Annotated in this window: 107 protein-coding genes and 7 pseudogenes (1 of these 114 only partly in view); 57 read left to right on the plus strand and 57 right to left on the minus strand. The window is 58.6% G+C overall.

What is annotated here, in order from left to right:
- From repA to repC, 3 genes are all read left to right on the plus strand, one after another.
- Positions 1–1,188: a plasmid partitioning protein RepA gene (gene repA, locus FIU85_RS20765; protein ID WP_152498345.1), complete on the plus strand. Its 1,188-nt coding sequence runs from the start codon at positions 1–3 to the stop codon at positions 1,186–1,188.
- Complete coding sequence (repB, locus tag FIU85_RS20770) at positions 1,185–2,201, plus strand: plasmid partitioning protein RepB (protein WP_152498346.1); 1,017 nt, start codon at positions 1,185–1,187, stop codon at positions 2,199–2,201. Before repA ends, repB begins: the two co-directional genes overlap by 4 nt.
- Before the next feature lie 177 nt (positions 2,202–2,378).
- Complete coding sequence (repC, locus tag FIU85_RS20775) at positions 2,379–3,614, plus strand: plasmid replication protein RepC (RefSeq protein WP_152498347.1); 1,236 nt, start codon at positions 2,379–2,381, stop codon at positions 3,612–3,614.
- Positions 3,615–3,744: 130 nt separating this feature from the next.
- Here the strand turns inward: repC and FIU85_RS20780 are convergent.
- Positions 3,745–4,630, minus strand: a pseudogene (locus tag FIU85_RS20780) (Fic family protein); the annotation flags it as partial.
- On the opposite strand from FIU85_RS20780, the pseudogene FIU85_RS20785 reads away from it, so the two are divergent.
- The 3 genes and pseudogenes from FIU85_RS20785 to FIU85_RS20795 all read left to right on the plus strand — a co-directional run.
- A pseudogene (locus tag FIU85_RS20785) lies at positions 4,620–5,424 on the plus strand (DNA-binding protein); the annotation flags it as partial. The pseudogenes FIU85_RS20780 and FIU85_RS20785 overlap by 11 nt on opposite strands.
- Positions 5,425–5,703: 279 nt before the next feature.
- Positions 5,704–6,657 carry a DUF1403 family protein gene (locus FIU85_RS20790; protein WP_152498348.1) on the plus strand — a complete coding sequence of 318 codons (954 nt, stop codon included), beginning with the start codon at positions 5,704–5,706 and terminating at the stop codon, positions 6,655–6,657.
- On the plus strand, positions 6,654–7,253 hold the full coding sequence (locus FIU85_RS20795) for an SMC-Scp complex subunit ScpB (protein ID WP_152498349.1): 600 nt from the start codon (positions 6,654–6,656) through the stop codon (positions 7,251–7,253). Before FIU85_RS20790 ends, FIU85_RS20795 begins: the two co-directional genes overlap by 4 nt.
- A 102-nt stretch (positions 7,254–7,355) precedes the next feature.
- Here the strand turns inward: FIU85_RS20795 and FIU85_RS20800 are convergent, their stop codons facing one another.
- The 7 genes from FIU85_RS20800 to FIU85_RS20830 form a co-directional block, all read right to left on the minus strand.
- Entirely contained in the window at positions 7,356–8,057 is a 702-nt protein-coding gene (locus tag FIU85_RS20800; RefSeq protein ID WP_172978953.1) for a competence protein CoiA, read from the minus strand.
- 4 nt (positions 8,058–8,061) lie between these two features.
- A complete protein-coding gene (locus FIU85_RS22430; RefSeq protein ID WP_152498351.1) occupies positions 8,062–8,460 on the minus strand; it encodes a DUF6527 family protein in 399 nt (132 codons plus the stop codon).
- 1 nt (position 8,461) lies between these two features.
- A complete protein-coding gene (locus tag FIU85_RS20810) occupies positions 8,462–9,853 on the minus strand; it encodes a ThiF family adenylyltransferase (protein WP_152498442.1) in 1,392 nt (463 codons plus the stop codon).
- Positions 9,853–10,707: a multiubiquitin domain-containing protein gene (locus FIU85_RS20815; RefSeq protein ID WP_152498352.1), complete on the minus strand. Its 855-nt coding sequence runs from the start codon at positions 10,705–10,707 to the stop codon at positions 9,853–9,855. The genes FIU85_RS20810 and FIU85_RS20815 overlap by 1 nt, the downstream gene beginning before the upstream one ends.
- Before the next feature lie 69 nt (positions 10,708–10,776).
- A complete protein-coding gene (locus FIU85_RS20820) occupies positions 10,777–14,190 on the minus strand; it encodes an ATP-dependent helicase (RefSeq protein ID WP_152498443.1) in 3,414 nt (1,137 codons plus the stop codon).
- Entirely contained in the window at positions 14,177–14,689 is a 513-nt protein-coding gene (locus tag FIU85_RS20825; RefSeq protein WP_254703087.1) for a hypothetical protein, read from the minus strand. The genes FIU85_RS20820 and FIU85_RS20825 overlap by 14 nt, the downstream gene beginning before the upstream one ends.
- 25 nt (positions 14,690–14,714) lie before the next feature.
- Positions 14,715–15,518: an RNA polymerase sigma factor gene (locus FIU85_RS20830; protein ID WP_152498354.1), complete on the minus strand. Its 804-nt coding sequence runs from the start codon at positions 15,516–15,518 to the stop codon at positions 14,715–14,717.
- A gap of 132 nt (positions 15,519–15,650) precedes the next feature.
- Between FIU85_RS20830 and FIU85_RS20835 the strand changes: the two genes are divergently transcribed.
- From FIU85_RS20835 to FIU85_RS20845, 3 genes are all read left to right on the plus strand, one after another.
- Positions 15,651–16,256: a DUF6088 family protein gene (locus tag FIU85_RS20835; protein WP_152498355.1), complete on the plus strand. Its 606-nt coding sequence runs from the start codon at positions 15,651–15,653 to the stop codon at positions 16,254–16,256.
- 10 nt (positions 16,257–16,266) lie between these two features.
- Entirely contained in the window at positions 16,267–17,280 is a 1,014-nt protein-coding gene (locus FIU85_RS20840) for a nucleotidyl transferase AbiEii/AbiGii toxin family protein (protein WP_152498356.1), read from the plus strand.
- 294 nt (positions 17,281–17,574) lie between these two features.
- Positions 17,575–18,006: a hypothetical protein gene (locus FIU85_RS20845; RefSeq protein WP_152498357.1), complete on the plus strand. Its 432-nt coding sequence runs from the start codon at positions 17,575–17,577 to the stop codon at positions 18,004–18,006.
- Between the two features lie 334 nt (positions 18,007–18,340).
- Here FIU85_RS20845 and FIU85_RS20850 read toward each other — a convergent pair whose 3' ends face one another.
- Positions 18,341–18,661: an H-NS family nucleoid-associated regulatory protein gene (locus FIU85_RS20850; protein ID WP_172978954.1), complete on the minus strand. Its 321-nt coding sequence runs from the start codon at positions 18,659–18,661 to the stop codon at positions 18,341–18,343.
- A gap of 206 nt (positions 18,662–18,867) precedes the next feature.
- Positions 18,868–19,179: a hypothetical protein gene (locus FIU85_RS20855; RefSeq protein ID WP_152498359.1), complete on the minus strand. Its 312-nt coding sequence runs from the start codon at positions 19,177–19,179 to the stop codon at positions 18,868–18,870.
- Positions 19,180–19,406: 227 nt separating this feature from the next.
- On the opposite strand from FIU85_RS20855, the gene FIU85_RS20860 reads away from it, so the two are divergent.
- The 6 genes and pseudogenes from FIU85_RS20860 (at position 19,407) to FIU85_RS20875 (ending at position 23,217) form a co-directional block, all read left to right on the plus strand.
- Complete coding sequence (locus FIU85_RS20860; RefSeq protein WP_152498360.1) at positions 19,407–19,895, plus strand: hypothetical protein; 489 nt, start codon at positions 19,407–19,409, stop codon at positions 19,893–19,895.
- 593 nt (positions 19,896–20,488) lie between these two features.
- Positions 20,489–20,764: a hypothetical protein gene (locus FIU85_RS22165; RefSeq protein ID WP_172978952.1), complete on the plus strand. Its 276-nt coding sequence runs from the start codon at positions 20,489–20,491 to the stop codon at positions 20,762–20,764.
- Positions 20,737–20,940 (plus strand): hypothetical protein, encoded by a 204-nt coding sequence (locus FIU85_RS20865; RefSeq protein ID WP_254703088.1) that lies wholly within the window; start codon positions 20,737–20,739, stop codon positions 20,938–20,940. Before FIU85_RS22165 ends, FIU85_RS20865 begins: the two co-directional genes overlap by 28 nt.
- Before the next feature lie 223 nt (positions 20,941–21,163).
- Positions 21,164–21,340, plus strand: a complete 177-nt coding sequence (locus tag FIU85_RS22170; protein ID WP_172978955.1) for a hypothetical protein — start codon at positions 21,164–21,166, stop codon at positions 21,338–21,340.
- 632 nt (positions 21,341–21,972) lie between these two features.
- A pseudogene (locus FIU85_RS20870) lies at positions 21,973–22,131 on the plus strand (LysR family transcriptional regulator); the annotation flags it as partial.
- A gap of 75 nt (positions 22,132–22,206) precedes the next feature.
- Positions 22,207–23,217, plus strand: coding sequence for a GSU2403 family nucleotidyltransferase fold protein (locus FIU85_RS20875; protein ID WP_172978956.1), 1,011 nt, complete (start codon positions 22,207–22,209; stop codon positions 23,215–23,217).
- A 228-nt stretch (positions 23,218–23,445) separates the two neighbouring features.
- On the opposite strand, the gene FIU85_RS20880 is transcribed toward FIU85_RS20875, so the two are convergent.
- On the minus strand, positions 23,446–24,867 hold the full coding sequence (locus FIU85_RS20880) for a DUF2235 domain-containing protein (protein WP_152498363.1): 1,422 nt from the start codon (positions 24,865–24,867) through the stop codon (positions 23,446–23,448).
- Between the two features lie 193 nt (positions 24,868–25,060).
- Between FIU85_RS20880 and FIU85_RS20885 the strand changes: the two genes are divergently transcribed.
- A complete protein-coding gene (locus FIU85_RS20885; protein ID WP_152498364.1) occupies positions 25,061–25,303 on the plus strand; it encodes a WGR domain-containing protein in 243 nt (80 codons plus the stop codon).
- A gap of 205 nt (positions 25,304–25,508) precedes the next feature.
- Here the strand turns inward: FIU85_RS20885 and FIU85_RS20890 are convergent, their stop codons facing one another.
- Positions 25,509–25,772, minus strand: coding sequence for a hypothetical protein (locus tag FIU85_RS20890; RefSeq protein ID WP_152498365.1), 264 nt, complete (start codon positions 25,770–25,772; stop codon positions 25,509–25,511).
- Between the two features lie 323 nt (positions 25,773–26,095).
- Between FIU85_RS20890 and FIU85_RS20895 the strand changes: the two genes are divergently transcribed.
- Together FIU85_RS20895 and FIU85_RS20900 are read left to right on the plus strand one after the other, a co-directional pair.
- Positions 26,096–26,653 carry a hypothetical protein gene (locus tag FIU85_RS20895; protein WP_172978957.1) on the plus strand — a complete coding sequence of 186 codons (558 nt, stop codon included), beginning with the start codon at positions 26,096–26,098 and terminating at the stop codon, positions 26,651–26,653.
- A 539-nt stretch (positions 26,654–27,192) separates the two neighbouring features.
- On the plus strand, positions 27,193–27,627 hold the full coding sequence (locus tag FIU85_RS20900; RefSeq protein ID WP_152498367.1) for a hypothetical protein: 435 nt from the start codon (positions 27,193–27,195) through the stop codon (positions 27,625–27,627).
- 63 nt (positions 27,628–27,690) lie between these two features.
- Here FIU85_RS20900 and FIU85_RS20905 read toward each other — a convergent pair whose 3' ends face one another.
- The 3 genes from FIU85_RS20905 to FIU85_RS20915 all read right to left on the minus strand — a co-directional run bounded on the left by FIU85_RS20905 (position 27,691) and on the right by FIU85_RS20915 (position 31,075).
- A complete protein-coding gene (locus FIU85_RS20905) occupies positions 27,691–29,928 on the minus strand; it encodes an AAA family ATPase (RefSeq protein ID WP_172978958.1) in 2,238 nt (745 codons plus the stop codon).
- A gap of 11 nt (positions 29,929–29,939) precedes the next feature.
- Positions 29,940–30,497, minus strand: a complete 558-nt coding sequence (locus FIU85_RS20910) for a hypothetical protein (protein ID WP_152498369.1) — start codon at positions 30,495–30,497, stop codon at positions 29,940–29,942.
- An 86-nt stretch (positions 30,498–30,583) separates the two neighbouring features.
- Positions 30,584–31,075, minus strand: a complete 492-nt coding sequence (locus tag FIU85_RS20915; protein ID WP_152498370.1) for a hypothetical protein — start codon at positions 31,073–31,075, stop codon at positions 30,584–30,586.
- A 162-nt stretch (positions 31,076–31,237) separates the two neighbouring features.
- On the opposite strand from FIU85_RS20915, the gene FIU85_RS20920 reads away from it, so the two are divergent.
- Positions 31,238–31,378 (plus strand): ribbon-helix-helix protein, CopG family, encoded by a 141-nt coding sequence (locus FIU85_RS20920; RefSeq protein WP_302849167.1) that lies wholly within the window; start codon positions 31,238–31,240, stop codon positions 31,376–31,378.
- Between the two features lie 104 nt (positions 31,379–31,482).
- Here FIU85_RS20920 and FIU85_RS20925 read toward each other — a convergent pair whose 3' ends face one another.
- The 6 genes from FIU85_RS20925 to FIU85_RS20950 form a co-directional block, all read right to left on the minus strand.
- Positions 31,483–32,889, minus strand: coding sequence for a hypothetical protein (locus tag FIU85_RS20925; RefSeq protein ID WP_152498372.1), 1,407 nt, complete (start codon positions 32,887–32,889; stop codon positions 31,483–31,485).
- A 270-nt stretch (positions 32,890–33,159) separates the two neighbouring features.
- On the minus strand, positions 33,160–33,600 hold the full coding sequence (locus FIU85_RS20930) for a hypothetical protein (RefSeq protein WP_152498373.1): 441 nt from the start codon (positions 33,598–33,600) through the stop codon (positions 33,160–33,162).
- A gap of 100 nt (positions 33,601–33,700) precedes the next feature.
- Positions 33,701–34,681 (minus strand): thioredoxin-disulfide reductase, encoded by a 981-nt coding sequence (gene trxB / locus FIU85_RS20935; RefSeq protein WP_152498374.1) that lies wholly within the window; start codon positions 34,679–34,681, stop codon positions 33,701–33,703.
- 139 nt (positions 34,682–34,820) lie between these two features.
- On the minus strand, positions 34,821–35,384 hold the full coding sequence (locus FIU85_RS20940) for a UGSC family (seleno)protein (protein ID WP_152498375.1): 564 nt from the start codon (positions 35,382–35,384) through the stop codon (positions 34,821–34,823).
- A 15-nt stretch (positions 35,385–35,399) separates the two neighbouring features.
- Positions 35,400–36,512, minus strand: a complete 1,113-nt coding sequence (locus FIU85_RS20945; RefSeq protein ID WP_152498376.1) for a hypothetical protein — start codon at positions 36,510–36,512, stop codon at positions 35,400–35,402.
- A gap of 104 nt (positions 36,513–36,616) precedes the next feature.
- A complete protein-coding gene (locus FIU85_RS20950) occupies positions 36,617–37,531 on the minus strand; it encodes a LysR family transcriptional regulator (RefSeq protein WP_152498377.1) in 915 nt (304 codons plus the stop codon).
- A gap of 144 nt (positions 37,532–37,675) precedes the next feature.
- Here FIU85_RS20950 and FIU85_RS20955 point away from each other — a divergent pair, with 144 nt between their 5' ends.
- The 5 genes and pseudogenes from FIU85_RS20955 to FIU85_RS20975 form a co-directional block, all read left to right on the plus strand.
- The gene (locus tag FIU85_RS20955) at positions 37,676–38,881 is read left to right on the plus strand and encodes a CaiB/BaiF CoA-transferase family protein (RefSeq protein WP_152498378.1); all 1,206 of its coding nucleotides are present in this window, start codon (positions 37,676–37,678) and stop codon (positions 38,879–38,881) included.
- Between the two features lie 62 nt (positions 38,882–38,943).
- Positions 38,944–39,954: a DctP family TRAP transporter solute-binding subunit gene (locus FIU85_RS20960; protein WP_152498379.1), complete on the plus strand. Its 1,011-nt coding sequence runs from the start codon at positions 38,944–38,946 to the stop codon at positions 39,952–39,954.
- Positions 39,955–40,053: 99 nt separating this feature from the next.
- Positions 40,054–40,722, plus strand: a complete 669-nt coding sequence (locus tag FIU85_RS20965) for a TRAP transporter small permease (RefSeq protein ID WP_152498380.1) — start codon at positions 40,054–40,056, stop codon at positions 40,720–40,722.
- 3 nt (positions 40,723–40,725) lie between these two features.
- Positions 40,726–42,120, plus strand: coding sequence for a TRAP transporter large permease (locus FIU85_RS20970; protein WP_152498381.1), 1,395 nt, complete (start codon positions 40,726–40,728; stop codon positions 42,118–42,120).
- 126 nt (positions 42,121–42,246) lie between these two features.
- Positions 42,247–42,720 (plus strand): annotated as a pseudogene (locus FIU85_RS20975) (EamA family transporter); the annotation flags it as partial.
- A 101-nt stretch (positions 42,721–42,821) separates the two neighbouring features.
- Here the strand turns inward: FIU85_RS20975 and FIU85_RS22435 are convergent.
- The 10 genes from FIU85_RS22435 to FIU85_RS21020 all read right to left on the minus strand — a co-directional run bounded on the left by FIU85_RS22435 (position 42,822) and on the right by FIU85_RS21020 (position 52,789).
- Complete coding sequence (locus FIU85_RS22435; protein ID WP_368372988.1) at positions 42,822–43,379, minus strand: IS30 family transposase; 558 nt, start codon at positions 43,377–43,379, stop codon at positions 42,822–42,824.
- A gap of 74 nt (positions 43,380–43,453) precedes the next feature.
- Positions 43,454–43,714 (minus strand): helix-turn-helix domain-containing protein, encoded by a 261-nt coding sequence (locus FIU85_RS22440; RefSeq protein ID WP_254703090.1) that lies wholly within the window; start codon positions 43,712–43,714, stop codon positions 43,454–43,456.
- Between the two features lie 178 nt (positions 43,715–43,892).
- Positions 43,893–44,633, minus strand: coding sequence for an SDR family NAD(P)-dependent oxidoreductase (locus tag FIU85_RS20985; RefSeq protein WP_152498445.1), 741 nt, complete (start codon positions 44,631–44,633; stop codon positions 43,893–43,895).
- 8 nt (positions 44,634–44,641) lie between these two features.
- On the minus strand, positions 44,642–45,433 hold the full coding sequence (locus FIU85_RS20990; RefSeq protein WP_254703091.1) for an SDR family NAD(P)-dependent oxidoreductase: 792 nt from the start codon (positions 45,431–45,433) through the stop codon (positions 44,642–44,644).
- Between the two features lie 96 nt (positions 45,434–45,529).
- Positions 45,530–46,465, minus strand: a complete 936-nt coding sequence (locus FIU85_RS20995) for a 3-hydroxyacyl-CoA dehydrogenase NAD-binding domain-containing protein (RefSeq protein ID WP_152498383.1) — start codon at positions 46,463–46,465, stop codon at positions 45,530–45,532.
- Positions 46,465–47,883 carry an aminobutyraldehyde dehydrogenase gene (locus FIU85_RS21000; RefSeq protein ID WP_152498384.1) on the minus strand — a complete coding sequence of 473 codons (1,419 nt, stop codon included), beginning with the start codon at positions 47,881–47,883 and terminating at the stop codon, positions 46,465–46,467. The genes FIU85_RS20995 and FIU85_RS21000 overlap by 1 nt, the downstream gene beginning before the upstream one ends.
- A 17-nt stretch (positions 47,884–47,900) precedes the next feature.
- Positions 47,901–48,830, minus strand: a complete 930-nt coding sequence (locus tag FIU85_RS21005; protein ID WP_152498385.1) for a 3-keto-5-aminohexanoate cleavage protein — start codon at positions 48,828–48,830, stop codon at positions 47,901–47,903.
- Positions 48,831–48,951: 121 nt separating this feature from the next.
- Positions 48,952–50,484, minus strand: coding sequence for a choline-sulfatase (betC, locus tag FIU85_RS21010; RefSeq protein ID WP_152498386.1), 1,533 nt, complete (start codon positions 50,482–50,484; stop codon positions 48,952–48,954).
- Positions 50,485–50,492: 8 nt separating this feature from the next.
- The gene (locus FIU85_RS21015) at positions 50,493–51,635 is read right to left on the minus strand and encodes an SRPBCC family protein (protein WP_152498387.1); all 1,143 of its coding nucleotides are present in this window, start codon (positions 51,633–51,635) and stop codon (positions 50,493–50,495) included.
- 140 nt (positions 51,636–51,775) lie between these two features.
- Complete coding sequence (locus FIU85_RS21020; RefSeq protein WP_152498388.1) at positions 51,776–52,789, minus strand: GlxA family transcriptional regulator; 1,014 nt, start codon at positions 52,787–52,789, stop codon at positions 51,776–51,778.
- 99 nt (positions 52,790–52,888) lie between these two features.
- On the opposite strand from FIU85_RS21020, the gene FIU85_RS21025 reads away from it, so the two are divergent.
- The 4 genes from FIU85_RS21025 to FIU85_RS21040 are packed head-to-tail and all read left to right on the plus strand — an operon-like array spanning position 52,889 to position 58,008.
- On the plus strand, positions 52,889–53,839 hold the full coding sequence (locus FIU85_RS21025) for an ABC transporter substrate-binding protein (RefSeq protein WP_152498389.1): 951 nt from the start codon (positions 52,889–52,891) through the stop codon (positions 53,837–53,839).
- A gap of 16 nt (positions 53,840–53,855) precedes the next feature.
- On the plus strand, positions 53,856–54,911 hold the full coding sequence (locus tag FIU85_RS21030; RefSeq protein ID WP_152498390.1) for a glycine betaine/L-proline ABC transporter ATP-binding protein: 1,056 nt from the start codon (positions 53,856–53,858) through the stop codon (positions 54,909–54,911).
- Positions 54,908–56,980, plus strand: a complete 2,073-nt coding sequence (locus FIU85_RS21035) for a proline/glycine betaine ABC transporter permease (RefSeq protein ID WP_152498391.1) — start codon at positions 54,908–54,910, stop codon at positions 56,978–56,980. The genes FIU85_RS21030 and FIU85_RS21035 overlap by 4 nt, the downstream gene beginning before the upstream one ends.
- Before the next feature lie 32 nt (positions 56,981–57,012).
- Positions 57,013–58,008, plus strand: a complete 996-nt coding sequence (locus tag FIU85_RS21040; protein ID WP_152498392.1) for a GlxA family transcriptional regulator — start codon at positions 57,013–57,015, stop codon at positions 58,006–58,008.
- Between the two features lie 301 nt (positions 58,009–58,309).
- Here FIU85_RS21040 and FIU85_RS21045 read toward each other — a convergent pair whose 3' ends face one another.
- Entirely contained in the window at positions 58,310–59,563 is a 1,254-nt protein-coding gene (locus tag FIU85_RS21045) for an MFS transporter (protein ID WP_152498393.1), read from the minus strand.
- 559 nt (positions 59,564–60,122) lie between these two features.
- On the opposite strand from FIU85_RS21045, the gene FIU85_RS21050 reads away from it, so the two are divergent.
- The 3 genes from FIU85_RS21050 to FIU85_RS21060 are packed head-to-tail and all read left to right on the plus strand — an operon-like array spanning position 60,123 to position 62,298.
- Complete coding sequence (locus FIU85_RS21050; RefSeq protein ID WP_152498446.1) at positions 60,123–60,887, plus strand: amino acid ABC transporter substrate-binding protein; 765 nt, start codon at positions 60,123–60,125, stop codon at positions 60,885–60,887.
- An 8-nt stretch (positions 60,888–60,895) separates the two neighbouring features.
- A complete protein-coding gene (locus FIU85_RS21055) occupies positions 60,896–61,570 on the plus strand; it encodes an amino acid ABC transporter permease (protein WP_152498394.1) in 675 nt (224 codons plus the stop codon).
- A complete protein-coding gene (locus FIU85_RS21060; protein ID WP_152498395.1) occupies positions 61,567–62,298 on the plus strand; it encodes an amino acid ABC transporter ATP-binding protein in 732 nt (243 codons plus the stop codon). Before FIU85_RS21055 ends, FIU85_RS21060 begins: the two co-directional genes overlap by 4 nt.
- A 423-nt stretch (positions 62,299–62,721) precedes the next feature.
- On the opposite strand, the gene FIU85_RS21070 is transcribed toward FIU85_RS21060, so the two are convergent.
- Positions 62,722–63,858, minus strand: coding sequence for a helix-turn-helix domain-containing protein (locus FIU85_RS21070; RefSeq protein WP_152498396.1), 1,137 nt, complete (start codon positions 63,856–63,858; stop codon positions 62,722–62,724).
- A 56-nt stretch (positions 63,859–63,914) separates the two neighbouring features.
- Here FIU85_RS21070 and FIU85_RS21075 point away from each other — a divergent pair, with 56 nt between their 5' ends.
- Genes FIU85_RS21075 through FIU85_RS21100 form a run of 6 tightly spaced genes read left to right on the plus strand, consistent with a single transcriptional unit; the run spans position 63,915 to position 68,252 of the window.
- Positions 63,915–64,724, plus strand: coding sequence for an isocitrate lyase/phosphoenolpyruvate mutase family protein (locus tag FIU85_RS21075; RefSeq protein WP_152498397.1), 810 nt, complete (start codon positions 63,915–63,917; stop codon positions 64,722–64,724).
- Positions 64,725–64,748: 24 nt separating this feature from the next.
- Complete coding sequence (locus FIU85_RS21080; protein WP_152498398.1) at positions 64,749–65,396, plus strand: DsbA family oxidoreductase; 648 nt, start codon at positions 64,749–64,751, stop codon at positions 65,394–65,396.
- A gap of 54 nt (positions 65,397–65,450) precedes the next feature.
- Complete coding sequence (locus tag FIU85_RS21085) at positions 65,451–65,834, plus strand: VOC family protein (RefSeq protein ID WP_152477412.1); 384 nt, start codon at positions 65,451–65,453, stop codon at positions 65,832–65,834.
- A 2-nt stretch (positions 65,835–65,836) separates the two neighbouring features.
- The gene (locus FIU85_RS21090) at positions 65,837–66,610 is read left to right on the plus strand and encodes a DUF5131 family protein (RefSeq protein ID WP_254703080.1); all 774 of its coding nucleotides are present in this window, start codon (positions 65,837–65,839) and stop codon (positions 66,608–66,610) included.
- Positions 66,607–67,878 (plus strand): sodium:proton antiporter, encoded by a 1,272-nt coding sequence (locus FIU85_RS21095; RefSeq protein WP_152498399.1) that lies wholly within the window; start codon positions 66,607–66,609, stop codon positions 67,876–67,878. Before FIU85_RS21090 ends, FIU85_RS21095 begins: the two co-directional genes overlap by 4 nt.
- Entirely contained in the window at positions 67,875–68,252 is a 378-nt protein-coding gene (locus tag FIU85_RS21100; RefSeq protein WP_254703081.1) for an MmcQ/YjbR family DNA-binding protein, read from the plus strand. Before FIU85_RS21095 ends, FIU85_RS21100 begins: the two co-directional genes overlap by 4 nt.
- A 366-nt stretch (positions 68,253–68,618) precedes the next feature.
- Here the strand turns inward: FIU85_RS21100 and FIU85_RS21105 are convergent, their stop codons facing one another.
- Complete coding sequence (locus FIU85_RS21105) at positions 68,619–69,398, minus strand: helix-turn-helix domain-containing protein (protein WP_152498401.1); 780 nt, start codon at positions 69,396–69,398, stop codon at positions 68,619–68,621.
- A 102-nt stretch (positions 69,399–69,500) separates the two neighbouring features.
- Here FIU85_RS21105 and FIU85_RS21110 point away from each other — a divergent pair, with 102 nt between their 5' ends.
- The 3 genes and pseudogenes from FIU85_RS21110 to FIU85_RS21120 form a co-directional block, all read left to right on the plus strand.
- Positions 69,501–71,114: an ABC transporter substrate-binding protein gene (locus FIU85_RS21110; RefSeq protein ID WP_254703082.1), complete on the plus strand. Its 1,614-nt coding sequence runs from the start codon at positions 69,501–69,503 to the stop codon at positions 71,112–71,114.
- Between the two features lie 108 nt (positions 71,115–71,222).
- Positions 71,223–72,728 (plus strand): M81 family metallopeptidase, encoded by a 1,506-nt coding sequence (locus tag FIU85_RS21115; RefSeq protein ID WP_152498403.1) that lies wholly within the window; start codon positions 71,223–71,225, stop codon positions 72,726–72,728.
- Positions 72,729–72,876: 148 nt separating this feature from the next.
- Positions 72,877–72,951: pseudogene (locus FIU85_RS21120) on the plus strand (IS6 family transposase); the annotation flags it as partial.
- Positions 72,952–73,141: 190 nt separating this feature from the next.
- Here FIU85_RS21120 and FIU85_RS21125 read toward each other — a convergent pair.
- Both FIU85_RS21125 and arsB read right to left on the minus strand, forming a co-directional pair.
- Positions 73,142–73,558: an arsenate reductase family protein gene (locus FIU85_RS21125; protein WP_152498404.1), complete on the minus strand. Its 417-nt coding sequence runs from the start codon at positions 73,556–73,558 to the stop codon at positions 73,142–73,144.
- 3 nt (positions 73,559–73,561) lie between these two features.
- The gene (gene arsB / locus FIU85_RS21130) at positions 73,562–74,614 is read right to left on the minus strand and encodes an ACR3 family arsenite efflux transporter (protein ID WP_152498405.1); all 1,053 of its coding nucleotides are present in this window, start codon (positions 74,612–74,614) and stop codon (positions 73,562–73,564) included.
- A 111-nt stretch (positions 74,615–74,725) separates the two neighbouring features.
- Between arsB and FIU85_RS21135 the strand changes: the two genes are divergently transcribed.
- Together FIU85_RS21135 and FIU85_RS21140 are read left to right on the plus strand one after the other, a co-directional pair.
- Entirely contained in the window at positions 74,726–75,046 is a 321-nt protein-coding gene (locus FIU85_RS21135) for a helix-turn-helix transcriptional regulator (protein ID WP_152498406.1), read from the plus strand.
- A gap of 6 nt (positions 75,047–75,052) precedes the next feature.
- The gene (locus FIU85_RS21140) at positions 75,053–75,313 is read left to right on the plus strand and encodes a hypothetical protein (protein ID WP_254703083.1); all 261 of its coding nucleotides are present in this window, start codon (positions 75,053–75,055) and stop codon (positions 75,311–75,313) included.
- A 79-nt stretch (positions 75,314–75,392) separates the two neighbouring features.
- On the opposite strand, the gene FIU85_RS21145 is transcribed toward FIU85_RS21140, so the two are convergent.
- Positions 75,393–76,277 carry a LysR family transcriptional regulator gene (locus FIU85_RS21145; protein WP_152498407.1) on the minus strand — a complete coding sequence of 295 codons (885 nt, stop codon included), beginning with the start codon at positions 76,275–76,277 and terminating at the stop codon, positions 75,393–75,395.
- A 99-nt stretch (positions 76,278–76,376) separates the two neighbouring features.
- On the opposite strand from FIU85_RS21145, the gene FIU85_RS21150 reads away from it, so the two are divergent.
- The 3 genes from FIU85_RS21150 to FIU85_RS21160 all read left to right on the plus strand — a co-directional run bounded on the left by FIU85_RS21150 (position 76,377) and on the right by FIU85_RS21160 (position 79,220).
- Entirely contained in the window at positions 76,377–77,555 is a 1,179-nt protein-coding gene (locus tag FIU85_RS21150) for an MFS transporter (RefSeq protein WP_152498408.1), read from the plus strand.
- A gap of 137 nt (positions 77,556–77,692) precedes the next feature.
- Positions 77,693–78,517, plus strand: coding sequence for an aldo/keto reductase (locus FIU85_RS21155; protein WP_152498409.1), 825 nt, complete (start codon positions 77,693–77,695; stop codon positions 78,515–78,517).
- A 31-nt stretch (positions 78,518–78,548) separates the two neighbouring features.
- The gene (locus FIU85_RS21160; protein WP_152498410.1) at positions 78,549–79,220 is read left to right on the plus strand and encodes a type 1 glutamine amidotransferase domain-containing protein; all 672 of its coding nucleotides are present in this window, start codon (positions 78,549–78,551) and stop codon (positions 79,218–79,220) included.
- 204 nt (positions 79,221–79,424) lie between these two features.
- Here FIU85_RS21160 and FIU85_RS21165 read toward each other — a convergent pair whose 3' ends face one another.
- The 13 genes and pseudogenes from FIU85_RS21165 to FIU85_RS21230 form a co-directional block, all read right to left on the minus strand.
- The gene (locus FIU85_RS21165) at positions 79,425–80,135 is read right to left on the minus strand and encodes an IS6 family transposase (RefSeq protein ID WP_152498411.1); all 711 of its coding nucleotides are present in this window, start codon (positions 80,133–80,135) and stop codon (positions 79,425–79,427) included.
- 46 nt (positions 80,136–80,181) lie between these two features.
- A pseudogene (locus tag FIU85_RS21170) lies at positions 80,182–80,558 on the minus strand (transposase); the annotation flags it as partial.
- Between the two features lie 464 nt (positions 80,559–81,022).
- A complete protein-coding gene (locus FIU85_RS21175; protein WP_152498412.1) occupies positions 81,023–82,243 on the minus strand; it encodes a phenylacetate--CoA ligase family protein in 1,221 nt (406 codons plus the stop codon).
- A 46-nt stretch (positions 82,244–82,289) separates the two neighbouring features.
- Entirely contained in the window at positions 82,290–83,114 is an 825-nt protein-coding gene (locus FIU85_RS21180; protein WP_152498413.1) for an ABC transporter ATP-binding protein, read from the minus strand.
- A gap of 95 nt (positions 83,115–83,209) precedes the next feature.
- On the minus strand, positions 83,210–84,490 hold the full coding sequence (locus tag FIU85_RS21185; RefSeq protein WP_152498414.1) for an ABC transporter substrate-binding protein: 1,281 nt from the start codon (positions 84,488–84,490) through the stop codon (positions 83,210–83,212).
- A gap of 73 nt (positions 84,491–84,563) precedes the next feature.
- On the minus strand, positions 84,564–85,640 hold the full coding sequence (locus FIU85_RS21190; RefSeq protein ID WP_152498415.1) for a branched-chain amino acid ABC transporter permease: 1,077 nt from the start codon (positions 85,638–85,640) through the stop codon (positions 84,564–84,566).
- 321 nt (positions 85,641–85,961) lie between these two features.
- Positions 85,962–86,951, minus strand: coding sequence for a branched-chain amino acid ABC transporter permease (locus tag FIU85_RS21200; protein ID WP_152498417.1), 990 nt, complete (start codon positions 86,949–86,951; stop codon positions 85,962–85,964).
- Positions 86,952–87,118: 167 nt separating this feature from the next.
- Entirely contained in the window at positions 87,119–87,937 is an 819-nt protein-coding gene (locus FIU85_RS21205; RefSeq protein WP_152498418.1) for an ABC transporter ATP-binding protein, read from the minus strand.
- Between the two features lie 64 nt (positions 87,938–88,001).
- Positions 88,002–89,975 carry an AMP-binding protein gene (locus FIU85_RS21210; RefSeq protein WP_254703084.1) on the minus strand — a complete coding sequence of 658 codons (1,974 nt, stop codon included), beginning with the start codon at positions 89,973–89,975 and terminating at the stop codon, positions 88,002–88,004.
- A gap of 365 nt (positions 89,976–90,340) precedes the next feature.
- The gene (meaB, locus tag FIU85_RS21215; protein ID WP_152498420.1) at positions 90,341–91,291 is read right to left on the minus strand and encodes a methylmalonyl Co-A mutase-associated GTPase MeaB; all 951 of its coding nucleotides are present in this window, start codon (positions 91,289–91,291) and stop codon (positions 90,341–90,343) included.
- On the minus strand, positions 91,291–92,967 hold the full coding sequence (locus FIU85_RS21220) for a methylmalonyl-CoA mutase (protein ID WP_152498421.1): 1,677 nt from the start codon (positions 92,965–92,967) through the stop codon (positions 91,291–91,293). Before FIU85_RS21220 ends, meaB begins: the two co-directional genes overlap by 1 nt.
- Positions 92,957–93,391, minus strand: a complete 435-nt coding sequence (locus FIU85_RS21225; RefSeq protein ID WP_152498422.1) for a cobalamin B12-binding domain-containing protein — start codon at positions 93,389–93,391, stop codon at positions 92,957–92,959. The genes FIU85_RS21220 and FIU85_RS21225 overlap by 11 nt, the downstream gene beginning before the upstream one ends.
- Positions 93,388–93,981 (minus strand): TetR/AcrR family transcriptional regulator, encoded by a 594-nt coding sequence (locus FIU85_RS21230; protein ID WP_152498423.1) that lies wholly within the window; start codon positions 93,979–93,981, stop codon positions 93,388–93,390. The genes FIU85_RS21225 and FIU85_RS21230 overlap by 4 nt, the downstream gene beginning before the upstream one ends.
- Before the next feature lie 41 nt (positions 93,982–94,022).
- Between FIU85_RS21230 and FIU85_RS21235 the strand changes: the two genes are divergently transcribed.
- A complete protein-coding gene (locus tag FIU85_RS21235) occupies positions 94,023–94,286 on the plus strand; it encodes a hypothetical protein (RefSeq protein WP_152498424.1) in 264 nt (87 codons plus the stop codon).
- A complete protein-coding gene (locus tag FIU85_RS21240; protein WP_172978960.1) occupies positions 94,261–95,463 on the plus strand; it encodes a Xaa-Pro peptidase family protein in 1,203 nt (400 codons plus the stop codon). Before FIU85_RS21235 ends, FIU85_RS21240 begins: the two co-directional genes overlap by 26 nt.
- A gap of 24 nt (positions 95,464–95,487) precedes the next feature.
- Here FIU85_RS21240 and FIU85_RS21245 read toward each other — a convergent pair whose 3' ends face one another.
- A complete protein-coding gene (locus FIU85_RS21245; protein WP_152498426.1) occupies positions 95,488–96,306 on the minus strand; it encodes an NAD(P)H-binding protein in 819 nt (272 codons plus the stop codon).
- A 41-nt stretch (positions 96,307–96,347) separates the two neighbouring features.
- Entirely contained in the window at positions 96,348–97,256 is a 909-nt protein-coding gene (locus tag FIU85_RS21250; RefSeq protein ID WP_152498427.1) for a haloalkane dehalogenase, read from the minus strand.
- Between the two features lie 197 nt (positions 97,257–97,453).
- Here FIU85_RS21250 and FIU85_RS21255 point away from each other — a divergent pair, with 197 nt between their 5' ends.
- The gene (locus tag FIU85_RS21255; RefSeq protein ID WP_172978961.1) at positions 97,454–97,972 is read left to right on the plus strand and encodes a TetR/AcrR family transcriptional regulator; all 519 of its coding nucleotides are present in this window, start codon (positions 97,454–97,456) and stop codon (positions 97,970–97,972) included.
- A 426-nt stretch (positions 97,973–98,398) separates the two neighbouring features.
- Here the strand turns inward: FIU85_RS21255 and FIU85_RS21260 are convergent, their stop codons facing one another.
- Positions 98,399–99,451, minus strand: coding sequence for a CocE/NonD family hydrolase C-terminal non-catalytic domain-containing protein (locus FIU85_RS21260; RefSeq protein ID WP_172978962.1), 1,053 nt, complete (start codon positions 99,449–99,451; stop codon positions 98,399–98,401).
- Between the two features lie 14 nt (positions 99,452–99,465).
- Between FIU85_RS21260 and FIU85_RS21265 the strand changes: the two are divergent.
- Positions 99,466–99,810 (plus strand): annotated as a pseudogene (locus FIU85_RS21265) (integrase core domain-containing protein); the annotation flags it as partial.
- Positions 99,811–99,898: 88 nt separating this feature from the next.
- On the opposite strand, the gene FIU85_RS21270 reads toward FIU85_RS21265, so the two are convergent.
- The 4 genes from FIU85_RS21270 to FIU85_RS21285 are packed head-to-tail and all read right to left on the minus strand — an operon-like array spanning position 99,899 to position 103,697.
- A complete protein-coding gene (locus tag FIU85_RS21270) occupies positions 99,899–100,279 on the minus strand; it encodes a carboxymuconolactone decarboxylase family protein (RefSeq protein WP_152498430.1) in 381 nt (126 codons plus the stop codon).
- Between the two features lie 7 nt (positions 100,280–100,286).
- Positions 100,287–101,729, minus strand: a complete 1,443-nt coding sequence (locus FIU85_RS21275) for an aldehyde dehydrogenase family protein (protein ID WP_152498431.1) — start codon at positions 101,727–101,729, stop codon at positions 100,287–100,289.
- A gap of 1 nt (position 101,730) precedes the next feature.
- The gene (locus FIU85_RS21280; protein ID WP_152498432.1) at positions 101,731–102,813 is read right to left on the minus strand and encodes an aromatic ring-hydroxylating dioxygenase subunit alpha; all 1,083 of its coding nucleotides are present in this window, start codon (positions 102,811–102,813) and stop codon (positions 101,731–101,733) included.
- On the minus strand, positions 102,810–103,697 hold the full coding sequence (locus FIU85_RS21285; protein ID WP_152498433.1) for a MurR/RpiR family transcriptional regulator: 888 nt from the start codon (positions 103,695–103,697) through the stop codon (positions 102,810–102,812). The genes FIU85_RS21280 and FIU85_RS21285 overlap by 4 nt, the downstream gene beginning before the upstream one ends.
- Before the next feature lie 72 nt (positions 103,698–103,769).
- Between FIU85_RS21285 and FIU85_RS21290 the strand changes: the two genes are divergently transcribed.
- The 8 genes from FIU85_RS21290 to FIU85_RS21325 form a co-directional block, all read left to right on the plus strand.
- A complete protein-coding gene (locus FIU85_RS21290; RefSeq protein WP_152498434.1) occupies positions 103,770–106,244 on the plus strand; it encodes an FAD-dependent oxidoreductase in 2,475 nt (824 codons plus the stop codon).
- Positions 106,241–107,344, plus strand: coding sequence for a mandelate racemase/muconate lactonizing enzyme family protein (locus FIU85_RS21295; RefSeq protein ID WP_152498435.1), 1,104 nt, complete (start codon positions 106,241–106,243; stop codon positions 107,342–107,344). The genes FIU85_RS21290 and FIU85_RS21295 overlap by 4 nt, the downstream gene beginning before the upstream one ends.
- Before the next feature lie 4 nt (positions 107,345–107,348).
- A complete protein-coding gene (locus FIU85_RS21300; protein ID WP_152498436.1) occupies positions 107,349–108,629 on the plus strand; it encodes an aspartate aminotransferase family protein in 1,281 nt (426 codons plus the stop codon).
- A 33-nt stretch (positions 108,630–108,662) separates the two neighbouring features.
- Entirely contained in the window at positions 108,663–109,694 is a 1,032-nt protein-coding gene (locus FIU85_RS21305) for an ABC transporter substrate-binding protein (RefSeq protein ID WP_172978963.1), read from the plus strand.
- A 68-nt stretch (positions 109,695–109,762) separates the two neighbouring features.
- Positions 109,763–110,809 carry an ABC transporter ATP-binding protein gene (locus FIU85_RS21310; RefSeq protein WP_152498438.1) on the plus strand — a complete coding sequence of 349 codons (1,047 nt, stop codon included), beginning with the start codon at positions 109,763–109,765 and terminating at the stop codon, positions 110,807–110,809.
- The gene (locus FIU85_RS21315) at positions 110,806–111,669 is read left to right on the plus strand and encodes an ABC transporter permease (protein WP_152498439.1); all 864 of its coding nucleotides are present in this window, start codon (positions 110,806–110,808) and stop codon (positions 111,667–111,669) included. The genes FIU85_RS21310 and FIU85_RS21315 overlap by 4 nt, the downstream gene beginning before the upstream one ends.
- A complete protein-coding gene (locus tag FIU85_RS21320) occupies positions 111,659–112,456 on the plus strand; it encodes an ABC transporter permease (protein ID WP_254703085.1) in 798 nt (265 codons plus the stop codon). The genes FIU85_RS21315 and FIU85_RS21320 overlap by 11 nt, the downstream gene beginning before the upstream one ends.
- Before the next feature lie 26 nt (positions 112,457–112,482).
- Positions 112,483–112,491, plus strand: the start of a protein-coding gene (locus FIU85_RS21325) for a helix-turn-helix domain-containing protein (protein WP_152498440.1). 969 nt of this gene lie beyond the right edge of the window; 9 of the gene's 978 nt are visible here — the first part of the coding sequence; it begins with the start codon at positions 112,483–112,485; the stop codon falls past the right edge of the window.

Genomic DNA, 112,491 nt, shown 5'->3' on the forward strand with positions numbered 1-112,491 from the left:
ATGAACAAGACCTTTGCGCATGAGGATCTCAACGCGGTGATCCGCCAGCATTCGGAATGGCTGGCCAACCAGTTGCATTCGCAACGTGAGAGCCTGTTTCCGCCGGATGCAGAGAAGACCATGCGCAAATTCACCTCCGGTGAGGCTGCGGCGCTTCTCAGCGTCAACGATTCCTATCTTCGCAAGCTCAACCTCGATGGCAAGGGGCCCTCTCCCGAGCTGACCGCTGGCAACCGTCGTCTCTACTCTGCGCAGGACATTCAGGCGCTGCGCGTGTTGCTTGAGAAAACCGCCCGCAAGCAGGGAGATTACGTCCCTGGGCGACGGGAGGGCGATCATCTTCAGGTCATCGGTGTAATGAACTTTAAAGGTGGCTCTGGAAAAACGACAACCTCTGCCCATCTCGCGCAACGGCTTGCGCTGCGCGGGTATCGAGTGCTGGGCATCGACCTAGATCCGCAAGCCTCCTTCACGGCATTGCACGGCGTTCAGCCGGAGTTGGACCTTGAGGATGGCGGCACGCTCTATGATGCGATCCGCTACGAAAACCCCGATCCAATCCGCAAGGTCATCCGCAAAACCTATATCCCCAACCTCGACCTTATTCCCGGCAATCTCGAACTGATGGAGTTTGAGCACGACACTCCCCGGGCCTTGGCGCAGGGCAATGCAGGACTTTTCTTTTTTCGCGTGAAAGAAGCCTTGGCTCAAGTGGATGAGGATTACGATGTTGTGGTCATCGACTGTCCACCGCAGTTGGGATTTCTGACGATGTCCGCACTGTCTGCGGCTACCGGCGTATTGGTTACGATTCACCCCGAAATGCTTGACGTTATGTCTATGTCGCAGTTTCTGCGTATGACCGCAGATCTTATGGACGTGATTGCCGAAAGCGGCGCCGACATGTCTCATGACTGGATGCGCTACGTTTTGACCCGTTACGAGCCGCAGGACGCACCACAGAATCGGATCGTGGCATTCCTGCGAACGATGTACGGGGAAGCGGTGTTGAATTCGCCCATGTTGAAATCCACAGCGATCTCCGATGCGGGCCTGACCAAGCAGACGCTCTACGAAGTGGAACGCAGCGCGTTCACCCGTTCCACCTATGATCGCGCACTCGAGAGCCTTAACACTCTGAATGACGAGATCGCCGACCTGATCCAAAAGACTTGGGGGCGCCCATGAGCAGCAGCAAGAAGAAACGGATGTCCATGCTGGACAGTCTCGCGTCGGCCGGAGCTCCCTCCCCTGCCCCGAAGTCCAGCGCTGTCACGCCTATGATGAGCTCTAATCGCGCCCTACGGTCCGCGCGCGATGCAGTCGATGGTCATCACGTTTGGGAGTTGGACCCGACGAAAATCGTGGATGATCGCATGGAGGATCGCCTCGACCCGGAGGATGTGCTGGACCTGCGCGGTGCGATCGAGGCGAATGGTCAAGCCGTTCCGATCCTTGTGCGCCGCGTTCCCGATGATCCCGACCGCTACTTGCTGGTCTATGGGCGTAGGCGGTTGGAGGCGATCCGCCAGTCTGACAAGGTGACCAAGATCCGCGCTCTCGTCGCCAATCTGGATGATGACAGCGCTTTGCGCGCGCAAATTTCCGAGAATATGGCTCGACGTGATTTGTCTTACATTGAGAAGGCGCGTTTCGCCAAGGATCTCGTGGCATCCGGCTTCGGGACACAATCACAGGTTGCAGAAATATTAACCGTCACGAAATCTGCGGTCTCCATGGCAATCGCCATTGTAGACATCGTCGGCTCTGATTTAGTTCGCGCCATCGGGCCGGCCCATGGCATCGGTCGGCCTCGCTGGGACGCTCTGGGCCGCGCTATCGACGAGAACGGCCTTGATCGCGAGCGCCTCAGTCAGATTGCTGAGGAGGCACGTGGAAAGGGTGTCGATTCCAAAGTTTTGGAAGATTCCGTATCCACCGATGATCCATCCGTCCAGGCGTTTGAAGCGGTGGCTAAAGCCGTAGCGAATGCACTCAAACCTGCAAAGGCCCCCTCCCCTGCGCCGTCCTCCAGCGTCCCGCTGAAGATCGGTGGTAAACGCAGTGGGAGCGTGAAACGCACTGGCAAGGGCCTGTCGATCGAGCTGCCAAGCGGAGACTTCGCCGATTGGGTTGAGACGCAAGTGCATGAAATAATTGAAGACCTTCACGATCGCTGGAGGCAGCGGTCGGAAGACTGAGGAAGAGCAGAAATCAAAGAAGGAGGCACGAAAAGGCAAAAGAAAAGGTCCCGCAAAGCGACCACTCTACGAGACCCTAACTTGTTTCTAGCACCTTCAAGGTAGTGTCCGGAGTCTTTTTCCGCAAGTCCAAAGTGATTCGCGGGCCGGGAAATTTTTGTCTTCGTGAATGATAAAATGGACTACACGCCCGTAACGCCGTTTCGGCGAACGATAGATGCTGCCATTCTGAAACACCAGGCGGCGGCGCAGGAAGACCTGCCCCCAGCCGGCGCCAACAAGTGGGAGGTCCTGAGGGAACTAGCTGCCGCTCGGGTCGCGTTCGGCTTGTCCGATCGGGATTTGACGGTGCTTCAGGCACTCGTCAGCTTTCACCAAGCGACGATTCTCGGAGGCAATGACAGCGAGTCGATTGTACATCCGTCCAACAAGGCGATTTGCGAGCGCCTGAACGGCATGCCCTGCTCGACGATGCGGCGCCACCTCTCCAACCTTGTCCAGACTGGCTTTGTCGTCCGGCGCGATAGCCCCAATGGGAAGCGCTACGCCCGCCGCTACGGCGAAGAGAAGGTTGCGTTCGGGTTCGACCTATCTCCGCTTGTTCGACGCTTCCAGGAGGTCTGTGAGGCCGCTGAGGCCGTTCGGGCCGCAGAGGAGCGTTATAAGCGCCTACGTGCCGCTGTGAGCCTCATGCGGCGTGACCTCGCGGGGCTGGCCGAGTACGGGCGCGCGCTTCGTCCAGATCAGGCTGTTTGGGACCAATTCTCGGACCTTGCGGCTCTAACTGGCCGAGATCTTCGCAGAAAACTAAAAATGGAAGACCTTAGGCGCATCGAAGACGCATTGGGGTCGGCTTTGGATGACGCCCGCAACCTTTTGGATGGCCGTGAAACAGAAAATACGAGCACCAATGATGCTATTTTTGAGCAGCACTATCAGAATTCAAATAAAGACTCTTATGATTCTGAACCTCGCTTAGGAAAAGCGCGCGGGAGAAGCGTTGTGCGTAAAAACCGAGAGGTCGCCTACAGCACTCTGTGTTCTGAAGATGAGGCTAACTCAACCTCAGCTACTGACGACCAAATGATGCCGAACATACCGCTCGGTCTAGTTCTAGCCTCTTGTCAGGAATTCATGGCGTATTCCGATAAGCCTGTGCGCCATTGGCACGATCTGGTCCGGGTGGCCGATGTGGTCAGGCCAATGATGGGTATTTCGCCTTCCGCTTGGGACGAGGCAAAGCGCAATATGGGCCCCGAAGAAGCGTCTGTTGTCGTTGTTGCAATGCTTGAACGGTTTGCAGACATTCGATCACCTGGAGGCTACCTGAGAGCCCTATCTTCAAAGGCGGCAAATGGCGAGTTCTCCTGTGGTCCGATGATCATGGCCTTGATGCGGCGGGATGCTGCATGATGAGTTCACAGTTGTGAACTCATCTGACAAGGAGGATAGCTCGGGATGGTTCACAGCTGTGAACTTTTTCCGACACTGTCAGAGGCTGCGCTCGCGGACCTGTCCAGAAACCGGGTGCTTCCATTGCAAGTCACACGGGCAGGTCACCATTGCTAAGAAGTTTCCGAAAAAGTCGCTCTCGATAATCAAATGGAAGCGCCAATCTGACAGGCGTATTCGGCGAGGAGGAAACGAGGTATCCAGCGGCAGTCAGTTTGGTCAACATGTTGCGGGCAGTGCGCTCGGACGTCCTGAGCACAATTTGCGCGTCGTCCCTATCTAGGGCGCCGTACCGAAGAACGGCGGAGATCAGCTCTGGCGCTCGTTATATCATCGCTGGTTTCTGCAACAGGACGACGATACCGCTGATTCAGTTCGCCAAGATCGAAGAGTTTTGCCGAAAAGCTGATCTGGCCGAGTGTCACCTTTGGGAACCATTCGCTGAACGTCTTCAATGCTGTCTCGGACAATTTACCGCGCCCGTCACGGTCTCCTCGTCGGGGACTGTCTGCAAAATCCATCATCCGTTTATACTCGCCCCAATCGGTCAGCCCGCGGGGCAGTCCACCCGAAAAGGACCAGAGTCCCTAGCCTTCAATCCCAGCTGTAAGGGCTATAGCATGAGACATCATTCTGCTGACACGACCGTTGCCACCTGGGAAAGGGTGGATGTAGTTCAGCCGGCGATGGGCGGACGCGATCGCGATGATCCGTCCGCTCGAGGACCGCGCCGCAATCTGAAACCGTTTGTCAAAGTGATCCATGAATGCCGCGACGCGCGACGGTGAAAAAGGTAGGTGGCGCCCAACAGTAACTTCCCGATCGTCATCCTGACGCATGCGTCCTGGAACGATGGGCTCGTGTGCGCTGTCTAGATGTTCGATGATCCGAGACTCGTCAAGCATCTCGTCGTAGAAGATCTTATGGACTCAGGACAGGAACTCGACAGATGTGGGGCGGGGCAGGGTGCCCGAGCGGCTGGATAGAGTTGACGGCGTACCGGACACTAGCACTGCGCGACGCTGTCGGGCGTTCGCCTGACGGCGCCTTGACACTGCTGCTTCTGAAGCTCGTCAACGACACCTTCAGGACGTCCAGTTCGGCGGGCAACTGCCTCGAGGCTTCGGTGCCTCACGTCTATATGTCCGCGCACGCGAGCGATCTAAAGGACAGCGTGGCGGCCAAGCTGGTGGACGAACGCCACGCGGGGTGGGGGGCCGACCTATCGCTTGGCGACGATGCCGCCCTCTTGGACTACCTGACCTCCCTTGATCAAAGGGGCCGGCTGTCCTTGCTCGCGCATTGCCTCAGTTTTGGGATCAACGCACTCCACGAGAAGGTAAACGCCTACGGTGCCGGCATCCCCGCCAGTGCTCTGACACGGCGGATGGCGCAAGCCCACTTGCTTGCCCAGGCGGCCGACCTCGACATGGACGAGGCGGGATGGGAGCCGACGATCGATACCTACCTGAACCGTGTGCGCAAGGGTCGGCGCCACGAAGCAGTGCGTGAGGCGAAAGGCGAGGGCACCGGGCAACTCCTTGATCACCTGAAGAAGGGCGAGATGGCGACTGAAGCCGAGCGTCAGTTGAAAAGCAGCAGCTGGTTGTTGGAGGTGCTTGGCCGTAGCGATCTGGCGTCACTCGACAGTGGGGAAGGGCAGGGGGCCTCAGAAGGTGTTTCCGACACCGAACAGGCCGAAGAGGCCAATTTTCTCGCCTTCCTCACCGCCGATTTGGCGAGCGATGAGGCATCGAGGATGGCGTCCGAGTGGTCCAGACCATTCGAGGGCGAGAAACTAACGCTCAGTCAAATAAAATTTAACAATATCAATATGATGGATGCAAAACTACGCGCTAAGGATAAGGAATCTTGTCTGCGCAGTCCAAACACTGTCTATGTTACTGCACCTGTCGCACGTAGCGGATGTTTTATGTCTCACGAAGGGCACGATATGGCAAACTTATTGGACATAGCTGAGGCCTGCAACGCGGGGCGGTTTGCACATCATATTGTGGACGAAAGCGCCGCCGTGGGATAGTCTTGTGGCATGACATACCAGTCCACAGCCATCTCCGACGACCGCACCAACCTACCGAACCTGCCGGGCTGGGTCACCTCCGGGCGTCCGGAAACCCTTGAAACTGTGGCCTTTCGGTCCGGGGCGGCGCTCACGGTGCTCGACCAGCTCATTAGCGATCCCCGGCATGGTGTGCCGGTGAAGCTGCTCGCCAATCGGCTTGCGCTGAACGCAGCAACTGCGACATCGAAACTGGAAGGACGGCTGGCGCGGGAGGCGGATATCCGCGACGCCTTTCATCTGACACCGGCGGGCGAGGCGAGGGGCCCCGATGGCGATCTGCTGGCGTTCTGGCGCGATGCAGGGCGGCCTCGGGTAGGCGGGACCGGTGAGATCGCCGACTTGGTCGGGGCGGAGTTCACGGACGACGTGGGCGTCTGGCTCGATGCGGGATTTGAGCGGGCCAGGACCCACGGATCGCTGGTAGGCTGCCTCTCCGTCCTGCGGGCGGTGCTCGACGCCGACGACCAGGCGGAACGGGTCGCCTTTCTGCTGGCGGATGTCGTCCTGGCGCACGCTCTGAACTGGAAGACTGTGCTGCCTGTCTCTGCGCGACGGGTAACAAAGGCGGCGCTGCGGAACCTGGCCGCAAACGAGCAGGGGGCTGAGCTGGTGATCCAAGTGCGGATCCTCGAGTCCATCGAAGACACGATCCGACTGGCGCGGGATTTGGCTCGCCGGGCCGAAGTCCTCAGCTCCGTCGCCCCGAAGCTGCGCGCGAAAGGATCGGACGCGGCGGTCGACCTTTTCCTGACCGAGGATGCCGTGGCACCGGCGTCGATGCTCTCGCCGCGCATTCGGGGGACTTCGATCCCCATGACCGACCGCGCCGCGCGACGGTTCTGCGACAGGCTGGTCGAGTTGGGGGTGGCCCGGGAACTGACTGGGCGGCCGACTTTCCGGCTTTACGGGATCGCGCCATGACGGCCGCGATGAAGAAACGGAAACCGGTCGATGAGGGAGGCGCCGTCTTTGACCGGGAGCTAGAGGATTTGCCGCAGGAGCTGCGCTGGCGCGAATGGATGGGACGGATCGAGGCGGTACTGTTCGCGAGTGCCTCGCCAGTCCGCCGCGAGGAATTGGCGCGCGTCGTGGGGCAGGGGGCTTCGGTCGAGATGTTGATCGACGACATCCAGGCCGAGCTGACGGGCCGTCCATATGAGTTGGCCCACGTGGCGGGGGGCTGGATACTTCGCACCAAGACCCAGTTCGCCGATGCGATCAAGGCCGCCGCCGACCTGGGCGACCAGTCGCTTGCCTTCACAGAGATGGAGATAGGCGTGCTTTGCGCCATCGCCTATCACCAGCCGATCGACCGTGCGGGGCTCGCGGAAATCTTCGGCAAAGAGGTCAGCCGCGATCTACTCGCCCGGCTGCGCTACAAGGACCTTATCGCCAGCGGGCCACGCTCGCCGCGGCCGGGTGCGCCGCATACCTTCGTGACGACCGAGACGTTTCTGATGACGTTCGATCTGCAGAGCCTGCGGGACTTGCCGGAGCTGGAATTGTCGCAGCCTTGATATCCGAAATATTTCGAGCGCTCCGGACATCGTCCAACTTGCGCTCACTTGAGACCTTCGCCGCGACTGCCAGTACTCCGGCGTTCATCTGTCCGCAAAAAATTAGAAACGGGCGCGCCGTCGCCGATACCGAATGGTCCTGAGTGCTGGGCGACCGAATAACACATCCGGTAGAGCAGTACTTTCTTTGATGTGTTCCACAAGTTTGGTCTTCGGATACTCAAAACCATAAACCCAATCATCTTTGATGCGCCTGAGAAGCCAAACATACTCTTCTCCGAAATCGAACGCGACAATGACCCCAACGTGAATCCACTCTTTCAGCAAGCGGGAGTCAAAGACCCAAACCTGATGGACAATACCGTCTTTGGTCGGGTGTTTTACTCCATCGCGGATAGCTGCCCTAAACTGTTTGAGATCAGTTTGTCGCCGTAATCCGTTCACAATCCAGAACATCGGCTGATGAAACTCAGTTCGTATCCTTGCTTCCTCGGGCCTTAGGTATGAGTGCTGGAATTCGACGACCAAGCCTTTGGGCGTTTTGATGTCGGCAATGTGGAGCTCGCCACGATCATCCCTGGCAGCGACTTCCTGCCAATATGTCGGGAAGTGGTTCTTCCAGTCGCGATGCCACTGGGTTTCGTTTTCCCACCAGTGGTCGCAATGCCGCTGACCCTTGTGTGCCCAGTGCCAGACTTTCCTGGTTCCGCACCTGGCGATCAGTTCTGCGCCACAACCCGGGCACTGGCCTTTTGTGCCCGGTGTCGCTTCGATGCGCTGACCTTCATGTACCGCGAAGCGCATACTACTATCCTTGAGCTCGTGTTGGCATAGCATCGTCGGCATCATCTGCCGGCCGGTTCGGACGACCCCCTCGGCACCAGTTCACCTGCCCTTTCTTGATCCAGAAATGACACCCGCACTTATTCTTTTGATGGACAGAAGGATGAACGGTCGGCCGTGACCAAATATCTTCCGCAACGCTCCACCGAGGCCGTTGGTTGGGATTCAGGGATAGACTGATAACCTCCCCACAGCCACCAGGACATTTGAGGCAGGCCCACTTCTTGACGTTACCGCTTTCGACGACAGTAAGCGATTCCGGCACGACGGTTGTCGGGTTTGGCAAGGAAGAAGTCTTGGTCGTCAGGAAATCAAAACGCAGAAGGCGCAAATGACGAAGAAGACGAGAGATTACCGGTTTCATGTCAGGTCACCATGTCCAGGAAAGGGTGCACGTCCGCGCGGCCCAGGGTCTCTGGCTGATTGCAACACGGGCAGCCCGCGTGGGATTCCACCATCGGCTTCCGCTCATCGCGCGCGTGGAATCGCCGCATGCGGGTCGGCAGCATTCCAGACGCTCCAGCGAGCCCCGTCACGCCTGCGAGCCATTCATTGACCGCCATGGTCGCCGCTTCGGTCGTGAAGGTGACTACCGCAGGGGATGGATCTCCCTCGCCGAGGACGTAGGCTTCCTCTTTCAGTCGGTTATAGGCATCGGGATCATCGCGCCGCAGAGCTTCCTCGCGCGCCCGCCTTGGATCGACGTAACCACCACACAACAGGCAGGGATGGCCGGGTACGAGTGTCGAGACTCGTGCAAAGAGATCATACGCCGTTTCTGTACGTCGTTGCATGGCAAGTCCGACGTCTATGATCGGAATGCCGTAGAAGCGGGCAAAGCGGTTCAGAAACAGACGGCCGGCATGATCATCCGTACAGCAGAAGATCACGTCACAGGCCTTGAGCGCGTCCCATGTCGAAGGGTGTCCCGCCCAAGCATCCATCGTCACCAGCGTCATGCCGAGTCCTGATTCCTCGACCGTTCGCGTGTGAATTCCAGTCTTTGGCATCTTTGCATCAACGTCCGAGCGCCGTGCACCATGCAGGCGGTTGAGATTGGTCTCGTCCACGATGTCTTTGTCGAATTGGATGGCCTCTTGAACCCCGAGCCGCAACAAGAGTGGCAGAAGCGCACTTCCCGTTGCACCGCCGCCTGCGATTCCGCACCGAAAACTGGACACCTGCCGAGATGCCTCCTGCCCGAAAAGCCTGACTTGGCGATCCAGAAAATCCGCCGGAGTTCCGCTGAGACCGGAAATCCGCAGACGTGGTCCCGAGTGAAGGATGCGGGAAATGGCAATAGCCTTGTCCGTCTGTGTCCACAAGCGTGCTGCGATGTCGCCGTTCTCTGCGATGAGAATACTGACCAGACCGGGCACACCTTTTAACAGGGCGGTCCGCGCGAGTTCGGCTTCGTTCCGATCGTCCTGATCGGAAAACTTCGCTTGGCCCTTCGGATGAGTGTGAACAAGGGCGGGAACAAGACCTGCTTTCTTGGCTGCACCCAGCAGCCGCATGAAACCGTCTGTCTGCCAAGTGATATGCCGCCCCGAAGCCGACACAAGTTCAGCATCACCGACCGGATCGAAGCGATGCGACACCAGACGTCGCCGCGGTTGGTCTGTCCATGGATCGACGCTGACATCGGCGATACCGAACAGCATATATGCAGAGCGTTCTTCTCCGGCCCCTTGCGTCAGCAGGGACCGGATTTTTGCCTCGTGCGGGTCCGAGAGGATGAGATCCAGCGTACCCATCAAGCCCGCGCCCCCGCCAAGGCCGTCTGGACCCGAGCGACCATGGTCTGAAGGCCATCGACGCCCGGGCGCCAGGCATTGTTGTGCCGCGACCAACGCTGCCAGACGCGTCCGCCAAAGCGGTGTTCTGCGGTGCAGGCCTTTGGAACCTGACCAGTGCCCGCAAGCAGGAGTTTCGGTGAGACATAGAACATGTCAGGCGGACAATCCGGATACCCCCTGGGCAACAGAATGAGGACGTCTGCTGTCTCACAATTGAACTTGCCCGCCGGAAGCAGCAGCTCCTTCAGGACGACGCCGGTGTTGCCACCTTCCGTCACAACCTCAAACGCGTATCCGTGACCGGAGAGGTAGGTTTGATCTTTCGACGGAAGGGCATCCCCCTCCGTCGTCTGGTCAATCAACGACACGAACCGCTCAACGCCGGCATCCGCCAGGTTGATCACGTCCGTATCGGTGATTTTCTTGTCGTGCTGACCGGGAATTTCTTGCCACAGATTATAGTTAGCAGGCAGCTTGGCCAGTTTGCGCAAGACGAAGCCGCTGATGCAGGCATGCGGCCATTCCAGGTCAGCGTCGTCGATCTTGAATTTGAAGCTGCGATCCGTGCGGGCAACGAGCACCTTCTCGGCACCGCGACCGCGCAGGTCATAGCTTTCGTCAAGGCGGATGTCTTCGAAGTCACCATTGGGCAATATCGCGATGGCGACATGCTCGTCGACGGGATGGCCGCCAACGGCCTCGATCAACTGACGCCCCAAAACCTTGGGATCATCGAAGACGTGCTTTTTGAAGTTGAGGTTCTCATCGGCGATGAGAACACGGAAGCGAGGATCATTTCCTTGCGATTTCATGGTTTTCGTCCTTATGCAGTTACAGGCCGCAGACACCATGTCTGCGCCTTCACAAGGACAATCGCGATGTCAGGAGGAATCCGGTAAGCCGGATCCGATCTTTTTTCTGAGCGTGCCGGCAGGCGGGGCATTGCAGATGAAAAAGTAGGGGCAGCGCGCGCATCGATCGCTGCGATTGGGCGGAAACCGCCCCTCGACAATGGCGATCGCGGCATCTGCGATCTTCTTTTTTCTGGTTTCCAATTGGCGATCTGACATGTTCAGAAGATCACGCTCGCCGCCGGTCAGATAAACAAATTCCGCCTCACCACGTCCGTCCGCCGCAATCTGAAATGCCGCCGCGTCAAGGGCAGTGACCGCAGTGCTGGTTTTGCGCCCCGTGCGGATACGCCGGAATACGGTCGAGCGTCCGGTATCGATCTCTTCATGTGCTGTTACCACGATCTCGGCATCGTCGAACCGCAGTGAAAGCGATTGTGGCGCGCGTCGAGTTTCACCCTGCCGCAGCTGGACGAAGAACTGCAGCAAGTCTTCCGATATCTGCCGGTACTCCTCGGCATAGCCGTGATCAGTCGGTCCGTGTGCGGCCCAGGCCGCGTCGACGATCGTTCGCAGTTCAGCTTCGGTCGGCACATCATTGAGGCGACCGGTCAACTCATCAACAACGGCTTGAACCGCATTGTGCATGCGCATGGGGGCAGACTCCATCCGCCGACCGCCGACTTGCAGCACATGTGCGAAGAAGAACCGCCGAGGGCATTTGTCGTAGGTAGCAAGTTGAGACGGGGAGACTCGGGCTATCCCATCAAGCTCCAACGTAAAGCATTCAACTTCGGCAGCAGCATCTGTGACTGGAGCAATCGGCCGCGGTTGTGAGAGCTGACCGGAAATATCGTCAACAAAGCTGGACCTGCTTTGCCGATGACCATTGGATTTCTTGTTTGGTGCATAAAGCGTCAGGTGTTGTTCTGCCCGAGACAAAGCGACAAAATACAGGCATCGTTGTTCTTCATCATGCCCGGCCTTGATCGCCTCGCTTCCGCGAAACGGCGCGCCCTCGATCATTCCGTCCGGCGGCGCGAGGCTGCGGCTTTGATTGGCTGAGCGCGGGATGGATCCGCTCGTCAACGACGGCAGGTGAAGAACCTTGAATTCGAGCCCCTTGCTTCCATGTATGGTCATCAGCCGCACGGCGTCGATGCTCTGAGCCGCGCTTGGAAGATCGCGCAAATCTCGCTCATCCGACAGGATTACGAGACGCCGAATATGCTCAAGCAAATCGCGGATCGGGTATCCGGATTTTTCCGGCAGAGCGGACCGCAAGAAGTTCTGAAACTGCCAAAGAGCAAGTGCGGGGTTGGCGTTTCCCGATCGTGCCGAACTAGCGATGTCTGCCGCCAGACGCGTCCGATCGAGATAGATGCTCGTGATGACCTGCCACGCACTCGCCGTCGGTTCAATTCCATCAAACGCATCAATGAGTCCCTTGACGGCCGCTTGACCGTGATCTGTCAGCTCGGGCACCGAGGGCAGAATCGTCCGCCAGTCGAGAGGAAGGGGTTTCTTGATGTCGCGGATTGCCTCTATGGCGCGGCTGACGTCCTCGATGGGCATCTGGAAGGGCGGCAAGGTGGCAATGCAGGTCAGGCCCATGGCCCGGGGATCAACCAAGAGAGACAAAAGTGACAAAGCTTCCTTGATCTCCGGTCGATCGAACAACGGCCCGAGGAACAAAACCGGTATGCCACAAGCCTCCAAGCCTGAGGCAATCTCTGCCAAGCGTGCATTCCCCTTACAAATGACAGCCTGATCGCGATACGAGACACCGTCGGCGCAAGCGGACCTTATTCGGGCGGCGATCTCGTCTATTTCATGATCTTTCGATTCAACCGAAACGAACGATGGTTCTATGCCGTTCTTTCCATTGATTGCCTCCGCTTTGAAAGCTGCGGCCTCCATCCGTGTCCTGGCAAATTGGGCAAACGCGTCGCATATTTCCTGAGACGACCGATAGTTGGTGCTGAGTTGCAGAGACGTTCCACCTGGAAAGTCCTCAGTTTCGAACCGGTCAATATTGTAGGAGGAGGCACCGCGGAATCGGTAGATGGATTGCTTCGCATCGCCCACGACCCAGAGGTTTCCGCCATCCGGTTTCAGGGCGCGCAGAAGTCTCACGCTAGCACGGTTCACATCCTGATATTCGTCCACAAGTACGTGTTCATATCGCTCTTGTAACTCAGCTCGCACCGCCTCGTCGGTTTCGACCAACGCGGTTGGACGGGCAACGAGATCACCAAAATCAACAGCACCTCGGTCCGCTTTCAGTTGCTCATAGAGATCATACACGGAAGCAATCTCGAAACATTTTTCGGCCGCTATCCGGTCCTCTTCGGTGGCTGCATTGTCAGCCATGTCTTGAGCAAGCGCACGGTAGCGATGACGATCGACGACTTCGTCTTTCGCGCGCGATATAGCCGACAAGATGGACCGTAGGTTGTCGGTCGGATCCCACAGATCATTGAAATGTGTCAGCCGCAGGCGCGGAAACTCATCCTCAAGAAGTGCGATGGCTTCTGTTGCATCAATCAACTGCGGATCCTGCGGCAAACCTGCACGATCGTGAAACCGGCGCAACAGATCGAGCCCAAAGGAGTGAAAAGTTCCAATCCACGCTGACCCAGCTGCTTCCGGCCAGGCCATCATGGCGCGGTCCGTCATTTCGCCGGCGGCCTTATTGGAGAAGGTCAGAAGCAGAACGCCTTCCGGGTCGACACCACGGTCCTTGAGAACCGACAACCTTCCGACAAGCGTTTGCGTCTTGCCGGTCCCCGGCCCAGCCTTCAATAGTAAGGCCTTTCCGTCGTGTTCTGCCGCGCGCTTTTGCTCATCATTGAGCGGCTTGGGCGCCGATGCTTGTTTTTCCTCGGGTTCAACAGGCGGCAACAGCAATGCGTCGAACAGCTGAACGGCGACCATGGCGTAGGGTGCCCCAAGCCGGTCGGCAATATCGCTTGCACTCAGGCCTTCATCGACATGCCAGGACCAGGCCAAGGTACGTGGAAACAGGAATTCCCGCGCGAAAAGGTCCATCTGAACCTCTTGGCGGGCGCGATTGCTATAGTCGATGACGCGTTCGGCGCCGACAGATGAGGGGTCCGCAGAGCGCGCCAGATCGACTTCCATCGTTGGCGGAATCTCGACTTCGCCGCCAAATTCATGGTGACCGATCTCATGGGCGACCAGAAAGGCGTCGAGAAACGCGTTTCCAGTTTCCTCGTGCAAGATGGTTGCTGACGCCTTCTGGAGAATGGCGCGGCCACCTTTGAGCTGTGGATGTCCAGCTGGGCGTTTTCCGACCTCCAGATCACGAGCTTTCGCTTCTCGCAGTGCGAACTGATAAGGCTTGGTCGGATCGCCACCTCTTTCGATGCGCTGCGCATGAAGATCAGTCGCGCGTGCCCGTATGACCTCAATCCGATCCATCACCTGCAAGCAACGCCTGCAACGCGCGTTGCTCCTCCTCACTAAGATCGGCTTGAGCAATATAGTCGGCAAATTCAATTGGAGCCTCGCCGCCCGGTTTGGCGTCAGACTTCATGGAAACGGGTTGTGCGTCGCCTTGTTGCATTCCGCTGATCACATCTTGGATGTGCACATCCAGCCTTCTCGCGAGTGCTTTCAGCAATCCCGGAGGCATTGAGGCCAGATGGACAACGCCCGCGTTTAGGCCAGTGAAGAAAGCCCGAGGAAGGCCGAGTTCATGTGCAAACTCCTTTACACCACTGCCGAACAGTGATTGCCGGACATGTTGGACACGTAGGGTCTCGGCGTTCACCGCCTTAGTTTCAAGTGGCAGGCTGGCCTCTGTTGCCTCAAGGTCGCTCATCGATAACTCATTGAAGAGCGCCAGGAGGTCTCGAGTATATTCGGGATAGCGCTGAAGGTATGCCTTTAGCACCGCAGGCGAGAGTTCCTCTTCCATCGTGAAATCGCTGAGAACGTCATCTCTATTTGCCATTTTCGACCTCCAACATCAGCGCCTGCCTGATCTTCTCGATCGCACGGTCCCGACGATTGCGAACGGTTTTCTCGACACAGCCCAAAAGCTCCGTCATCGACGTTTCACCGTCTTTCGTTGTCTCAATTGGAATATCTGCAAGCAACAAATCAATCACCTCTCGTTCGACTGTCGGTAGAGCGTCAATCGCCCGGCGGAGGTGAATCCGGTAATCAAAATCTTCTTCGGCGGTGAGTCCATGCTTCCTGTATCGATCGAGCGCGGCTTCAACCACAGCCCGAACATTTCCGGTGACAGGGTCCACCAGTTCTTCGTTCGCAGTTTCTTTGCGGTTTACCTTGCGCAGTTTGGTGATGTGAGCCGATCGGACAGCCTTGTCGAAGACAACCTCGTAGATATCGAGCTGCTCGTCATAGTCTTCCCGGTCTGTAAACATGAGTTCGGTGACATGGTCCACCGTTGCATCTCGGATCTCCGCAAGACGGGAATTTGTATGAATGGTTTCGCCAACATGTCTGTCTGGGCGTGGACATGCAGCTTCAACGCGATCGCGCAGGATATTGTAGAGGTCGACGAACCGTCCGTCCGAGTTGTCAGACTTCGTGCGGCGCAAATGGCAGACAAGGACTTCTGACGGCACATAATCACTGTGTCGGCGATCCCGTATCGACGCCCGCTCAAGCAGATCCTCGAAAGGCCATTGCAGGCTTTTCTTGATGAATTCAGTTATCAACGGTCGACGTGTGTAAATCTCGCCGCTGGTTTTGCGTTTTCGCAGTGGTTCGATGTCCATATCGCGTCGATAATCGCCTCAAATCAATTTGTCGCTTCGTCTTCTAACGCCTTCTTTCCTGCGCACATGAACTTGTTTCTAACTTGCATAATGTCAGAAAACAAGCTATATATCTGACATTAGGAGCACACCATGACCACCACATCACAAGCGATCAGGGCCTATGCAGAAGCTTTGCCGGAAGGGGCGACCCTGTCGGCGAAGGAGTTGTTGCATCTCGGCGAGCGGGCGGCCGTCGACCAGGCGCTGTCGCGGCTGGTTAAGCGCGGCGAGCTTCTGCGCGTCCGGCGTGGTCTGTTCGCCCTGCCGGTCAAGACTCGCTTCGGCGAGCGTGCGCCTTCGGCCAGCACAGTGGTTGAAAGTATCGCCAGTACGACCGGCGAGCGCGTGTCGATCAGTGGTGCTGCAGCCGCCAATATTCTTGGGCTGTCAACGCAGAACCCGGCGCGTCAGGTCTTCTGGACATCCGGTCCCAGTCGTCACTTGAAGCTGGGCGCCCAGGAGGTCGAACTCAAACACGTTCCCAGTTGGCAACTTCGCGCGCCAAACAGCCGGGCAGGCCACGCGTTTCGTGCGCTTGCCTACTTTGGCCAGTCGGAAGCTCGCGAGACCCTGAACAAGATAAAGCCGAGTCTCAATGAAGAAGAGCGGAGCGAACTTTTCGGGTTGCGTGCCAATGCGCCGACCTGGATGGCGAAAGAACTGAGCGCCCTCGCAGTTCCTTCTCGCGCATCGTGAGTTTGAGGTGATGGACTATTTCGGGCTCTCGTCTGCTGACAAAATCGATGCGCTAGAAACGGCCGCTTCCATCCTGGGGCGGCCAGCCGATCTGCTTGAGAAAGATATCTGGGTCGTATGGGCACTCGACGCGCTCTGTGAGAGCTCAGTCGGAGATCACCTCATCTTCAAAGGCGGAACATCGCTCTCAAAAGTATACCGCGCAATCGATCGGTTCTCAGAAGATGTCGATCTCACCTATGACATCAGGCAAATCATCCCCGACCTGATTGATGACCCAGGCAGTCCCTATCCGACGAGCCGCTCACAAGCCAGAAAATGGACGGAAACCGTCAGGGCCCGTCTTTCGACGTGGGTCGAGGCCGAACCCCTTCAGATTCTGACTGACAGAATAAAAACGTCAGGCGTGGGCGCGAAGGCGGTCGTGAACGACGACAACATCGTCCTGGAGTACGAAGCGGTTCGCAGCGGAACAGGTTATGTCCGTCCCGCCGTGCTCTTGGAATTCGGTGCTCGCTCGACAGGTGAACCCGCAGAGCGCCATAGGGTTACCTGCGATATTTCCGATGCGATCAACGACCTGCAGACGCCGATCGCCAATCCGCGCGTCATGCGCGCAGAACGTACCTTCTGGGAGAAAGCGACTGCCATCCATGCCTATTGCTTAAGGGGCGCTTTTCGCGGAGGCGACCGCTACGCTCGGCACTGGTACGATCTCGACTGCCTTGATCACACCAGCATAGCCTCAAATGCGATCCTTGATCGCGACCTCGCCGAGGATGTGGCGAAGCACAAGCAGCACTTCTTTCGGGAAAACGATCGCGACGGCGATGTCATCGATTACCAAGCAGCAGTGTCCGGAGCATTGTGCCTCATACCGTCCGGAGAAGCACTCGAAGCTCTGGCGCGCGACTACCGGCAAATGCTCGATGCCGGTCTCCTTCAATCGGATGCCGTTGATTTCGAAACTCTAATGGAACGGCTTTCAGACCTTCAGGATCGTGTCAACGAAGTGTACACATAGGGTCGCGCGCGTCATTGAAGGCCAATGACATCAAAGCAGCGGATAGAATTCCGAGTGGGAGATCTATCCCCAGAAATTGTGGACAGGTCGGAAAGCCCAGACGCAGGCCCTAAATTGAATGGAACGTTGACGACAGCGGCCGAACCCTCTGGAATTCGCCACTTTCCCGGAGGAATTATTTAAAACCTATTAAGAAAAATCGCGTTTAATATTTTGTTAACCAGAAAACGATTGATCGGTTTAATTGCGCAGCCTAAATACTTTATATCAATTTAGTTATAGGAGATAATTGATATGAAGATTAAAATTAACGAAAACAACCGTCAAAAGATTGAAGCCAGTATTGGGCGAGTAATGGGCAAAGCCAAACGTTTTGTACACACGTCGAGTGACCTGAAAGAGCTCGTCGAGGAGGCGGAAGCCGATCTCGCGAAGTTTGGCTTGGCAAAATCCAATAGACCTGGCGCCTGTCTCACTGCCCGTATGCGAGGACCTGCCAAGAGCTACAAGTATAATGCTGTTGCTTCGATTGTCGTGATTAAACGTGGGCCTTCCGGCTGGTTCTTGGTGAACGTCGTGCGTGATGACGTCTCTCCAGCGCAAGGCCGTCTTTACGATCTCGTCCTTGAGGAAGAGCATGTTCGTGCCGCTGTTCCCACCTGGAAAAGCTGCTACGGTATTCAAATCAATTGGCAAGGACATGAGGGGCAGGCCGGCACGGTCTGAGTCCTGAGGTGGCTCAATAGGTCCCAGCCGGAACGAGATACACCGGCAGGACAAAAAAGCCTCCATCCAATAGGTGAATTCGACGCGGTACTTTAGAAACTCTTGGTGTCGGAACGCCAGGCATCGATTGAATCACGCCTCTTGTGGATCGGACTTCCCTCACGTCCAATTTGGTTGGGGCAGCCTATGCTAGGAAGTTGCTTGTCCGGGAATACTCGAACACAGATCTGCGGCGTCACATGCGCCGCAGGTCAAATCTCACACCGGCAGGCCGGAGAGGCACTGAATCTCGCACATCCTCGTGCGGGACTGAAAGTCGCCAATCGAAAGTCTTCTAGCTTTTGATTTCTAGGTCTTCCAGTTTGCCACCTTTCTTTAAGTATTCGGCAATCCAGTGCGGTCTTCTGCCCGGGCCATAGATCCATTTCTCTTTCGGATTCTCAGGGTTTTGGTGCGTGGGCTGCTTTTTTGATTTTCGGGGTTCCGCACCAAACAGTTCCGATGCATTGAAGCCCATCTCCCGAGCGCGTTCCTCAAGCTCCGCCTTTGCCCGTTGGCGTGCCTCTTCTTCTTTTTCCCGAATTAACCTTTCCACATAGACTTTGATGTCTTTGAGCTCTGCTAATTCGAGGCTCTCCAATTGATGGTTAATCACCACGTATCTCCAATTTTCTTCTATTCTGTATAATTATGAGAAAATATTATTTTGGAAATTAATATATTTTCCGAAATGGGAAGATTTGCGGCAGGTGGATCGGATGTGACACTACAATGTTAAACGGGCGCGCGATGATCATCCCGCGCACCCGTTCGCATATGAGTCTGTTGCTTTTGGAGTCGTTATCGACGTGAACCTGAACTTCAGGCGATTTCCAACCAATCAGCGAAATGGTCCTCGATCACCGAGTATTTGCCATGCTTCTCGAGCCAGGCGATCGTCTCGTCGGACGACATCGGCGCAAGCCGGCGGCGTCCTTCCCTGATGCCGTCCTCGAGTTCAACCGCGTAGTGCGAAAGGGGGCCTCCGTACCCGACGATGAACCAAGCGCCATTCCTGGAGCGATAGAGGTCCTCTCGAAACCACGCCAAGTTATTCGGAGTCGCATAGCGAACAGAAGTAATTTCTTTTGCCTGGTCGGTATCGTAGATCTTCTTATTGAAAATAATCTTCATATTTTGTTCCTTGTCTTGTGCTTACTGGAACTTAGAGAATTCCAGTTTAAGAAAAGTAAAAGAATCTGATTTTCTGATTGCGGCCCCTTGTTTGACCATTTTTGGGTAACTGCTTTCGACATGTTCAAAAGCCGCTCGCTTCGATCTTTTCCGGATCTTTTTGTTCCGCAGCGTGGCCAACACTGGCGAGAATTTGTGCTAATATTATCGTTTGGTCAGCCAGCGACTTGGAGCAGCTTACGCAGCGCCGACTCGATCCTTTCGCGGTATGCTCGCTCAAGCGCCAGGATCGGGCGCGGCGACGTGATACGTCCGAAACTGAGGATCTCCGCAATCGCGAAAATCACCCGGAAGCTCCCGAATTCCCGGAACAGGGCCCACAGAGGAGCAAAGGCCTGATCGATGCGCTCGGCTTCGGTTGCATTCCCCTCCTGGGCCGCGCGGGTGAGGGCGAGTGCGGGTTGGGACAAAAGACCGGCCAGGAGCTTTACCAGCATGCGGCACCGGCGAGCAGCGCATCCTTCGCGCCCCAATCGCCGCTGTGGCCGATGGCAAACCTTTCCGGTGTCACGGCCCGCAAGCGCCGCATCTCGCCGGCACAATCACCGTCCGCAGGCAAGGGCATCTTCACCGCGGTCATCACGTTCGGCAGCTCGGCCAGGCGCGCGATCAGGTCGAAGCCGAAGGTGAATTTCGTAGTGCCAGAATTGTTGTAAATTCAAAGCAGCATTTCATCAGCCGCGGCGACGGCTTCAAAATGGCGAAAGACCTATTCGTCTGTTAGCGTCTGGTAGTACATGGGCGCAAGAAGCAGGCCTTCTACGAAAACGCGCCTTGCGTCGCGCGTGAGATCCTCGGCGACATCGGTCGCCAGAGCGCCGACCCAGAAAAAGAGCGGCGTTCGTCCCGCCACACACTCTACGGCGGCTTGCAGCGTGCGCTTGCGCACCTCCGGTGTCAGGTAGGCGAAACCAACGCGACATACTCTGGATCCGACGGGCCGAGAGCTATGGTCCGGTACGCGTGACTGTCACTTCTGTCGAAACGGGAAACTATCTGGTGCAATCGCCTGGAAATGCCAGACTGAATATCCGTGATTTCGGTACCTTCCGGAATTGTTTCATGTTGGTGAAACAATCACCCTATTGTTGCCGCATTACTGGGTTATTGAATTAAGCACTGTCGGTAGTCTTGGAGCATTTTTGAGATGTCGCGCATTTGGATTTTCGGCTGTGTTCTCGTCACGGTGGTCGCGGCGTTGAAGACGCTAATTGTTGCCGAGCTGGCCTAGCCGCAGGCCGGGCCGGGCATGGGCATCCTTTCCGGACTTTTTGCGCTGTTCTTCGCATTGACCGCGATTGTAGCCTATGTCGCCTGCACGCAGCTTAACCGCCACGTGGTGCGGCGGCGTCGTGAAAAACTGGCGCCAGGAGTCAGCGAGCCCATCGCCAAGGAAACCGTGATCCTGCGCCATGCACCGGATTGGGGTCTGTCGCAGGCCGAAGCGGATGTGGCAATTTTCGTGGCCAAGGGCTTCTCAACAGCGAGATCGCCGAAATGCGCGGCAGTGCCATCACCACGGTGAAATCGCAGCTGGGCCGCATTTACCAAAAATTCGGGCTTGAAACGCGCTACCAACTGATCGCCTACGTTACCGACGAGGTGGTTTCAATGGCCAAGGAAGCCGATACTCCAGATGCCAAGGTGGATACGGCGAACGTCCTGCCGCTGGTCGGGCGCCGCAAGCAGACCGCGGCCTGATCCCTTGTCATTGGATTGAAGCCGTCGAGAGTTTTCATCGCGATGCTGAGCTGAATTGCGTGCTCAGCGTGAAATACAGCAGGGATCCTGTCGTGCCAATCAATAGAGGAGCGAGCTGCGATACAATCAATACTGATATGCGTCCGATCCTACGCAGTGTCTGGGACCTTTTTCTTGCGTCAAGGCGGTTGCAGGGCAGCGCGTCGCTGCTACCGTGACCTTCATGGAACGCCGTATACTCGAAACGAAGGTTGTTCATCCTGAGCAGGGCGAGATCACCCTGTTCGAGGTCGTCGACATCGTCGGGGGTGTCGAAGTCTGTCTCGACGAACGTCCTCTATTCACGACGCGAGACATGGCGCAGGCCTGGATCGATCAGAGAGTAGAAAAAGGACGCTGACGCGGTCGCAATTTAGTGGGATGCAGGACGGACACCGCGCCTGCGTCCATCACTCATACGCCACATATCGATGTTGCCAGAACAGCCAAGCAAACACAACCAAAAGGCGAGATAGCTAACATATGCAGGCGGCTGCATGGCCACTCACCACCCAGCCGCCCGGCCCCAGGCTGGAAGGTAGCAGGGGCAAGTTTTTCGCCGACCCGTCCCTTTTGGGCGAGCGAGTCGACGGTGGCAGGGATAAAATACCACACGAGAGACCGCGGGGAGCGGACGCCCGCTCGAATACTTTGCACTCAAGTTGCTCGCAGGCGCAATGCGAGACTTTGCAAAACAACGATTCTATGTCGCCCAGTATCGGCAGTTCGAGGGGTCTGCTGGTGGAGGGTGGGCGCCCATCTGAGCGACAGATCTATGGACGCTCCAACGGGCCGAGGCATTCGGAATGATGCTGCAAGCTTGTCGTGCGGCACATCCTCATCCCATGCTCCGACAAGATCAAAGATTTCCACCTGCGGATTACGCTATTAACTTGGTGGTTTCGCCGCAACTCGGCTCGACAGCCCTCGATGGCAGCTTGCGTGAAGCATATTCAAATTGATTTTGCGGCAATGGTTTCTCATGCTCGACCGATGGATATTGCCCTTATCAAAACTTTCCTGGAGGTGGCTGCGACGGGATCTTTTGTTCAAGCCTCGGACCGCCTCTTTGTAACCCAGTCTGCCGTTTCGCTAAGGGTGCAGCGATTGGAGGAAAACTTGGATCGGCCTGTGTTTGCCCGCTCGAAAGCTACGCGCGAGATCATGCCTAGCAATTTTAATTTTTGTTAGGTATACTGTGCCAAGCAAAACACGAAAGTGATAGGCATGACTTCCCTCAGCAGCATCGCAATGAGTGCATATACCGATCTTGTACGTCTCTTAAGGGATGAAGCAGTCTCCGGTGCGAAAGGCAAGCCAACGCTGAAACAGCGCGGCGACAAAGCATATTGGTACGCTGCGCGCCGCGTCGGACACGACACGCGTTTCTTCTATATTGGGGAAGATAACGAGGAAACGCGTGGACGAATCGACCGCATCGAAGATCTGCAAGAAACTGGAAAAGAGCGGCAGGCCGAGCGATCTCGCCTGGTCCGATTGCTGCGCGCCGAAGGCATGACACCGACCGATCGGGCGACGGGCTCAATCCTGTCTGCGATGGCTGAGGCGGGAACGTTCCGACTGGGCGGTACAATCGTAGGCACGAACGCGTTTCGACTTTATGAAGGTGAGCTCGGCGTACGTCTGCCCTTAGGAGGCATGGCCAACACCGGCGATATCGACATTGCACAGTTCCAAAAGCTCAGCGTCGCCTTGCAAGATAAGGTCGACCCGGGCCTCGCGGAGACGTTCTCTGTGCTCAAATTCGATCCCTTGCCTGGTCTTGATCCGGGGCGCACCTGGCGATGGGCGCAGGGCGGCAGCGGCCAGTTGGTCGAATTCCTTACACCCGCCTTTGGAGATGAAACCATTCGCGACTTACCAGCGCTTGGCGTCAACGCGCAGGCATTGAACTATCTCAATTTCCTTATTGCGGAGCCGATTTATGCAGCGGCCATTTATAGGTCAGGGATACTGGTCCAGGTGCCGCGTCCGGAGCGCTACGCAATTCACAAGTTGATTATCGCGGATCGCCGGCGTGACGGGGCAGGGAGCCTAAAGGCAGTCAAGGATAGGGAACAGGCTGCGTTTCTCATAGAAACGCTCGCCGAGGATCGGCCAGACGATTTGTCACAAGCATATACCACGGCACAGGACGTCGGTCCGCGCTGGCGGGAACATATTGCAAAATCACTTGACCGCATGCCGGAAACGCGTGCCATCCTGAGCAGACTTTAACGCCGACCATCGTAGTGACGATCTACGTACGCCATTGGCGCGGCGATCATCGCCATGGTGATCATCCCGATCTCATACCGCAACAACCACGGTGATATGAGATGGTCATCCAAAGCTGTGCTGATTGACAAGCGCGAAGCCGCTCAGGGCGCGAGTTTGAAACAAACGGTCGCAACCTGATCAGAAGGCCATTACTTCTGCAACCTCTGCTGTAACCAGAGCTGACCATCACTGTTCGTAAAATGAACTGAGACCGGTTCGCGACCTAAGTTGCTCGGGACGATACGGCTTCACATCGCCGCTTTGCACAACTGCAGCGGCTTTCATACGCGTTTCTACCGACGGGTGCAGAAGGAAGTCGTCTCCCACTTCCCGGACGCCCTTTTTCCAAGGGATTCGCAACGCACCGAAAGAGACCATGGCATCTTCGCGGTGTTGCAGGCCGAGAGGATCAGGGGCGCGATTGAGCATGTGCTCGTTGATCTGGATAGAAGGCACGCACTCCTGGAGCTCCTTAACCATCCAGTCGAGAGCGATATCACTGAGCCGCGATTCAGCTTCGGGGTAGCTGCCACCAATGTCACTATGACATCCTGGGAACCAGACCTGTTTGAGCCATTCGGGGCGTCTCGCCTTGGTTTCGACCGCGGCAGCGACCGAAGCCCATCCAACCCTTGGAAAGTCAGCGCGATCTTCGTCAATGGCCATCGCGTGCCGAGCATGCTGAACATCCGGGTCCAGCCACTTGTCATAGTTTTTCTTGTTCCAGGCTGCAAAATGGCCGGTCCTCAGAATTTGCGCCCAATCCGAGGGACGCCAGAGCTTCAGCTTGCGGTTGGGATCCTCCGAAAAGAACTTGAAGTTGTCGACCAGAAGCTTGGCCAGTTGCCAGGTCAGAGCTGCTCCCGTTAGACCGAGCAGCGCAGTTGCGACCCAAGGCCAGTCACGCGCGAGGGACGCGACGAATGCGGCGCCAACGGCAATGGTCACGCCCCATACAAGCGTTCTTACGACGGCGGTTCTGAGCGAAGCGACGGTATCGAACACGCCGATGAAATGCGGCTGTACGTTGCCCTGGACATCCTCGCCCTCGATCGGGGCGCTGGAATATTTCTGCCGGAATCTGCGGCCCAGCTCTTCGCGACGGTCGTAATAGGGCTGCTCGGTTCTCGGCTTTCCCGCGCCGTGGTTGTAAACGAACGTCACCGCATCCTTGGCGATTTTCCTGAGCCCCGGGCCATAGCGTGGGACGGGGCTTCCATCCGGCATGCGCGTCGGGATTCCGCACAGGTTCATGACATTGGCCAGGGCCCTAACCGTGTATGCGCCGCGAGAGAACCCGAAAAGCAGGACCCGATCTCCCGGCTCGTAATGTGCAATGATCTGTTCGTAGCAATCGATGATGTTGTGATCGATACCAGTGCCGACTGCACTTTCGAGGATCGGCTTGATGCGACTTAAGATGCCGCCGCGTTCTCCCGCGCCGAGACCGGGATCATAGAATGCGACCTGATCCTTCGGACTGATCGGTGAGTCCGGACCTGGGCGCATCGCACGGTACATCTTGTAGACGTTCGAAAGGTGTTGATCCGGCCGGGCCCCGCCCATCTGTCCGGTACCATCGGAAAAAATACAGATGTTCTTAGCCAATAGGATGCTCCTTCTATTCTGCAATTAAATTGATTTGCCCGCGTCTGCAGATGAGCAAATGCGAACCCAATGCTGCGAGCGAAAGAGGATTTGAACCAAAGTAGAACATGCTGGAAGCGCAGGAGTCCACCTGATATTGTGGTACCTAAAAGGTAGCTCGCAATATATATGCGATTGAACGGGAGGTTCTTGCATGATTCCGACCAACATTGATCTCAAACGCATCGATCCGTCGCTCAACATGCGACGTTTCTACCGCATGTGCCTGCAGCCTGATCTGTTTGGCGGCGTCGACCTGGTGCGGGAGTGGGGCCGGATTGGGCGTGGGGGCCAAGTGCTCATCGAGCGGCATTCTGGCGAAGCTGCGGCCATAACATCGATGCAGTCACTCGAAGCTTCAAAGCTTAAACGAGGGTATGAGACCGCCGCACTGTGAAAATCGCAAGAACCGCTCTGCCCCGGCGGACACCTGAGCGTCCACGTTGCCGGCTTGCCACCGAAGCGTCGCAACTTTTGGTACCAATGATCCTCGCCAATAAGACGATTTCGATATCCAGAGCATGCATGAACAGGCTTAATCCGCCTTCAGGGGCATAGCGAAATCTCCGTAAACACCAAATCTCGAAAAACGACATCACAACTTAATCAAAAGATCCGCCGGGATCGAGCTCTGCCAGTTGCTTTGGCCACGTTTGCCTGTCGTGCACGGGCCGCATGGCAACACAAAGGCCGCCAAAATCCAGAACGGTTTCTGCCTTTTCGGCGGTCAGTCCAAAATGACTGGCAAGGTCTTTCGCGGCAAGATTGACCGCATGCTCGAGCCGGTTCCGATGCACATCATAGCGTGGGTGTTCTGAGGCGGATAACGCTAAAAGAACGTCATTAACATCAAGGTATTTCGTCATAGGTTTCCTCCGATATAGAGCTTGCTCAAGTTGGCCAGTCGGCCTTGGTCGGCATCTTTCGACTTTGCCAAGCTTCGACAGCTCAGGTATGGTGGCGTCAATTGTTTATGAATTTCGCTTTGCATTGATCTTCCTTTCTCATTCGAAACATGGGTGCGAATGTTAAAGGAACGTTAATTGGGACTGTAACTCCATGCGTGAGTTTAATGCGGCCTTTCCAAGCAGGCGCAAAACCGGTCGGCACAGTCGAGCCATGTCGCCGGCGTCAGCTCTTGAAAGATTTCGTGTACAGGAATTCCTATGGATCCGGCATTGCCACGAGAATGGTTGTTCTTGACCTAGCGCATATGGTGTCGATCGGCGATCCGAATAAAGGGCATCGATCTATCTATATTTTTTGGGGATTCCACCTGGATTTACGTCATCTTAACTGCGCTACCGTAGTGTCCTCTGTAGACAACACGGAAAAAAGAATGCCTGAAATCAAAACGTATTTTGCAATGCCTCTCCCCTCTGACGGCGACCGTAGGTCGTGTCCCATCAAATTGCTGAGGAGAATGCGGAAAGAAAGTAAATCGAAGCACAATCTGCGCAGTTTCAAAATTGTGCACGGTCTGTCTGGTTTCTGTATCCGCGATATCGGGGGGAAGGGCGATTGCGAGGGAGCCGTAGCTTTCATAAAGCGATATTGCGAAGAGGCCAATCTCGACGGGAAATGGGGATTTAACTACCACCAGATCTGGCAAGACGGAATCTTTGTTCAATGCGGCGGAGGCAGCTACTCGTTCGACATGGCAACTGGTGAACAGGTAGACATGACGAAGACCGAAATGTCGTTCTGCAATTCCGTTCGTGATACGACCGCAAGCGACGCGACCTAAGTGTTCAAATGGAAGTTACAGGACGCGGTGCGGGTAAACCTTGATCTGCAAGCGCCATGGTGCATCATGTGGCCTCCTCGAGGCCGAAAGGAAATCTTTCTTCCTGTCATCCGCGTGCCCGTTTGGAGTGTGCCTTTGGGCTGACGCCCATGACCGGTTCAGTTCGCTTGATGCGCAAAATGGTGATCTCCTCACGTATACAGCGAGGAAGGGACGCTATTGTAGAACTGGCCAGGCGGTTCGGATCTTTGCTTTCTGCTCGGCACTCCAAAATCGACTTTTCTAGCCTTGTCCAACAGCTACCGTTGCATACCACTCGTGGCGTCTGCGATGCCGGTCCCAACAAAGTCGCTTCTGCCTAAATTCCGCAACAGGCAAAGCCAAGAGCCACGCTGAGGGGCGCACTCCAACGGAATTTAATCGTCGGCAACATGAACTCCGCGAAGACCAAGATTTAACAGAGACCAAAGAAATTTCCCTGATTTAACATTCCTTTAAGGATATTCGCGTAAATAGGAACTCCAAAGAAAGGATAAAATATGTCTGTAGATACCATTCAATTCTCGTGCACCCTTGATCTCAAGGAACGCGAAAACGTTTTAACCGCCCTCGAATTGCATGAAACTCTTCGCAATGAGCATCATCGACCCATCTGCATGTTCAGCTTCAGCGTGTCAGTTCTCGAGCCATCAGAGTCTTCAACCGTCATCTGGTTGCGAGACATGGAGGAACAGGCTGAAATAGATGCAGTACGTTATTTCATAGAGCGCCTTTGCGGCGAAATCACCCTCACTGGGATCTGGGGCTTTGAATATAGCTGCAACAGTTTCACAAACTTGGTTCCTGAATTCGGAGGGGGCGTCATGCTCTTCGACCTCAGTTCGGGTGATGTCGTGGAATGGCACTCGACCGACGAGTTGATGGAGAAAGCACTTCAGAATCCGTCCTCGATTTCGACGACGGCTACAGTCTAGCGAGCAGCATCCAGAGGCCGGGTGCGATTGGCGCCCCGGCCTCTAGTGCAATCGAACTTGGGTTCAAATCGCATAGCCTGCTTCAGGGGAATGCGTGCACCCCCGTTTGACGGCTTCGATCTCTTCCCCATGGATCTCTCGCTGCTGGATCAGTGTCTCGGTAAGGCGGAGAAGAAAGCCCTTGTTTTTGTCGACCAGATCAAGTGCTTGGTCTTGTGCGCGACGCAAATGGGTCTCGACCCGATCCCGGACATCTGACGGCGCACGCCACACGTCTGCAGCTGCAATGCCGTCCCAGAGTAGTCCGCTGTCGCCGAACCCCCATTGTCGTTCGATAGCCAACGCCAGGCTCGTCGCTTTTGCCAAGTCGCTTTGCTCTCCAGCGCCAGCACCGGAACTCGCATCTCCGAAGGTGCAGATCTCCGCAGCGCGACCCGCGAGCAGGACTTGAAGTCGCATTTGGGCTGTCGCCGGCGTCAGGGAATTGACAGGGATGTGTTCAACTCGGCCCCCTTGAGACGAGAGGGAGACCCGTTTTGGAAGCGGCAATCCAAGCTGCGAAATGACCACGACATGACCGGCTTCATGCACCGCTGCCCTCCTGAAGGTGTCGTCGTCGAGCTGAGGTGCAACCTGATCTGCAGCAATCTCGAGGTGGTGCTGGGTCACAAGGACGGCATCGGCCCGCGCGCGTCCGAGCGCATCGCGCGCAACAGCCTCGGCGTCTGCGCCGGACAGCCCAACCAGGCGGTCTGCAATCGCACCAGTATCCACATCTTCTGCGATTGCGGACCCAATCTTTGCTTTCAGGATTGCCTCGAGTCCGGTTTTGTCCGGATACGGAACATGAATCTTGAGATCGAAGCGGCCGCTGCGAACGACTGCCGGGTCAACGGTGTCAAGGTAATTGGTTGCGCCGAACAGTACCAGGCCGCCAACATCTTTCGTCCGATTAATCTGCTCCAGGAGACCATTCACGACGCCTCGGAGGTAGTCGACGTTGTGAGCCCTTGCGTCTCGCTGCGAGAAGCTGTCGAGCTCATCGATGAATAGTACCGCAGGTGCAGATTGCTTTGCCTCAACAAAAGCGCGGTCGAGAGCTCCAAGCATGTCACCTTGATGTCCGTATTTCTGACAATCGCTATACGATGTCGCGATAATCGGAATGCCGGCAGACCCTGCGAATGCTTTCGCCAGTGTCGTTTTGCCAGTGCCTGGAGGCCCATGGAACACCGCGCTCGACGCGACGTCTGCCCAAGCGAGATCACCGTGTTGCCAAAGACTGAGATCGTTCAACATGCGATCAAGCGACTTCCGCACTTCAGCGAGGCCGAACACGGAATCGAGCGTGACCGCCGGCACTTGGCGCGAAAGCTTACCTGAGATCTTCGTAAGGGCATCGGCAACTTTCAATGTGGTCGGCGCGGCGAAAGCCGCGTCGATCTGCGCCGGTTGAAACATCGCCAGCTTCCCGTCTCCCGGCATGCGGCTGCGGATTTCAGACTCGGACAGCTGGCCCGTTGCAGAATGCGTCAACCGCAACGTCTCCAGAACGACGTTGGATGAGATGCCCCGCCAGGTCACTTGCCGCGTGACGAGTGCATTCATTGCATCATCGAGTTGCCCAGCATCCGTTGTCACAAGAAGGACCGCCCCGCCTTGCGAGAGGCTTCGCTCAAGCCGAGCCCCCCACATGTCCTGTTTGAGAGGACTCAGCCTGAGGCCGCGTTTGTCGTCTTCGTCCTGCACGAAATGACGTAATTCGGCGCCTTCCGGATTGCGCAAATGGCTTTTCCAGCGCCTTTCCGCGCGCTCGAGAATCTGCTTCATTTGCCACAAAAACTGTTTCGGACACACGAAATTCGTCACGCTTCCGGGCGCAAAAAGTTCATGCAAATGCTCATCGCTGTCCACAAGCATGCTCAGACCTAACGCTGACGAAATGATGGACGCGGGCGGATCGTCTTTTTGCTGCATCCTACCTTCAGCGGGCGAAGACTGTGCCCAAGGATCGCAACCGTTGCCGATGGATGCCGCGATTTCAGCCTCGCTCATAGCCTGAGCAAGCGGAGTCTTGGGGCTCTCCCAAGACCGTTTCGCGGCAGCCTCCGTCACATCGTCAGGCAGGTTCGCGATGAATTCAGGATCCTCATCATCCTCAAATTCATCGGGATCAGGGGCGTGGTCGACGGAGACGAACCCGAGCCATTCGGTCTCAAAGAGACTCAGGACAGTTGACCGCGCGAGGCGTTTTGCGAATTCCGATGAGGTCTCAGACGTGCAGTCTGAGGGTGTTTTCATATGCTGCTCCTTCATCTTTGACCTCCAAGCGTGTTGGTTGCGGCCGAGGCGTCCAACAATCCCAGATCCGCCACGGCATGCTCGAAGCTCGCACACGGTCTGGCACGCAATTTCTCGATCTCAGAGAGCGCAATCCGGTGCGATTGGTGCCGGTCGGCAGTGAACTTCACGACATTCTCCGACAACGCGACAAGCGCGACGAGATCGAAATCGCCCGGCTCATAGTTTCGGACGCCGCTTGGTGACCCGTGATAGCCTTTCTTCAAATTGAAATGGAAATATCCGTTTCGCGGTCGGCAAGCGGTCTTGACCTGGAGGCGCAGAACATTGTTTGAGCAGTATACCATTCGGTCTACGGGAAGCATTTCGGCAAGACCTGAGGTGTGATGTCCGAACCGGAACAGAATACTGTCTACAAAGTACTCTCCGGCTAAACCAAAAAACTTCGCGTTTCTGGTGAGGGTATCTCGTGACAAATTAGGGAAGTTTCGCAGGTCTTCGCTGCAAGACGACGGCTCCTCGGAAGCGAACAGCTCTTCAAAGCCGCGCAATGGTGGTTGTTTCTTCATTTTTAAAATCCTTGTGAATAAGTCTGAGCTGCCGGTCGGCGGAAACACCGACCGGGCAAAGCGGCTGACTTCAATTGTGGTGACGGTTACGCGGCGAGCGGCAGAATGCTGTCATCAATCCCGCGTGCTTCACAGGCATGTGCATGCTCGAACATCTGTTCGAGACAGGCCTCAGCCTCGAAGGCCAGATCATGGACTGCAGCTGGAAGCGCTTGCGACGCCTGCAACCGGCATTCCATGGCCTTGGCATGGATATCGCAGATCGCGCCTACCGTTGCCGCCGAGACGGCACGTTTAATCAAACCTGCCATCCGGCGCAGCAGAAGATCACTCGATGAAAGTGGTGAGACACGGATCAGCTCGTCGGCTTGAAGAGCGACCAGTTTCCAGGCCGCATCTGCGTCTGCGACGGATGTGCGAAACGCGATATCCCACCCGGCCTCCTGGGCCCATTCTTCTTCTTCGAGCGCAAACAACACCCGGGTCAAAAGTTCGCAGAAACCGTCAAACAAATATTTTTCTGATTGAGCGCCGGCTTTCGCAGTGAATGGCGAAGTGATATTAATATTTTTAGGCATGGGGATCTCCAATCCAGATCTTTGTGTTTAGAGCGAGGCAGGAGGTGCAACTCTTGCTTTGCTCGCTACATTATGATATTAAATAATACTAATGTCAACCCTGATTCTGGATTTCTGCATATGACTCACCGCGGGCGACCGAAATCTGACACGACCGGCGTGATGTTACGTCTCCATGAGGACATGCTTCGCATTATCGACGAGGAGCGCGAAAAGCGGCCGGACATGCCATCGCGACCGGAAATGATCCGACGGGTGCTCGCCGAATGGGCGGAGAAAAAAATACAAGATTCCGAGGAGTGACGTGGCCGGCAGCGATTGAGTCCGCATGTCGAGAGGGCAGGCGATACCGGCTATGAGTAATCTGACTCCAAACTTTCACGTGTCTCACTCGAAATCCCAGAAGATTACTCTGGGGTGACGTCGAGATTTCGCCCAAACCGTGAGCGCTTAAATGTTCGAACAGGCGAGGTCGCTGATACATGGATGATTTGCTCGACCCGGCTCCCATTCAAACCTCTCGAAGTATTCGGGCTTCCGTATTGATTTTGTGTCCGTTCGCTCTGATGCCCGAGTGCTGATGCGATATCGCCGCGGTTAAATTGATGATCTGACGCTCGGAGATCAGAAGATAGAGCATGCCGGAATAAATACGGTGACAGGTTGCTCCGCAGCCTTGGGAACGCAACTTTCCCAGGCCTGCAGATCAGTTTGCCGAGCTTGTTCGACACCCGACGCCGACGCTCTGTCGGCATCAATGCAATGCCTTTCCGGTCATATGTCGGGGCACCGAGAAACAACCGGACCGCACGATCAGGCTGTGCGGCAACATGGTCGAAAAGCCATGCAGCTTCCGGTGTTTTGCATACGATCTCTATGTACCGCCGCTCCTGACCTTTGCCCGGAAGAATTGCGCCGCTTTCTATGCACTTTGACCCGGCGATCTCGAACGCAAGGCGTTGATTGTCTTCCAAGCCAACGGCATCGACCGTCACTCCAAGGTCATCGCAGAGCTCTGAAGGTCGGCAGCCGGTGAGTATCAAGGTCGCAATACACGCACGCCTGTGATCGTCGAGATGTGTGTCGGACATGACTGCCGCAGTCCAGAAATGGCTGCGCCAATCGTATGCGGGAAGCACCTTGGCCCTGCGTCGCTGATGTTGGTTCAGCTTGTAGAGAGTACTCTTCTTTGCGGTGGAAGTATCCGGGTTTGTCGCCGTCGGCGACGGTGCGCGAAATTCTCGACGCAAAGCGGTGTGGTCGGGATCGGGTTGAACTGCGATGATGAACTCGACCGCGCGTTCGAGCTTGCGGATCTGGAAAATGGAGATGGTTTTACTTGCTTGACGAATTCGATCCTGAGTTTCCGGCTCAAGGCGTGCCGAGATCATTTGAACCAGATCGGATTTCTCTTCTTCGCTGACTGCAAGGCCGACCGTTTGAAGCCAGAACGAAGGCGCAAGTTCGAGAATGTCGCGCGCCGCAAGGCGCACCAGGGCCGACCTGTAGCTCTGCCGACTGTTCGGGCTGGGCCACGTGCCGTGCTCATCATTCGATAGGTATGCCAGAAATGGATCGCGTGAGGGATGCTTTCTCGCAAGAGACTTGGCGCGATGTTCGTATTTTTCCCAGCTGCCGCTTGCATAGAGCTCTGCCATCGAAACGTTCTTTTGGGCTCTGACTGCGAGTTCGTGTGCTTGCAAAGAGGCTTCTAACAGGTCCGTGCTGTAGCTTTCGAAGTTGTCTGAAGGATTACCTAGTGCTGTAGAACTGCTCTGCGAAGAGCGTGTGAGATCGCGATCATGTTTGGTCATTTGTGATGTCTCCTGAAATTGAAAATTTGGTGATCTGAAATTTGTGCTGGAAAAAGGGAGCGTTTCTTGAGAGTCCGCCGCTGTCCATAGTGATCCCCTTGGACTTGAGGGGGAGGATGGTTATTCAGAACGTGAAAGTTGAATGAAAAACCGAAGGCGTCCGAAGCCCCGTGTCCGATATCGCGATAACGCAGCCGTAGCCTTTGGTCGCAGAAATGCGCGGCCTGGTAACGGAATTGTTGAGTTTTCCATCTAGGGTTTTCCTTTAGATCATTCATGGTCTCGAACGACCTCGATGTGGCAAATATATACTTTTATCTCGTTTGCCGAGATCGACGGTAGAACGCCGATGATCAGGCACGCGCCAGGCAGATCGATGGTGCCTTGAAGCAGGTAGGATCCTTCCAGTTTGCGAAAAAGTTCGAAGTGTCGATGGGCCTTGGAAACGCGTAATCCCGAAAGCATGCCTTTGAATTCAGATTGCCCATTGGGCTTACGGATAGAGGTGAATTTGACCTCGAGCCTTCGCTCGAACCCATCAAGTTCGATGGTGGCCAGAAATGTTGGGTTCTTGGCGCGCTCGACTTTGTGAAACACGCCTGCATAGTGCTGGGCCCTTAACCCGGCCAGAGCAATGGTGTTGTAGTCTCTCCTCATTTCTTCGGCTGAAGAGCGCCACATGCAGGTTTTCGAGTTCTGGGTATCGTCCATATCTTTCTCCCCGTGTTGGGGAGATATGGCAGGCGATATTGCTGAAACTTTAATAGGCAAGGCGACCTGCGGCATGGGCAGATGCTAGGTTTACTGTCCTTTAGAGCACTGGTTCGATTTCCAAGAGTGCGGCCGCGTTATGCTCGGCCAGGAAGCGCTCCGCATCCAGCGCCGCCATGCAGCCCATCCCAGCCGAGGTCACCGCCTGGCGATAATTGTGGTCGGTCAGATCCCCGGCCGCAAAGACGCCGGGGATCGAGGTCTCGGTCGAGCCTTGCATCACCTTCACGTAGCCGCCGTGGTGCAGCTCGAGTTGTTCCTTCACGAGTTCCGAGGCGGGGGCATGGCCGATGGCGATGAAGACGCCCTTGGCGGGGATCTCGGTGATCTCGCCGGAGTCGACATGTTTCACGCGGACTGCGGTGACACCCTTCGGCCTGTCTTCGCCCACGACCTCGTCCAGAATGTGATGCCAGAGCGGCTCGATTTTGGGGTTCTTCATCATCCGGTCGATCAGGATCTTTTCGGCGCGCAACTCGTCGCGGCGGTGGATCAGCGTGACCTTGGAGGCAAAGTTGGTCAGGAACAGTGCCTCTTCCACGGCGGTGTTACCGCCGCCGATCACCACGATCTCCTGTCCGCGGTAGAAAAAGCCGTCACAGGTCGCGCAGGCAGAGACGCCGAAGCCCTTGAAGGCCTCCTCGCTGTCGAGACCCAGCCACTTCGCCCGCGCCCCTGTGGCGAGGATCACCGCGTCGGTGACGAAGGTGGTGCCACTGTCAGCTTTTGCCACGAACGGCCGCTTCGAGAGATCGAGCGACGAGATGTAATCCGAGATCACCTCGCAGCCCATGGCCTTGGCATGGGTCTCCATCCGGACCATGAGGTCGGGGCCCTGCACCTCAGTATCGCCGGGCCAGTTCTCGACTTCGTTGGTCGTGGTGAGCTGGCCGCCGGGTTCGATCCCCTGCACCAGGATCGGTTCGAGCATAGCACGCGAGGCGTAGATGCCGGCGGTGTAGCCTGCGGGGCCGGAGCCGATAACAAGGACTTTGGTACGGCGTTGTGCAAGTTGGGACATTTCGGGACCTTTCGGATGGGGTCTTGCGGCGGGAATTTTCTCGTTGACCGGCTGGACCGGTCAAAAGGCCGAATGGCTCATTGGGAGCGGCGCCGCGTGGAATGCGGCGCCGTACTGATCCCTCCGGGAGGGTGAGAGATCAGATATCCTCGCGCGTTCCGAGCCAGACCTGCTGTGCCTGCTCGCGGATCATCTCGACCCGGACTGCGACCTCCTCTGCGGAGATCGAGCTGACGGGGTGATCGATGACCACTGCGCGCAATTCCGGCATCCCGACGGCCATCCGCGTCAGACGGGTCTCGTGCACGAACTCTGTCGTGATGATCGGGGCGGCGGGAATGCCCCGGTCCTCGAGCGCGATGGAATCACGGATGCAGCATGAGCAGCACGAGCCACAATCGCCTATCGCGGTGAGCACGATGTCGTTCTCGACCGCGATCTGTTCAATCAGCTCAGGCGGCGCATCGGTCGAAAACCCGTGTTGCTTGACGTAGTAATTGACGGCCGCAAAATCGACCTCTTCCGCCAGCGCGGCGGCGGCGCCGCGCAGGAGCTTGTTCGCGTTCCACTTCGAATTGTCGAGAATGCCAAGCCGCAGCCCCTCAAGCGAAGTCTTACGGGCAGCGGTCGGGCGCGACTCGAGGCCGACGACACCACGGGGGTCAAAAATCTCGGCGCTCGATTTGCGATTGTTGTCCAACATGTGATTTCTCCTTTCTTACAGGGCGCAGACGCCGTCGGCGCAATCTTCGGCGATCTGGGTCACGGAGCTGTCGATCGGCCGCAGAACGGGGGTGTTCATCAGGCCCCATCCTGGGATGAAGGCCGAGAACCGGCCGGCGTGGCCGCCGATAACGAACAGGTGGATGCGGTCGGGGCTTTCGACAATCGGAATCCAACTGTCGGGCTCACGCTTGTACCACTTGGGCAGGTTGCGGTTGTAGACCGTGCCGTAGCGGTGGCTGCGCGAATGGGCCTCGAAGCGGTTACCGGAATGCATCCAGAGATAGTTCCGGATGTCGTGCCGTGACCAGCCAAACTTCGAGATGGTTTTGGCATGCTCCAGCCCCAGGGCCACGGTGCAGTGTCCGTTGAGCACGGCAGTATTCGACGCGACGGTGCTCATCGCCGAGCAGATCGTATCCAGGATGCCCTCAGGATCATTGCAGTGGTGGTCGGACACGCTGTGGGGAGCCTCTGCGGCGATGGCGAAGACGGTTGAGTCCTCGGGCTTGTAGCCCTGTTCGACATGGTAGGGGGCGTAGGGGCTGTCCGCCTCATTCTCGCAGATGCAGTAGGTGTATTTTGCCGGGTTCCCGAGCGTGCACTTGTCGAGGTCCGGCGCTCGGCCACCGCCGACGTTTAGCATGATCAGGCGAATCGCCCGGCCGATCGTCGCATTGGCCCGATTGCCCGATCCGAAGGCATTGGCGCCGCCGTTCATCTCAAGCTCCGCAGCTATGGGCCCGTTGACGATAACAAGGGGCGAGGCCATGTGGGTCGTCGCCTGCACTCCGTTCAGGTTGAAGGGCCTCTCGGTCATCGCTAGCAGGGCCGCACGAACCACGATGGCGTATTCGGGCTTGCACCCCGCCATTACGACATTTGCGGCAAGAACTTCACGATTCAGCGCGCCCCAGCGGGGAGGAACCTTGCATTCGACGAAGTCGGGACTGCCGCCGAGAACCGCGATCACTTGGTCGATCTTCTCTCGGGTGGGCGGCACGACGGGCAGGCCGTCTGTCCATCCCTGTTCAAAGTAGAACTCGACAAGGTCATCGCCGGCCATTTCGACCGCCGCGGCGGTTCCGAGGTCCTGAGCTATATTCATGATCTTCTCCTCTCATCCGTGTGAAGCAGCTTGGGAGAAGTTTAGCGCGGCCCATCCTCTATGCCGATTGCGTTTGATTTTCTATTATTATTCCACATATTGCATCAATCGCTCCAGTGCTCCCGGATTGCTGCCAGAAGGCCGGATGCCGCTGGAGTCAATTCCCGGTCACGCAGGGTGACAATTCCGGTGTCGAGAGCGATGGCCGGGTCCGAGATACTCCGCACCTCCAGCCCTCTCGTGAGATCGCTGCGGGTCGAGGTGGACGGCACGACGCCCACGCCGGCACCCGCGCGGACGAAACTCATAAGGGTCGGGATTTGGGCTACTATCACTGCATGGCGGAGGTGCACGCCGCTCGCGACCGCGGCTGCATCGACTATGCGGCGAGTCTGCGAATCCGGCGGCATCGAGACCAGCCGATGTCCTGCCAGTGCGGCAAAGGGCACGACCCCGGCATGGTCTCGGGCCAACGGATGGTCTTCCGGAGCTACGAGCTCGAACTCTTCACTGCCGAGCCGCTCGGCGGTGATCGAACCGGAGGTATCCTTGAGGTAGTTGATTCCGAAATCCGCTACCCCGCTGCGAACGTCCTCGTTCACTGCTCCATGGATGCCGTCGCGCACGTGGACCTCGATACCGGGGTAGAGGTCCTTGTAGCCGGCGACGATCTTCGGAAGCTTGCTGTTGGCGACGGACATGATGCAGGTGACGATGACTTGCCCGCGCTCTTGGTCGGCCAGCTCACGCATGCTGGTCGCAGTGATGCGCAGGTCGTTGGTGATGCGCTGAGCCACAGCGACGAATTCCAGCCCCGCGTGGGTCAGGTTGACATGCCGCGTCGACCGTTCGAAAAGCTTGACACCTAGTACGTCCTCGATCCGCTTAATCGTTCTTGTCAGCGCAGGCTGCGAGGTTCGCAGCGCCGAGGCAGCCGCGATAAAGCTGCGATACTCCGCCACAGCAAGAACGGCGGCCAATTGGCGTGCGCTGATGTCAGGGATGTGCGGGATGCTCATGCCAAGATCTATACCAAAAAAGGAATAAAAGTCGATATGATTTACGAATTGTTATGAGAGCCGCTCTCCTGCCAACTTGATCTTGACCGCTTCGAACTCGCGCCTCGAGCGCATTCGGGAAAGGCCAGGCAGGGAGGAAACGCCTTGACGAAACCGCTTGAGGGCGTAAAGGTTCTCGATCTCAGCCGTATCCTGGCCGGGCCCTGGTCCACTCAGATCATGGCCGACATGGGAGCGGAGATTCTCAAGGTCGAACGGCCCGGGACCGGTGACGACACCCGTGACTGGGGCCCGCCGTTCCTCAAGTGTGGTGACGGCATGCCGCCGCTCAGCACCTATTTCGTTTCGGCCAACCGAGGCAAACGGTCCGTCGCTATCGACATCGCCAAGCCGGAAGGCGCGGTTCTCGTCCAGAAACTGGCGGCAAAAGCAGACGTCGTGGTCGAGAACTTCAAGGTCGGAGGGCTGGAGAAATATAGCCTCGACTATTCCTCGCTGAGCGAAATCAATCCGCGCCTCGTCTACTGTTCAATCTCGGGGTTCGGCCAGACGGGACCAAAGAAGGATCTCGCAGGCTACGACCTGCTCGCCCAAGCAATGGGCGGCATGATGAGTGTCACTGGCGATCCGGCGGGTGAACCCTACAAAGCCGGCCCAGCCATCGCGGATGTCGTCGCGGGGCTCTACGCCACCGTCGGGATCCTCGGTGCACTGCGCGAGGCGTCGGTTAGCGGCCGCGGCCAGCATGTCGATGTCAGCTTGTTCGAGTCCCAACTTGCGGCCCTCGCCCACTTGGCCACCAACTGCCTCGGAACGGGTCGGTCTCCAGCACGGACCGGGAATGCCCACCCTACGATTGTGCCCTACCAGTCCTTCGAGACCTCGGATGGCCGAATGGTCGTCGCGGTCGGCAATGACGGCCAGTTTCGCCGTCTCGCGCACGTTTGTTCAATGCCGGAGCTTGCCGCTGACCCACGCTTCGCCACCAACGAAGCGCGCGTTATCCATCGCGCGGCACTGCTCCCGATCCTGGTCGATCGGTTCTTGACGCGGGGTACCGTTGCCTGGATCGACGCGATCCGCGCCGAGGGCATTCCCTGCGGGCCTATCAATTCCATCCGCGATGCTCTTGCCGAGCCGCACACGCTGGCGCGCGGGATGGTGCTTGAATTCGCCACAGCCGGCGCGCCGATCCGGACTGTCGCGACGCCGATCCGGTTCTCGCGCACGCCGAACGCCTCCGATCTGCCGCCGCCTGCTCTTGGGCAGGACACGGAGACGGTGCTGCACACAACCTTGGGCCTGACCGAAGAGGAGATCGGCGCGCTCAGGCAAAGAGGCGTCATCTGAAATTGAACGACCAAACATCCCGCAGGTTGCGGGAGTTTACTTATCACCAGGGAGGAAGACATATGAGACACCTTGCCACAAAGAGCTGTGCGCTCGCCATGGCCATCTGTGTTCAAGCAGCCGCTGCGGACACCACCGGTTGCGATACCGGAGAGGTGGTAATCAAGTTCGCGCACGTTACCAATACCGACAAGCACCCCAAGGGCATCGCCGCCGATCTGCTGAAGGATCGCGTAAATGCCGAGATGGACGGCCGTGTCTGTATGGAGGTCTACCCGAACTCTACCCTCTACAACGACGATCAGGTGCTCGAGGCGATGCTTCAGGGCGACGTCCAGCTGGCCGCACCGTCGTTGTCGAAGTTCGAAAGCTTCACCAAGAAGTACCGGGTCTTCGATCTGCCCTTCCTCTTCAAGAACATCGAGGCCGTCGACGCGTTCCAGAAGTCGGAGACCGGGCAGGAGATGCTCGACTCCATGCAGAAGCGCGGACTGCAGGGGCTGGCCTTCTGGCACAACGGTATGAAGCAGATGCATGCGAACCGGCCGCTTAACATGCCGACGGATGCCGTCGGACTGAAGTTTCGGGTGCAGCAATCTGATGTCCTGGCCGCCCAGATGGAAGCGATCGGCGGCTCGCCGCAGAAGATGGCTCTTTCGGAGGTCTACGGAGCGCTGCAGCAGGGTGTGGTCGACGGTGGCGAGAACACCTGGTCGAACATCTACGGCCAGAAGTTCTTTGAGGTGCAGGATGGCGTCACCGAAACGAATCACGGCGTGATCGACTACCTCGTGGTTGCCTCGGTAGATTGGCTGGACGGCCTCGACCCGGCGACCCGCGACCAGTTCGTGACGATCCTGGCCGAGGTGACAGACGTGCGTAACGCCGAGAGCGAGAAAGTGAACCAGGAGGCACGGCAGGCGATCCTGGATGCCGGGGGCGAGGTGCGGTCGCTGACGGAAGCGCAGCGCACGGAATGGGTCGAGGCGATGAAGCCCGTCTGGTCGCAGTTTGAAGGCGACGTCGGCCAGGAGAACATCGACGCGGCCCAGGAAATCAACGCCGGGCTCTGATCGGGCTACGACAGACCACACGATGATGAACGTGGTGCGGGTCACCGGCCCGCGCCGCTCTTTGCGCCTCACAGAACTCAATATCTTTTCGGAGAAGCCATGCAACCCGCACCCGGCCGCTCGTCTGTCGACCGCATCGAGGAGACGCTGATCGGCGGCATCCTCGGCGTGATGACGCTGATCACCTTCTCGAACGTGATCGCACGCTACATCCTTAATGCCAACATCTTCTGGGCGCTCGAAAGCACCGTCTTACTGTTCGGATGGATGGTGCTGCTGGGCGCCTCGTATGCCGTCAAGAAGAGCGCGCACCTCGGCGTCGACGCAACCATCGAGATGGTCGGACCCACGCTGCGCCAGGTCATGGCTCTGCTGGCGGTCGCGGTCTGCATCGCCTATGCCTTCCTGCTGCTGAAGGGCTCCTGGGATTACTGGGCCAACTTCGCCAACTTGCCGCAAACGACCGGTCGCTGGTTCCCCACCGGGTTCGAAGAGAGCTTCCGCCCGCAGGCCTGGTACGAGGTGAACGACATCCCCAACCCGCCGTTCCTCAAGTTCCTCGAGGACGCGATGAACGACGGCGACGAATACGAGAAGCTGCCGCGCTTCGTCCCCTACGCGGTGCTGCCCTTCTCTATGGCGCTGCTGCTCTTCCGCTTCTTGCAGGCAGCGATCGCGATCTGGCGCGGCGCGCGCGATCGAATGGTAGCAAGCCACGAGGTCGAGGACGAACTCGCCGAAGTGCGAGAACGGCGCGGGGAAGGCTGAGCCATGGACGTCGCAATCCTCTTCGTCATGGTCGTGGGCTTAATGCTGATCGGCGTGCCGATCGCTGTCTCGCTCGGCTTCTCGTCGATTCTGTTCCTGTTGTGGTTCTCGGAAACTTCTCTGGCCTCTATAGCGCAGACGCTGATGCAGGCCTTCGTGGGCCACTATACGCTGCTCGCCATCCCGTTCTTTATCCTCGCCTCGTCCTTTATGTCGACCGGCGGCGTGGCCAAGCGGATCATCCGCTTTTCCATCGCCTGTGTCGGACATCTGCGCGGCGGGCTGGCCATAGCCGGCGTCTTCGCTTGCATGATCTTCGCCGCGCTCTCGGGCTCCTCGCCCGCAACCGTGGTCGCCATCGGCTCCATCGTCATCGCGGCGATGACCCAGGCGGGCTACACGAAGGAATTCGCGGCCGGCGTGATCTGCAACGCGGGCACGCTCGGCATACTGATCCCGCCGTCGATCGTGATGGTGGTCTATGCCACCGCCACCGACGTCTCTGTCGGGCGGATGTTCCTAGGCGGCGTAATTCCCGGTCTGATGGCGGGCGCGATGCTGATGGTCGCGATCTGGATCATGGCGCGGGTCCGCGGCATGCCCGCCGGCGACTGGCTGGGCTGGGGCGAGATCTGGGACAGCTTCCGCGACGCTTTCTGGGGGCTGATGCTGATCTTCATCATCATGGTTGGCATCTATGGCATTCCCGGCATCGCCGGAGCGATCTTCACGCCGACCGAAGCCGCCGCCGTCGCCTCGGTCTACGCATTCATCGCGGCGGTCTTCATCTACCGCGACATGGGCCCACTCAGCTGCCCGGGCGAGGACCGCAACATCCCGCTCTGGCAGAAGCCGCAGGCGCTGGTCACCGCGATCTGGCACCCCGACACCCGCAGGACTTTGTTCGAGGCCGGCAAGCTGACAGTCACACTGATGTTCGTGATCGCCAACGCGCTAATGCTCAAGCACGTGCTGACCGACGAACAGGTGCCGCAACACGTGGCCGAGGCGATGCTTTCGGCCGGGCTCGGGCCGGTGACCTTTTTGATTGTGGTCAACGTGATCCTGCTGATCGGCGGCCAGTTCATGGAGCCCTCGGGGCTGCTGGTTATCGTTGCGCCACTGGTCTTCCCAATCGCTATCGAGCTCGGGATCGACCCAATTCACCTCGGGATCATTATGGTGGTGAACATGGAGATCGGGATGATCACGCCGCCGGTGGGTCTGAACCTCTTTGTGACCTCTGGTGTCGCTGGTATGTCGATGATTCGGGTAGTGAAGGCCGCGCTGCCGTTCCTCGGCGTGCTCTTCGTCTTTCTGATCATGGTCACCTACATCCCGCTTCTGAGCACCTGGCTGCCGACGCTGCTGATGGGTCCGGAGCTGGTAGTGAAGTGACCGAGCCCAAGGCTCAGCTACGAATATTCACCGACCTTCACCAGATGGTATCAGCGCAAGAGGGCCGAAGAGCGGTCCTTTGCCGCTCCGACAATGAAGTTCCGGTATGGACCGTGAGCGACAACGGTCGCCGAAAAATTCCGCGGTGTGGTTGTCGCAGGCAGCCTTGCAGCTCTCGGATCGGCGTTCGGGTTTGCGGTGTTTACTGTCGCGCTGCGCTGGGGGTGGACCAGAGAGATGTTTCTGGCTGATTTCCTGTCAGGCATTTTTGCAATCATCATCACGTCGTCCATATTCCCTATACTAGGGCATTAACTTGTAGTGACTTGGAACGATGGCGGGGTCGCAATGGGGATGGGGCTGTTCCAGGGCGGTGCGGGCCTGATCCTCTACACGCTGGGGTCTCGTAGCTTTCCGGCCGCGGAGTTGGCCTTACTTTCGTTGGCCGAGTTGCTGTTGGGGCCGGTTTGGGTCTGGTTGTTTCTCGACGAGACGGCGAGCATCAATACCCTGGTCGGTGGTGCCGTGCTGCTAGTGGCGATTGCCGGCAATGCAATCTCGGGCAAGCGCCGGAAACCGCCACCGATCACGTCGCCGTAGAGCTTTCTGCATTGAGTAGTCCGAACTGTCGCGCTCCGCTTCCTAGTTCCAGGGTTGAATAAAACCAAAGGAACGCTCCACCTCAGGCGCAAGCCGTCTCTTCAAACCAATGATTGCTTATGACAGGGTAGGAGCGGAGGCATGGTTCGGGTACGCGCACGTTTGTTCAGATTCTCGACCGATCCTTTCTGCCAGGGCGCCTGCGGATCGCAAAACCAGGCTTCGGTGCCGATCTCCGGCTTCAGTTTGCGCCAGTTCCTAAACTCGACGCCTCTGTCAAAGGTGATCGAGCGGCGCGCGAACTGGGGCAGGGGTGCCATGACTTCCATTAGCCGGTTCATCAGATGCGTCGTGCTGCGATCATTGTCGCGGAACAGGATGGCGAAGCGGTTCTTGCGCTCGACCAGAGAGGCGACGTTCGCATTATCCTTCGAGCGCCCGAGGATCATCAAATCGCCCTCCCAGTCACCAAATATCTCACGCGTGTTCACGTGTTCTGGGCGTGAATGGATGGAGCGATCCGGCGAAAACACAAGGCCCCGTGGCCGTCTAGCGTATCGCGGCTTGCGTTTCTTGCGGCGGCTGGGAAGATACCGCGCCAGCGCGTCGGGTTGGCTTACACGACTGTAGACATGCGCGTAGATGGTCTCGTGACTGATGCGGACTGGCCGACCTTCGAATCAAAGGCGGCCCGCGATCTGCTCAGGAGACCAGCCTTCCTTGAGGCGGTTGGTCACAGCTTTTCGCAGAGCGGACAAGCGCACCAACTTGCGAAGGCGTGTACGACGGCCGTGGCGATGTGCTGAGCATGAATGCCGTAGTAACCGTTTAGATCCGGCAGTTCGGTGTCTTCAAAACGATTGCGGTTGATCTCGCGATATACAGTTGAGAGATGCCTGCCGATCTCGGCCGCGATCTCATCAATTGAGCGCTTTTCATTCAGCATGTCCTCAATCGTGCGTCGTTCGCGCAAATCCAGCTCTATGTGAGCCATGTCCGTTCTCCCTGCTTTTCAGCAAGATACGGGATTTGTCGCAACCCAGTTTAGAACGTGCCCCGGGCACAATCCATCAGCGCATAATGTTTCTTATGTTAATGTTGATAGCCTTGGCCCGGCGCTTTTGCATAGTACTCCGCCTTGAATTTTGGCGACGAGGCATAACGTGTCGCCACTAATACAAACCTGGATTTACTGGCGATGCGGCTGTCATGCCCCCGTCAATCGTGAACATCTGGCCGGTGGCGTAGCTCGCTTCATCCGAAGCAAGCCATACCGCCATTGCGGCAATGTCCGAAGGCTTTCCGAAACGACGTGCCGCGTGGCGGGACAGCGCGTCGAGCCGTGCCGCATCAGGATCCTTCGACAGTTCGAAACCGGCATCCAGCATGCCGGTTTCTATCCAGCCGGGGCAGATCGCGTTGCACCTGACCTTTGGACCGTGATCCACCGCAACCGAGCGGGTAAGCCCATGCACGAATGCCTTGGATGCATTGTACAACGCCATCGATGGGTCGGCGACATGGCCGGAAATCGATCCGACATTGATGATCGATCCGCCTTCGGACATGCGCGGGATAAAGGCACGGCAAAGATTGAACACCCCCCGGCAATTGGCTCCGATCACAAGGTCCCAGTCCGCGTCCGTGCTGTCGACGACAGTCTTTTCAACCTGCACTCCTGCGTTGTTCACCAGGATGTCCAACGTCGAGCAAGCGTCTGCCAGTTTCACCACCTGCTCGGTATCGGAGACATCCGACTGAACCCAATTGCAAGCGTCCGGCAAACCGTCGGGCCGTGGCCCGCGTCCGCAGGTCGTAACCTTCGCCCCCTCCGAGAGAAAGGCCTGCACGATGCCAAGGCCGATGCCCTGACGCCCCCCGGTGACCAACGCCGTCTTGTTCTCAAGTCGCATCGGTTTGCTCACAGTTTCATCTGCTGCACCTGCGCGGACAGCCCTCCGTCCAGCACCCAAAGCTGACCGCTGGCATAGCGTGCTTCGTCGGACGCCAGCCAGTTCACGAGGTTCGCGATGTCGTCCGGCGTGCCGTAGCGTCGGATCGGATGCACATCACGCACCGCCTGCTGCAACTGATCTATTGTCTTGCCGCCCCCGCCAGAACCGTCCCCGGAAAAGAAGCTCTGCAACATGGGCGTGTCTATGTATCCGGGACATATCGCGTTGACCCGAATTCCCTCCGGTCCATGATCGCAGGCCATGGCGCGGGTCAGCGCGTGCACCGCGCCCTTCGTGGCGCAATAGGCCGCAAGCCCCGGATCGGCGATGAACCCGTCATAGGATCCGAAATTGATGATGCTGGCGCTCGTGCCACTTTCCGCCGATTTTCGCAGCAGCGGCAGCGCGTATTTCGATGTGAGGAACGTGCCGGTCGCGTTCACCGCAAAGGACCGGTTCCATTCCTCCAGCGTGGTATGCTCGATGGTTTTTTCGATCTCGATTCCCGCCGCATTAACAAGGATATCGAGGCGTCCCGCCTCTTCGCCGACCCGCTCCATTGCGGCAACGGCATCGGCCTCCTGGCTCACGTCCAACTTTACGAAAACGCTGCCATCGTCATCATGCGTCTTTAAAGATCCTTCCTCGGACAGATCGGCAGCATAGACCCTTGCGCCCTCTCGCAGGAACCGGGCCACAATCGCGCGACCGATACCGCCGCGCCCGCCCGTAATCAGAGCCACTTTTCCTTCAAGCATCATTTGAATGGTCCTTCTCTCGAGAGGTGTCAGCATGAGAAGCGTCAAAACCCTGTTCTGCGCCGCCACTCGTGCCCCGTCCTAACCGTCCGTTGCCTAGCCTTTCCGAGTTCCAAGCAACGCCTTCTGCATGGCGACTATCATTGCGTCCCTTTCGCGGGCCAACTGCTTTAAAGACTGGCCATTTGTTGCCTCCGACAGGCCTTCGACCAGTATTCTTCTGGTGTCATCATCGAGCTGAGGTTTGCCCAGGTCTTCCCACCAGCCGTGAAACGTGTCCGTAAAGTGATCGCAGAACGCGGCAAGCCCGCCCGCGCCGGCGCCAAGTCCGAACAGTGTGGTCGGACCCATCGCAGCCCACCTGAGACCCGGTCCCGCCGACATCGCTTTGTCGATATCACCAACGCTGGCCACCCCCGAGGCGGCCAGGTGAATTGCCTCGCGCCAGACTGCCGCCTGCAACCTGTTGGCCACGTGACCGGGCACTTCCTTGTGTAGCCGGATCGTTGTCTTTCCGAGGTCCGAATAGAATGCGTCCGCAGCGGCCAGAACGCCGTCGCCGGTCCTCTCGTTCCCCATAATCTCAACCAACGGAATAAGGTGCGGAGGATTGAACGGGTGTCCCAACACCAAGGGCGACGGATCGCACCAACCCTCCTGCATCTGCCCTAGCGTCAACCCCGAGGCAGAGCTTGCGACAACCGTGCCCTTCTCGAGAACCGGTTCGATCTCGGAAAAGATCACATGTTTTACCTGCAGGCGTTCCGGCACGTTTTCCTGAACGAAACCAGCCCCTGCAACCGCGTCCGCGGCCGACGCGGCAAAACTCAGATTGTCAGGCACACCGCGTGAGGTAAGACCAAGCTCGGTCATTGCGGGCCACGCGGTTTCAATATAATCCTGCACCATCTCCTCGACGTCGGTCGCCGGATCGTAAACCGTGACAGAGCGCCCGGAGGCCAAGAACAGCGCGGCCCAGCTTGCACCGATAACGCCCGCTCCCAGGACCGCAGCATGAGATGTACCCGCCATCAGTGTGCTACCATCACATGCCGTATCGAGGTGTACGGGTCGAGCGCATAGACGCTCATGTCACAGCCCGTCCCGGATCCCTTCATCGCTGCCCAAGGCATCTCCGCCGTGGGCATCCCATGCGTGTTCACCCACGTCATGCCATAGCGCAACTGCGAGGAAAGCTTCATGGCTGTAGACACATCTCGCGTCCAGACGGACGAGGCCAACCCGTACCGCCCTGCATTCGCAACCCGCAGCGCCTCCTCCGCGTCCGAATAACGCGACAGTGTTACAACGGGCCCAAATACCTCGTTGCACGCGATTTCCGCATCGTTTTCGACGTTGGCTACTACCGTCGGCTGGTAGAAGAAACCTGCCCCGTCGCCGGCGGCACCTCCGACACAAACCTCGGCGCTGTCACGGGCGCGATCAACGAAGCTCGCTACGCGCTCCCGTTGCGCTGCCGAAACGACGGGACCCATTTCAGTCCCTTCCCCACGCGGCGCGCCAATTTGAATTTTGCCGACCTGGTCCGCGATCGCCTTGACCACCGCGTCATATACACCTTCTTGAACCATGATCCGGCAGGGTTGGGCACAATCCTGACCGGCATTGAAGAAGCTACCGAAACGAATGGTCTCGGCCAAAGCCTCCACATCGGCATCATCGAACACGATGACAGGTGCCTTGCCGCCAAGCTCAAGGTGCACGTGTCGCACTTGGTTGGACGCGGCTCTGAACGCGGCCATGCCCGTCGCCGGCGAACCAGTTATCGAAATGCCCTCCATGCGAGGATCATTGATGAGTTGATCACCAATTGTCGGTCCACGCCCGTGGATCACGTTGAACACGCCTTTCGGCAGAACATCCTGCATCAGCTCCGCCAGCCGCAGGGTGGCCAGCGGCGTGATCTCCGAAGGCTTCAATACCATCGAGCAACCGGCGGCCAGTGGTGCTGCGATTTTCCAAGAGGCCATCATCAACGGATAATTCCAGGGCGCTATCGACGCCACCGGCCCAATCGGATCCTTGCGGATCATTGATGTGTGATCCCGAACGTATTCGCCGGCAGCCGATCCTGTCTGCGTTCGCGCCGCCGCTGCCATGAAGCGAAAGACGTCGATGACCAATGGCATTTCCTCGTCCCGCGCCATGGGCCAAGGCTTGCCCACGTCCAGTGTCTCAAGCTCGGCCAACTCCTCGATATTGGTTTCGATAAGGTCGGCGATGGCCAGAAGGTACGCTGCGCGTTCGCCCGGAGGTGTCAATCGATAGGTCTCGAAGGCCTCTTCCGATGCGCGTGTCGCGGCCTCGACCTGTTCGGCGCTCGCCTCTTTGATGCTTGTCACAGTCTCGCCTGTGGCCGGGTCCAGAACCGGCAAGGCCTCGCCGTCCCCCTGCACAAGCTCACCATTTATCAGCATGCTTGTCTGCATGTACTCCCTCCCATATTTCAGAACGCGACCTTGTCGCCGCCTTTAAGTCCCAATCTTTTGCGTGCCTCGTCTGGCGTAGCGACACCGAGACCTAGGTTTTCAACGATACTGCTGATCTTGCGTACCTGCTCGGCGCTCGACTTGGCCTTCTGACCCGGACCGATGTAAAGACTGTCTTCAAGCCCGACCCGCAGGTTGCCGCCCAGCAAAGCCGCCTGTGTCGCGAAGGGCATCTGGTGGCGCCCCGCCGCTAGTACCGACCACTCGTAGTCGTCGCCGAACAGGCGCTCGGCGATCCGGTGCATGTGCATCAGGTTGTCCAACTCCGCCCCGATCCCACCGAGGATCCCGAACACCATCTGTACAAAGAAGGGTGGCTTGACCCATCCTTGGTCAATGACCCAGGCGAGATTGTAGAGATGACCCACGTCATAGCATTCAAACTCGAATTTTGTTCCGTGCCCCTCACCCAGTTCCTTCATCGCGTATTCGATGTCGGCAAACGTGTTGCGAAAAATGAAATCCCGCGTCATGTCGAGGAACTCGGGTTCCCACTCATGCTTCCAGTCGGAATACTTGTCCTTCATCGGGAAGATGCCGAAATTCATGCTTCCCATGTTCATACTGGCCATTTCCGGACTCGCATGAACCGCGGCCCGAAGCCGCTCTTCTCGGGTCATTCCCAACCCACCACCGGTCGAGATGTTCATCACGGCACCCGTCGACTGCTTGATGCGTGGGAGAAACTGCATGAAAGTCTCAGGGCGTGCATCGGGCCGCCCGTCTTCGGGATTCCGCGCGTGCAAATGCACAATACTGGCCCCTGCCTCGACGGCCTCGATGCTTGCTTCGGCAATTTCGTTTGGCGTGACCGGCAGATACTCCGACATGGTCGGCGTGTGGATGCCGCCCGTTGGCGCGCATGTGATGATGACGGGCTTGCTCATGCTGTTGTCTAACTTTCGATGTCTTTTGGGGATTTGCCACGGTTGTTGACTTCATTTCGGCTCGCGCAATGGTTGCCGATCCAGATCACGGCCGCATCTTCCGAGCAAAACCTTCCCGCTCTCATTGCATATCTTCCTCAAACGGCGGGAACCGGTAACGTGCTGCAGCCACCGTCCAATCCATGTGGTTGCGCACATACTCCTGCGTGGCATCGCGGCGCGGCGCGTAGTCCCAGCCTTCCTGGGGCACCACTTCCATCGCGCGATGGAGCGCAAGGCGAGCGCGCTGGGTGGCGATGACGTTTTGCCGAAGGGCCTCGCCATCCCATCGGCGCGCGACCTCTTCGGCAAAGTTCGCCGCGCGCTCGCGGTAATCGGGGTCGCTTGCGCGATTCACCCGTTCACCGGGATCTTTCGCAAGGTCATACAGTTGCGGTGGGTCGATGTCGCAATGAATGTATTTCAGATCCCCTCGCCGGATCATAAAGACCGGCGCCGGTGTCATTTCGGCGCAGTATTCTCCAATCGCCTCGTCGATCTCATCTGCCTGCCCCCGCATCATCGGCACTAGGCTGCGACCATCCAGTGGCTCACCCAGAATACTTTCGTCGCCGCCCGCCAGCTCCACCAGCGTCGGCAGCATGTCCACGAGCGAGCAAGCCTTCTGCGCACTCCCCGTCGACACGCCCGGCCCGGCGGCGATAAGCGGAACTCTTGAGGAATGCTCGAAGAAATTCATCTTGTACCATAGGCCACGCTCACCCTGCATGTCGCCGTGGTCGGAAGTGACGATCACGATGGTATCTTCCAGCAAACCGATCTCCTCCAGGGTCCGCACCACCTCACCCAACTTGCTGTCGAAATAACTGACATTGGCCAGATAAGCCCTCCGCGCCCGGCGCGTTTCTTCCTCAGTCAGCATCACGGTCGATGCCTCGATCCCGTCCATCAACCTCTGCGCGAAGGGGTCGTGGTCTTCCTTTGCAAAAGGCGCCGGCAGGTCGATCTCGTCGTCGGAATAAAGGTTCCACCACTCTGGCCGCGCCACATAGGGATCATGCGGATGAATGAAGCTCGCCATCATCAGGAATGGCTGATCTTCACCTGTCGCCTTGTCCCGCGCGCGGTCATAGAGCCACCGCCGCGCGGCAAAACCGACCTCCTCGTCATAGTCGATTTGGAAAGTGGCCTGAGCGACCCCGCTTTCTTTCACGGTCTGCATGTTATGGTACCACTTATCGATGCGCTCGTCCGCGGCTTCCCAATCCGGTGTCCAGGCAAAATCGGCCGGATAAACATCCGTCGTGATCCGGTCGCGAAACCCGTGCTTCTGGTCCGGCCCGACGAAGTGCATCTTGCCCGATAGACAAGTCCGATAGCCAAGGCTTCCCAGGTAATGCGCGAAAGTCGGCACCGAGGCGCGAAACTCGGACCCGTTATCATATGCGGCAATCCGGCTGATAAGCTGCCCTGACATAAAGGAAAATCGCGAAGGTGCGCAGAGCGGCGAGTTGCAGTAGGCTGCGTCAAACCTCATGCCCCGTGCTGCCAGCGCGTCCATATGCGGGGTTTTCGCCACCTTGTGACCATAGGCGCCTGTGAACTGTGGCGCCAACTGATCCGCCATAACGATGACGATATTGGGTCGGCTCATTTTTCGCATCATCCTCCAAATGCCTTTTCATAGCCATCCAGCATAAGTCCGTGAAAATGGTGAACAGCATGCTCAGACTTGCCTGAACCCGTCGGATCGTTGACGATACGCCCCTGCGTGAAGGCGGGGGTGCTCATCCCCCTCTGCACGCTTTCCACAAGACTGATGTCCTCGACTTGCAACACCTCGTCGAGGTAGCGGATCGCATCCAATTCCATCGGATCCGGCTCTGGCGTTTCCAGAAAGAAGTCGTAGGTTTCCAGCGTCCGGTCCGGCCCGGCGGGAATAATGTTTAGAACGATCATGCTCGACCTACCCGGATATCGCATGAGGCAGGTCGTCGGCCAAAGCCACCAGACGGCGTGTGTCCGAACCGTTGCATTGGACACGTCATAAGCCGAGTTCGCCCCTTGGCCCGCATCCGCCATGTGGCTGGAATAGATCCCATGCGTGGTGACCTTGTAGGTGTCCATGTCCACCAGGTCGCAGAAATCTTTGTGGGCCGTGGGGCAGTGATAACACTCCAAAAAATTATCGACCACGTTTTTCCAGTTGGACTTGATGTCGTAGGTCAGCCGGTGCCCGAAAGTAAGGTCCTCCAGACCAGGTGCCCAGTGGCGGATTTCGGTTTCCAGGTTGCCCGACTGTTCCCGCAGCGAGGCTGCTTCCGGATCCAGACTAACGAAGATGAAACCACAAAACTCCTCCACCTGCACTGTGTCCAGGCAAATCTCTTTCGGTTGGAAACCCTCCAGGTGATCAGTCTCCGGTGCGCGCACCAGTTGCCCGTCCAACTTATAGACCCAAGCGTGATAAGGACACATGATCCGGCTTGTCAGGCCCTCGCCCCGCAGCAGTTCATGTGCCCGGTGCTTGCAGACATTGTAGAAAGCGCGCAAGACACCCTCGCGGTCGCGCACCACGGCAATAGGCCGCTCCGCTATGGTCACCGTCACATAGGATCCCGGCTCGCGTAGCTTCTCGACATGGCAAACCCACTGCCAGGTCTTGGCGATTACCGCCTGCAAATCTGCTTCGTACCAGGCTGGCTTGGTATAGCAATCAGCATGCAACGACATCGACCGGCTGGAGTCTTGCGAGTAGCCCAGCTGGATGAGAGAGAAATCGGCTTTCGAAGGCAGTTCCGTCATCTTTGTGCTCCCTAGCGAGGTCCGCTGCGCGGACGGCGTGCGTTACGTGATATGCGTAGAAGCATCGCCCGAGAAAATGCATTGAAATGTGCGCAGATCGACACAGACAAAACTCGATTCGCCGTGGCGCAGCAGTGTTGCTATTCGCTGCGCCGGTGCATCGGCCAAGCCCGGAATTCGAACGGCACACGACCCTCTACTCGGTCCGTGCGCGGCGGCAGCCCGAAACGTTCACGGTACGCCCGGCTGAAGTGAACCTGGCTGGCAAAGCCCGACGCAAGTGCCACCTGCGACAGCGGCATTTCCGTCTGCGTGACAAGTCCACGCGCTCGATCCAGCCGGATGTCTCTGTAATAGAGAGATGGCGTCTTACGGACATACTCGCGAAACAGCCGCTCTAGCTGACGTTGAGAGACACCAAGTTGCTTGCTGATATTTTCGATAGACAAAGGCGTCTCGAGGTGATTCTCCATCAAGGCAATGGCCCGCTTCACTGTCGAGGGTGCGGTATTGCCCAGCGGCTCAAGATCCCCGGCATGCTGCTTTGTCCCCACGGGCCGCACACTTTGATGAAAAATATATCGCGCGGTCGCATTTGCGATCTCGTCGCCATGTGTGCCGCGCAGTAGATTGAGAGCAAAATCTACCGATGCGCTACCTCCACAGCACGAGACTCGATTACCGTCGTATACAAAAAGTTCCTCCGATATCTCGCAGTCGGGATACATCTCGCCAAACGCATCAATATGTTCGTAGTGAACCGTGGCGCGCCGCCCCTCGAGAAGCCCGGCTTCGGCAAGAATGAACGCACCTGTGTCTAGGGCTCCCAGCGTTGCACCTTGGCGTTCCCATCGCCAGAGCATGGTATGAAGTTGCGTGCTGCGGTTGGCTTCCGGAGTCCAACTACTCGATATAATCGCGATATCTGGCCGGCTTTCTCTCGCGTCCGATAACTTCTGCGTATTGATCGTCATCCCGTTACTGGCGGTACATGCACCGCCCTGTTCGGACAGGATCGACCACCGGACCAGCGCCTTTCCCTCCAAATAATTCGCGGCGCGAAACGGGTCTAGAAAACCGGCGGTCGCCGACATGTTAAAATGCGGAGTCGTGACCACAATCACATTCAGCATCGTGTCGGAGAGCAGCTTCATACGACGACTCATGTTAAAAATCAGTCGAAAATACATAAACCCAAAAGGTGTTCGTCGCCACAATCAATTAATCAAAAACATCACGACAGGGAGAAAACAATGCGCGCGACGACACTGGGTATCGTCCTTTCGACCGCCGCCGGCGTGGCGAACGCCGCCGAACTTGGCGCAACCGACGAACCGATCAAGCTGGCAATCAATGAGTGGACCGGACAGCATATCACGACCCATATCGCCGGTGAGATGCTGAAGGAAGCAGGCTACGAGGTCGAATACACAACCGCGGGGTACATGAACATGTACCAGGCAATGGCCGATGGCGAGATCCACGCAGCGCTCGAGATTTGGTCTTCGAACGTATCTGATGACTATGCCAAACAGCTGGAGGCAAATACCCTGACCGAGATTGGCGATCTCGGCCTGGAAGCAAAAGAAGGTATTGCATACCCATCGCATGTGGCGGAGCTGTGTCCCGGCCTTCCAGCTTGGGAAGCTCTGAAAGACTGTGCGCAGCAGTTTGCGACTGCCGAAACCATTCCAAATGGTCGCCTCGTGGACTACCCTGCCGATTGGGGCACACCTGGCGCAGACAGAATGAGCGGCTTTGGTCTTCCGTTCAAGGCCGTGCCTGCAGGGTCAGAAGGTGCCCTCATTGCAGAACTTCGCGCATCCACCGAAAAACAGTCGCCACTGCTGATTACGTTCTGGCAACCGCACTGGGCCATGGCCGCCTACGACGTGGAATTCGTTGAATTGCCCGAAGGCAACGAGCAGTGTTTTGAAGATGCATCCTGGGGAGTGAACCCCAATGCCACTCATGACTGCGATTTCGCGCCGACACGTATATTCAAGGCCACCTGGGCGGGCTTCGAGGACAAGTGGCCCGCCGCCTACGAAATTCTCAGCGAGTTCCAGCTTTCGGTCGAAGTGCAGCAACCGCTGATGGGAGAGGTGGACGTCGACGGTGTCGCCGTCGAAGAAGTCGTTGCAAAATGGATGGCCGACAACGAAGACCAATGGCGCCCCGTCGTCGACGCGGCCACACCTTGAACGTTCGGACGTGGTGATGACCCAAAATGATGCCACCCGGCCTGCCATTCGGTGCAACTCCGTCTGGCAGGTCTTCGGATCCGGAGCCCGAGACCATCTGGACAAGGCACTGGCCCAAACCGGTCATGATCCCGAAGCTGCCGCGCAGTCCCTGCGCGGCCTGCGCCTCGTTCCAGCCGTACAAGATGCAACCTTCGACGTCCAGAGTGGTGAATTGTTCGTCATCATGGGGCTTTCGGGGTCGGGAAAGTCAACATTGATACGCTGTATCTCCCGCCTGATTGAAGCGACGGGCGGAGAAATCCTCATAGACGGCGACAACATCTTGGAAGCCAGCAAATCCCGCATGACCGAGCTGCGCCGGGGCAAGCTTGGTATGGTGTTCCAGCATTTCGGCCTGTTCCCGCACATGACAGTCGCCGAAAATGTTGCGTTTCCGCTCAAGATGCAGGGCCGCGCCAAGGCGGACCGCGTCGAGCGCGCCCACGAAGTCCTGGAGCTCGTGGGACTGGCCGGACGCGAGAAAGCATACCCCCGCGAGCTCTCGGGCGGTCAGCGCCAGCGTGTCGGGATCGCGCGGTCCCTCGCCGCCAACCCCGATATCTGGTTCTTGGACGAGCCATTTTCCGCGCTCGACCCGCTTATCCGCCGTCAGCTTCAAGACGAATTCGTCGAAATCCAGGCCAGGCTGAAAAAATCCATCGTGTTTATCACACACGATATTGCCGAAGCGCTCAAGATCGCCGACCGGATCGCGATCATGCGCGACGGCAAAATCGTGCAGATCGGTACGCCCGCTGAAATCGTGCTCAACCCGGTTGATGATTACGTCCGAGAATTCTCCAAGGATGTGGCCAAGGGGCGGCACGCCCGGGTCCAATCGGTCATGCGACCCGTCAACGGAGTCATTCCGGATGGTCCGGCCCTGCGGCAGGACATGACACTCGAAGCGGCACTCGCAACCTGTATCGCCAAGTATGCGCCCGTTCCGGTCCACGATGCCGGTGGCAACCTTATTGGCACGGTCGATCCCAGCGATCTGGCATCTGCACTTCAAGCCGAGGATCCATGACAATCCAGAGTGATATCGCCACAGTGCCCGATGGTCCGCGACGCCTCAGTCGTGGTGCCCTTGCAGCGCTTATCGTTCTTGCAACCGGAGCGATTTGCATGGCGCTGACACCTTACCTTCCGTGGCTCGTGAAGTTTCCCGAGGCATGGACACTCCCCGTCACCGAATGGGTGGATGCTGGCGTCGGGTGGTTCCTCAACCTGATCAAGCCACTCGCCAGGGTGTTCACATCACTTTTGACCTATCCGATGGACTGGGCAAACGCGTTCTGGACCCAGACTCATTGGCTCACCATCGTGGCGGGGATCACCGCCCTGGGATGGTTCATTGGCGGCACCGGCTACGCCGTCCTTGGCCTGATCGGAATGATCTTCGTATTGGCGACTGGTTATTGGGTCGAGGGTATGCGTACGCTGGCACTCGTCACTGTTTCCGTCCCACTGGCGCTTATCGCCGGCGCGGCCACCGGCATCTTGGCGAACGAAATTCCCCGTTTGAAACCAGCGGTTCAGGCGACCCTCGACGTTATGCAGACAGTCCCGACATTCGCCTACCTCACACCGCTCCTCGTTCTTTTCGGCTTCGGCCCGGTCGTCGGCCTGATCGCATCGGCAATCTATGCCGCACCGCCCATGGCGCGAAACGTGCTACTCGGCCTTGAGCGGGTCGAGCCCGACATCAAGGAAGCGGCAGTCATGAGCGGTGGCAACCGCATTCAGCAACTGTTTCTCGTCGAACTCCCTTCGGCAAAAGCACAGATCATGGTGGGCGTGAACCAATGCCTCATGGCAGCCCTTAGCATGGTCATCATCGCGGCAGTCATTGGCGGCTTCGACGATATCGGCTGGGAAGTTCTGCTGACCATGCGCAAAGCGCAGTTTGGCCCCAGCCTTTTGGCCGGGTTCGTGATTGTCGTCTTCGCGGTGATCATCGACCGGATGAGCGGCAAGCTTGCCGAGGACCAGCAACGCCACGACATCCGTGTCGCCCTCGCGCTATTCCTGCTCGGCGTCGGCGCCGCGCTTGTATTCGGCGGGATCATTCCGGAAAGCGGCACGATCAATCTTCTGCAACCAGTTGCGGGCTGGCTTGACAGCACGCTGTCGAAAGTCCTCGCTGCAAATGCAGCGACACTCGACACCATCAAGAACGGGGCGATGTACTACGTCCTGCTTCCTCTACGTATCGGGTTCGACGGCGCTGTCCTGCCATTTACATGGGGCTTTCAATGGACATCCCCGTTGAGCGCGGCATTTTTTGCCGGCGCAGTCATCCTCGCGATCCTTGGCATCCTACGCGGAAAAATAACGCTCGGTCTTGTGATCTTCATCCTGGCAGGCGTCTTGGAAACCGGCATCACCGACCTCCCTTGGCCGTTCGTCCTGATCGCCGCGGCCATGATCGGTTGGGTCGCGGGCGGACGAAGCCTCTCGGTATTCTCGGCACTTATGCTTGCGTCCATCCTATTCAGCGGGCTTTGGGACCAGGCTCTGCTTTCGATCTACCTCTCGGGCGCGTCCGTTTTCACGTGCGCCCTGCTCGGCGGCGGAATCGGCCTGATCTGCGCGGTCAGTCCCTTTGCATGGCGCGTGATGCGACCTGTCTGCGACATGCTTCAGACCATTCCGCTCTTCGTTTTTCTCATTCCGGTTCTCATGTTCTTCCAGATTGGCGAGTTTTCGGCATTCCTTGCGATCTGCCTTTACGCGATTGTTCCGATGATCCGCTACACGCGGCACGGCTTGATCAGCACCCCGGACGAACTCGTCGAGGCAGCCGTTTCCTCTGGCGCAACGCAATGGCAGACACTCTTTGAAATCCGCCTCCCCTACGCTGTCCCGACAATCCTCTTGGGGCTGAACCAGACAATCCTTTACGCATTCGCAATGCTCGTAATAGCAGCCCTTATCGGTACGACTGGTCTTGGCCAGTCGATCTACTTGGCGCTTGGTCAGGCGGATGTCGGTCTCGGTATTACTGCCGGTGCCGCGATGGCTGTACTTGCGATGGTGGCCGATAGGCTCGTTCAGGGGTTCGCAACGGAAAAACGTCGCGCCCTCGGGCTTTGAATAAAATAGGCAGTCAATAGCAGCAGCATGATATGATAAAGAACTGGATACCGCGCGGGATCGCATTCTGCGAATTCGATCAGGAGTTCCAAACGGAAAGCTTCACCTTCGTGTTGCTGCCCGAATTCTCGATGAATGCCTTCAGTTCCGCCGTCGAACCACTGCGTCTCGCCAATCAGCTGACGGGCAAGGAAATATTTCATTGGCGTTGCGTATCGGAGGACGGACAACCGGTAGAATGTTCCAATGGCGTTACCGTCGGAGTGAACGGAACCATGGACGATATTTCCACCACCGATGCCGTTCTCGTATGCTCGGGCGTGAACCCGGAAAAAAATGCTTCGAGAAAGGTCGCCGACCAAATCCGACGCCTGTGGCGGCAAGGCCAAACAGTTGGCGGCATATGCACGGGCGCCTATACATTGGCGCAAGCAGGCATCCTGCAAGGCAGCGCGTTCACACTGCATTGGGAAAACCTTCTCGCGTTTCAGGAGCGGTATCCCCAGCTCGAAGCGTCAGATCAAATCTATACCTTTGACCGACGGATTTGGACATGTGCCGGAGGCAGCGCCCCTACGGATATGATGATTTGCCGTATACGCCGGTGCTACGGCAGCCTGCTAGCGGGCACCATTTCCAGCATGTGTTTGCACGACGTTGCCAGGCACCACCAGCAAAGGCAAAAATCCAGCTTGGCTGCTACATTCAACGTTAAGAGCCGCAAGCTGATTGAGATCGCCGAGTTTATGGAAACGCATCTGGACGAATTGGGAAGCCTGGACGATGTTGCTTATCGTTTCGGAATATCTCGCCGCCAGATGGAAAGGCTTTTCCGAAAGTATATGGCGACTACGCCGAAGAAATTCGTGATTCTGTCACGGCTCTATCGCGCACGGTCGCTCATGTCCGAGACAAACATAAATGTCGCCGACGCAGCGGCCGCTTGCGGGTTCAGTTCCGCATCCCATTTTTCAAGAAGGTTCAAAGACATTTTCGGCGTTTCCCCGCAGGACTACTCTGCATCCTGAGGCGCAATTCTTCTAACAACTAACGAACCTTCAAATTGCCAACGCTGCGGTGCATCCTCGACAATCGGTCTTGCGTAGCGCCTTGAAGGAATATTCGGAAGGGTGAAGCGCGCTCTCCGTTGTGAAGGTCTCGGCCCGATCCGGCCGTTGATGGACACAGATATCGCTTTACTGAATTATCGAGATCTCAGGCATTCGTTGAGCTCACAGCATGATTTACACCCTCACAACGAAGCGCGGAGATCGCGTTCCAAACGCCAGACGGACGTCATGGCTGATTATAGACCAGTTGCGCGAGGGATCATTGATCGTTCTCATCCTCCGCATCTTGCTCGGTCGTCCACTCGGTTACGGCGGTCACGGCCACCTGCGACGCGTTCGGCGAAAGCGAAACATAGTCTCCCGCCTCGTCCGCAGGGGGCGCTGAGCGGACCGTCATGCGATAGGCGCACCAGGCGGCGATCGCGAGGAAGGTGCCGGCGATGAACAGCCAGAACCCATCATCGCCCATGAGATCCATCATCTGGCCCGTGATAAGTGGCCCGGCAATGGCGCCGAGGCCATAAATGAAGATCATTCCGCCCGACGCCGCGGGCATGTCCTCGAGCTCCAGATAGTCATTGCAATAGGCGATCAGCAGCGAATAGAGCGGCGAGGCCATGCCGCCCATGATGACCCCCGTGCCCAGCAGGACCGGAAAACTCGGACCAAAGAGCCAGGGGATCAGGCTGGCGACGCCGCCCACCACGGCGACTCCGAGGATCAGCAGACGCCGGTCGAAGATGTCCGACAGCCAGCCCACGGGCACCTGGAACAGAATGGAGCCAACGAAGATGGAGGCCACAAAAAGCGTGATCCGGCCTGTCGAAAGTCCGATCTCGCTGCCATAGACCGAGGCCATGCCGAGCTGTGCCGCGAACACGCCACCCAGCAGCAGTGTTCCTACCGTCGCGAGAGGCGAAGTGCGGTAGAGCCGCTTCAGGCTCATCGGCTTGATGTTTTCCGCAAAGGGCACGGGGCTGGCCGACAGCAGGATCGGCGCGAAGGAGAGAGACACCAGGATAGAGGCGACCGCGAACACCGTGAAGGTCTCGACGGGTATCACGCCGACCAACACCTGCGCGCCGACCATGCCAAAAGTCTGCGCCAGCATATAAGCCGACAGGATGGTCCCGCGCGTCGTGTTCGTCGCCTTGTCGTTCAGCCAGCTTTCGGCAGATACGTAGACCCCCGACAGACAGAAGCCCAGCAACAGGCGTATGAGCGCCCAGGCCCAGGGTTCCACAATTATCGGAAAGGCAATCAGGCCCGCGGACATGAAGGAGCCCAAAGCCGCGAAGACCCGCACGTGACCGACACTGCGGATGAAGCTCGACGCTATCCGAGAGCCGATCAGGAAGCCGGCAAAATAGGCAGAGGTCACGATCGACAGCTCGAATGTCGAGAACCCTTCCAGCCCGCCGCGCACGCCCATCAGTGTGGATTGCATGCCATTGCCGATCATGATGAGAAACACGCCGAAAAGCAGGGCCCAGACGTGCAGGATGACTGTCATTTCCGGACCTCGCGGCATTCGGGCGGCTGTTCACGGACCCTTGGGCCAGGCATCCGCGAGCGCACCCAACAGCTTCGGTTCCGCGATTGCAAGCGTAGATGAAATCGGTCAACGGCAATTATACGTCGTTATCTGGAAGATGATCGCTTTTCGCAGGCTTCCAGTCTTTCGGCGCTCTTCGCGCACCCACGTTAGATTGAGCACCCCCAACAGGCTCGCCGCGCTGCAATTTGCTCAATCACGCCTACGAGATCAATGCTTCGCGTGAACCAGATGAACAGCGCGAGGGCCGGGCTTACTGGTCATTGCCAATGCCGAGGTGCGCTGGACCAGCTCACGCTCAATTAAGTGGTACGTGAACTTCAGGTATGCAGCACTTGTTCCGTTCTGGGTTTTCCGAAGGGCATGGAACATTACACCCTACCTAAGATCTTTCAGGGAACCAAAGTGCGCCGGAGGTATTTATCGCGTGGACAGCATCCTTTTTCCACCAGGTTGGTTGTGGGTCGACAATTGCATGGGCACGTATGCCCTTCAAACGGCCACAAGGAGCCAGAAAATGCTGAAACAGATTCTCCCCGCCATCTCCGTCGCAGCCGCCATCGCTGGTGCGCCGGTCTTGGCGCAAGACACCGAAACCCTGCGCGTTGGCATGTCCGGCGGTTACTTCCCCTTCACCTTCGTGCGCCAGGACGAATTGCAAGGGTTCGAAGTCGATGTGATGAATGCCGTCGGAGAAGAAGCTGGACTCGAGATCGAGTTCGAGACGATGTCCTTTTCGGGCCTCATTGGAGCGCTTGAAGCAGAGCGGATCGACACGATCGCAAACCAGATCACGATCACACCCGAGCGAGAGGCCAAGTTCGCCTTCACGCAGCCCTACGTGATTGATGGCGCTCAGGTCGTGACGCGTGAGGGCAACTCGGAGATCGAAGGCGTCGAGGACCTTTCTGGAAAGACCGTTGCCGTCAACCTCGGCTCGAACTTCGAGCAATTGCTGCGCGATCTGCCGAACGCCGATGAAATCGACATACGGACGTATGAGTCCAACATAGAGCAGGATACGGCGCTCGGTCGTGTTGATGCCTTTGTGATGGACCGCGTTTCCTCGGCGCAAGTGATCGCGGAGAGCCCTCTCCCGCTGGAACTGGCGGGCGCGCCATTTTCCGAAATCCGCAATGCGCTCCCCTTTCGCAGCGACGAGGCGGGTCAAGCCATGCGCGACCGAGTCGATGCCGCGCTGACCAGTTTGCAGGAGGACGGCACGCTGGCCGAGATTTCGCGCAAGTGGTTCGACAGCGATATCACGAAACCGGCGGAGTGAACTGAGACATGCGGGCACTTGACCTCGACTACATGCTCGGGCTGGTGCCCGTTATTCTGGGCTACGTACCGCTCACCTTGTTTATGGCCGGGGCCGGCATGGTGCTGGCGCTCATCCTCGGGTCGCTTCTGGCGGTTGAACGGGTATTTAAGGTGCCGGTTCTGGACTGGCTGGTGATGCTTTTCATCAGCTTTTTTCGCGGCACACCGCTGCTCGTTCAACTCTTCCTGTTCTATTACGGGCTGCCTCAGGTGTTGTCCTTCCTGACCCAGATCAATGGCGTGACCGCGGCGATCATGGGGCTGACGCTCCACTTCTCCGCCTACATGGCAGAGAGCATCCGCGCGGCCATTGCAGGCGTCGACCGCAGCCAATGGGAGGCCGCGCAATCCATCGGTATGACTCAGGGCCAGATGATGCGCAGAATTGTCCTTCCGCAAGCAACACGGATCGCCGCGCCGACGCTGGTCAACTACTTCATCGACATGATCAAGGGCACCTCGCTTGCCTTCACTCTGGGCGTGACCGAGATGATGGGCGCAGCACAGAAGGAGGCGGCCGGGAGCTTCCTCTATTTCGAAGCCTTCCTCGTGGTGGCAATCATCTATTGGATCATCGTCGAGATACTGAATCAGGGTCAGCAACGGCTCGAGATCTGGTTGAACAAAGGATACGTGCGATGATCAAGATCGAGGGACTGACCAAGCGCTTCGATGGCACACCAGTGCTGGACAACATCGACTTGACGATTGAAGAGGGTGAGCGCGTCGTCGTGATCGGACCATCGGGCACGGGCAAATCCACATTGTTGCGCTGCGTCAACTTTCTCGACCGGCCGCAATCCGGCACCATCTCGATCGGCGGCCTCACGGTGGATACGGCACGTGCATCGCGCGCCGATATCCTTACCCTTCGGCGCTGCACGGCATTCGTGTTCCAGAACTATGCCCTCTTTGCCAACAAGACCGCCAAGCAGAATATCATGGAGGCGCTGATAACCGTCCAGAAGCGTCCCCGAGACGAGGCCGAGCGTCGCGCAATGGAGGTGCTGGCCGAAACAGGGCTGGCCGAGAAGGCAGACAGCTACCCGGCGGCCCTTTCAGGCGGGCAACAGCAACGCGTCGGGATCGGCCGCGCCATGGCACTTGATGCGTGTTTGATGCTGTTTGACGAGCCTACCTCTGCGCTTGACCCCGAATGGGTGGGAGAAGTCCTCGACCTCATTCGACGGGTGGCCGAGCGTCGTCAGACCATGCTGATTGTAACCCACGAAATGCAGTTCGCGCGCGAGATTGCGGATCGCGTCATATTCATGGATGGGGGGCGTATTGTAGAGCAAGGTCCGCCCGAGAAAGTGCTGGGTCAGCCAAGAGATGAGCGGTTGAAGCGTTTTTTGAGAAGAGTGAAGTGAATGCCCAGTCGCAAATGGACGACCCTGCATCAAGTATCAGATGCCACATCGCACGTGTGTACCTAGTTGTTTGGTATGAGGAACAGGTGTGAAAGATAGCCGGTAGACGCTTGTGTAGGATGCCTGAATTTCCATGTAAAATATTCCCGCGTTGCCATTCACTTGGGTTGCGATCAGCGCCATCAGTGACCCAACCACGACTTCGACCAACAAAACTATTCCCAATTATCGACAAGAAAAAGCAGGCTTTTTGGAAATGCTAAGCCTGCTTGCCTCGCAAAGGCCCCGGCTAAGCCATTAACGTAGCTGCTTTCGGTTGGAAGAAATCGGCCAATCTTTTCGGTTACCTCCGAAGCGAGACCGAACCATGATCACCGAACTGAAGTCCGTCTGCGATGTCTGGACGAAGATGCCGACTGAACGTCAAGCGCGGCTTTTCCTCGAGAGCACCATATGGGCCGATGATCGGTTCTGTCCCCGCAGGTCTTGGCCGAAACGGTTTCGATAATCTCGTGGACCGACACCGAGACGCCTGTCGAAGGCCAGATACAGCCCTTCAGACGAGGCGTAGCCACATTCGGCAGCAATACATGAGATGGATTTGTCTGTTTCTTCGAGCAGGTAGCGCGCATTGTCAAGACGGCATTGCTCGATGAACTGGCCCGGAGGCAAGCCGAATAGCTTTGAAAACGTGCGATTGAAGCTGCGCAGGCTGTAGCCGAACTGCCGCGCAAGGGTCTCAAGCCGAAGATCCTTGTCCAGATTTTTTCTGATGTGACTCTCGATGGGATGCAATCGCGCCTCATCATGGTCGGGGTTTGGCGCAGCGTTGAACTGCGCCTGATCTCCCGGGCGCCTGAAGAACACGACCATGGCCTGCGCGACCTTGCGGGCGAGTTCTGTGCCGAGATCTTCTTCGACAAGGGCGATGGCAAGATCCATGCCCGCAGTCGCACCGCCCGAAGTATAGACGTGACCGTCTTTGACGAAGATCCTGTCTTCTGTCAGGCGCACATTGGGATAGCGACTGCGAAAATCCTGCGCGGCGGCCCAATGCGTTGTGGCTTGACGACCATCGAGCACCTTGGCCTCTGCCAAGATGAAGGCGCCGGTGCAGACGCTGACGATACGCCGAACCTGTTTGGACATACGCGCGACCCAGGCGATGAATTCGCTATCCAACAGACATTCGTCGCGATCGTCGGCAGCCTGAAAGATAAGTGTGTCGACCGGGCCTTCGAGATCGGCATAGCCGGTGGTCGCGGAAATAGAGAGGCCTTGGCAGGCATAGATCTGCCCGGTCCCGCGCGACACGATTTCGACAGTGTAAGCTTGCGGATAACCAGCCTCCCGAAGAAAGAACCGAACTTCGGCAAAGACTTGTAGCAAGCCTATGTATTCCAGCGAGTCAGCGGCCGCATTCGTCGCGATAACGACGCGCTTTGGGCCGGCGGCCGTGCAAGGTTGGCGCCGCAGTCTTGGTACTTTGTAGGTTGGCATCCTTCTGGCCCCTGTTTGGCAAATTAAGAAGTTTGGCACGATCCTTATTCTATATGTCATTGCGCCACAATCCGAAGAACCCACATCGGAGGAGTAACTGACAAAGGAGGCCCACAATGCCGACACAACTGCAAAAAGCGGAAACGATGAAAGCTCTTCATGAAGGGTCCGAGACGTTCCTGATACCGGGCCCGTGGGACGTGGCCTCAGCCAAGGTGTTCGAGGCGCTCGGGTTCAAGGCTCTGGCGACCACAAGTGGCGGTCTGGCCTATGCGTTGGGAAAGCTCGACGGGCAAGTGACCCTTGAAGAGAAGGTTGCCCACTGCCGCGCACTGAGCGAGGCCACCAACATCCCGATTACGACGGATCTTGAAAACGGCTATGATGATGATCCAGAAGGCGTGGCGAATACCATTCGCCGCATTGCCGAAACCGGCGTGGCTGGCGGTTCGATCGAGGATTGGAGCGGCGAGGACATCTACGACTTCAACCACGCGGTCGAACGGATGGAGGCGGCAGTCGAAGCAGCGCGATCTCTCGATTTTCCGTTCGCGGTCATTGGCCGCTGCGAAAATCTCCTGCGCAAGAAGAACGACATGGACGACACGATTCGCCGATTGAAGGCCTATGAGGCTGCCGGTGCCGATGTGCTCTTTGCGCCAGGGCTGAGAACCCCCGATGAGGTCCGAACCGTTGTCCGCGAGATCACCAAGCCCCTTAGCGTCGTCGCGATGTCGCCGGAAATGACCCTTGCCGACCTGACCGAGGCAGGCGCCCGCAGGGTCAGCATCGGCGGGGGAATGGCCATGGCCGTCTACGGCACGCTGATCGATGGCGCCCGCGAGATGAAGGAAAAGGGCACGTTCAACTGGATGAAGGGCATCACAGCGGACAACGCGATTGAGCCGCTTTTGAAAGGCCAATAACCCATGAAATACGAAAGGCTCAACATGACCAAGGCCGTTCATGTGGATATCGTATCCGACATGGTGTGTGTGTTTTGCGTGATCGGGTATCACCAACTGGCGCGCGCCTCCAAAGATACCGGAATTCCGCTCCAGATCCAGTGGCACCCATTCGAGCTCAACCCCTGGATGGAACCGGGCGGTGAGAACCATATCGAATACATGGCCACGCGATACGGTGTCCCGGCAGAAAAAACCTGGCAGATGCGCCGCCAGCTGACCGAAGTTGGCGCCGACCTCGGGTTCACCTTCAACTTCACGGAAGAGACAAGGGTGATCAACACGTTCAAGGCGCATCAACTGATCGACTGGGCGTCGGATCAGGACCTCGGTCAGGAAGTGACCTTGGAAATCTTCAAGGCATATTTCACCAATGGCGAAAACATCGAAGATCACGATGTTTTGGTGGCGGCAGCGGCGAAAGCCGGTCTTGATCCGGACGCGGCCCGTGCGGCTCTACAGTCGGAAAGCCACGCCGAAAGCGTCAGGGCCAAGGGAGCGTTCGCAAAATCGCGCGGTGTCTCGGGCGTTCCCAGCATGATTTTCGAACACAATCACATGGTCAGCGGGGCGCAAGGGGCGGATGCCTATGCCCGGATTCTGCGCCGCCTGACAGAACATCAGGCGGCATGATTCCATGTCGGACGCATCGTTCACTGACGAAACAGGAAATGGAAATAGCGATACATGATTGCCCACGCCCATCTTCACGTTAGCGATTATCAGAAGTCAAAGGCCTTCTACACGAAGGTGCTCGCCACCCTTGGGTACACTAACAACATGGAAGTCGGCCAAGCGGCCGGCTTTCACGATGGCAAGAACACCGATTTCTGGGTTCTGAAAGAGGATGTCGTTCCAACACACCTGGCGTTTGAGGCCAAAACCAAGGACGAGGTTCACGCCTTCTACCAGACTGCGCTGGCCGAAGGGGCGACCGACAACGGTGGCCCCGGCTATCGGGAAGCCTATTGGGCCGGATACTATGCTGCCTTTGTCATCGACCCCGACGGCCACAACATCGAAGCCGCCTACTGGGACTATGAAAAGGCCGGTGAGCAGAGGCCCGCGTAACGATGACCACAATGAAGACCGGGCAGATTTCCTACGATCAGGACATGAAGATCGATGCGAAGACCTGGAACGCCTTTACCGGCTGCACCAAGATCTCTCCTGGTTGCAAGCATTGTTACGCGGAAACCATGGCCAAGAAACTCCAGAAGTGGGGGACGGCGGGCTACGCAAACGGTTTCCGGTTCACGGTGCAGCATGATCGATTGGAACGGGCAGACCCGCTGAAGCGCAGGAAACCGACTTTCTGGTTCATCAACTCGATGAGCGACACCTTCCACGAGGATGCGACCGACGCAGACATCGACCGGATCATGGATATTGTCGAGCGGGGGCATTGGCACAATTTCTACATCCTGACCAAACGTGCCGACCGGATGCGCGCCTATTTCGACAAGCGCCGCGTCCCCGACAATCTGTGGTTCGGGGTCACGGTGGATGATCGGGCATACGGCCTGCCCCGGTTGAAGGATTTGCAGGCGATCGACGGACGCAACAAGCACATCTGTTGCGAACCCTTGCTCGAAGACCTCGGCCCCCTGGATCTTGACGGCATTCGGCTTGTCGTGGGCGGTGGTGAGAGCGGCCCCAAGGCGCGGCGGTGTATGCCCGGTTGGGTCGCCTCCTTGCGGGACCAATGCCTGACACAGAATGTGCATTTCTACTGGAAGCAATGGGGAACCTACGGACCGGATGGCGCACGCCAGGGGAAAAGCCGAACCGGCCACCTGATCGAAGGCAAGTCGTATCTCTCGATCCCTGATGACCTGATGCCGTGATAGACAGCTATACCGTCACCCCATCGACCTATGTGGCGCTGGCCACTGTCGGCGTCGCTTTCCTGGTCTATGGTGGACTGGGTCGCCTGCTGAACCGCCTGTCCTTCAGCAGTGCCATGTTCTTCCTGCTCGTGGGCGTTGCGGCCAGCACCGTCGGGTTAGGCACGATATCCGCCGAGGCGGCAGGCCTGCTGCTTCGGATCTATGCAGAGGTAACCCTCGCCATCGTCTTGTGCACGGAAAGCGCCAGGATGGATTTCCGCGCCCTGCGACGGGACCTCGGCACGCCTGTCCGTCTCATCGCAATTGCATTGCCTGCGTCGATCGTCCTTGGGGGGATTGCCGCTTGGCTAATGCTGCCCGGTATCGGCTGGGTCGAGGCCGCTTTGTTGGCAGTGGTGCTGGCGCCAACTGATGCTGATCTCGCCCGGCCTGTCGCCACCAACCCCGATGTGCCTGAGGAGGTTGCCCTTGGGATCGAGGTTGAAAGCGGTCTGAATGACGGGATTTGCGTGCCGCTTCTGCTAACTCTGGGCGCCCTGGCGGTGGGGGCGCAATCGGATGAGGCCGCCGCGCCCATGTTATTGCGATTTCTCTCCGAGGAGCTTGGGATAGGCACAGGGGTCGGGGCCGCGGTCGGCTTCGCCTTTATCTGGTTTGCCAACACGACCAAGGGCCGCTTTTTCGTGGTTGGATCATGGCTTCTCGTGCCTTTTGTCGCCCTTGCGATATCCTCCTTTGCCCTGGCCCAGTCCCTGGGCGGCAGCGGGTTCATCGCGGCCTTCGTGTCCGGTGTCGTTGTGTCCTTCGACAACCAGAAGCGGCGGTTCAAGCTGATCGAAACCTCGGAAGGTCTGGCAAATGTTGTGTCGGCACTCACATGGATTGCCTTCGGCGTCTTCTGCATCCCGATTGTTTGGGCGTCGGCAACATGGTCAATGGCGGTGCTTTCCATCCTGTTTCTGACGGCGGTGCGCATGGGACCAGCCATGGTCGCGCTGATCGCATCGGGGCTTCCAGCCAGCCAACGCGCTTTCGTCGGGTGGTTCGGGCCGAGGGGGTTGGCCAGCATTGCCTTCCTGATGCTGCTTCTTGACGAAGGCGTCATCACAACCGACGGGCCGATCTTCGAGGTTACTGTGCTGACAATCGCGGCAAGCATCGTTCTGCACGGAATAAGCGCGGGCCCGCTGGCAGCCATGATCGGGCGGCCCAGCGACACCGGCGAGTCGTCGATTGAAAATCAAAAGCGAAATACCGACCAATGAAAGAGGAGGCGGATATGAAGAGTGTCAGAAATGATGTCATCGCATACGGGAAAGAGGAATATGACGTCGAGCCCGATCGGCCCTTCGAGAAGTATCCCAGCTACTTCGTCCTGCGACACAAGGAGAATGACAAATGGTTCGCGCTCGTCATGGACGTGCCCGCGCACAGGATTGGCCTGGAGGGTGACAGGAGCATAGACATTCTCGACATCAAGGCCGATCCCGATGAAATCGGCGCGTTGCGAAAGAAGGTCGGGTTTTTTCCAGCATATCACATGAATAAGGAACACTGGTTGACTGTGATCCTCGATGGCACCGTTGAACTGGATGAAATCAAACGCTTGATCGACCGAAGCTTTACCTTGTCCAAATAACCGGACGAAATTTTCAAAGATTGACAAGCTTCAAGAGGCAAGCCCCACTCAACAGAACACGGCGCGGTAAAGAACTTCCAGCGCCGCGTCTTCAATGTGTTCGTTCGACATTGGACTCTGCTTTGATATGAGTTCAGTACAGGTTTTGCCGTCATTTGCATTGAGTAGCCGTTCATCTCCGCCACGACGAATATCGGTTCTCAGCCCTTCCTCCCGACGTCCCGCGCAGTCGCGGGGAGAATCGAGCACTCGCAGCGAACATTAGGAAGGTCCCGCGAAGCTGTCGCACTCGAACTTGGCACGCCTCCTACTTTTTCTCGTGGGTAATAGGGAAACTATTTGGGCTTCGAGCGCGGTCGACTTGCGCTACAATGATATATCTTCACGTCCTGTCGCCAGGTACTTTCTGATAACCGGGTCGATCTTGCGGCTATTCTCCTCGTAGATCCCGCAGGACCGCAAAACGTCGCGTGTGGATCTGTAGTCGCCCACTCGCTTCCACACAACGTCCGAGGCAAAGGGCGTCCGGCGAGGCAAGGACGCCAGGAAGGACATCTTTCCGAACAACAACTGTTTATTGTGCCGGTGGGGCGGGATCAGGATCGACATCGTGAACGCGCCTTCGTTCTTTTCCTCGTAATCGATCACGAAGATCCGCCCACTATGATAGGCCGCCTTGCCGTCGCACCGAGTCCAGCGGCGGGCGCTGGCGGCCGTGTCTGGCATGGTTTCGATAAGCCGTGTGTGCACGAGCCCATCGCGTTCATCAAGAAATGCGGCATTCACCACGATGCTGCCCGGTGCTGCAGGGGAAAGGAAATGCACTTGATACGTGCCCAGGAGCGGACGCAGCTTTGCAAGATCGCCGGGAAAGGCCACGGCGAACGGGTCCTTGCGCCTGTCCGAAAGGGATCGCTGCCGCCTTGTGACCGCGTCGACCAGCCTGTCATGGGGGCCCAACAACTGCGCATCGTCCAGGCCAAAATACGTGCTGATCCTGCGCAGGTTATGCGCCGAAGGTCGTGCGCGCCCCGCCAGATACTTGCTGAATTGTTGGTGATTGATCCCGATCTCGCGACAGACCTGAGCGACCGAGGGTTTCTCGGCACAAAGATATCTCAGGTTCTCGGCAAGATGCTCTGTCATGAAACTTCTTCCGCAAGTCGCTTAAAGTCGCTCAAGAAAGCATAAAGCCGCTTAGTTGTTTTGCAAAAGGATTCGGCCGATCCCTTGGCAAACGAGAACGCAATGGGAGACCTCGACATGAACAAGCAACAGTATCTCAGCCTACTCCAGACCCGCCTGAATTCGCGCCAGATCGGACGTCGCGACTTCATGCGCGGTGCATTGGCCATTGGGCTTGGTGTGGCTGCCGCAACCGGCCTCGCAGACCGCGCTGCCGCCGCCACGCCACAAAAGGGTGGCATGCTAACCGTCGGCATCGGCCACGGAGCTACGACCGACACGCTGGACCCAGGTAGGCTCGAGGCAGGATTCCTTATTCCTCTGGCTCTCGGTGTAAACGGTTATCTGACCGAGATCGATGCCAACAGTGCCGTGCGACCCTCCATCGCCGAATCCTGGGAAGCGTCGCCGGATGCAAAGGTATGGACTTTCAAACTCCGCCAAGGGGTCGAATTCCATAACGGCAAGCCGGTTACCGTCGAAGATGTCATCGCCTCCATCAACTACCATCGTGGCGAGCAGTCCGAGTCCGCGGGTGCGCCTCTGGTGGCCAACGTCACGGAAATCCGCGCCGATGGGTCAGATACAGTCATTTTCGAACTCGACGCCGGCAACGCGGATTTTCCGGCAGCGCTCAGCGATTACCACTTCCCGATCCTGCCGTCTGCGGACGGCGAGATCGACTGGCAGTCCGGCATCGGCTGCGGCGCGTACCGTCTGGACAATTTCGATCCGGGCGTCTCGGCGGACCTGTCCCGTTTCGAAAATCATTGGACAGATGCCGTCGGACACGTCGAAAACTGGCGCCTGCTGACCCTGCTGGACACCAACGCCCGAATGACCGCCGCAGTCTCTGGCGACGTGGATATCATCAACAAGGTCGACCTGAAGACAGCAACACTCTTCGCCAGGAAACCGGGGATCAACCTTCACTCTGTCGCGGGCACCCAGCATTATTCCTTCCCGATGTTGACCAACACATCGCCCTTCGACGACAACAACGTCCACCAGGCGATAAAGTGGGGCATCGACCGCGAGGAACTGGTCGAAAAAATTCTCTTCGGCTACGGTAGCGTGGGCAATGACCACCCCATCGGCTCGGGCCAGCGGTTCTTCAACACCGAGCTAAGACAGAAAGCCTATGACCCCGACAAGGCAAAGCACTTCCTGAAACAGGCCGGCCTCGACAGTCTGGATGTCCGGCTTTCCGCCTCCGATGCTGCCTTCCCCGGGGCGATTGATGCAGCACTCCTGATCCAGAACTCGGCCAAGGAATGTGGCATCAACGTCGAGGTCTCGCGCGAGCCCAACGACGGCTACTGGAGCGACATTTGGAAGAAAGCTCCCTGGTGCGCGAGTTACTGGGCCGGCCGTCCAGTGGAGGATCTGATGTTCTCTCTCGCCTTCAAGTCCGGGGTGTCGTGGAACGAGAGTTTCTGGTCCAACGAGCGGTTCGATTCTCTGTTGGTCGAGGCCCGGGCCGAGCTTGATGAGGCCAAGCGCCGCGAGATGTATTTCGAAATGCAGGACATCGTAGCCAACAAGGGCGGCGTCGCCATACCGATGTTCGCCTCATACGTATTTGCCACCAGCGACGCGGTCAGAACGCCCGACACATTCGCCTCGAACCAAGACCTCGACGGTGCGAAGTTCATGGAGCGGTGGTGGAAGGTCTGAAGATCGGCCACGTTTTGAACAAAGTGACCGGCCGGTAGCAAACCCGGCCGGTGCGGCCCTGACAAGTTGGGTCGCAAGACATGAGACAAGACAGAACAGGGGCCGGCGATGAAGCTCTTCATGGCGACGCTATCGACCGAGACGAACACGTTCTCGCCCATGCCGACGGCCATGTCCGGCTTCGAGGAGTTTTACCTGCGCCACGGCACGGCGACGCAAGATTCGCCCAACCTGATGACCGAAGCGCTGCACCTGTGGCGCAGGCGCGCCGAAGCCATGGGGTGGGAGGTGACAGAAAGCCTCGCCGCGATTGCCGAGCCCGCCGGGCCCACCATCGCCTCCACCTATGATGCGCTGCGGGGCGAGATCCTGTCGGATCTTGAGCAAGCCAGCGGGGCCGACGTGATCCTGCTGCAACTGCATGGCGCGATGGTTGCCCAACACGTCGAGGATTGCGAGGGCGACATCCTGCAGGCCGTACGCAGCCTTTGCCCTGATGCCATCATCGGCGTCAGCCTCGACCTGCATTGTCACCTGACCGAAGACATGCTCTCGGCAGCGGACTTGATCGTGACGTTCAAGGAATACCCGCACGACGACGCGGCCCCGCGTGCGCGGGAGCTTTTCGATCTGGCGCTTCGGATGACGCGCGAGGAAATCCGCCCCGTCAGCGGCATGTTCGATTGCCGTATGCTGGGCCTTTACCTGACCAAGGAAGGCGAGATGCAAGAGGTCGTACGCGAAATGCACGCTCTTGAAGCGCAGCCGGGCATTCTGTCTGTCTCTTTGGCCCACGGCTTTCCCTGGGCTGACGTAGCCGATGTCGGGACCCGTGTTCTGGTCATCACGGATAATGATGCCGAGCTTGCTGCGCGGACGGCCGAGAATTTCGGCAAGGCATTCTTTGCCCGGCGCGATGCTGTCAACGCTTCATACCCGGATCTCGACACGGCATTAGACCGCGCGATGACGTCGACTGACGGACCAATCGTTCTGGCCGACATGGGCGACAATTCGGGCGCGGGCGCGCCCGGCGACGCGACCTTCGTACTGCGTGAGGTTCTGAAGCGCGGACTTTCGGACGTGGCGGCAGGGTTCTACTGGGATCCGGTCGTGCTGCGCATCTGCAAGGATGCGGGTCGTGGCGCACGGTTGTCGCTTCGGCTCGGCGGCAAGGTCGGGCCGGATTCGGGCGATCCAGTCGATATAGACGCCGAGGTGGTGCATGTCGCGTCAGGCCTTGGTCAGCACCTTGGCGAAGGTCTGGAGCCGCTGGGTACAATGGTCTGGCTGCGCCTCGCAAACGGCGTCGACCTGCTGGTCAATGATCTGCGCACGCAGGTTTATCACCCCGAGGCGTTCGAACAGATGGGCATTCGGCTTGCCACAAAAAAGCTGGTGGTGGTGAAGTCAACCTTTCATTTCTATGCTCCGTTCCGGGCCATCACCACACGCGTCATCCAGGCCGCGACGCCCGGCGGCGCGTCGCCTGACTTCACGACATTCAGATACCTTGGCCCTGGCTCCGAATGCTGGCCGTTCGTGGATGACCCTTTCGACACGGCGGGAAACAAGCTTTCAAATACGCATGATTTGGATCAACCTGCAGTTTGAAGAGTTCCAGTAGGTTAGCAATGATGGTGCAACTCAGCCAGCCTGGGGAAAAGGTGTCGCAATCTGTTACCCGAGGTTGGCGAAAGCGCATGCCTCGATATGGCATAGCCAACTTGTTTGCGTGTACTGAACTAGTTAGGCCTCACGCATGAAGATACCTTCCAAGATGCCTCGCCTCTTGGGGTTTCGTTATATGCGCGAGATCATCGCCTATGCAGTCTGGGTCTTGTCCGTCGTCAGATGATTTGGAACAGTGCTGCCTAATCGGTAGCGGAGGATCTGGCTCGTTGTGGCTTCAGTCTATGCCGCTGTCTGTCGGTGCAGCAAGCGGCGTTTCCCGATTGTCTTTTCCTTAATCTCCTTTCATCGTGCGAGGATGGTTTCTGCCCGGCCGCAGTAAACATCGGCCCGGGTCATGGGCGGGCTCCGGTCTTGTCGATCACCATCTGGCCGTCTTCCTTATGGAGCGGCCCGGGTGGCAAGTGATCGAGCAGGTCGAAAACGGTTTCGGACGGGCGGCACAGACGCACTCCCTTCGGGCTGCAGACGATCGGACGGTTCACGAGGATCGGATGCTCCAGCATCGCGTTCAAGATCGTCTCGTCCGAAATGCCATCTGCCAGCAACCCCAGTTCCTGCGCCGGGGATCTCGTTTCGCGCAACGCCTCGCGCGGGGTCAGATCGGCGGCGGCAAACAGCGCCAGAAGCTGCGGGCGGGTCCAGCCCTCGAACAGGTAGTCGATGACGACCGGCTCCACCCCGGCGGCGCGAATGAAGGCCAGCACATTGCGCGAGGTCCCGCAGTCGGGGTTGTGGTGGATGACGATCATGGATCAGACTCCACCTGCGGCTTCAGGAAAGCGCGCCCGGGTGCGGTTCGCGAAAGCAACCAGCGAAAGCATGACCGGCACTTCGACCAGCACCCCCACGACCGTGGCCAGCGCCGCGCCGGAGTGCAGACCGAAGAGGCTGATCGCCACGGCCACCGCCAGTTCAAAGAAGTTCGACGTGCCGATCATGGCGCAGGGCGCGGCGATCCGGTGCGGCACCTTTAGCAGGTAGGCCGCGCCGTAGGCCAGCGCGAAGATCCCGTAGCTCTGGATCAGGATCGGAACGGCGATCAGAGCTATGATACCTGGGCGCGACAGGATGGTGTCGCCCTGCAGGCCGAAAAGGATGGCAACCGTCGCGATCAGTCCGATCATCGACAGCGGCTTGATCCGCGCGGTGAAGGCGCCAATGGCTGCCTCGGTCCCCAGGGCGCGACGTGTCAGCAGGCCCGCGACGAGCGGCAGAACCACGTAAAGCACCGTTGCCAGAACCAGCGTATTCCAAGGCACCACGATCTCGGTCACGCCGAGCAGCAACGCGACGATGGGCGCGAAAGCCACCACCATGATCAGGTCGTTCACCGACACCTGCACCAGCGTATAGGTGGCATCGCCCCGGGTCAGCTGGCTCCAGACGAACACCATCGCGGTGCAGGGCGCCGCCCCCAGCAGGATCAGCCCGGCGATGTATTGCGCCGCATCTTCGGGCGCGATCCAAGGCGCGAAGACATAGTCAAAGAACAGCACGGCCAATAAGGCCATGGTGAAGGGCTTGATCAGCCAGTTGACCGCCAGCGTGACCAGCAACCCCTTGGGTTGGCGCGCGACTCCGGCAATGGCCCCGAAATCTACGCTGACCATCATCGGATAGACCATCGCCCAAATCAGCACGGCAACGACAAGGTTGATCGACGCGACCTCAGCCGCGGCAATGGTGCTGATCATGCTGGGGGCCACGGTGCCGATGGCGATGCCTACGATCATGGCGATCGCAACCCAGAGGGTCAGGAGGCGCTCAAAACGGCCCATGGGGACCGGGGCGGCGGTGTCAGACATGGCAGGCTCCGGTGTCATAATTTCGTCACTTCGCGTATTCACGAATTGATTGATGGGTACGCCAGCACGGGCTGGCTTGTCAACACACTTCATTTCGCGTAATGACGAAATATGGATCAACCTTTCGCCATCGACGCTTTCAGCGCCCTTGCCCATGACACCCGGCTCGAGATCTTTCGGCTGCTGGTACAGCGCGGCCCGGCGGGTACACCAGCGATGGAGGTGGGGCGCCTGCTGAACATCAAGCCCTCGACCCTGTCGGGGCACTTGGCCACGCTGAAACGCGCTGGTTTGGTCAGCACTGAACGCCACCACCGCGAGATTCAGTATGCCCCGCGATTTGATGCGGTGAACGCGCTGGTGCGGTTCCTGCTAAAGGATTGTTGCGGCGGCGATGAAAGCGCCTGTGCGGGCATCGGCCTGCCGGACTGAGTATGGATGGTGACCGAAACCTGGCATGGCTGCCTGTTTCATGCCGCCGTGGCTGCCGACCCGAACAGCCTGCCCCTGCGCGCCCTTCTGGAACGCCACAAAGCCGAGGTCGCGTCCTGCGCGGCCGCGGCGACCGGTCTTAGTGCGGCCGAGACCGAACTGTTCGTGATCATCGAGGGCCTGACCCAGGCCTGGCCTTTGCGCGACGACGCCGCGATCGAGGCCGCCAAGCGTCTCGCGCAGGCGCTGCGGGCCGCGCTCGGGTAGCTGTCCCGCACGGCACATGAACGGGGCTTGTCAGGTTCAGTCGTTCTGACATGCGCCCCCGAGACCCTCGCGCGCAGCGCTACGTCACGATTTCTTTCAGCCAGTCCAGAAAGACGGCCAGCCGCCGCAAACCCGATGCGCGCGTGAGATAGAGTGCGGTCATCTCCAGCGGCTCGGCCGTGACCTCGCCGGGGAAAAGCTCGACCAGCCGGCCCGCTTTCAGATCCTCGGCGACCATGAAGTCGGAGAACCGTGCGATACCGCAGCCGGCGACCACAAGCCGCCGGACCGCTTCCCCGTTCGAGGCCTCTACAGCGGCGGGAACCTCGACGGGGTGGTCCATGCCGCGAAACTCCAGCAGGTTGATATGGGCAGGCGCCGAGAACCGCACCTGCGCCAGTCGCGCGAGATCACCCGGCATCTCTGGCCATCCCTGCGCGTCGAGGTAGTGCGGAGCCGCGACGAGTTTCCACGGAGTTCGACCCAAAGGCCGCTTCAGCAGGTCACTGTCTTCCAGCGGCCCGAACCGGATGGCGACATCGGCATGGGCGCCGATCAGGTCAATCACATCGTCGGTCATGTCGAACCGCAAGCGGATCTCGGGATAGCGGGCGCGGAACTCGGGCAAGCGTGGCGCGATGGCGTGCAGCAAAAAGGGCACCGGTGCGTTGACACGCAACGGCCCGCGCGGGGTGCGCCCGCTGGTGCCCAGCTCCGCAAGCGCCTCAGCCCGGGCGAGGATGTCGCGCGCAGTGTCCAGGAAATCGCGCCCCTCGGGCGTCATTTCGATCATCCGCGTCGTGCGGCGCAGAAGCGTCACGCCCAGCTGCTGTTCCAGCCGACTCACCGTCCGGCTGAGGGTCGAGGGCGCGACCCCCAAGCGCCGGGACGCCTCGGCAAAGCCGTTATCCTCGACGATCGCGACAAAGGCCACGAGGTCCCGGGTCTGAGGTAATTCGTGCATTTGGCGCAATGACCCTTTCCGCCATCTTCTGTTCCCGCAAAGGCTACGGCCTGCCATCTCTCCGGTCGAGACAAAATTCCCAATCCGGAGATCAGACCCATGCCACTTGCCCTCTGGGCGCTCACCATCAGCGCCTTTGCCGTCGGGACGACCGAGTTCGTTATCGTCGGCCTCATCCCCACCATCGCCGCAGACCTCGGCGTCTCGCTGCCCTCTGCCGGGCTGCTTGTCAGCCTCTACGCGCTTGGCGTCACCATCGGCGCCCCGGTCCTGACCGCACTGGCCGGCAAGCTGCCGCGCAAGACGCTTCTGCTTGCGCTGCTGACCCTGTTCATCGCCGGCAATGCCTTTGCCGCGGTCGCCCCGGGCTATGGCAGCCTGATCGCGGCGCGTTTCGTCACCGGGCTAGCCCACGGTGTCTTCTTTGCCATTGCCTCGACCATCGCGACCGATCTGGTGGAGCGCGAGAAGGAGAGTTCGGCCATCGCCACGGTCTTTCTCGGCCTGACGGTCGCGCTTGTCACCGGGGTGCCCTTCGGCACCTGGATCGGCCAGACCTTCGGGTGGCAGTCGACCTTCCTCGGGGTTGTCGCCCTCGGCCTGATCGGCCTGATCGCGAGCGCCGTGCTGGTGCCCAACAATCTGCGCCGCGGTGCGCCCCCGTCGCTCAAGGCGCAGATGCAGGTTCTGACCTCGCCGCGACTGCTGCTTGTCTACCTGATCACGGCGGTGGGTTATGGCGGCAACTTTATCGCCTTCACCTATCTTGCGCCGATGCTGACGGATGTGACGGGCCTGTCGGCCGGAGCGGTCAGCCTCGTGATCCTGCTCTACGGGGCCTCCGTGGCGGCGGGCAACATCCTTGGCGGCAAGCTGGCCGACCGGACCGGCCCGGTTCCGGCACTGACGCTCATCTTCGCGGGGCTCGCCGCGTCTCTCGCAGCACTTGGTGTGGCGCTCGCCTCGCCGGTCGCAGCGATCGCCGTCGTGGCGGTCTGGGGTGGCTTTGCCTTTGCCAACGTGCCGCCGCTGCAGAGCTACACCGTCGCCATCGCGCGGGAGGTCGCCCCCGGCGCGGTCGACGTGGCCTCGGGCCTCAATATCGGTGCGTTCAACCTCGGCATAGCCGTGGGGGCCTGGGCCGGTGGCCTCGTGGTCGATGGCATCGGCCTTGCCGCGACGCCCTTCATCGGCGCCGTAGTCGTCCTCGCCGGCATTGCGCTGGTCCGGCTGTCCGGCGGCCTGGCCAGGCGCAGCCACCCGGTCGCCGCCGAGTGACCGCGTCCGGTTCCACAAATTGCAAATGAAAGGAGCACCCTCATGAAACAGGTTCTGCGCATTACGTGCCTTGAGGCGTGGAACGATCCCGCCCTGACCGCCGTTCCGACCACCCAAATCGAAAAGGACACCATACAATGACGATCAAACCCATCGGCCCCGCCGCCATCCCGAACCTTGGTCTAGGCACGTTCAAGATGCCCGAAGGCGAGACACGCGACATCGTCGCCGCCGCGCTTGCCGAGGGCTACCGGCATATCGACACCGCGCAGGCCTATGGCAACGAAGAAGAGGTAGGAGCCGGGATCCGCGCCGCGGACGTGCCCCGTAACCAGGTCTTCGTGACCACCAAGATCCTGCCCGAGCACTTCGCCGCCGGTGATTTCCGCGCCGCCACAGAGCGCTCGCTGGCCGCGCTCGGCACGGATTACATCGACCTGCTCCTGCTTCACTGGCCCTCGCGCACGGTGCCGCTGTCGGAGACTCTGCCCGTGCTCGACGCCCTCATCGCCGAGGGCAAGGTTCGCTTTGGCGGCGTGTCGAACTTCACGATCGCGCAACTGAAAGAGAGCGAGACCACCCTTGAAGCGCCGCTGGCCGCCAACCAGATTGAGCTTCACCCGTTCCTGGACCAGTCCAGGCTGCTCGCGCACATGGGCACGCGCAAAATCCCGTTCGAAGCCTATTCGCCGCTCGCCCAGGGGGCGGTGATGGAAGACAAGACATTGAAGGAGATCGCAACCGCGCACGGCACCACACCGGCGGCCATCTCGGTGGCTTGGCTACTCGCGAAACCGCTCGGCGTCGCTGTTCCCAAAACTGCAAAGACGTCACGCCTTGCCGGCAACCTTGCCGCCGCCGAGATCAACCTCACGGCCGAAGAGATCGCGCGCATTGATGCCCTCACACGCCCGGATGGGCGCATCGTCTCGCCGGACGCACTCGCGCCCGATTGGGACTGACATTCAGCACTGAACACAAGGAGACACAAACATGTCAAAGATCCTCATTCTCTCCACCGCCCATGCCGAACTCGGCGAGACGGGCAACAAGACCGGCGTCTGGCTCGAGGAACTGGCCGCCCCTTATTTCGCGCTGAAGGATGCTGGTCACGACATCACCGTCGCAACGCTGGGCGGCGCACCCATCCCCGTGGACCCGAACTCGGAGCCGCAGGGCGACGGCGCCGATGCCCGTTTCAAGAAGGATAAGGCCGCCATGGCGCTGCTCGAGGCGCCCGCATCGCTTTCCGACCAGCGGCCGGGCGATTTCGATGCAGTCTTCATCCCCGGTGGCCACGGTGCTGTCTGGGACCTCGCCTCTTCCGACGAGGTCGCGCAATTCCTGTCGGCCGCCTGGGAGAAAGGCAAGGTGCTCGCCTCGGTGTGCCATGGTCCCGCGGCCTTCGTCGGTGTCAAGGTCAATGGCGAACCGCTCGTGAAGGGGCGCAAGGTCTCGGCATTCACCGACAGCGAAGAGAAGGGCACCGGCCTCGAGGCCGTCGTTCCTTTCCTCCTCGAGACCCGCCTGCGCGAGCTTGGCGCGGACTTCCAACCGGGCCCTGACATGAAACCGAAGGCGGTTCAGGACGGTCGCCTCATCAGCGGGCAGAACCCGATGTCCTCCGACACGGTGGCCGAGTTGCTGATCGCTCAACTCGATTGATACGACATTGGTGCCAGCCTTGCGGGGACCCCGCTGGGCTGGCACGGCCGCGCTAACAGGCGCCGGGAAAACGCTGGTCGCGATCGGACCGCTTACGGAGAGGATCATTTCCCCTCCTACTGGTGATCCGCGACCCTGCGAAGCTCCGGAAAGGGCATTGCCAACTTATTTGCACCCGGCTGAAAGCGGCCTGCTCCGCGCCCGTCATGCGGTCATCTCGATTGCGTAGCTGTTCCAAAGATCAAAGGCATCGGATCGGGCGTGGCGGTACGATTTGGCGGTAAGACGATAGCGGCGGGGACAGAAGATCGTGTTGATCTGGTCATGTGCGATCAGAAACCTCTGAGCCTGTCCGGGTGATTTGAACCGCCCCATGAGTTTCTCTCGTTTTCGAGTTGGCCGATGGGATCCTTCGATCCGGTTGTTCAAGCTCTTGTGCGCCCGATGATCAGCATTCGCCACGAGGTTGCGGATCGGCCTGATGTAACTGCGCAGCTTGTCGGTGATCACGATCCGCGGTGCACCGAACCGGTCGATCAGCTGCTTCAGGAACCGGCTGGCGACCTTTGCATTACGTTGCTTTTGCACAAGGATGTCGAGCACATTTCCATTCGCGTCGACTGCCCGCCAAAGCCATAACTTCACGCCATTGATCGGAATAACGACTTCATCCAAGTCCCATTTGTCACTGGCGCCCGGCCTGTCGCGCTTGATGCAATCGGTGAAATGGCGGCCAAACCGGTTCACCCAGTTCCGGACGGTTTCCCGGCTGACCATCACGCCGCGTTCGGCCAGCAGATCCTCGACATCTGCCGTGCTCAGCGCAAACCGATGGTAAGCCCAGACGGCATAGGAGATGATCTCGCGGGGAAAACGAAAGCCCTTCAGGCGTCGCATTGTCGGCACGGTTTTCATGATGACCGCCTATCCCGACGGAACCACGTGATCAACTTGGCAATGCCCTCATGCGTCGTCGTCCCCATCCCCGAGCATGCTTTTTTTGAGCAATCGGTTCTCGAGCATCAGATCGGCGACCGCCTCCTTGAGCGCCGCCGACTCCGAGCGCAACTCCTTCACCTCCGGCGCTGTGGCCTGACGTGTCGTATCGCCAGCGAGCTGCTTCTTGCCGGCCTCGAGGAACTCCTTCGACCAACTGTAGTAAAGGCTCGTAGCAATCCCCTCGCGACGACAGAGTTCCGCGATACTGATTTCGCCGCGCAGACCTTCCAGCACGATGCGGATCTTCTCCTCCGCGCTGAACTGGCGCCGCGTCTTGCGTCGGATGTCCTTGACGACCTTTTCGGTCGACCCTTTTGGTGTTCCGGATTTGTGTCTCATCTTCACTCCTTGACGGTTCAGATGAGCCAGAAATCCTCCGTTATGCAATCACGCCGATCTGTACCATGGGCGCTGATCCCGGACAGGCACAACCAGTAACTGATTTTGCTCAGCTTTTTGAGGCAAGAGTCCGAGAAATAACAGCACCATGACATCTGACAACGGCCGAGGGCGCGTTGGGTAGCACATCAGTTGGAGAACAGGCTAATCTCAAGTCGAGGACTTTTCAGGGGTGCAGGTCAGAAGCTTTCGAGGCATGGAAAATCGCGGCCAACGTCGCTTGATGTAAAATCGGCACGCCAACCTGAAGGCTGCTTGAGTTACTGTGACAACACCATTTTTGCGAACAGTTGTATTTCGAGACTTATTCAGCTTTCAGCGCATAGCAGTATTAAAATTGCTGGGCCGCGATTGAAGCGGGCCAAAAAGCCGATCGCAACGTTGATGAGGCCGTCATTTGAGACTTAGTCATAGCTGCGCAGGTCCTCGATCACCTTGCCATCGTTGGGCAGGCTTCCCTTGGCCACCACCTCGATCCGGCCCTTCAGCTTCAGCACATCCGTAACCGTCGCCGCATAGGCCTCGGGCCCGCCGCCCTCGGCCTCGATCTGCACGGTCATCACGTCCATCTCGCCCTCGCGGCTGGCCACCACCCTTGCCCGCGCGATCTCGGCGTGCTTGGCCACCAATGCAGCTACCTGCTCGGGGCGCACGAACATGCCCTTGATCTTGGTGGTCTGGTCGGCCCGTCCCATCCAGCCCTTGATGCGCATGTTGGTCCGTCCGCAGGGGCTTTCCCCTTCCATCACAGCGCTCAGGTCGCCAGTGGCAAAACGGATCAGCGGATAATCCGGGTTCAGCGTGGTCACCACCACCTCGCCAACCTCTCCGGGCGCCACCGGCGTGCCAGTGCCGGGCGTCACGATCTCAACGATCACGCCTTCGTCGACGATCATCCCCTCCTGCGCCGCGCTTTCATAGGCGATGTTGCCCAGATCGGCGGTGGCATAGCATTGCAGGCAGGTGATGCCCCGGTCCGCGTACTCCTGCCGCAGCGACGGAAACAGCGCCCCGCCCCCCACGGCGGCCTTGGTGATGCTCAGGCGCAATCCCATCTCGTCCGCCTTGTCCAGGATCACCTTCAGGTAATCCGGCGTCCCGGCATAGGCCGTGGTCCCGATGTCATGCGCCGCCTGCACCTGAAGCTCGGTCTGCCCCGTCCCGGCGGGCAGCACCGTGGCCCCCACGGCCCGCGCGCCGTTCTCGAACATCATGCCGGCGGGCGTCAGGTGATAGCCGAAACAGTTCTGCACGATATCGCCCGCGCCCACCCCGCACGCATGCAGGAACCGCCCCATCCGCCACCAGTCATTCCCCGTGCCGCCCGGCTCATAGATCGGCCCGGGGCTCTGGAACACATGCGCAAAGCCCGAGACCGGCCCCGCCGTCAGCCCGCCAAAGGGCGGCGCGGCCTTCTGCGCCTGTCCCAGGTCCGCCTTGCGCAGCACCGGCAACCCGGCCAGATCGGCCACGCTCTTGATATCCCCCGGCGCGACCCCCGCCAGCGTGTCGCCGTAACCCGGCAATCCTTGCGCCCGTTCGATCTGCGCGCCCAGCGCTTCGGATATGGCCGCCGCCCGCGCATCGGGACTCCGCGTCTTAAGGTCGTCGTAAAACTGGCTCATCTCCTTGCTCTCCACCGGCCGCTTCGGGCCCTTCCCGACCTGCGCCTCAACTCAGCCACCGCTTGCGGCGGCGATAGCTGCGCACGTCGCGGAACGATTTGCGCCCCTCGTCCGACATGCCCAGGTAGAATTCCTTCACATCCGGGTTCTCGCGCAATTCCTTCGCGGGCCCGTCCATCACTACGCGCCCGCTCTCCAGGATATATCCATACTGCGCGAACCGCAGCGCCACGTTGGTGTTCTGCTCGGCCAGCAGGAAGGTATAGCCCTCCTCCTCGTTCAGCGACTTCACAATCCCGAAAATCTGCTCCACCAGCTGCGGCGCCAGCCCCATGCTGGGCTCGTCCAGCAGGATCGTCTCGGGCCGCGACATCAGCGCCCGCCCGATCGCGCACATCTGCTGCTCCCCACCCGAGGTATAGCCCGCCTGGCTCTTCCGCCGCTCCTTCAGGCGCGGAAAATATTCGTAGACAAGGTCCAGATCCTTCTCGATCTCCCCCTTGCTCGACCCGCGCGTATAGGCCCCGGTCAGCAGGTTCTCCTCCACCGTCAGGTGCTCGAAGCAATGGCGCCCCTCCATCACCTGGATCACGCCCTTCTTCACCAGCTCCGACGGCACAAGGTCCTGCACCCGCTCCCCGCGGTACCGGATGTTGCCCTTGGTCACCTCGCCCCGCTCGGATTTCAGCAGGTTGGAAACCGCCTTCAGCGTGGTGGTCTTGCCCGCCCCGTTGCCGCCCAAAAGCGCGGTTATCCCGCCCTTGGGCACGCTCAGGCTCACGCCCTTCAGCACGAGGATCACGTGGTTGTAGATCACCTCGATATTGTTCACCTCAAGCAGGTTCTCTTCGGTTCGTCCTGAGTTCATCATTATTCCTAATCTTTTTTGATCACTCGAAGGCGGGTCAGAGTTGTGATCTCGAAGCGGCAGCTTGGCCCCCGCTTCGAGAGGCTATTTTGCCGAAGTTACTCGCAGCGAAGCTCGATGCCTACTTCGGCTGCATATGCCTCGGAATCTGCAGTAATTAATGGGTTAATCACGTCGTTGTCGGGAGCAATGAAATCAGTCAACATTGTCCAGCTCTTTGTCTCTGCATCCCATTGACGCACAGCGGCCAAGCCCTGGCCGCCATGATTGTCACATGTCGCCTCAATTTCCGGAGCGAAGTTTTCGAAGCCAAGATTGGCCATTAGCTCTTCTGTAACTACTAGAGTTTCCATACCGTCTCGGACCATCGGTGCTGTAACTTGTGACACTCCATGAATTTCTTGCGCAGTTTTAATCGCCTCAACCGCTAGCATGGCGGAATAGAGGCCACGATTGTAAAGCACTGTACCCATCTGATCGCCATTTCCTGCTGCGAGCCCTTTGTCATAAACGAACGTCTTAAGGTCGCCGTATACGCCGAAGTTTGCGCCCGACGCATGCATAGCCAAAGCCTTGTATCCATCGGAGTTTTTTCCACCGGGCAGCACATCTGACTCAGAGCCCGACCACCAAACGCCAATCATGTTTTCCAGCGGAAAGCGCACGTTAACCGCTTCGTTGATAGCAACAGGGTTCATTACGCCCCAGCCCCACAACAACACGTAGTCCGGCTGTTCACGCCGGATTTGCAACCACTGCGACTTTTGCTCCTGTCCAGGGTGGTCAACTGCAAGAGCAGTGAAGTTGAACCCGTGCTTATCTGCCAAGATTTCCAAGGTCGGAATTGGTTCTTTGCCGAATGCAGAATTATGGTGAACCAGCGCGATCGATTTACCGGTCAGATCGCCATTATTCTCCTTGAGCAAGTATTTGACAGCGACACTGGCACCTGCCCAATAATTCGTCGGATAATTGAAAATCCATTTGAAAACTGCGCCGTTAGCAGCCGAAGTCCGGCCATGTCCTATCGAATGAATTGGGATTTGGTCTGCACTGGCCTTAGGGATAAGCTGATAGTTCAGTCCGGTTGAAACCGGTTGATAAAGAACTGCTTTCTGCTTGGTCGCTTCGTAGCACTCGACACCTTTCTCAGTATTATAACCAGTTTCACACTCAGGCATAACGATCTTTTGTCCGCCAACACCGCCGTCACGCTCGTTGATTAATGTGAAGTAGTCTGTGTATCCATCAGCGATCGGAATTCCGTTCGCGGCATATGGTCCGGTTCTAAAACTAATTAAAGGTATTGTAAGATCTGCCATAGCAGGGCCTGCGAACATTGCTATTACAAGCGCGAATGTTATGATTTTACTCTTCATTGGTCAGTTACCTCCCTTGGTTTTTCTGACGTTGTAAAGCTAGGGGCCGGCCCAACCTTCCGTACCGGTTGCTTCAATGAGGGAAGGGCCACAATCTCAGCTTCTCTTTTGTGAGACGCCAAAGTTGTGCCAGCCCATGCGGTTCTGCGATTAGGAAAATGATGATCAAGGCGCCGAGTATGATGAACTCGAAGTGTGCTGCTAGATCTGCAGGCCATCCCAACCCGCCCACCAGCACGTTCTTCAGCAAAACCGGTAACAGCACTAGGAACGCCGCGCCCGCGAACGAACCGAAGATCGATCCCAGCCCGCCGATGATCACCATGAACAGCACAAGGAACGATTTGCTTATCCCGAAGGACTCTCCCGCATCCACAGATCCAAGGTAAGCAGCAAAGAACAACGCCCCCGCAATCCCGACGAAAAAGCCCGACACGGCAAAGGCGCTCAGCTTGGCCTTCAGCGGATTGACCCCGATGATCTCGGCGGCAATGTCCATGTCCCGGATCGCCATCCACTGCCGCCCCTGCATCCCGCGCGTCAGGTTCCGCGCCACCAGCGCGCAAACCACGGTGAATACCAGGCAGAAAAGATACGCGGCCCAGGGCGCGGTCTCGGCCCCGGTGATCGGCACGCCCAGCACCGTGCGCTCCGGCGCGTTGATCTGGCCCGAGGCCGAGTAGTTGTAGAACCACCCCACCCGGTTGAAGAGCCAGACAAGAAAGAACTGCGCCGCCAGCGTCGCCACAGCCAGGTAGAACCCCTTGATCCGCAAGCTGGGCAAGCCAAACAGCACGCAGACCCCCGCCGTGATCCCGCCCGACAGGATCACATGGAAAAAGATGCTCACCTCCGGGAAACCCGTCATCAGCTTGTAACAGGCATAGGCCCCCACGGCCATAAACCCCCCGGTGCCCAGGCTCACCTGCCCGCAATAGCCCACCAGGATGTTCAGCCCGATCGCGGCAATCGAATAGATCAGGAACGGCAGGAAGACCGCGTTCACCCAGTAATCGTTGATCACGAAGGGCACGACGGCGAACGCCGCCAGCAGCACCGCATAATACCGATACCTGTCGAACTTGATCGGAAAGGTCTGGCTGTCCGCCACGTAGGACGTCTTGAAGTCGCCCGCCTCACGATAAAACATCAGATCTCTCCTCCACATACGTCACAGGCCCGAAACGAAGCTCCCGCGCGCAGGGCGGCGCAAGCCTGACCGGCCAAACGGCATCGTCCGCAATGGCAATCCGGCAGTTCACGCCGCACCCCCGTCTTTCTTCAGCTGCGTCCTCAGCTTGGCCAACTGTGTGGCCGCGTCCTGAAAAGTGGCGCGTCCCGACTGCGCAAGCGCAATATCGGCCTTGCACGCAGGGCAGGTGTAATGCCGCCCCTGGAACAGCGCACTTGTCTCGAAATGTATCGCCGTACCGCAATCCGGGCAGGGTAGGGTTTGATCCATCGGCACCGCTCACACCCGCTCAATGATCTTCTCGCCGAACAGGCCCTGCGGCCGGAACACCAGGAAAATCAGCGCCAGCACATAGGCAAACCAGATCTCCGTCGCCCCGCCCAGGTAGGGCGCGCCGATGGCGAACTCAAAGAGCTTCTCGCCCACGCCGATCAGCAAGCCCCCCACGATGGCCCCGGGGATCGAGGTGAAACCGCCCAGCATCAGCACCGGCAACGCCTTCAGTGCGATCAGGCTCAGCGAGAACTGCACGCCCGATTTCGTGCCCCACATGATCCCCGCGACCAGCGCCACGAACCCGGCCAGCGACCACACCATCACCCAGATGAAGTTCAGCGAAATGCCCACCGACAGCGCCGCCTGGTGATCGTCCGCCACCGCCCGCATCGCGCGCCCCTGTTTGGTGTATTGCGCGAACACGATCAGCGTGAAGACCAGCGCGGCGGCAATCACCGTCGCCACGATGTCCAGGTTGTCGATGAAAAAGCCGTATCCGAACCACCCCGCCGTGGTCGTGTCGATCACCTCGTTGATCCCCTGCGGCAGGCCCACATCCATCGTCTTGATGTCCGACCCCCACATCATGTCCCCGAACCCTTCGAGGAAATAGGCAAGGCCGATCGTGGCCATGAACAGGATGATCGGCTCCTGGTTCACCAGGTGCTTGAAGATCAGCACATTCACGACCCAGGCCAGCGCCACCATCACCACCATCGTCAGCAAAATCGCTGCCAGCGCCGGCACGTGCCAGCCGAAATGGTGGATCTCCGTGCCGAAGATCGCGTTGATCAGGTGCGAAAACGGCACCTGCCCTTCCATGATCCCCACCAGCGTCAGCGCGGCAAACAGCGCCATCACGCCTTGCGCGTAATTGAAGATCCCCGACGCCTTGTAAATCAGCACGAAGCCCAGCGCGACCAGCGCGTAAAGAACCCCGGCCATAAGGCCGTTCAGGAACACTTCCATTCCGAAAATCAGCTGATCAGGCATCACGTACCTCCTTCGCATTCCCGCCCCGGACCTGATCCGGGGCCTCCCGGCTGCCGAGGTCCCGGCTCAAGGCCGGGACGGGCGACCTGCCCGCATCAATCTGGGGCGTCGTAGGATGGGTGAAAACCCATCTTCGGTGGGTGAAAACCCACGCAGACCGCCCCACATCAATCATGCGCCACCCCCAAATAGGCATCGATCACCGCCTGGTTGCTGCGCACCTCGTCCGGCGTGCCATCCCCGATCTTCTTGCCGTAATCCATCACCACGACACGGTCGGACAAATCCATAACCACCCCCATGTCATGCTCGATAAGAACAATCGTGGTCCCGAACTCGTCATTCACGTCGAGGACAAAGCGGCTCATGTCCTCCTTCTCCTCCACGTTCATCCCCGCCATCGGCTCATCAAGCAGCAGGATCGACGGCTCTGCCGCCAGGGCCCGCGCCAGTTCCACGCGTTTCTTGAGGCCGTAGGGCAGTCGCCCCACCGGCGTCTTGCGGATATGCTGGATTTCCAGAAAGTCGATGATCCGCTCCACGAAAGCCCGGTTCTCGACCTCCTCGCGCTCGGCCTTGCCCTTCCACAGAGATTGCGAAAACAGCCCCGATTTCATCTGCCGGATGCGCCCCGTCATCACGTTGTCCAGCACGCTCATCCCCTCGAAGAGGGCGATGTTCTGGAACGTCCGCGCTATCCCCTGTTGCGCCACCTGGTAGGGCTTCATCTGCGGGCGCTTTTCGCCCTTGTACCAAACCTCGCCTTCCTGCGGATTGTAGAAGCCGGAAATCACGTTCAGCATCGAGGATTTGCCCGCACCATTCGGCCCGATGATCGCCCGGATCTCGCCTTCCCGCACGTCAAAGCTGATATCCTGGATCGCGACCACCCCGCCGAAACGCAGCGTGATGTTCTTCATCTCCATCACCACGCCGCCGATCTTGCGGCCATCCTCGGTGGTGAAACCTTCGGTCTGATCAAGCATTAAAACTCTCCCAACGCGAAACGGGATGGCGGGCGGGGCGAAAGCAAAGCTGAGCGTCGTCCCATCATTCCGCCGCCACCTTCTCCTGCGCCACCGGCACCACCTCGGCCTCCACGATCTTCAGAGTGGCCGAGATGCTGCCCTTGCGCCCATCCTCATAGGTCACTTCCGTCGTGGTGAACTTCTCCGTCGAGCCGTCATACAAGGCCCCCAAGAGCTCCTCGAACTTCTCCGAGATCACGCCCCGCCGCACCTTCCGCGTTCGGGTCATCTCGCCGTCATCCGCATCCAGTTCTTTGTGCAGCACCAGGAAGCGATGCACCTGGCAATGCGCCAGCATCGGGTCCTCGGCCAGGCTCCGGTTCACCTCTTCGACGTGCTCCTTCACCGTCTCCAGCACGCGCGGATGCCCCGCCAGCTCCTGGTAGGAGGCATAACCGATATTGTTCCGCTCGGCCCAGTTGCCCACGGCATTCAGGTCGATGTTGATGAAGGCCGTGCACTGCTCCCTCTGGTTGCCGAACACCACGGCCTCCAGGATGTTGGGATAGAATTTCAGCTTGTTTTCCACGTATTTCGGGGCAAACAGGCTGCCATCGGCCATCTTGCCCACATCCTTGGCCCGGTCGATGATCTTCAGGTGCCCGGTCGCCTCGTCGATGAACCCGGCATCGCCCGTCGCGACCCAGCCCTCGGCGTCCTTGGTGCTCGCCGTGCTTTCGGCGTTCTTGTAGTATTCCTCGAACACGCCATCGCCGCGATAGTAGACCTCGCCGCTCTCGGCGATGCGCAGCTCGACGCCCGGCGCGGCCACGCCCACCGTGTCGCTATAAACCTCGCCATCGGGCTGCAAGGTGATGAACACCGATGCTTCGGTCTGCCCGTAAAGCTGCTTCAGGTTGATGCCCAGGCTCCGGTAGAAATCAAAAATCTCCGGCCCGATCGCCTCGCCCGCCGTATACCCCACGCGCACGCGCCCGAACCCCAGCGTATCCTTCAAAGGCCCGTACACCAGCAGCCCGCCAAGCTTGTATTTCAGCCGGTCCCACCCGCTGACGCTCTTGCCGTCCAGGATCGCCGGCCCCACCTTCCGCGCATGCGCCATGAAGGTACGGAACAGCCATTGCTTCATCTGGCTGGCATCCTCCATCCGGATCATCACGTTGGTCAGCTGGCCCTCGAACACCCGCGGCGGGGCGAAATAATACGTCGGCCCGATCTCGCGCAGGTCCACCTGCATCGTGTCCGGGCTTTCCGGGCAGTTCACGCAGAACCCGCACCAGTACGCCTGTCCGATGGAAAAGATGAAATCCCCCACCCACGCCATCGGCAGGTAAGCCAGCACTTCCTCATTCCGCGTCAGGTGATCAAACTCCGACGAGGATTTCGACGCTTCGATGATGTTTCGGTTCGACAGCACCACGCCCTTGGGCTTGCCGGTCGTGCCCGAGGTATACAGCATCACACAGGTGCTGTCATATTCTAGGGCCTCGCGCCGCGCCTTCAGCTCGGACATCAACGTGTCTTTCGCCTCACGCCCCTGCGCCTGCATATCGCTGAACTGGTGCAGCTTGCCATGATCGTATTTCCGCAGGCCGCGCGGATCCACGTATATCATGTGCTCGAACTGGTGCAGGCCCTCCTGGATGTCGATGATCTTGTCGACCTGTTCCTGGTCCTCGACAATGGCAAACCGCGCGCCGCAATGGTCCAGCACATAGGCCATCTCGTCGCTGGCGCTGTCCTGATAGACCGGCACCGGGATCGCCCCCACCGATTGCGCCGCGACCATCGACCAGTAGAAATAGGGCCGGTTACGCCCGATGATGGCAATGAAGTCGCCTTTATCGACGCCAAGCTTCAACAGCCCCAGCGCCAGCGCCTCGATTTCCTGCTCCGCCTCGGCCCAGGTCCAGCTCTGCCAGATCCCGTATTCCTTCTCCCGATAGGCGGGCCTGGCTCCGAACTGCGCGGCGTTGCGCTGCAAAAGCGCCGGAATGGACGCAAGCCCATCCGCGCCTCTCGACGACTGTGCCAAATTGTGTCCTCCCTTTGTCCACATTTTTCAGCGCCCGTCCAGAGTTCAATGCTCTTTGCGTTGGAAGTGGGCCGCTATAGATCGCGCCTCACTTAATGTGCACGGCCTGCTGGGCCGAGCTTGGGTCAACCTAGTAGAACGTGAATAGTTAGTCGTTTGACCCTGTTGACACCTCTGGTCGCCACCTATCGCTTGCAACAGGCATCCCTTCGGACTACGGGAATCAAATCCTCGCTGGGTTCGTGGCGCTAATCGACGAAAAGTGTCGGACTTCAGAAGCGCCCGAACCTCTAAGCCGAGAACAACGTCAACCAAGCAAGCACGACGGAGCGTTGCCAAGACGAGCGGACGTCTAGCCAGGTACATTAATTCTTGCCTTCCGTAGAAAGGGCGGCAAGCGAACGCCTAATGGCACGATCCAGATCTTCCGGCCTCATAGCATCCACGTCTACTTCCGGAATCCCCGCCGAAACGCGGCCGGCAATCCGAAGTACAGTGATCGCAAGTTTACGTGCATCGCGCTTGCGCTTGCGGTCTTCGCGGGTGCTTGCTCCTGAAGTTTCGAGCAGATAATCCAGCGCGTCTTTCAGCTCCGTAACGCCACTGCCTGTTGAAGCAGAAACTTTCATCACCGGCACATCGCGTTTCGGACCGGCTCGCAGCGCAAGCATCGCTTCCAGTTGCTTACTCGTTTCATCGGCGTCGTCTCGGTCGGCCTTATTGACAACAAGCAGATCTCCTATCTCTAGGATTCCGGCTTTGAGCGCTTGAACCTCGTCGCCGAGCCCAGGCGCAGATACAACAACGCTGAAATCAGCCACTTGAGCTATCTCGGTTTCCGACTGCCCAGCCCCGACCGTTTCAATCAAAATCAGCGGCCAACCGGCAGCATCCATAACATCAGCCATATCCAGCGCGGCCGCGCACAAGCCGCCTAGATGACCCCTTGCCGATACCGACCGTATGAAAACATCATCGTCGAGGCTGTGCGCGCCCATGCGAGTACGGTCACCCAACATCGCACCTCCGGTGATTGGGCTCACAGGGTCAACGGCGAGCACGGCAACGCGACGGCCAGCCCGTCGCCATTCGTGGATTAGCGCATCGACAAGAGTGGATTTTCCAGCACCAGGAGGCCCAGTAAACCCAATGATTTGCGCCTCACCGAAACTGTCCGAAAGCAAAGTAATCAATTCTCTTGCTTCGGACCCGCCATTTTCAATCAAGGTAAGCGCGCGGCCGAGCGCACGTGTGTCGCCCTGACGAAGACGATTTGCGAGCGCTAAGATTTTTGCCGTCTGATCATTGATCGACATTACGCCACCATCAAAGGATGGCCAAATCCCAGCTCACCCCGCAAACACGAGATAATTTCACCGTGGGTTACGCCGCAGTCGACTGCTTCGACCACTTTCTCGTAAACGTTCTCGGAACCATTCGCCGCTCTGGCCAGCTCATTAAGTGACTTGTCGACTGCGCGCTGACTCCGGCTGGCTTTGAAGGCCTTGAACGCTGCAACTTGTGCCTCCATTGCCGAACGATTTGGACGATAGGTTTCAACTTCTCCGTCCTCAATCTCAGATTTATAACAGTTTACTCCCACAACCTTCTCAGTTCCACTTTCGATGCGATTTTGGTAGCTGAGCGCGGATTTCCCGATCATGCGCTGCACGATTCCAGCATCTGCGGCTTTGTACATACCGCCTGCATTTTCGATCACGCCCATGACCTTGAGAATTTCTTCTTCCATCTCGTTCGTCAGAGATTCTACGTAGTACGAGCCGCCCAATGGATCGATTACGTCACACAAATGGGCTTCTTCCCGGAGGATGTTCTGAGTTGCAACTGCGATCCTGGCAGCATCTTCTGTCGGGCAGGCCATAGCCTCATCAAATCCGTCAGTATGCATAGACTGCAGACCGCCAAAAATTCCAGCAATTGCTTGTGCCGTCACCCGAGCGATGTTGTTGAGAGGTTGTTGCTGCGTTAAGTCTACGCCAGATGTTTGACCATGGAATTTGAACCGCCATGACCGGGGATCTTTTGCACCCAAACGGTCACGGGCGATGTGCGCCCATATTCTCCGACCGGCTCGAAACTTCGCCACCTCCTCGAAAAAACTGATCGAGATGTCGAAGAAATAGGTAAAGCGCGGGAGGATGTTGTCAGGGTGCATACCTGCTGCAATGCAATCCTCCGCGTACTGGATCGCGGTAGAAAGCGTAAGTCCCACGGTTTCTGCAGGGGTTGCACCGGCCTGCTGCATATGCTGGCCAACAATCGATACCGGGTTCCAGTTCGGCACATTTTCCCGGCAGAACCTAACATGGTCAACAAACACGCGTCTGGCCCCCGGCTGACTTAGCCGGTAGAACATGTGATTTGCGACAAAATGAGAGATGTAATCCGATTGGTTTGCCGTGCCGGTAATCTTGTCTAGAGGCACGCCTCTCCGTTTGGCCACACCAATCAAGAAGGCAAAAAGAGTGAACGGTGTGGGATCGTTCATCGCAGTGGAGATCTCATCAATTGGCACCCCATCAAGTGCCGCTTCCATGTGCTCGACTGTGTTTATTACAGTGCCGCAAGTACCAAGCAGTGGAACGGGACTCTCGTCGCAATCAATTCCTCGAAAGCCTGAATTGCATGGCAACAGGCTGATTGCTGAAGCGCCTTGCTGCAACAACATACGGACCCGCTTGTTATAGTCCTGAGGCGTGCCCAGGCCAATGAGTTGCCTTTGGGTCCAAGTCCGACCTCGGTGCATAGTACTGTAGATGCCGCGCGTATAGGGCGGCTCTCCCGGCAGACCTACGTCTTCTTCATACCTGTTCTCCGACCAGTCCAGCGGCGTATAAAGTGGACGAACCTCGATCCCTGAGCGATTTACAACGGTCCGGTGCTCGCCAATTTCCTTGTCGTAACGATTTTGCCAATCAGCCTGCTTTGCTGCCAAGTCTGAACCGTTATCTTTCAAAGTTTTACTGGACATCCAATACCTCCGTATCTTCGCGCATTTTGCGAGCCTCTCGTGCCAGCCCTCTCACGACTTCGACAATTTCTTCACTTGTGGCGCCAGGGCCGAAAATGGCGCTGACGCCCGCTTCGATAAGTTCAGGCTGCTCTTTTTGAGGAATTATGCCCCCTACAATTAGGCGAACGTGTCCCATCTCTGCTTCTCGAAGAGCGCCAATCAGCTCCGGCATGATGAGGTGATCTGTTGCAAGCGAACTTACTCCAATAACATCTACGTCTTCCTGCATCGCGAGCTTGACCACCGCGCCAATTTGCTGCCAGGGCGGTGTATAGATCACCTCCATGCCAGCATCCCGCAGATATGCCGCCACAACGCGGCTCCCCCGATCATGCCCGTCGAACCCTATTTTCGTCACTAGAACGCGTTCCGGATAGTTCATGATCCAACTCCTTTCGAAGGGCAGTCCAAAGGTCCGCGAAACACCCGCATCAACTGACGGGCGAGTTTCCGGGGGCTCTCCTTTCCGGGCTGATGCCAGACCGGGATATGGTTGAGCGACCCGATCAGGAAGAGGCGCAGCAGACGGCGGTCGACATCTTCCGCCAGCGGAAGCGCTGCAACCAGATCGCGCAGATAAGTTTCGTAACTGTCTCGCAGGCGCACGAGCTCATTGCGCGCAGAGGGCACGTCATCGGGAAAGATCCGTATGATCACGCTCGCATAGGCAGTTGGCTCAACGATCATCTCGATATGGGCGGCAAGCATGTTTTCCAGACGGGTCCAAGGATTCATCGCCTTGGCGACCTCGCGCTCGACACGCTCACTCAGATGCCGGACGCCTTCTTCGTAGACGCCGACGAGTAACGCTTCCTTGTTCGGATAATGATAATAGATCGACCCTGGAAGCATTCCGCACTTCCGTGCGATGTCTCGCATGGTTGTCGCCTGATACCCTCGGGTTGAAAAAAGCTCCGCCGAACTATCGAGCAGAACATCCAGCCGATTATTTGAACGTATAGCAGTCGCCATTTGACATATCTCATTCACCAAACATATGTTTGTTTAGTTAAATGACCGATGCGAGTCAATGGTCCTCCGTCATTGAAATTGAGCTTGTTGTGATGAGCAGCGACAAAAACGAGAAAGGGAAAGTGTTAAATGCAGTGGCTACCGAAAGCGTTTATGCAAAAGAACGACCCGAAATGTTACCAAGTGGCTCAATTGAGCCCAGCTCGAACCTTCCCGCCAAAAGTTGCGACAACTTCCTAGCAAGTTTTTGTTTTCATACTTATTATGAGGGAGTTATCGATGACCGCTCAGAAGTTAAGAATTGAAGCTTTGCAGAAGCGGCTTCGGCAAAGAGAACTTACAGGCGCCTTACTGCATATTAGCAGAGATATTTTCTACTACACGGCAACATCACAACCGGGCTGGTTATTCATCTCCCCTTACGATGCGCGCCTTTTTGTTCGTTCAGGCTTGGACTTTGCTTTGGAACAAAGCACGCTTCCGAAAGATAGCATTTCACAAGAAAGCAAAATTGCCGAAATTGTGGCGAACTGTGTCGGCAAAAAAACCAAAGGCATGGTGATCGGCGTCGAGAAGGACGTGATGACTGTCCCTCAATACCAGCGGTTACGTGATGTCTTGGGATCTGCCAAACTAGTAGATGTTTCACGCGACATACTCGAACAACGAATGATCAAAGACCTGAGTGAGATAGAGTCGATCAAGAACGCCGCTCGGGCGCTCGATAAAGGTCACGAGGCGGCAATGCGGTTCTGGCGGGCCGGTATGACTGAGCTTGAAGCTTCTGCGATTGTCGAAGATGGACACCGCAGGGCCGGCCACGAAGGTGTGTATTTCGTCAGGCAGCCCGACTTTACAATGGGACGCGGGCCGCTCACTTCCGGAGAAAACCGCCAAGCACAAAGCGGTGTTGTATTCACGATATCGGGGCGTGGACTGAGTGCGGCGATCCCCGCCGGAGCGTCGCGCAGGACGATACAGCGCGGAGAGCTGATCATCGTGGACATACCGACCTGTTTGAACGGATATCATGGTGATCAGTCGCGTACGTATTGCATAGGCTGGCCAGACATCAAGGCTCAGAAACTGCACCGATGTCTCCGTGCGGTGTCCGACAATCTAATCGCCAATATCTCGCCGGGTATGAGTTCAGGAGAAGTTTTCGAGCGCGCTTGCATTCACGCGAAAGCTGCTGGGATCGCCGAGACGTTTCTACGATTTGCAGACGGAAGGACGGCGCATTTTGTCGGCCACGGAGTGGGTCTCGATCTCAACGAACCGCCATTTCTGTCACGCGGTGGCGAAGACCAAATCCGCGCGGGCATGGTCCTCGCAATAGAACTTCACCTCTGCGACACCGAGATCGGAATGATCAAGCTGGAAGACATGATCGTGGTGGAAGAGCAAGGATGTCATATCCTTACCCTGACAGACCGCGATCTGATCTCAATTCCGACCGGAAACGCAACCACCGCCGATTGACACAACCATATAAAGTTGTGTCGCCTAGGTCCAACACCCGCGGGCTTGAGCGTCCCGGGCAAACTCCGCAAAATTTCGTGGACTTCGGCCAATCGCGCGTTGCAAACCGTCAGCGGTGCTCGCGTTCTTCCCATCAAGTATTTCGGCTACAAGTGATGCGACAAAACTGGCATCTTGCGCCGGGAAGCCGGCCTCGACCAAGGTACTTTCGAATTTGGCAGGCGTGATCGTCCGGTACCGCACATCCAGCCCGCTGGCCTTCGCGATTCGGGCTACCGCTTGCGGCCAAGTCAGAAGTTCAGGTCCGGTTATCTCGTAGATTTCACCTTTATGCCCGTCCTCAAGCAGTGCTGCGACAGCAACGTCGGCAACGTCTTCGAGATCGACCCAAGGTTCGGGCGCGCCGGAATCCGGTGCAGAGACCTCGCCGCTCATCACACTGTCCAGAAAGCCGCCTTCACTGAAATTCTGCATGAACCAGCTTGGCCGCAGGATCGTCCATTCCAGAGACGACTCCATTAGCAGCTTTTCACAGGCTTGTGCGCGGGCCTCATTACGTTCCGACAAGAGAACGATCCGGCGCAAACCGGCTTTTTCAGCCGCCGCAACAAAGTCGCGAATGACGCCTTGTGCCGAAGGCACTGCAAGGTCCGGTGAATAGGCCACATAGGCCGCGTCAATATCGCTCAGCGCTTCGCCCCATGTGTCGGGATCTTCCCAGTCAAAAGGGATCGCGCTGCGCCGCGTGGCTTCCCGGACCGGCACGCCGCGTGCCTTCAGTCGGTCAGCAACGCGCCTGCCGGTCTTACCCGTTGCGCCGATGACAAGAACTTCGTTGTGCATTTTTCGTTTCCTCTAATCTAATTTCGGTTTCTTGACGCACGCTAGTCCTTGCGCAGGCCAAAATGCGACATTGCCTTTTCCGCAATCAGACGCCCGCCGGATTCCTGAACGAAATGCCCGCCATCGGCGATTTCCAGCGGAGGCGGACAGCCCTTGATTATCTTGCGCATGACAGCCATCACATCCGGGCCCAACATTTTGTCCATCATGCCGACCGCCATGAAGCTCTCGCCGACCCATTCATTGGACCAGAATTCAGCCGCTCGCCGAGAGGTCGCGACACCCGGCGCCTCATCTGTGGTCGCCAGCAGATGGGGAAACCGGCGCACCCCGGCCTTGTAAGTCTTGTCGGGAAAGGGCGCTTCATATGCCAGGGCTTCGACTTCGGAAATGACCGGTTCGTTCTTCTGCATGATCGCACTGACCGGCACGTCATCGCTCGAATCGATATCCGCTTTCCAAACTTCGAAGGCCGGGCTGTCGACCGGCCCCATCATCAGGCCGGTATTCATGATGATCAGTCGCTTGAACCGCTCGGGCATCTCCATCGGGATTGTCAGGCCGAGAACACCTCCCCAGTCCTGCACGACTAGCGTGATATTCGTCAGGTCCAGATGCTCAATAAGCGCCAGCATGTAATTTCGATGGAAGTCGAACGTGTAGACTGCCTCGTCCACCGGCTTGTCCGACCTTCCGAAGCCAAGCCAGTCCGGCGCAATTACACGCCCGCCTGCGGCAACGAACGCCGGGATCATCTTTCGGTAGAGGTAGCTCCAGCTCGGTTCGCCGTGAAGCGTCAGGAACACATCATTTGATCGTGCGTCACCTTCATCAAGGTAGTGACCTCGCAACCCCTCGTATCCCCTGAGGTTTTCGACGTAATGCGGTGCAAAAGGAAAATCCTTGAGTCCCTGAAATCGCTCATCGGGGGTTCGTAACGCATTGATCATTCTGATTACTCTCGTTATGTTGGTCGCTTGACCAAAAAATTAGGTCAATTGACCAAGTGCGTCAAGTGCCGATCGTGAGTATTGTGCAGTCGCACCGACACTCAGGAAGCGCAGAGAGCCAACAAGTGAAACCCGAGCCTACCTCAGAAGCCAGATCTCCAAAGGAAAAGCTGATTCTGGATTGCGCGCTGAAGCTTATGACCGACACCGGCGATGCTGGCCTGACTTTGCGCAAACTTGCGGACTGCGCCGGGATGCGCCTTAGCAACGTGCAGTACTATTTCAATTCGCGCGACGACGTGCTTGCCGCCATGGTCGGTCGGTACTTCGAGGAGTGTTCCGCAAACCTGGTCCACATGACGGATCGCCACCAGTTCGGGACTACGCGAGAGCGGATAAAGTTTCTTGTCAGCGTGGGCTTGTCACATGGACAAGAGGTTTCCGATATGTGCCGCGCCTTCCGGGAAATCTGGGCGATCTCCAGCCGAAACAAGGAAATCGACCTGCGCCTAATGGATTACTACAGCCAGTTCTCGAAGGTAGTCGTGGACTTCGCATTGCCAGACGGCTTCGACACGGCTGCGCGCGACCGTCTGCGCGCCTTGCTAGTGCCTTACTTCGAAGGGTACTCAATCACAGCCAGATCGCTTCCTATGCCCGTAGAAGACACGGCTGAAATGATTACCGATCTCGCCGTTTCAGTGACAAATGCCTGATCCAGAAAGCGTTGGGTCGTCACCCGGAGTTTCTCTTTTCATCGGTATGCCATTGATGAGCAAGGGTGGCGCGGGCCTGATCGAGGCTGCTGCAGTTATGCCGTGATGATTTGCGCATCTGTACGCTGACGGGCCTGTTCCTAAGCCTTGAGCAGGTTTTCCGGTAACGCGGCAAACAGCACTTTGGCTCAGATATACTTTATAAGGCTGTGCGCATCTTAGATGGTCGCTTGCGTGTTGCGTTGGTTGCCGAGCGATCTCGCCGAAACCGAAAACACACGCATTACAATGGCGGTGGCATTCGGCGCATCCCGCGTGTCATCGACGGCGCGTGTTGTCTGGTCTGGCCCAATGACACGCCGCTCAAGCCGCCGCTCGCCAACTTCGTCGCCTGGCTACGTGAGGCTCTTTTAACCGTCCAGAAATTCAGGTAAACCGTCGTTGAATGCGCCGGGTCCACGAATTTGAAAGAATCTGCTCATCGTTCCAACGGACAGTTATTTCTCCGTCAAGCAGAACCTCGTCTTCCGTGCAGGCAGTTTCTACCGATGAGGTAACCTGAGCAATTCCATCGGGGCGCACTACTTCCATCCAATGCCGAAACGCGTTTTGAGCCGATGTTGGGACATTTGGATGAATGCGATGATCGAATGACGTTTCAAACGAAAAGACTGTATCAATGTCGTTAAGTCGCATTGTTGTAATAGGTTGGCGCCAGCCTACCGCCGTGGTGCCGTCTGCGCTCGTTGTGTGGGTACGGGACAATTTCGGCGCTGATACAGTTTCGTCATTGGGGATGTTTGCCGCTGCTTGCGGCTTCGGAAACTCTGTTTGCAGGACGATAGGCTCGCCTTGAAAGGAGGGCAACTCGATCATCCCACTTTCTAAACGCAAAGCCGCCAGCCGAGGGGCTGTCCATACTAAAGGCCAGTAGGAGGTTCCTACGGAAAAGCGGATGCGATGGCCCGCCCGGAAGCGATACGCATTACTGTGGAACCGCACGCGGATGCGCCTTGGGCCCGGGCCGAGATCGCACTCAGGCGCGTCGAGCGTGTCGTCAAGCGCGAGATTGCGGACCGCGAGCCCGACGCGCGATGAGATGCCGGTTGGCGAAACGTCACAAATACGCAGGCTGATCTGACTTAGTTCCTCTTCCGCCAAAACCACAAGCGTCACTTCGGCGTTGCCGTAAAGAATGAAATCCGCTGACAATGGCCCGGTTTCGAAACACAAAGCACGCGCATCATCTTCGCTTTGCTCGAGCGGCAGGCCCCCGTAGCGACCGAAATACCCGGTATCGCCCGAGGCCAGCCCGTGCAAGAGGTTCGCCGGAACATGCCAGCCGATCTCGTTGTCGGAAGGCTTGCCGGCCAGCGCACCGTCACCGTCGAGGTGCAGCGTTGTGACGGCGGTCTCCTCCGACGGTGGGCCGCTCTCGATCCAGCCGCCGTTGCGTATGTCAAGAACATCCTGCGGCACATCGAACTCGCGTAGCCAATGCAATCAACTTCGTTGACCACGTCGTTGAAAAGTTCCCGTTCCGCATCCGCGAAATCAGGACGGATAACGGCCATGAGTTCCAGGCCAAATTCCATTGGCATGTCGAGGATCTTGGCATCCGCCATGCCTACATCAGGCGCGGGACGCCGCAGCTGAACGGTAAGGTGGAACGGTCACACAGGTCGGATGGGCAGGAATTCTACCAGTTGCTGAGCTACAAAGGCGATGTCGATCTTGAAGCAAAGTTGGGCGAATGGGAGCGCTTCTACAACTTCCACAGGCCGCATGGCGCACATAACGGAAAGACGCCTTACGAAGCGCTCAGAGAGAAGCTATAATCAACAAACGGGATGTCCCACGAGTAACCGCACCTTACAACCGGCACTTTCCGGCGATCAAGACGCTTACGCAAGCGAAGACGTCTGATCAGGACTCTTCCAGCACCTTGCGCGCCGTCCGAAAGCACTCCAGGGCTTGTGGAACACCGCAATAGATTCCGATCACGTGGATGATGCCGCGGATTTCCTCGCGGGTGACGCCATTGTTGATTGCGCCCCGGCAGTGGATTTCCCATTCATGCATCTTTCCGAGAGCGCCGATCATCGACAAGTTCATCATTGATCGGGTCTTGGCATCGATTACGTCGTCCCCCCAGCCGAAGCCCCAGCACCACGCCGTCATCGCTTCTTGGAAAGGGCGCGTGAAATCATCAGCTGCTGCCAGGTTCTTCTCAACGTAGTGTGCGCCCAGTGTGGCCTTGCGCTGCTCAAGACCGATCTGAAAAAGATCTTTGTCGATTGTAATCATTGCCCTATCACCTCACTTTTATGGCTACGTTCTTGGTCTGAACGTAATTCCAGAGCGCCTCGCGCCCCTTTTCGCGACCGTAGCCGGATTTGCCGTAGCCGCCGAACGGGGTTTCTACGCCTCCCGCGAACCATGCGTTTACGAAAACTTGCCCAGCCCGAACCTTCTGTGCCGCGCGAGTCGCGCGATCGAGATCGCGGGTAAAGACGCCGCCCACAAGCCCAAATTGCGTGCCGTTGGCAATCTTGATCGCCTCGGCCTCATCGCGAAATGACAGCACCGACAGGACGGGCCCAAAAATCTCTTCCTGAGCAATTGTCATGTCCGGCTTCACATCCTTCAGCACAGTGGGTTCCAGAAAGGCGCCTGGAATGTTCATCTTGTGCCCGCCGGTTACTACGTGGGCGCCCTGCCCCTCGGCCTGAGACACAAAATCAGCCGCTCGGTCACGTTGTGACTCGCTCACCATCGCGCCCATATTGGCGCCGACCGCGCCGCGCTCCCTGCCCGGCCCGACTGAAAGCGAATTGGCCACATTTACCGCGCGCTCGATCAGTTCGTCATGCCGGCTTTCATGAACGATGACACGGCTCATGGCACTGCAAATCTGGCCGGCGTTAAAATAGATGCCCCAGCGGATATCGTTCTCGAACGCATCCAGGTCGGCGTCCTCATGCACAATAGCGGCCGACTTACCGCCTAGTTCCAGCACGCAGGGGACGACATTTTGCGCCGCCGCGGTGGCGATCGCGATGCCAGTCCGCACCGAGCCGGTGAACACGACCTGATCGATATCGGGATGAGCTGACAAAGCCGCGCCCGCTTCGTGTCCCCAGCCGCAGAGGATGTTGACAGCGCCATTTGGAAAGCCCGCGGCCTCCGCGGCACGCGCAAAAATGTAGTTGGACAGTGGCGTGAGTTCGGGGGTTTTGATCACGCAGGCATTGCCCGTGGTCAGCGCGGCCGACAGCGATCGCGCAGTCATCTCCAGCGGGTAGTTCCAAGGAATGATTTGCGCAGAAACGCCATAAGGCTCATAATGGGTGAAATCGAAATACCCCGACCCCAACGGGATCGACCGCCCCTCAACCGTGCTCGCCTGATTGCCGTAATATTCGAAGTAGAGTGCCGCGCCTCGGACCTCCATCTCTGCTTCCCAGCGCGGCTTGCCCTGTTCCGCGGTAAGCAAGTCGGCCAACGCGTCGATATGGTCGATCAGGTACCGCCCCATCGCCTGGACCATGCGACCTCGTTCAATCGGCCTCATATCGGTCAGAACTCCGGATCGGTGCACACGGACAGCGGCTTGGACCGCGCGATCCACATCAGCCGCATCGGCCATCGCATGTTCGGAAAGTTTTTTGCCCGTTCCTGGATCGATCACGTCAATCCGGCCTGCTCCGCCTTCACACCACAGGCCGTCGATGTAATTTTGCTCTTGGTTACTCATGTCAATCTACCACACCCTCGCGCATCCACTTCTGAAGCATCATGACCGAATGCTCGGAATTCACGCCGCACCCCGGATCGACCACCAGCGGCCCGGGCACGTAGCCGCGCGACTTCAGCCCGCGCTGCACCGATTCCACCAGGTGGATATCCTCTTCGACGGTGGTGGCTCGGTCCTGTACCGCTAGCCGGCGGATCACCTCGCTGTCCCAGCCACCCTCCGTGTACCACCCCCTCCAGACGATCACATGATCCGGGCCGACAGCGCGCCAGTGATAGGTGTTCAGCACGTTGCCCGGGTAGACCTGGAAACTGAACATCGGCCACAGGAACCAGCTCGAATACTCTTGCGCATGCGGCTTCGAGCCGTCGATCTCGTAGCTCATGTTCTCGAGGCTCTGGCACTCGGTCGTGTGGCGCAGGCAATAGCCCTGCGGCTGTATATCGTAGGTTTCCGGCTTGATCACCCCGGTGGAAAAGGTCGGATGGTTGAGCGAACAGTGATAGCACTCGGAATAGTTCTCGACCGAAACCTTCCAGTTGCAGTTCTCCGGGATCTCCACCCATTCCAGCGGCTTCAGGCTCTCCCAGTGCGGCAGCCATTCCATCAATTCGGCGCGCACGCCGGGAAACCACTGGTCCATCGGCGCCGCGTCCGGGTCGAGGTTGACGAAGATGAAGCCCAGGAAAACCTCGGTACGCACTTCGGTCAGACAGACGCGGGACTTGTCGAATCCCGGCACCGCCTTGGTGTTCGGGGCCGCCCGCAGCGCCCCCGTCAGCTCGTAGGTCCACGCATGATACGGGCAGACCACCACGCGGGTCGACCCAGCGCCACTGACCAGCTGGTGCGCCCGGTGCTGGCAGACGTTATAGAAGGTGCGGATTTCGCCATCGCGCCCCTTGATGCAGAACAGGCTCTCACCGGCCATCTCGAAGGCGAAGTAATCGCCGGGGTTCTCAAGCTGGCTGCCGTGGCCCGCAAACTGCCAGGTCCGCGACAGAAGGCCCGTGCGCTCGGCCTCGAAAATGGCGGGGTCGGTGTAATACCTCGCCTCCAGCGAATGGGTCAGTGCGATGGTCATTCCGGCTCCTCCCGGTAGAGACCCAGCTGATGCCGGCGTTGGTGAAATTTCTCGACACGCTCCACGATCTCGTCGCTGGCCACCGCGATCACGAAACTCAGCAGGGTTTCCAGCAGCGCGATGGTCGAGACCGAGGACGGAAAGAACTGCGGCGTGTCCACGGCCACTGTGAATCCGTGCTGCGCGTGCAGGATGATCGGGCTGGCCGGGCTGTCGGAAATGCCGATGACGGTCATGCCCTGGTCACGGGCGATACGCACCGCTTCGATCACCTCTGTCCGGTAGGGCTTCATCGTCATGGCAATCAGCACATCGCGCCCGTCGGCCCAGGCCAGGTCGTCCGCCGCGGTCGATCCGGGCTTCGGAATGCTGTGAAACTGCGTCATGCCGGTGGACGCCAGATAGGTGAAATTGCGGGCATTGGCGTTGTTGACGCCCACACCCAGCGTAAACACCTGCCGCGAGGCCCAGATCGCCTCGGCCGCGGCCTTCAGCGCATCCTCGGAAATCGTGGCGAAGGTTTCCTCGATGTTGCGCGCCGCCGCATCGATCATGTCGGCGTAAAGCCCGCCGATTTCGCCGGACTTGCGGATATCCTGCAACCATCGCGCCCGGTCCGGGAAACTGACTCCGCCCTTGCGGATGGCCTCTCGGAAGGGCGCGCGAAAATCGTCATAGCCCTCGAACCCCACCTGTCGCGCCATGCGCACGAATGTGTTGGGCTTCACGTTCGCCGCCTCGGCGATTTCGCGCACTGTCGAGACGCCCACATCGGCGGGGTTTTCCAGAACATAGCGTGCGGCCTTCTGCGCCTCGGGGGTCAGGCGATCCCACTCGTCACTCAGGCGGTCAAGGATGGTGTTTGATACGTTTGTTTGATTCATGATTGACGATGGTACAAATGTACGAATACCATGTCCATCGAAAATGCGACTCTGCTCACAGGAAAAATCGCCATGTCCGGACCGACACTCCCGTCCCATGCCCGCGTCGTCATCGTCGGCGGCGGCGTCATGGGGGTGGGCCTTGCCTATCACCTCGCGCACGAAGGGTGGGGCGCAGATACCGTCTTGCTGGAAAAGGCCGAGCTGACCAGCGGCAGCACCTGGCACGCGGCGGGGCAAATCACCCACTCCACCTCCAGCTTCAGCCTGGGAAAATGCGTGGACTACAACATCGGGCTCTATTCCGGGGGACTCGAGGCCGAAACCGGCCAGCCCGTGACATGGCACGGCTGCGGCTCGTTCCGCCTTGCCTATACGGAGGACGAGATGGACTGGCTGCGCCACACCCTGTCGGTGGGCCGCGCGCTTGGCTTCAACATCGAGCTTGTCGGAACGGACAGGATCGCCGAACTGCACCCCTTTTATAACCTCGACGGCGTGCTCGGTGCGTTGCACACCCCAGACGACGGTCATGTCGATCCCACCAACGTCACGATGGCGATGGCGGCCGGGGCGCGCCAGAAGGGCGTGCGCATCTTCCGCCGCTGCCGCGCCACCAACATCACCCGGCAGGGCGACGACTGGGTGGTGGAAACCGAACAGGGCCCCATCCGCTGCGAACACGTGGTCAACGCGGGCGGGACCTATGCGCGGCAAATGGGCGAATGGTCGGGCCTGCAACTGCCCATGACCTCCATGACCCACCATTATTTCGTCACCGACACCGTGCCCCAGTTCCTGGACCTCGACCGCGAACTGCCGGTCATCCGCGACGACAGGAAGGTCTCCGGCTACATCCGGATGGAACAGAAAAAAGGCCTGATCGGCATCTACGAAAAGGAAAACCCCAACACCGTGTGGGAAGACCACTGCCCATGGGACGCCGAGAACGAACTGTTCGACCCCGATTATGACCGCGTCATGCCCTGGCTGGAAAACGCGCTTGAACGGATGCCGATCTTTGCCGAGCTGGGCATCACCCGCGACGTGCACGGCGCGATCAGCCATCCGCCCGACGGCAACCCGCTGATCGGCCCCGCGCCCGGCGTGCGCAACTACTGGTGCTGCTGCGGCACGCAGATCGGAATCGGTTGGGGCCCCGGCCTGACCCGTGAACTGGCCCGCTGGATGGTGCACGGCGCCGCCGACATCTCGATGCGCGACTACGATCCGCGCCGTTTCGGCGCCTATGCCACCAAGGACTGGCAAATCGTCAAGGCCAAGGAGGACTACTGCCTTCGCCACGAAATCCCCTTCCCGCATTTCAACCGTCTGGCAGGGCGCCCGGTGAAGCCCTCGCCGCTCTATGACCGGCTGAAAGACAAGGGAGCGGTCTTCGAGGAGGTCTACGGCCACGAACGCCCCCGCTGGTTTGCCAAGGACGGCGTGCCTCAAAAGGATCAGTATTCTTTCCGTCGCAACGCCGTGCACGACATCGTCACCGCCGAATGCAAGGCCGTGCGCGAGGCCGTCGGGATCATGGACATCTCCGCCTTCACCAAGGTCGAGGTCACCGGCCCCGACGCCGCCACGCTTCTGGACCGGCTGACCGCCAACCGTCTGCCGCAAAAGGTGGGGGGCATCGCGCTGACCCACATGCTCAACCGCCGCGGCCGGATCGAACTGGAAACCACCGTGGTCAAGCTGGCCGAGGACCGCTTCTATCTCGTCTGCGCCGCCTTCTTCGAACAGCGCCTGCTCGATCACATCGACCAGAACCGCGCAGGCGAGGACGCCGAAGTCATCCTGCGCTCTAACGATTGGGCCGCGCTCACGCTCAACGGCCCAGCATCGCGCAAGGTGCTGGCGCAATGCACCGACGCCGATCTCTCGAATGCCGGATTCCGCTGGCTGACCGCGCAACAGATAAACTTGGCCGGCGCGCCCGTCTGGGCGTTCCGCATGTCCTATGCGGGCGAGCTGGGGTGGGAACTGCACATGCCGCGCGAGCACGCCCTCGCGGTCTACGACGCCCTCTGGACCGCCGGCAAGGCGCACGGCATCGCCGACTACGGCAGCTTCGCCATGAACGCCCTTCGCATGGAAAAGGCGTTCAAGGGCGCGGGCGAGCTTACCAACGAAGTGACTTTGCCAGAGGCCGACGTGATGCGCTTTGCCCGGCTGGACAAGGACTATCTCGGTGCCGACGCCACCCGCGCCAGCGCCGAACAGGCGAAACAGGGCAACCTGCCTTGGGTCTGCGCCTACTTGGAAATCGAGCCGGACGGCGAAATCGACGGCCACGGCGGCGAGGCGGTTTTGCTCGACGGCACGGTCGTCGGCTCCACCGCCTCGGTCGCCTATGGCCACAGCATCGGCAAGATCCTCGCCTTCGCCTATCTCAAGCCACACGCCATCACCCCCGGCACGAAACTGGAGGTCGTGATCCACGGCCAGCCCCGCGCCGCGCGCACCTTGAGTGAACCGGCCTACGATCCGCAAAGCCTCCTGCCCCTCGCCGAGACCGCGACGGAACCCGCGGAATGAAGATCACCCGCCTGTCGCTCTGGCACGTACCGCTGACCAGCCACACGGCCTATTACATGGCCGACGGCAAGACCTGCGACACCGTGGAAAGCGTGGTCATCGCGCTCGAGACCGACACCGGCCTGACCGGCTGGGGCGAGGTTTGCCCGATCCCCCACTACCTGCCCGCCTACACGCGCGGCGTCGCCCCCGCGCTGACCGAACTGGCGCCGGTGATCTTGGGCGGCGACCCGCTGGGGGCCGAGGCGCTGATGGCACGGGCTGACGCGTGGCTACCCGGTCACGCCTTCGCCAAGTCGGCGCTCGACATCGCGCTCTGGGACATCACCGGCAAGACGGCAAACCTGCCTCTCTACAGCCTGCTCGGCGGTCGGCAATCGGAGGACCTTCCGCTCTACCACTCCATCACCTGCGTCGCCCCTGACGAGATGGCCCGCGTTGCCCGCGACGCCCAGGCCAGCGGCATCACGCAATTCCAGGCCAAGCTCGGTGCGTCCGGCGACTGGCAGACCGACGTCGAACGCCTCGCCAAGGTGCGCGAGGCCGTCGGCCCCGGCCCGCTGGTCTATGGCGACTGGAACTGCGGCGCGACCACCCTCTGGGCCACGCGCGTCGGGCGCGCCGCGGCCGATCTGGACGTGATGCTGGAACAGCCCTGCGCCACGCTGGCCGAATGCGCCCAGGTCCGCGCGGCCACCGGCCTGCCGATGAAGCTGGACGAACTGGTCCACGACACTCCCACGCTCCTGCAGGCGCATGGCCTTGGCACAATGGACGCCGCGGCGCTGAAGCTGTCGAAGTTCGGCGGCCTGTCCGCGCTGCGCCGGGCGCGTGACCTCTGCCTGCATCTCGGTGCCAAGATGTGCGTCGAATGCACTTGGGGCTCGGATATCGTGACCGCCGCCGCGCTGCACCTCGGCGCCGCGACCCCACCGGCGCGCCTGCTGAACGTCTGCGACCTCTCGGGCTACGTCTCGCCTCGCGTGGCCCCGGGTGCCCCGGTGCGCAACAATGGCCGCATCGCCCCGCCCGATGGGCCGGGCCTTGGCATAGCGCCCGACCTCGACCTGCTGGGCCAACCTGACCTGATACTGGATTGAAGCGATGAACAGACATCACACCCAAGCCGACTGGGCCGAGCGTGCCCGCGCCGTCCTGCCCGGCGGCGGCTTCGGCAATTTCGACCCCTCGATGGTGATCCGCGAAGGCCGCGGCGCACGGGTGTGGGACGAGGATGGCCGCGAATATGTCGACTACCTGATCGGGTCCGGACCGATGCTTCTGGGCCACGGCCACCCAGAGGTGCTCGAGGCGGTCTATGACCAACTTCCCAGGGGGCAGACCTTCTTTGCCAATAACGCGCTCGGTATCGAACTGGCCGAGGAAATCTGCCGCGCCGTTCCCTGCGCCGAACAGCTGCGCTACGTCTCATCGGGCGGCGAGGCGGACATGTACGCCATGCGCCTTGCCCGTGCCTTCACCGGACGCGACAAGATCGTGAAGTTCGAGGGCGGCTATCACGGCATGTCCGCCGAGGCACAGATGAGCCTTGCGCCCACGCGTCGCGTGAACTTTCCGCAAGCCGTTCCCGACAGCGCCGGCATCCCCCGAAGCGTGGCCGACGACATGCTGATCGCGCCCTTCAACGACCCCGACTACATCCGCTCGCTTCTGGCAGAATACGAGTGCCAGGTCGCCGGCCTGATCGTCGAGCCGCTGCAACGCATCATCCCGCCCGCGCCGGGCTTCCTGCAACTGTTGCGCGACGAATGTGACCGGTACGGCATCGTGCTGATCTTCGACGAGGTCGTCACCGGCTTCCGCTTCTCCTATGGCGGGGCGCAGGAACTTTATGGCGTCACGCCCGACCTTTGCACGCTGGGCAAGGTGATCGGCGGCGGCTTTCCCTTGGCGGCCACCGCGGGCCGGGCTGACATCCTGGCGCATTTCGACAAGGCAGCGGTGGGCGATGACCGCTGGCTGATGCAACTCGGGACGCTATCGGGCAATCCAGTGGCGGCCGCAGCGGGGCTCAAAAGCCTCGAAATCCTGCGCCGCGACGGACAATACCCGCGTCTGCGCGACCTGGGCGACAGGGTGGCGGGCATGATCCGCAAGGCGCTCGAACCCACGGGCTTGCCCTATCGCATCGTCGGCGACGCCACCCTTTTCGAGGTCGTCTTCACCGCGCAGGACCCGCTGGATTACCGCGCCGTGCAGGGGGCCGATGCTGCCCGCGCCAAACTTTGGAACGATACATTGCGCGCCAATGGCATCTTCAAATCCCCCGGCAAGACCTACCCCAGCCTCGCTTTGACCGAGGCAGATTTCGAATGGACGGACCACGCAATTGCCAAGGCGGCCGATGCCGTCGTGGCGGAATGAATGATTAAACCTGGTGAACATAGGGAGTTTCACATGAAGAAGACGATCCTAATGGCCTCTGCCTCGCTGATGGCATTGGCCGGCGCTGCAAAGGCGGAATCGCTGAACGTATCCGCCTATGGCGGGAGCTGGGGCGATGCGCTGAGCGCTTGCGTGTTCAAGCCTTTCGAGGAAGAAACGGGCATTTCCGTTGTGCTAGAACCCAGCGCCTCGACCGTGACCTTGTCGAAGCTGCAGGCTGAGGCTTCCGCGCCCGTGACCGACGTGGCCTGGATGGATGGCGGCGTGTCGGAGCTCGCTCGTGACAGCGGCGTTGTGCAGGCGATCAACCCGGACCAAGCCCCGGCTCTGGAGAACGTCGCCGATCAGGCGAAATACAATACCGACAGCGGCGAGATTTACGCCGTTGGCAACGGTTATTTCGCCGTGGGCATCGTCTACAACAGCCAAGAGATCACCACCCCGCCCACCTCGTGGGAGGATCTGTGGAACCCCGAATATGCAGGTCGCGTGATCCTGCCGAGCGCTGTCAATTCCATTGGCGTGCCGATGCTGGCCGTGTTCAACGATCTTGCCGGCGGGACGTTGGACGATTTGAGCCCGGCAGCCGAGAAGCTGGCCGATCTGGACGTGGCCTTGTTTTTTGACAGCTCAGGCGTCGCCAACAGTGGCTTCCAGACCGGCGAGGGCGTAATCGGAGCGCATTACGCGACCCAAGCCTTCACCATGGCCGACAGCGGCCTGCCGATCGCCTACGCGATTCCCAAAGAAGGCGCGATGGCCTCGGATATCCGCGTGCATATCGTAAAAGGGACCGACCAGTTGGAGGCGGCGCATAAGCTCGTCGATTTCGCTGTGCGTCCCGCACAGGCTGGCTGCCTAGCCGCGGAACTTCAGGTCGGACCCGCGACCATGGGTATCGAGCTGCCCGAGGACGTGGCAGCGCGCATGCCTTGGGGTGAGGGTGGATCCTTGGACGATCTGGACGTGGCGGACTGGACGGCGATCAACGCCCATCGCGACGCCCTGACCGAAACCTGGACCCGGATCGCAACCGGCGGGTGACAGAAACGGTCCTGAAGCGCATCGCCGTAAGGTCTGCGCTTCGGAGCCATCCAAGCAAGAGGACTGGTATGGGGCAGGAGCTTATTCGTCTCGATGGCGTGACACGCAAATTTGGAACTGTCACGGCGCTGAATGACATCAACCTGGCAGTGCGGAGCGGTGAGTTTCTCGCGCTTCTAGGGCCTTCCGGCTGCGGCAAGACTACGCTTCTGCGAATGATTGCGGGATTTCTCGACCCGTCCGAGGGCGAACTTCGCATCGACGGCCGCCGGATGAACAAGGTACCCGCCGATCAGCGCCCCGTGAATACCGTGTTCCAGAATTATGCCCTTTTTCCCCACATGGACGTGACGGAAAACATTGCCTTCGGACTCAAGCGCAAGCGCCTAGGGCGACCAGAGATCCGTACCCGCGTCGCCGAAGCATTGGAAATGGTGGGAATGGGCGACTTTGCTAATCGCTGGCCCTCCGAGCTTTCCGGTGGTCAGCAACAGCGCGTCGCACTCGCGCGTGCCATTGTTAACCAGCCGCGGGTCTTGCTGCTCGATGAACCTCTGGCCGCGCTCGACCTCAAGCTGCGCAAACGCATGCAGATCGAACTCAAACGCCTGCATGAAAGGCTTGGGATGACCTTCATCCTCGTCACGCACGACCAGGAAGAGGCGCTGACCATCGCCGACCGGATCGTCGTGATGGACCATGGTCGCATAGCCCAGATCGGCAGGGGCGAAGAGGTATACGATGCCCCTGAAAGCCGCTTCGTGGCGGATTTCATCGGCGAGGCAAATCTTCTGACTCTGACCGACCAGGGTACGCTTGCCGGAATTACCATTCCCGCTGACGTGACGGTGTCTCCCGGGGCCACTCTGATGGTGCGTCCCGAAAACGTGGCCCTGCTCTACAAGGCCCCTGCGAGGGCAGATCACTGGGTCCTGGGCGAAGGGCGTCTGCGTCAGAAGATCTTCCGTGGCGTAGCATGGCGGCTCTATGCGGAACTGCCCGACGGCCAAGAAGTGGTGATGGACACCAATATTCCTGAAGCCTCAAAATTGTACAGCGGCGCCGAGTTGCACTTCGGATGGCCCGTCGAACGGGTACGGGTGCTGGATCGATGAGACTGGGTTACTGGACGATCGTTCTGTTGCTGGCAGTGCCGGTGGCATTCATGCTGGCGTTTTTCGCGGCCCCCTTCGCGGCAGTGGCGCTAACCAGCTTTCGCGACACGGATGGCGCATGGACACTTGCGAACTACGTCCGCGTGGTTAGCGACCCTTATTACCTTAGGTCCATGTGGACCACGCTATCCATAGCGTTGTGGGTGACGCTGATAACGATTTTGCTGGGGTATCCTCTCGCCTATTTCATGGCCTTCCGAGTGCGAAATAGGTGGCTTAAACGCCTGATCTATATCATCGTGGTGACGCCGCTGTTCACCAGCAACGTCGTGCGTGCCTTTAGCTGGATCATCCTGCTCGGTCGCAACGGCTTTATCAACGATCTGCTCTTGACTTTGCGCCTAACCGACAAGCCGCTGCCCCTGCTATTCAACCAGACGTCGATCATCATCGGACTGTCCTATATCATGCTACCCTTCATGGTGTTGTCGGTAGCAGCGGTTCTGCAGAACACGGATGCCCGTCTCAAGGACGCGGCCCGGGATCTTGGGGCCGGTCCGCTGCGCACCTTCGCGGCGGTCACGTTGCCGCTCAGCCTGCCGGGGGTGATTTCCGGCGCACTCATGGTGTTCACCCTCTGCGTCTCGGCCTATGTGACACCGAGCATTCTCAGTGGCGGCCGCGAAGTCGTGATGTCGATGCTGGTCTTCCAACAATATGCCACCGTGCTGAACTTCAGCTTCGGCGCGACTTTGGCCGTGACGCTTTTGTTTACCGCGTTCGTCCTTCTGGGAGCCTATCAACTGGTGCGGCTCGCAGCCCAGCAATCCCGCAAGAGACGAGGCTACCATGTTGCATAACCTGATCAGCCGGATCGGGCTGGGCCTCTATGCCTGGTTGGTCATCCTCTACCTGCTATTCCCCTTGGCGGTGCTGATCGCGGCTTCTTTCACAGCTACGGATTTCCTAGCCTTCCCCCCAAAGGGACTGTCGCTGCGCTGGTATGCTAGACTCATCGAAAATGCGGGCTTCGTTGAAGCCGCCTGGACAAGCGTCAAGCTTGCCGCCGTGGCAACGGCGCTCGCGATTGTTTTAGGGGTGCCCACGGCACTAGTTCTGGCCCGACAACGTTTTCCAGGCAAAGCTGCGATCAACACAATTTTCATTTCGCCACTTCTGCTTCCGGCCATCGTGATCGGTGTGGCGGTATTGCAATATGCACATATGCTTGGTTTCGCCCGCACCTTTTGGGCGCTGCTGGTGGGCCACGTGGTGATCATGGTCCCCTATGTCATCCGCACCACGATGGCCTCGCTGGGCGGTCTGCCAATGAATATTGAGGAGGCAGCTCAAGACCTTGGTGCCAATAGGATCGAGACGTTTTTCTTGATTACCCTGCCCCAGATCAAGCCCGGCGTTATTGCGGGCAGCCTTTTCGCATTCATCATGTCCTGGATCAATGTCGAAGTGAGCATATTCAATTCAACTGCCGAACTCGTGCCGATCCCGGTGAAGCTATTCAACTATATCCAGTACAATATCGATCCGCTCGTGGCCGCAATCTCTGCCGTGACGGTGTATGCAGCCTTCGGAGCTGTGTTCTTGATCGATGCTTTGATCGGAATTGATAAGGCCACCAATGGTTAATGACATCATATTGAGGGAGACAGGCCATGTATCTG

Source organism: Roseovarius sp. THAF8 (assembly GCF_009363735.1).
Lineage (GTDB): Bacteria > Pseudomonadota > Alphaproteobacteria > Rhodobacterales > Rhodobacteraceae > Roseovarius.

What these genes read in the sequence shown, in the direction of transcription:
- FIU85_RS21250 (WP_152498427.1), bottom strand. Translation starts at nt 97,256, where the DNA reads ATGATCAATGCGTTACGAACCCCCGATGAGCGATTTCAGGGACTCAAG.
- FIU85_RS21185 (WP_152498414.1), bottom strand. Translation starts at nt 84,490, where the DNA reads ATGAAGAGTAAAATCATAACATTCGCGCTTGTAATAGCAATGTTCGCA.
- FIU85_RS21205 (WP_152498418.1), bottom strand. Translation starts at nt 87,937, where the DNA reads ATGCTTGATCAGACCGAAGGTTTCACCACCGAGGATGGCCGCAAGATC.
- FIU85_RS20800 (WP_172978953.1), bottom strand. Translation starts at nt 8,057, where the DNA reads ATGCGCTTCGCGGTACATGAAGGTCAGCGCATCGAAGCGACACCGGGC.
- FIU85_RS21255 (WP_172978961.1), top strand. Translation starts at nt 97,454, where the DNA reads ATGACCGACACCGGCGATGCTGGCCTGACTTTGCGCAAACTTGCGGAC.
- FIU85_RS21100 (WP_254703081.1), top strand. Translation starts at nt 67,875, where the DNA reads ATGAAAGAGGAGGCGGATATGAAGAGTGTCAGAAATGATGTCATCGCA.
- FIU85_RS20855 (WP_152498359.1), bottom strand. Translation starts at nt 19,179, where the DNA reads ATGAAGATTATTTTCAATAAGAAGATCTACGATACCGACCAGGCAAAA.
- FIU85_RS21110 (WP_254703082.1), top strand. Translation starts at nt 69,501, where the DNA reads ATGGGAGACCTCGACATGAACAAGCAACAGTATCTCAGCCTACTCCAG.
- FIU85_RS20920 (WP_302849167.1), top strand. Translation starts at nt 31,238, where the DNA reads ATGTTACGTCTCCATGAGGACATGCTTCGCATTATCGACGAGGAGCGC.
- FIU85_RS20905 (WP_172978958.1), bottom strand. Translation starts at nt 29,928, where the DNA reads ATGAAAACACCCTCAGACTGCACGTCTGAGACCTCATCGGAATTCGCA.
- FIU85_RS21045 (WP_152498393.1), bottom strand. Translation starts at nt 59,563, where the DNA reads ATGACAGTCATCCTGCACGTCTGGGCCCTGCTTTTCGGCGTGTTTCTC.
- FIU85_RS21305 (WP_172978963.1), top strand. Translation starts at nt 108,663, where the DNA reads ATGAAGAAGACGATCCTAATGGCCTCTGCCTCGCTGATGGCATTGGCC.
- FIU85_RS21005 (WP_152498385.1), bottom strand. Translation starts at nt 48,830, where the DNA reads ATGAGCAAGCCCGTCATCATCACATGCGCGCCAACGGGCGGCATCCAC.
- FIU85_RS20930 (WP_152498373.1), bottom strand. Translation starts at nt 33,600, where the DNA reads ATGGACGATACCCAGAACTCGAAAACCTGCATGTGGCGCTCTTCAGCC.
- FIU85_RS20965 (WP_152498380.1), top strand. Translation starts at nt 40,054, where the DNA reads ATGCAACCCGCACCCGGCCGCTCGTCTGTCGACCGCATCGAGGAGACG.
- FIU85_RS21245 (WP_152498426.1), bottom strand. Translation starts at nt 96,306, where the DNA reads ATGCACAACGAAGTTCTTGTCATCGGCGCAACGGGTAAGACCGGCAGG.
- FIU85_RS21070 (WP_152498396.1), bottom strand. Translation starts at nt 63,858, where the DNA reads ATGACATATAGAATAAGGATCGTGCCAAACTTCTTAATTTGCCAAACA.
- FIU85_RS20995 (WP_152498383.1), bottom strand. Translation starts at nt 46,465, where the DNA reads ATGGCGGGTACATCTCATGCTGCGGTCCTGGGAGCGGGCGTTATCGGT.
- FIU85_RS21150 (WP_152498408.1), top strand. Translation starts at nt 76,377, where the DNA reads ATGCCACTTGCCCTCTGGGCGCTCACCATCAGCGCCTTTGCCGTCGGG.
- FIU85_RS20950 (WP_152498377.1), bottom strand. Translation starts at nt 37,531, where the DNA reads ATGAGCATCCCGCACATCCCTGACATCAGCGCACGCCAATTGGCCGCC.
- FIU85_RS22440 (WP_254703090.1), bottom strand. Translation starts at nt 43,714, where the DNA reads ATGGCTCACATAGAGCTGGATTTGCGCGAACGACGCACGATTGAGGAC.
- FIU85_RS21105 (WP_152498401.1), bottom strand. Translation starts at nt 69,398, where the DNA reads ATGACAGAGCATCTTGCCGAGAACCTGAGATATCTTTGTGCCGAGAAA.
- FIU85_RS20910 (WP_152498369.1), bottom strand. Translation starts at nt 30,497, where the DNA reads ATGAAGAAACAACCACCATTGCGCGGCTTTGAAGAGCTGTTCGCTTCC.
- FIU85_RS21275 (WP_152498431.1), bottom strand. Translation starts at nt 101,729, where the DNA reads ATGAGTAACCAAGAGCAAAATTACATCGACGGCCTGTGGTGTGAAGGC.
- FIU85_RS21280 (WP_152498432.1), bottom strand. Translation starts at nt 102,813, where the DNA reads ATGACCATCGCACTGACCCATTCGCTGGAGGCGAGGTATTACACCGAC.
- FIU85_RS20865 (WP_254703088.1), top strand. Translation starts at nt 20,737, where the DNA reads ATGCGCGGCAGTGCCATCACCACGGTGAAATCGCAGCTGGGCCGCATT.
- FIU85_RS20875 (WP_172978956.1), top strand. Translation starts at nt 22,207, where the DNA reads ATGACTTCCCTCAGCAGCATCGCAATGAGTGCATATACCGATCTTGTA.
- FIU85_RS20815 (WP_152498352.1), bottom strand. Translation starts at nt 10,707, where the DNA reads ATGAAATCGCAAGGAAATGATCCTCGCTTCCGTGTTCTCATCGCCGAT.
- FIU85_RS20845 (WP_152498357.1), top strand. Translation starts at nt 17,575, where the DNA reads ATGAAGATTAAAATTAACGAAAACAACCGTCAAAAGATTGAAGCCAGT.
- FIU85_RS21125 (WP_152498404.1), bottom strand. Translation starts at nt 73,558, where the DNA reads ATGATCGTCATCCACCACAACCCCGACTGCGGGACCTCGCGCAATGTG.
- FIU85_RS21180 (WP_152498413.1), bottom strand. Translation starts at nt 83,114, where the DNA reads ATGATGAACTCAGGACGAACCGAAGAGAACCTGCTTGAGGTGAACAAT.
- FIU85_RS21060 (WP_152498395.1), top strand. Translation starts at nt 61,567, where the DNA reads ATGATCAAGATCGAGGGACTGACCAAGCGCTTCGATGGCACACCAGTG.
- FIU85_RS21090 (WP_254703080.1), top strand. Translation starts at nt 65,837, where the DNA reads ATGACCACAATGAAGACCGGGCAGATTTCCTACGATCAGGACATGAAG.
- FIU85_RS21155 (WP_152498409.1), top strand. Translation starts at nt 77,693, where the DNA reads ATGACGATCAAACCCATCGGCCCCGCCGCCATCCCGAACCTTGGTCTA.
- FIU85_RS21285 (WP_152498433.1), bottom strand. Translation starts at nt 103,697, where the DNA reads ATGAATCAAACAAACGTATCAAACACCATCCTTGACCGCCTGAGTGAC.
- FIU85_RS21020 (WP_152498388.1), bottom strand. Translation starts at nt 52,789, where the DNA reads ATGAAGCTGCTCTCCGACACGATGCTGAATGTGATTGTGGTCACGACT.
- FIU85_RS20985 (WP_152498445.1), bottom strand. Translation starts at nt 44,633, where the DNA reads ATGCGACTTGAGAACAAGACGGCGTTGGTCACCGGGGGGCGTCAGGGC.
- FIU85_RS21015 (WP_152498387.1), bottom strand. Translation starts at nt 51,635, where the DNA reads ATGACGGAACTGCCTTCGAAAGCCGATTTCTCTCTCATCCAGCTGGGC.
- FIU85_RS21310 (WP_152498438.1), top strand. Translation starts at nt 109,763, where the DNA reads ATGGGGCAGGAGCTTATTCGTCTCGATGGCGTGACACGCAAATTTGGA.
- FIU85_RS22165 (WP_172978952.1), top strand. Translation starts at nt 20,489, where the DNA reads ATGGGCATCCTTTCCGGACTTTTTGCGCTGTTCTTCGCATTGACCGCG.
- FIU85_RS20835 (WP_152498355.1), top strand. Translation starts at nt 15,651, where the DNA reads ATGACCACCACATCACAAGCGATCAGGGCCTATGCAGAAGCTTTGCCG.
- FIU85_RS21235 (WP_152498424.1), top strand. Translation starts at nt 94,023, where the DNA reads ATGACCGATGCGAGTCAATGGTCCTCCGTCATTGAAATTGAGCTTGTT.
- FIU85_RS20945 (WP_152498376.1), bottom strand. Translation starts at nt 36,512, where the DNA reads ATGAATATAGCTCAGGACCTCGGAACCGCCGCGGCGGTCGAAATGGCC.
- FIU85_RS20830 (WP_152498354.1), bottom strand. Translation starts at nt 15,518, where the DNA reads ATGGACATCGAACCACTGCGAAAACGCAAAACCAGCGGCGAGATTTAC.
- FIU85_RS22170 (WP_172978955.1), top strand. Translation starts at nt 21,164, where the DNA reads ATGGAACGCCGTATACTCGAAACGAAGGTTGTTCATCCTGAGCAGGGC.
- FIU85_RS20820 (WP_152498443.1), bottom strand. Translation starts at nt 14,190, where the DNA reads ATGGATCGGATTGAGGTCATACGGGCACGCGCGACTGATCTTCATGCG.
- FIU85_RS21315 (WP_152498439.1), top strand. Translation starts at nt 110,806, where the DNA reads ATGAGACTGGGTTACTGGACGATCGTTCTGTTGCTGGCAGTGCCGGTG.
- betC (WP_152498386.1), bottom strand. Translation starts at nt 50,484, where the DNA reads ATGAGCCGACCCAATATCGTCATCGTTATGGCGGATCAGTTGGCGCCA.
- FIU85_RS21115 (WP_152498403.1), top strand. Translation starts at nt 71,223, where the DNA reads ATGAAGCTCTTCATGGCGACGCTATCGACCGAGACGAACACGTTCTCG.
- repA (WP_152498345.1), top strand. Translation starts at nt 1, where the DNA reads ATGAACAAGACCTTTGCGCATGAGGATCTCAACGCGGTGATCCGCCAG.
- FIU85_RS21270 (WP_152498430.1), bottom strand. Translation starts at nt 100,279, where the DNA reads ATGATTACAATCGACAAAGATCTTTTTCAGATCGGTCTTGAGCAGCGC.
- FIU85_RS21000 (WP_152498384.1), bottom strand. Translation starts at nt 47,883, where the DNA reads ATGCAGACAAGCATGCTGATAAATGGTGAGCTTGTGCAGGGGGACGGC.
- FIU85_RS21320 (WP_254703085.1), top strand. Translation starts at nt 111,659, where the DNA reads ATGTTGCATAACCTGATCAGCCGGATCGGGCTGGGCCTCTATGCCTGG.
- FIU85_RS20790 (WP_152498348.1), top strand. Translation starts at nt 5,704, where the DNA reads ATGACATACCAGTCCACAGCCATCTCCGACGACCGCACCAACCTACCG.
- FIU85_RS20940 (WP_152498375.1), bottom strand. Translation starts at nt 35,384, where the DNA reads ATGTTGGACAACAATCGCAAATCGAGCGCCGAGATTTTTGACCCCCGT.
- FIU85_RS21140 (WP_254703083.1), top strand. Translation starts at nt 75,053, where the DNA reads ATGGTGACCGAAACCTGGCATGGCTGCCTGTTTCATGCCGCCGTGGCT.
- FIU85_RS21040 (WP_152498392.1), top strand. Translation starts at nt 57,013, where the DNA reads ATGATAAAGAACTGGATACCGCGCGGGATCGCATTCTGCGAATTCGAT.
- FIU85_RS21225 (WP_152498422.1), bottom strand. Translation starts at nt 93,391, where the DNA reads ATGAACTATCCGGAACGCGTTCTAGTGACGAAAATAGGGTTCGACGGG.
- FIU85_RS21300 (WP_152498436.1), top strand. Translation starts at nt 107,349, where the DNA reads ATGAACAGACATCACACCCAAGCCGACTGGGCCGAGCGTGCCCGCGCC.
- FIU85_RS21030 (WP_152498390.1), top strand. Translation starts at nt 53,856, where the DNA reads ATGACCCAAAATGATGCCACCCGGCCTGCCATTCGGTGCAACTCCGTC.
- arsB (WP_152498405.1), bottom strand. Translation starts at nt 74,614, where the DNA reads ATGTCTGACACCGCCGCCCCGGTCCCCATGGGCCGTTTTGAGCGCCTC.
- FIU85_RS21135 (WP_152498406.1), top strand. Translation starts at nt 74,726, where the DNA reads ATGGATCAACCTTTCGCCATCGACGCTTTCAGCGCCCTTGCCCATGAC.
- FIU85_RS20970 (WP_152498381.1), top strand. Translation starts at nt 40,726, where the DNA reads ATGGACGTCGCAATCCTCTTCGTCATGGTCGTGGGCTTAATGCTGATC.
- trxB (WP_152498374.1), bottom strand. Translation starts at nt 34,681, where the DNA reads ATGTCCCAACTTGCACAACGCCGTACCAAAGTCCTTGTTATCGGCTCC.
- FIU85_RS21220 (WP_152498421.1), bottom strand. Translation starts at nt 92,967, where the DNA reads ATGTCCAGTAAAACTTTGAAAGATAACGGTTCAGACTTGGCAGCAAAG.
- FIU85_RS21145 (WP_152498407.1), bottom strand. Translation starts at nt 76,277, where the DNA reads ATGCACGAATTACCTCAGACCCGGGACCTCGTGGCCTTTGTCGCGATC.
- FIU85_RS21050 (WP_152498446.1), top strand. Translation starts at nt 60,123, where the DNA reads ATGCTGAAACAGATTCTCCCCGCCATCTCCGTCGCAGCCGCCATCGCT.
- FIU85_RS21080 (WP_152498398.1), top strand. Translation starts at nt 64,749, where the DNA reads ATGACCAAGGCCGTTCATGTGGATATCGTATCCGACATGGTGTGTGTG.
- FIU85_RS20885 (WP_152498364.1), top strand. Translation starts at nt 25,061, where the DNA reads ATGATTCCGACCAACATTGATCTCAAACGCATCGATCCGTCGCTCAAC.
- FIU85_RS20960 (WP_152498379.1), top strand. Translation starts at nt 38,944, where the DNA reads ATGAGACACCTTGCCACAAAGAGCTGTGCGCTCGCCATGGCCATCTGT.
- FIU85_RS20840 (WP_152498356.1), top strand. Translation starts at nt 16,267, where the DNA reads ATGGACTATTTCGGGCTCTCGTCTGCTGACAAAATCGATGCGCTAGAA.
- FIU85_RS20825 (WP_254703087.1), bottom strand. Translation starts at nt 14,689, where the DNA reads ATGGAAGAGGAACTCTCGCCTGCGGTGCTAAAGGCATACCTTCAGCGC.
- FIU85_RS21200 (WP_152498417.1), bottom strand. Translation starts at nt 86,951, where the DNA reads ATGCCTGATCAGCTGATTTTCGGAATGGAAGTGTTCCTGAACGGCCTT.
- FIU85_RS20895 (WP_172978957.1), top strand. Translation starts at nt 26,096, where the DNA reads ATGGTTGTTCTTGACCTAGCGCATATGGTGTCGATCGGCGATCCGAAT.
- FIU85_RS21165 (WP_152498411.1), bottom strand. Translation starts at nt 80,135, where the DNA reads ATGAAAACCGTGCCGACAATGCGACGCCTGAAGGGCTTTCGTTTTCCC.
- FIU85_RS21025 (WP_152498389.1), top strand. Translation starts at nt 52,889, where the DNA reads ATGCGCGCGACGACACTGGGTATCGTCCTTTCGACCGCCGCCGGCGTG.
- FIU85_RS20925 (WP_152498372.1), bottom strand. Translation starts at nt 32,889, where the DNA reads ATGACCAAACATGATCGCGATCTCACACGCTCTTCGCAGAGCAGTTCT.
- FIU85_RS20810 (WP_152498442.1), bottom strand. Translation starts at nt 9,853, where the DNA reads ATGGGTACGCTGGATCTCATCCTCTCGGACCCGCACGAGGCAAAAATC.
- repB (WP_152498346.1), top strand. Translation starts at nt 1,185, where the DNA reads ATGAGCAGCAGCAAGAAGAAACGGATGTCCATGCTGGACAGTCTCGCG.
- FIU85_RS20890 (WP_152498365.1), bottom strand. Translation starts at nt 25,772, where the DNA reads ATGACGAAATACCTTGATGTTAATGACGTTCTTTTAGCGTTATCCGCC.
- FIU85_RS20795 (WP_152498349.1), top strand. Translation starts at nt 6,654, where the DNA reads ATGACGGCCGCGATGAAGAAACGGAAACCGGTCGATGAGGGAGGCGCC.
- FIU85_RS21055 (WP_152498394.1), top strand. Translation starts at nt 60,896, where the DNA reads ATGCGGGCACTTGACCTCGACTACATGCTCGGGCTGGTGCCCGTTATT.
- FIU85_RS21295 (WP_152498435.1), top strand. Translation starts at nt 106,241, where the DNA reads ATGAAGATCACCCGCCTGTCGCTCTGGCACGTACCGCTGACCAGCCAC.
- FIU85_RS21190 (WP_152498415.1), bottom strand. Translation starts at nt 85,640, where the DNA reads ATGTTTTATCGTGAGGCGGGCGACTTCAAGACGTCCTACGTGGCGGAC.
- FIU85_RS21075 (WP_152498397.1), top strand. Translation starts at nt 63,915, where the DNA reads ATGCCGACACAACTGCAAAAAGCGGAAACGATGAAAGCTCTTCATGAA.
- FIU85_RS21160 (WP_152498410.1), top strand. Translation starts at nt 78,549, where the DNA reads ATGTCAAAGATCCTCATTCTCTCCACCGCCCATGCCGAACTCGGCGAG.
- FIU85_RS21035 (WP_152498391.1), top strand. Translation starts at nt 54,908, where the DNA reads ATGACAATCCAGAGTGATATCGCCACAGTGCCCGATGGTCCGCGACGC.
- FIU85_RS20915 (WP_152498370.1), bottom strand. Translation starts at nt 31,075, where the DNA reads ATGCCTAAAAATATTAATATCACTTCGCCATTCACTGCGAAAGCCGGC.
- FIU85_RS20900 (WP_152498367.1), top strand. Translation starts at nt 27,193, where the DNA reads ATGTCTGTAGATACCATTCAATTCTCGTGCACCCTTGATCTCAAGGAA.
- FIU85_RS22430 (WP_152498351.1), bottom strand. Translation starts at nt 8,460, where the DNA reads ATGAAACCGGTAATCTCTCGTCTTCTTCGTCATTTGCGCCTTCTGCGT.
- FIU85_RS21240 (WP_172978960.1), top strand. Translation starts at nt 94,261, where the DNA reads ATGACCGCTCAGAAGTTAAGAATTGAAGCTTTGCAGAAGCGGCTTCGG.
- FIU85_RS21230 (WP_152498423.1), bottom strand. Translation starts at nt 93,981, where the DNA reads ATGGCGACTGCTATACGTTCAAATAATCGGCTGGATGTTCTGCTCGAT.
- FIU85_RS20990 (WP_254703091.1), bottom strand. Translation starts at nt 45,433, where the DNA reads ATGCTTGAAGGAAAAGTGGCTCTGATTACGGGCGGGCGCGGCGGTATC.
- meaB (WP_152498420.1), bottom strand. Translation starts at nt 91,291, where the DNA reads ATGTCGATCAATGATCAGACGGCAAAAATCTTAGCGCTCGCAAATCGT.
- repC (WP_152498347.1), top strand. Translation starts at nt 2,379, where the DNA reads ATGGACTACACGCCCGTAACGCCGTTTCGGCGAACGATAGATGCTGCC.
- FIU85_RS21175 (WP_152498412.1), bottom strand. Translation starts at nt 82,243, where the DNA reads ATGAGCCAGTTTTACGACGACCTTAAGACGCGGAGTCCCGATGCGCGG.
- FIU85_RS21085 (WP_152477412.1), top strand. Translation starts at nt 65,451, where the DNA reads ATGATTGCCCACGCCCATCTTCACGTTAGCGATTATCAGAAGTCAAAG.
- FIU85_RS21290 (WP_152498434.1), top strand. Translation starts at nt 103,770, where the DNA reads ATGTCCGGACCGACACTCCCGTCCCATGCCCGCGTCGTCATCGTCGGC.